Raw genomic sequence first — 100,767 nt, forward strand, 5'->3', positions numbered from 1 at the left:
AAAAAATAACCATCTTGGTTGCGTTGAATAAGTATATCAATATCTGCACTACCACTCCATTTTTGCGCCAAAAACTTAGCAACACCCGGTTTATCGCCTTCTAATTCAATTCTTAATGCCATGATATCCTCTATTTCATCACTATGATTGTATTAATATTATTTTATGGATATTTCATATATGTAAGGTAGTTTTAAAAACCACCTTATTGTTATTAATAATTATTAAATTGTTGTTATTAAATATATTCACAATAATACTATTATATTTGTGATTCCTTAAAACAAGTTAAAATTTCACCAAGACGAGAGTTTTGTTCTTGGCTTATTTCACGACCAGCATGATGACCAACATTTTCTTGAGCAAGCGTCGCAAAGGCAATAAACCAATCAAATATAGCAAATTGAGAATAATTTTTGGTCTTATCATCAAGTACTGGCAATGGATGTGATAATTGACTTGAAAATTGAGTCAATGGCGATGAAAATATCGGCTTACCTTGATTAACTCGGCTATCAGGAATATCGTTTGTTTGCCCAGGAATAAAACCAAGCCATGCAATAAAGTCAGCCAATAACATATTAATAGAGCTAATCTGCCGAGACTCAAGCTCATCACGCTTACTGCCTACATTTTCATTAGCTAAAACTTTTTCAGTTAAGCTAGTTTCAAGTTTCAAACGGTTAGCACCAGTAATCAACTCTTCAACAATAAAAGAGAGTGCTTTCTGATCAATACTGAAAAATTGTAGAATATGTTTATCTAATACAATATTTCTTAAATGTTCTAGCCATGCAGTAAACACATTTTTAGCAAATTTTGATTCGCTTGCGATATTAGCAACTACCTGAGGTTGTAAAGGCGAATTTACTTCCGGAAAAAGTTCAAAATCGGTATTTAAGCCAAAATCATTTGAAGAATTATCGATTACGTCATCACCGCTAGTATTGCTGATATCATTATCCATATGGCTAGAATGATACAAAGCTCGAATAGTTTGATCCGGCAATTCTAAAACTTTAAGTAATTCACCTAATAATAATGCTTTTCCTTGTAGTTCTTTTACAACATTATTAATTATCTGTTTTTTCTTACCTAATTCTTCATCGCTACCAGCTTGATACCAAGTATCAAAACGTATATTGATAATATAATCAATTTGTTCATTAAGTTGTTCAACAATCCGCTGTTGTTTAACTTCAGTAATGGCGACTTGTTCTAAATACTGGCTAATTCGACCAATGCCACCATCATTTAATTGTAACATCGCATCCCACGCTTGATCAGGAGCGTTGACATACTCTTGAATATCCGGATTTTCAACAAATGTATTTTTCAACATTAACATTTCTTGTTGATAATTATCATTGTAGGATAATTCAACGTTTGCTTTAGCATCGACATTTAAAAATGGCACGTCAAATCCTGGTTTACGTACCAAGAATACATTGTTAAATTTACCATCATTTGACCAATTGGATAGCCAATCATAACTACCAAAACGTTCTAAAATGGTCTGCTGTAATAAGCCACCTTTACCCCAAGTATTTCTTAAATTGTCTTGGGACAGTGACAATGATGCGCCAATACGCTTATCAAACATTGTTATAGCCCATAGCAATCCGGCTTTCTTTGTTGCTCTTTTCTCAGCTGTTTCGCCTTGGGTTTTATCAATCCATCTTTCTAATACTGGACCAACATCATTAACATCTGATTGTTTATCCGATGGAGTACAAACCACCAAAACATTCATCTCTTGGCTATCAGTGTATTTCTCAAAAAGATAAGCAACTTTACCACGTAATAAAAGTTGAGCGATAGGATTACCCTCTTTGACATCAGAAATAGAAATTAAATTTAATCGACCTCGATATCCTGGAAAATCAAGCAGATCGACATTCTCAAAAGTAGGTACACGAGTTTTATTCACTAATGGGAAGATTAATTCTGCTGTTAAAAAGGCTAATTGCGCTAATGATATTGAAGTTGGCACTCCATTAAATGGCGTAACGGTTACCGATGAATCATTTTCAGTATTTAACCTTTCAAGCATATCAACATTCATGATGCTATCAATCTGCGACTTGGTACCATCACCATTGTCCTTGACTAACACGTTAAGGGGCGCATAAACGGTATTTACATGATTTAAGCTTGATAAGGTTGTTGCCAATTGAATATAAATTGCCGTAAGTTCACTGATACCACCCCATAACACAGAAAATAAAGTACCACGGTCGGTAATTGAAAGATAAGGTAGCAATGACATGGCTTTTTCCCAATAACCACCTTTCAATCCTTCAAGTGAATTGCCAAAATTTTCAGATAAATAATCATACAAATCAACGATATCATCTTCAGTTATACCGCCGGTATAATCGACTTGCTTTTTACTTTCGATACGTTGAATAAGTTGATTTAGCTCAGAAAACTCAACTTTATTGATAACTTTTTGCTGATCAAAATCTTTAAAATAGGCGTTAATCAGGATTTTAACAATTTCTATTTCTTGAAATAGTTTTAGCTCTAGTGGATAGTTGGCAATACCACCTTTAGCAGTACGACTAAATCTAGTAACAAGACCAGTTGCCTCTTTACCCCCGCCGACAGGATTGACGTGATCAATAAAATCTAAGATTTCATTATCAACCACTGTTTCAAGTTTTCCATTTTCACCTGCAGCTAATGCTGAAATAAGGTAAGATTTACCTGCTTGTGACAAACCAAAAAAACCGACCGCAACTGACTTAGTCGACACATCACCTAAACGTTTAGCACTATTACGTAATCGGCGTAGATCAAGAATTAAATTATCAGCTTCATTATGCAAACGCTTTGATGAGTCTCGGGTTTGATTGACCCATTCAATTGCCTGTGCTGATGCTTGATAAATCTGCTCCCAAGATTTAGGAAGTTGTTCGTTTAAATTTTTCATCGTTTTATCATTCCACTATCAAGCCAATATTGTGTGCTAATTAAGCCAGAATTTACCATTGTATTCAGACTAAGCTTTATATCCTTGGTTTTACTGCAAGCACGTCCATCTGAAGCTTTAACATCTTTAATATAGAAATTCTCAACTGTTTTTTGTCGATTTTTTATTCCTAATGTTACTTCTAAAACAACCCCTTCAGCACTCAATCTTTTAGCTACATCACTATTTTCGATCGTTAAAATATAAATTGGTGAAGCAGGCCAACGGTCAATTTCTAACTGTTTAAAACCAAGTCTTGTCGTGCCTCGAATTTCAAAAGAGACTTCAGGAAAATCATAATCAGGATTATCTAAATCGATATCTTGATAATAGATATTTTCTTTTTTTATCATATTTAGATTATCTAATAGACCAATGTATTTAACTGTTGAGTACAACTCCATATTTGCTGATCTAAAATAAAAATTCGCTAATCTTAGATTTTTACTTAAGAAACATAACATAGCACCAACTGCAGCGGTTGTTTTAGGATCATCAATGCGCTCTTGTTTATGGAAAGGATACCAACCACCAGTATAATAACCATGTAGCGGCAAAACACGTCCTGCAGGGATAGATAAACGAGAACGGAAGTAACTTTGTACACCAGGTAAACGAGATGGTCGTCCGGTCAATAACAGCACATCACATTGGTAACAGCTAATAATTTCAGATAAAGCATCGAACGTTTTACAAATATTATAATAATCACCACGAATAAATAAGTGATGAATACGTTTAAGATTTATTTCAACATTTAAATCAAGAACGGAAAATTCAGGATTATTTAGAGTTCGGCGAACTGGTTCATTAATAAAATTCAGAACATTATCTGTCATCACATTATTTTGTAATAACTCACCAAAAGTCATATTATAAACATGTTTTTCAGCATGTAATGGTTCATAAAGCTCATAAAGTTTTAATACTTGTAATCCGACAGGTGTAAATAACTGTAAAGTTAATTGTTGTCGTAGTACTGCGTCTTGAATTGATACCTGTTGTGAACCAATAATTGTCGATAAAATCGGATTAGGATCAACAAGTCCAACCTGTTTTAATCCATTAGTTAATGAAGTCAAAACAGTATCTTGGATGATATCAAGCAAAATATCATCACCTGCAACTTTAAATCCATCACGAAAACGTTGAGTTGGAACAAGATAAGCATTACTACTATTAAGTTGTTTATTGGCACCATAATCAAGTTCGTAATCATTGATGACCAAATCTGTTGTTCCACCTCCAATATCAACAGTGGCAATTGTTAGTTTCTGTTTATTGGTTTTGTCTGGTCGTACCATTGAAGCAATAAATTCTTCTGAACGGCCATTATAATTGTTCTGCGTTTCGTTAAAGAGATAAACAACTTGTCCGCAGGTTGCTTCATCCCATTGAATATAAACTTCAGGAATATTTGGCCAGATACTTTTTAATTGTTCAGGATTACTAAAATCAATATTATCATCAGAATTATCCCAACCTAAGCTTTTCCAAACTAAGCCAATAGCTTGATAAACACAGCTTTTGAATATCGCTTGTTCTGGTTTAGGCATTGCCGGTGGAATGGTAAGAATAATAGAACGCAAATTACGTGGTGTTCTTGCGTGTTCAAGCTTATTACGCTGAGCGACACTATTGATTTGCATTAGAGCATGCATCAATACTTCACATAGCATAAATGTCATTAATGAACTACGTGAATATTTTGGGTGAAAAACGGGCATTTTTCGGTCAAACTCTTCCTCAATTTCATTACTGAGGATATGCAGAGCTTCACCATACTCGTTGATTAGACTAGAAAACGGCTCTGCGGTTGCAAATGGTTCATGATCACTTTTGACATAATGTGAATTAAAGCGCCAGCCTTGCTCATACTTTTCTTGATCCCATAAATAACGTTTCGGGCTTGAAAGTCCGGTTGCCCCTTCATTTCCTTCGCGGCGACTAGCTAGACGGCTCGCTTCTTTTCCGACCCGAACAATACTTGGCCAGCGGAATGTATCTCGTCTTCCACTTTGAAGCGAAAAATGTTCTTTACCAAAAAAAGTTTGTGCAAATTCTACTCGACTCTCAAATGGTTCATTATAAATATGTTCGGGCTGAGTTAAATCCCGAATTTCAAGCTCATAACGACGATTTAAACTATCTTTATCTTGAACGTGATCTTCAATTAATATGCCACAAGTTCTTGAATTACCAACATCTAAAATCATATCAACAGGAATTGATTTAATCACATCATCTCGATTATTTGAAACAATTTTAATTTTTGGTAACTGTAATGAATCAGCTAACAAATTGAGAATATTTAAATAATGTCCATAATAAGCTTTATTAGCTATTTCTAAATTAATATCATCTTTATGTACTTTTAAACGTTCAGCTTGAGGGGCTAATTCTTGAAATAAATCAATTAACCAACTGGTTATCCATTTTTGCTCTAAATACCATGAGACTTGATCTGAACGATGAGCTAAACTAAATACTGCTCCAGTTTTCACATCATTTTCCGTTGGTGCCAAATAAGCAACATCCTGCATATTGGTAAAAATTTTTGTATCAAAGGCAAAGGTAATACGATGAGTATTGCCATCTGGGTCTTCACCTTCTGGAATATTAACAATTCGCACTCGACTCCAGTTATGAGGTCCTTTATCAAAACGCTCTGGTGGAATAGATCTTAAAATTGGAATAGGCAACCAAATACCATCATATAGTTTTAAGGATTGCTCAACACTAATCTCTTGAGTAGGTGTGACAGCAAAAGAGAGATTATCTGGTGCAAAAAATTTACCATTATCGATATCTTCAATTAATCTAACTAACGCTCCACTTTCTGATGGATCAATAAAACAACCATTAACTTTACTGCGCCATTGATTATCTTTCCAATCTATTTTCAATGCAAAATCAAGAAATTGAATTCCACTATTCATGATCAGTGTAACTTCTTGACCATAGTTGCGTATTTCTGGAAGCATATACAATCCTATTGTTTTTTCATCGTAATTGGGAACGAAGTCCCGTTATCATAAATTCCCTGACAATCAGCTTGATTGTCTTTACCTGATTTACACTGAATTTTAGGTAATTGATATTTAGTATTATCACTGCAAATGGCTTCAGAATTGCCAGTAATATTTAAATTAGAATTCTGGATCCCAGTACCCACGTTACCAACACATTTAACACCATCACTGCGAGTAACCGTTACTTCACCATTGCCTTGATTAAAATTATAACTTAACTGCAATGGCTTACCTGTTGCTTTATCTTGAATACCAGCACCAACTGACCATTGACCATTTAAGAAATTCGTTGATCCCTGTTTTAACACGTCAGCAGGTAAGGCTAAATTATTTGCTTGGCTAGCATTTACATTAGGTTGATTACCTTGATCAGAATTACTATTCGTTACGTCAGATTTACTATCTAAATTAGGTGTTGGAGGTACTTGTCCATTTTGATTATCTTTTTTATCATCAGATGGATTTGTATTACTGCCTTTATCATCTTTATCAACCTGATTTCCCTGTTCACCTTGCTCTCCATTATTTCCTTTATCATCAGGTGAAGACGTAGGTTGTGGTTGATCTGTAACACCATCTGGATTTACATTATTAGCCATTCCTTGATCTGGTGCGGTAGCTGCCGAATTATCTACTACAGCTGGATCTGTAGCAATACCATTAACAGGTAGTGCGTTAGGATCTACTGCAACTTTTCCATTTGGTACTACGCCATTAACGATAGTAACAGGTTTATTATTAACCTCTTTGATTTCTGGCTCAGGCTCTTTTTTCTCTTGTTTGTCCTCTTTATCATTTACAACTGTTGGCTCAGGAATATCAACTTTACCATCTAATGATATTTTGGGATCGATAGATATACTTGGGTTCCAGCTACAACCTTTTAACCAAAAAATTGCTAATAATAGTAGTAATAACAAAGGTAATAATCCTAACAACCATATCCACCAGCGCTTCCACCAAGGTTTTTTAACAATAACAGGGGCTTGTACTGGAGCAGTGGCTGCAACCTTTGGAGCAGCTTTTCGAAATGCTTCTAAACAGTAGAAAGGTGAAGTTGCTTGTGGCGTCTGAGGGTTAACAAATCCCCAAAAAGTGATAACAGGTTTACCATTAACAATATAAACAAATTGATTGCTAGGGAAACGTATCGCCATCAAATTCGGTTCAAGACTATTTTCGTTTTGTTTTGGATCGTAAATCAATCGACTAAAAAGTAATTGATCGCCTTCTAGATTAGGATTACTAGCTAATTTTTGGCCTAACTCAATAACTTTACTTTCGAATTCTTTCAGTAAGCCTAATGCAGACTTTTGTTCATCTTCACTAGCTGAAGTCCACGGGATAATATCATATTGACCATCAGGTTGTTCTGAGTCGAAGGGAATGTACCAATCAACAATATTACCTTGATCATTACGTTGAGGTATCGCTAAACAATCAGAGTATTGGCGACCTAATTTAACTCGAAACATTTCACGAATTTGCGAAGCGACAAGATAAGCAGCTTTACCGTCATGTCCGAGCATTTTAAAATCTTTAATATCGCCACTGCGCAATAATGTATTTGCCATATATCCTGATATTCCTTTATTTTAATTATATTTTTTATAATTATTATTTGTATTAAATCAATTCTATCAAAAAAACTAGGTTATTGTCATTGTCAATCAAATAGATATAATATTTTTAGTTATTTTTAATAAGATAAAGATAACTTAATTAGCTATGTTTAATTAAATAACAAAACTCACCATCTGTCATTGATAAATTGAATAATCAATTTGGCAAATTATGCTTAAAAAACCCCTTTCCTCAACTTTTTTTGTAAAGTTGTTTAATAAATTCTTCATCAGTTAATACTCGCAAAGGCTGCATATCACTTTCTCCCTTGATGACTAAAGAGTGATCAGAGCGTAAACAAGCACCTCCATAATGGCCACCAACGGTAAATGTACAAATTTGTAAATAACGATCATCAACTTTAGGTAAACACCATAGCTCTTGATAAATGTTTTCTTGTTTAGCAAATCGGCCAACCGTTTTATCCAATATTTGCTCATGACAACCAACTAACTCTATATCGCTACCTCTACGCCCAGCAATCGGTTTAATTGCGTAACCTTTTTTAATTAAATTGTCATTGAGTTCAAATGAAGATTCAAGTAAATAGCGGTGGTTAGGAAATAATGACCATAGCACTGGCAAAATAGCTTTATTACTTGGAATCACCGTCCATAAAGGCTCAAAAACCGATACCTCAGGTCTAAGTAATACATCTATTAATCTAACCGAATTTTCCGGATGCCATGTTCTAATTGGTAACCCAGCCACTTGAGCTTCACTTTCTTGGCGAAGTTGTTCAAGTACAGTTTCCCATGCCCAAGTCTTCCATACACAGGTGACCTGGCGTTGCTCATCATCTACTAATCGTCCTCGTTTATCCCAACTGAGTCCCGATAGTCCGCGTAAAATTTTGCTTTCAAATCCGGCTTGAGTTAGTGCTTTTTGCATAAATAATGCATGATAGTTTTCTTCACTATCATTATCTTGCATGATATGTACAAACGCTTTTGCATCACTATGTTTCCAACAGTCGGCTAATGCATTAAGTAAACCCGCACTAGGATTAACACCAGCATTTAATTCGGCTTGTATTGCCCAACTTTGCAAAATTTGCCCTGCTTCGGTATGGCATGAGGCTGAATCAGCATTATATTCATAAACTTTAAAGCCCCTTTCATCCATACAAAAATCTAACCGTCCGGTGATCATCTGATAACGGCGTTGTTGCCATGATAATCTAAGCCGTGGCCAAAGAATTTCAGGAATATTGAAATTACACAATAAATTATCATTTTTTAAAACTTTATCGGTAGCATGCAAATACATCAAATGAAGTTCGTTTGTTGCACGAATAAGCTCCAGCTCAGCGCTTTCCGAAATAGAAAAATAATGATACTGATCATCATGGCTGATGGCGTGTCCAGTTGCTGACACATAGGCACTTTCTAATGTATCACTTTCGTTCAACCATTTCTTATCAAATTGACCATGATTTTCGATATGGACACTATGAATATCAAGTAAATGCTTAGCAACATTCGGTTGTGGTAAGCTATGAAGAGTATTCTCAGTTTGAATCATCCAGCCTAAAATTTTGGTATCATCGAAAGTATCGTGTAAATAGTAGCCATCATTGGATACCGTCATTTTTAATTCTCGAGTCCATTGTTGACCAATGGGGAGCCGAGTATGGACAACATTTTGTTCGGCAATTCTAATTTTATTATCAAAAACTTCAGTAATAATCGCTACATGGCCTGTCCTATCGAACATACCGCCATCATCCCATATTAACAATGCTCCCGCTTCTGGCATTTTTTTGCTACCATTAGCAAATGCTTGCAATGGTAAAATGGCTTCATTAATCACTTGACGAAGAAATCTTAATGAAAATATTTCATGTGCCATACCGACATCGGTAAAGACTATCCCATAATTTAGAAATAAAAATCTTCTAGCAAATTCGACACATTGCCACTTATAACCCATATACTCATGACCTGAATAACTTCGAAATGATGCATCATTAGGGTATTGTTCAGGATCCAATGTTTCATAATCAGAAGAGTAAATAGCAACACCACCCGGCGCATAGCCAAGTAATGTACCAAAAGGTTCTTTGTTAGCTGATTGGGATAACATGTTATTTTAGCCTTTTAAAATAATAGTAAGGTAGGTTTTACTAAGCTATGTTAGAATTTGACTATCATAGATCAAATTATAGGCTTTAAAAAGTAATGTTTATTATTCTGAACTTGAAGAATAATAAACTGACTATATATATGCAATATATTTAATAGCTATACTGATAAAACGAGAAAAAGACTATTATGCAACAAACAAAATTAAATGAATTATTAGATTTCCCTTGTTCTTTCACTTATAAAGTAATGGGTGAAGCAAAACCAGAATTAGTTGATAAAGTTGTATCCGTGATTCAACGTCATGCACCAGGGGATTATACGCCGTCGATCAAACCAAGTAGTAAAGGTAATTATCATTCAGTATCCATTACCATTAATGCAACCCATATTGATCAGGTAGAAAATCTATACAAAGAATTAGGTGAAATCGATATCGTAAGAATGGTTTTATAATCCTTTACTTTTTAGTAATTCTTTGCACAAAATAAGAGCCTTATAATTGAAAAATAGTTATAAATATGAGGCTCTAACATGAAACCAGAAACGATTGCTTTACACGCAGGCTATACCCCTGAACCAACAACCCATGCCGTCGCTGTTCCGATCTATCAAACCACATCTTATGCATTCGATGATACCCAACATGGCGCCGATTTATTTGATTTAAAAGTTGCTGGAAACATCTATACACGGATAACCAATCCAACTAATGCTGTACTTGAAGCGCGTATTGCCGCACTAGAAGGCGGTATAGGAGCATTAGCGGTAGCTTCTGGAATGGCAGCAATTACTTATGCTATACAAGCCATTACATTTGCTGGTGAAAATATTGTATCGGTTTCCAAACTCTATGGTGGCACCTATAACTTATTGGCTCATACCCTGCCTAATTTCGGTATCACAACAAAATTTGCACCACACAATGACTTAAATGCGATTGAAAAGCAAATTGATGACAAAACTAAAGCCATTTACTGTGAAAGTATCGGTAATCCAGCAGGTAATATTGTTGATTTATCAGTACTGGCTGATATTGCCCATCGCCATGGTATACCGCTAATTGTTGATAATACAGTTGCCAGCCCTGCGCTTTGCCGACCATTTGAATTTGGAGCTGATATAGTAGTACATTCATTAACTAAATATATTGGTGGGCATGGTAATAGCTTAGGCGGAATGATTGTTGACTCAGGTAAATTTCCTTGGAAAGATCATGCAGATAAGTATCCAATGCTCAATCAACCTGATCCTTCTTATCATGGTGTTTCATATACTGAAAGCTTTGGAGACGCAGCTTATATTGCTCGTTGCCGAGTAATACCACTGCGTAACATGGGAGCAGCTTTATCACCATTTAATACTTTTTTATTACTACAAGGTCTTGAAACACTCTCTTTACGCATTGAGCGACACTGCCAGAATACGATTAAAGTAGCCAATTATTTGGCTTCACATCCTCAAGTTGAATGGGTCAATTATGCAGGTCTGGCTAATCATCCTGAGCATCATTTAGCGGTAAAACAGATGGACAATGGTTTACCTGCTGGTATTTTATCCTTTGGTATCAAAGGAGGTAAACAAGCTGGAGCCAAATTTATCGATGCTTTAAAATTGATTATCCGTTTAGTTAATATCGGTGATACCCGTTCATTAGCTTGTCATCCGGCATCAACTACCCATCGACAACTTAATGATGAGGAATTGCAAAAGGCTGGAGTAAGTCAAGAAATGATACGCCTCTCAATTGGTATTGAACATATTGATGATATTATTGCTGATTTAGAACAAGCGCTTAAGTTAGCGAAATAATTGATTGGTTAAGATGAGGGATGAAAAAGTCTATCATCCCTCTTAAATAGCAATTAGCCTAAAATTTTAGTCAATTCATTGGTCACAGCTGAAACAGCTTGTGTCCCATCAATGCGGAAATATTGAGTTCGGCCTTCTTTGGCTTCATGTTGATAATATTTGACTAATGGTTTAGTCAAATCATGATATTCAACAAGACGTTTACGGACGATTTCTTCACTATCATCTTTACGAATAGTTAATGGTTCACCAGTTACATCATCAATATTTTCAACTTTTGGTGGATTATGACGAACATGGTATACACGTCCTGAGCTTGCATGAATACGACGACCACTCATACGATCAATAATCACTTCATCTGGTACATCAAACTCAAGTACATAATCAACATTGATACCCGCTTCTTTCATTGCATCTGCTTGTGGCACAGTACGAGGAAAACCATCTAATAAAAAGCCATTCTTACAATCGCTTTGCGCGATACGCTCTTTGACTAATGCGATAACTAACTCATCAGTGACAAGCTTACCATTATCCATTAGCTCTTTTGCTTGTAAACCTAATGGACTCGCTGCTTTTACTGCTGCACGCAACATATCGCCAGTTGAAATTTGCGGAATTCCGTATTGTTGCATAATAAATTGTGCTTGAGTTCCTTTTCCTGCTCCCGGTGCGCCTAATAAAATAATTCGCATAAAATAACCTCTTATGGCTTTAAATATAGATACAATTTTTTATTCTGGTAAATAATGAAATATCACTTTACTGCTGGAAATTAAGCCATCAGTGTGACAAATATAGTTAATAGCGCCACAGCCTTTAACCATTTGCACATTTTGTCGGCAAATTGGGCAAATATACTGTTCTTGATAATGCTGTTGGCAATGAGGACAATCATAATGTTGTGGCGAAACAATACTCATTCTATTATGACACTTAGGACAAATACCTTCTTGCCCACCATCGATTATTTTTGTTTCTGTCATAAGTTATTTACGACCTCGTACATGTTTCATTAAACGACGACGTTTACGTTGTTGCGAAGCAGTCAAACTATTTTTTCGACCTTCGAATGGATTAGCGCCTTCTTTGAATTGAATTCGTATTGGCGACCCCATAATTTTTAATGAACGTCTAAAGTAGTTCATTAAATAACGTTTATAAGAATCAGGTAAATCTTCAACTTGATTACCATGAATAACCACAATTGGAGGATTATAACCTCCTGCATGGGCATATTTTAATTTAACCCGACGTCCTCTGACCAATGGTGGTTGATGGTCATCTTGTGCCATTTGCATTATTTTAGTTAATAATGCGGTATTAACACGGCGTGTAGCGCAATCATATGCTTCTTGAATTGAATCAAATAGGTTTCCTACGCCACTACCATGAAGCGCAGAGATAAAGTGTAAACGAGCAAAATCGATAAAATCGAGTCGATCATCTAACGTAGTTTTCACTTGTTCTTTAATATCTTGTGATAATCCATCCCACTTATTAACAGCAATAACCAGTGAGCGCCCACTATTAATAATAAAACCAAGCAAAGACAAATCTTGATCAGAAATACCTTCTCGGGCATCAATAACCAAAATTACGACGTTAGCATCTTCTATTGCTTGTAACGTTTTAATAACCGAAAATTTCTCAACGGTTTCCGTTACCTTACCTCGCTTACGAACACCAGCTGTATCAATCATGATGTATTCACGATCATCTCGTGTCATTGGTATATAAATACTGTCACGAGTTGTACCTGGCATATCATAAACTACAACCCTTTCTTCACCTAAAATCCGATTGGTTAGTGTTGACTTACCAACATTTGGTCTACCAACAATAGCAACTTTTATTGGCTGATTAATCAGCGATTCTGCATCATCTGCGTCATCTTCAAAATCTTCATAAGATTCATCAAGCATCTCATTTTGAAGATCTGCTGTTGAAGTATCAATTTTGTCACTTTCAAAATGAAAAATAGGATCTAAAACTGTCTCGATTAGTACGTTGACACCACGACCATGACTCGCTGCAATCGGATGAATATCACCTAATCCTAAACTATAAAAGTCAGAAATTGCACTATCTGCATCAATACCATCAATTTTATTAGCAACTAAAAACGTTGCTTTTTGGCGAGATCGAAGATGTTTAGCAATTGCATGATCTGCAGGCATAGCACCGGCTCTCGCATCAACAAGAAAGAGCACAATATCCGCTTCTTCTATTGCTTGTAAGGATTGTTCCGCCATAAAGCTTTCAACCCCATCTTCAGTGCCATCAATACCACCAGTATCAATGACTATATATTCATGCCCTTTGATTTCAGCTCGGCCATACTTACGATCACGAGTTAATCCAGGAAAATCAGCCACTAAGGCGTCTCGAGTTCGAGTTAATCGATTAAATAGAGTCGATTTTCCTACATTCGGACGACCAACTAGTGCGACAACAGGTACCATATTTATTCTCTAATTACCTTAATTTTTTGCAAATGCGTAAATATCACCATTTTTAGCTTGGACAATAATTTTATTATCGACAACTAATGGTTTCGAAATCAATCCACTGCTACTTACTTGTGTTTTTGCAACTACCTCACCATTATCTTTATTTAACCAATAAAGATAACCCTCGAAATCACCAACCACAATGTAATTTTGATAAATAACCGGATCGGTTAATTGACGATGTAACAAACCTGTCTGAGTCCAATTCACTGCACCACCATTTTTAGTCACAGCTTGAACATTGTCATCTTGATCCACAATGAATAACTGCTGTGAATCAACCGCAAAGCTATGTGTAGATCCCATTTCTTTACGCCACACAATTTGACCATTACTTAAGTCAAGTGCAACAACATTACCATTATAGCCAATTGCATAAGCTAAATTACCTTCAATAACTGGGGTTGAATCAACATCATTCAATTTGTCAATTTCAGTCGATCCACTTGGTTGAGATATTCGTTGCTGCCAAATAAGTTGTCCATCATTAAGATAGTAAGCATTCACATGACCAGTATCATCGCCAAGTATAGCCGCACCATGAGCAATAGTTGGTGTAGAATTACCTCTCAATGAAAGTGTTGGCACTTCAAGCACTACATCCCATACATCTTCACCTGTGTTACGATTCAAAGCTTGTAAATTACCACTAGCGGTATGGATTATGACTTTATCATCAGAAGAAACTGGACGAGCAAGTACTTCACCATGTACCGATTTTTCCCAAACCACATTACCATCATTACGGTCTAATGCATAAACAACCGCACGTTCGCTACCGACATAAACATATCTATCATCAGCGCTTACACCGCCAGAAAATAACGCTGTTTTACTGCTAAATAATGTACTTTGTGATAAATTTTTGTCCCATATAGTATGGCCAGTTGATAAATCAATTGCTTTAACTTGCCCACTACGGCTAGCAGCATAAATAGCATTATCGTAATTAATCGGCCCCAATAATGAATAAACATTTGTATTGCCTGCTGTGCTATTTCGCCATATTTCTTGAATTGGAAATTGGTTATCCACTTTTGGTGAAGGTGAAATCTGGACAATTTCTTCTTCTCCACCAAACAATGAACACCCTGCAAGTGATAACATAAAAACACTCATAGACAGACATTTTGATAACTTCATTGTATAGATCCTTATATCAGGATAAATTAATCTTCATTTTCGTGAGCTGCATTTTTTTTGGCTTCAGCTTCTTGCTTAGCTTTTTCCTTGACGGCAGCTTCTTCTTGTTTAGCTTTTTCAGCTTGTTGTTTATCTTTAAGATATTGAGCTTGATTTAACTTCATTTTGATATTTTGCTCTAATGCTTGAGTCGGTGATGAACTTAATGCAACATTGTAAGCAGCCACTGCTTCATCATAATTATTCATTTTCACCGATATATCGCCACGAATATCATTAACTACTGGCGCCCAACTTTTTTCGGTTACTTTATTTAAAGTAGCCAAACTTTCTTGATAATGTTCAAGTTGATATTGTATTTTTGCAATACGAATATAACTTATTGATTTAATAACATCTGAATCAGTTTTACTTAACGTATCTGTAAGTAATTTTTCTGCTCCAGCATAATCTTTTAATTGTTCAACATAAAATTTTGCTGCTCTAAAATTAGCAAAAACACTATAAATAGTATTATTATCTTTAGCAAAAGAGACTAATTCATTAACTGAATCAGGATTGTTGTTATCTAATTTAGCAATTAATTGTTCATAACGATCTGAAGATTCTATCGCTTTTTCTAATTTGTAAGATTGCCAATAACGCCAGCCATAAAAAGCCAGTAATCCAATTACAATAACCGCAACAATAATTTTCCACTTTTTAGCAAGAAATTCTTTTATCTCTGAAAATTGTTCTTCGCCAGATAACTGATAACTCACGTTTTTCTCCTATTTCCTTTAATTTACAATATCGCCAAACAAGTTTGAACAATCTCTTTTTCTGCAACTTCAACTTGTTCGCCTGTTTGTAAATTTTTAATTGTAACTGATTGATTAATAATTTCGTTTTCACCAATAATTACAGCTATTTTAGCACCTAATTTGTCCGCTTTGGCAAATTGTTTTTTAAAATTACTACTACCATAATTAGTCACAATTCGCTTATCAGATAACCCATCACGGAGTACTTCTGCCATTTTTTGGGCTGCAGCTGTCGTTTTTTCATCACCCGAAGATATCATATAAATATCAATTGAACTATCTCGATTTAATGAAGGATTAACCGCCTGCACTAATAATACTAAACGTTCTACCCCCATAGCAAAACCAACGGCTGGTGTTGGTTGTCCACCAAGTTGGCTAACTAGACCGTCATAACGACCTCCGCCACAAACTGTACCTTGAGCGCCTAAACTACTTGTTACCCACTCAAAAACAGTACGGTTATAATAATCTAAACCACGCACCAATCTTTGGTTAATATTATATTTTATTCCTGCGCTATCTAATAATTGACACAAGCCATCAAAATGAAGTTTAGATTCTTTATCTAAATAATCAAATAATTTCGGTGCTTGATTAAGTAATTCTTGAATAACAGGATTTTTCGAATCTAACACCCGTAATGGGTTAGTATACATTCTACGTAAACAGTCTTCATCTAATTTATCTTTATGTTGCTCAAGAAAACTGACTAAAGCATTACGGTAATTTGCTCTTGCTTCAACTGAACCGATAGAATTAAGTTCAAGTGTCGTATGCTCTTCAATACCAAGTGCTTTCCAAAAACGTGCAGTTAATAAGATAAGCTCGGCATCAATATTAGGCCCTTCAAGGCCAAAAACTTCAACACCAAATTGATGAAATTGACGATAACGCCCTTTTTGCGGTTTTTCATAACGAAATGCCGGCCCTAAATACCATAGTCGTTGTTCTTGGTTGTAAAATAGACCGTGTTCAATACCTGCACGGACACAACCAGCTGTAATTTCAGGGCGAAGAGTAATACTTTCATCATTACGGTCATTAAAAGTATACATCTCTTTTTCAACAATATCGGTAACTTCACCAACTGCACGTTTAAATAGTGCAGTATCTTCAACGATTGGTGTTCTAATTTCATTATAACCATAACTATTTAGTACACCTTTAACAATTTTTTCAATTTGTTGCCATGTAGCACTATCATTAGGGAGTAAATCATTCATTCCCCGTATTGATTGGATTTTTTTCTCTGCCATTTGTTTATTCGCTATCTAATAAGGTTATAGTTCAGTTGTTGCAATTCTATTTTTTAAAATTGATGCCTTAGCACGAATTTTAGCTTCCAACTCATCTATCATTTGTTCATTATCAATACGCCCTATGCGCACACCATCTTCATAAAAACCGCTTTTGTTGTGACCACCAGCAACACCCATTGTAGAAGCTAAAGCCTCACCAGGTCCATTTACAACACAACCAATAATTGATACATCCATTGGTGTTATTATATCTTCTAATCGCTGTTCTAATGTATTAACGGTACTAATTACATCAAACTCTTGCCTTGAACAGGTTGGGCAAGCAATAAAATTAATACCTCTTGCTCGAATGCGTAACGATTTTAAAATATCAAATCCAACTTTAACTTCTTCCGTTGGATCAGCTGCTAGTGAAACTCTTAATGTATCACCAATCCCTTCCGATAATAATAAGCCAAGCCCAATCGCTGATTTTACCGCTCCACTACGCACTCCACCAGCTTCGGTTATACCTAAATGTAAAGGTTGCTTAATTTGTTTTGCTAATAATCGGTATGAATCAACCGCAGTAAAAACGTCTGACGCTTTTACACTTACCTTAAATTGGTCAAAACCTAGCCTATCAAGTATATCGACATGTCGCATAGCTGATTCGACTATAGCCTCTGGTGTCGGCTCGCCATATTTTTCTTGGATATCTTTTTCTAGCGAACCAGAGTTTACGCCGATTCGGATAGGAATATTTTTATCCTTGGCACAATCAACAACCGAGCGAATCCGTGATTCATTACCAATATTACCAGGATTAATCCGTAAACAATTCACTCCATATTCAGCAACCTTTAAAGCAATGCGATAATCAAAATGAATATCAGCAATAAGGGGGACTTTTGCTTGTTGCTTAATTATTTTAAACGCCTCAGCAGCATCCATAGTTGGAATAGAAACTCGGACAATATCAGCCCCTACACGCTCAAGGGCTTGAATTTGAGCTACTGTTTTTTCCACATCTGTTGTTCGAGTATTTGTCATCGATTGCACAGCAATCGGCGCACCACCACCGATTGGCACATTACCAACATAAATTCGGGTTGATTCTCGCCTAATAATTGGTGACTCTTGATGACTCATAAGATGCCTAATCATATTACAAAATAACTAGGACGCAATCTTAACAAGATTTAAGACAAATGTCTGTATGTGAATGAGAAAATTTGCTAACTGTTAACGCGATCTGAAGGCTGTGGAGAAATATAATGACTAACTTCAATAAAGTTACTTTTATTTTGAGAATTGACATAGTATAAGCCACCACCTAATGCACAAATTAAAGCAAACAAACCAAAAAAGAACGGTTTCTTACTACGATTTGTTTTACTATATATTGGTTTAGGTTTTTTAGTTTCTTTTACTAAATATTGTTCAGCTAAAATTTCGAGATAAGGTTGATATTCATCAGCTGATAAACCAACAATATTGGCATACGAACGAATATAACCTTTAACAAAAACAAAAGGGGCATGAAGTAGCTGATCATTTTCAATTTCAGAAATGACAGCTGTTCTAACATGAATTTGTTCAGCAATATCTTTTTGCGATAAACCCATATTACTTCTTAAATCGGAAAGAATCTTACCCAATGAAATATTTTCTTCCATACCCCCCCTCATTGTCTTACTATCCGCAATTTTTTGTTATTTTTACATATTTTCGCAATTAATCAATTTTTTTCGCATTAAACCACTGTTTAGGGGTTTCTATTTCATTTTGTGCGGCAACTAATTGCAATTCATATTCATTTTGTCTTAATGTTTCAAGCATAACCGCATAAACCGCCGATGTAGTATGCTCAAATGCTTCAACAATGGATTTACCAAGCATGATATTTGCTAAAAACAGCCCACTAGTCATATCACCAACACCAACTGGTTGTTTGACGCCAAAATCAACTAACGGGCGATCAATATGCCAAGCTTCATTTTCTGTTACTAACAACATTTCAAAACGATCTTGTTGATAGCCAGCTCGACTTAAATGTTTAACTAAAATGACTTTAGGCCCTTTTTCACAAATTGAACGGCATGCTGAGATTGCTTGATTGACATTATTAATCGGCTGTTTACCGTTAAGTTCTTCTAATTCTAAAATATTTGGTGCCATCATATCAGATATGGGCAAGGCTGTATTACATAAAAATTCTGCTACACCAGGAGCGACAAAGCATCCTTTTTCGGGATGCCCCATTACAGGATCACAAAGATAAATTGCTTCAGGATTCTCAGCTTTTACTTTTTTCACAATTTCAATAATTGCATTACCTTGTTCTGGTGACCCCATATAGCCACTTAATACGGCATTACATCGTTGTAATTCGCCAATAGCATTAATTCCATCAGCGATATCGGTTAAATGAGATGCTGGCATTACCGTTCCAGTCCATTGCCGATATTGGGTATGGTTTGAAAATTGTACCGTATTTAATGGCCAAACATTCACACCTAAACGACGCATTGGAAATACAGCAGCACTATTACCTGCATGACCAAATACAACATGAGACTGAATCGATAAAATATTTTTCATGAAATCATCTCCAAATAAGTAAGCAATAGTATTTTTTACCTCGACGCAGTAATGTGTAACGATTAAATAACTTATCACTATCAGAAAAACGATAATCTGTTGTTGAGTTACGTTCACCATTAACAGAAATAGCATTGGAATCAATCATTGTTCTTGCTTGCCCTCTTGATGGTGCAAACTCAGCATTAACAATAGCTTGTTGTAGATCTACATCACCTTCAATGCTGGCTGTAGGCATGCCATCTTGAGCTAATTGTTCAAAATCAGCTTCAGATAAATCAGTTAATTTACCAGAAAATAGACTTTCAGTAATACGTTTTGCAGCCGTTAGTCCTTCTTCACCATGAACTAATCGCGTCACCTGTTCGGCAAGGACATACTGAGCTCTCGGTGCAACGCCACTGTTTTTATCTTCTTCTTCCAAGGCATCAATGTCTTCCAATGACATGAAGGTAAAGAATTTAAGGAATCGATAAACATCAGCATCAGCAGTGTTAATCCAAAATTGATAAAATTTATATGGACTGGTTTTTTTCGGATCTAACCATACTGCACCACTTTCAGTTTTACCAAATTTAGTTCCATCAGATTTAGTAATTAATGGTACAGTTAAACCATATACTTGCTTCTGGTGTAAACGACGCGTTAAATCGATACCAGCAGTAATATTACCCCATTGATCAGAACCACCAATTTGTAATACAACATTATGAGCTTTATTAAGACTTGCAAAGTCATAAGACTGTAACAAACTATAAGAAAATTCAGTAAAAGATATACCTGATTCATCACGGTCAATACGTTGTTTAACGGATTCTTTGTTAATCATTGCATTAACAGAAAAATATTTTCCAATATCTCGTAAAAAAGATAAAACATTCATGCCACCAAACCAATCATAGTTGTTAGCAACAATAGCGGCGTTATCACCACATTCAAAATCTAAAAATGGCGATACTTGTTGTTTAATCTTTTCACTCCATTCAATTACCGTATCTTCAGTATTGAGTTTACGTTCAACAGCTTTAAAACTTGGATCGCCAATTAATCCTGTCGCACCTCCAACTAAAGCTATTGGTTTATGACCAGCCAATTGAAAACGTTTCAAACAAAGCAATGGAACTAAATGACCAAGATGCAAACTATCAGCGGTTGGATCAAAACCACAATATAGTGCAATAGGATTTTGCTCAATCAGTTCCATTAACGCTTTTTCATCAGTAAGTTGAGCAATCAGTCCACGCTCTTGCAGTTGTTTGATCACATTTTTTGTCATGATATTTTACCTATTAAATTTGTTACGTTTATATTCTACTTAATTAAATTCTATACTGTTTTATTGTGGTATTTTTTATACGCTTGTTTGAAATGGTCTTCAACTATTTCGTTCGGTTTTTTATCTAATAAGCTAAAAATAATGATTGCTATTGACGCAAATAAAAAGCCAGGAATTAGTGAATATAAATTAAGCCAATTAAAATTAATCCAAAGCAAGACGGTGATTGCACCAGTTATCATTCCTGCTAATGCACCATTGCGAGTCATTCGAGCCCAAAACACCGAGAATACAACAATCGGACCGAACGCAGCACCAAAACCAGCCCAAGCATGGCTAACTAAATCAAGCACACTGTTATTAGGATTGATCGCTAATAAAATAGCAATAACAGAAACTAATAGCACCATTACACGGCCAACCCAAACTAATTCTCGTTGCTTAGCCTTAGGTCGGATAAAAGCACGATAAAAATCTTCTGTTAATGCACTTGAACAAACCAATAATTGACAACTTAAGGTGCTCATTACTGCGGCTAGAATAGCCGCAAGCAAAATACCAGCAACCCATGGGTTAAATAGTAATTTAGATAATTCGATAAAAATACGTTCATGTTTCCCATTATCAATTAGATAAGCTAAGTTAGGATTATTGGCAAAGAAAGCAATACCAAAGAAACCAACTGTAATTGCGCCAGCTAAACATAAAATCATCCATGTCATACTAATTCGACGAGCATTTTTCATTACTTCATGAGAATCAGCAGCCATAAATCTAGCTAAAATATGTGGTTGACCAAAATAACCAAGTCCCCAACCTAATAATGAAATAATGGCAATCAAATCCATATGAGCAAAGATATTTGTATAATCAGGATTTAATGATTGAATGTTAGCCATTGCATCAGTGAAACCACCTGCATTAATCATTACCATAATTGGCGTTAAGATTAGAGCAAACATCATTAAACTAGCTTGAATTGTATCGGTCCAACTTACCGCTAAAAAACCACCAATAAAAGTATAAGCAATTGTCGCGCCAGCACCTGCTAGCATTGCCCAGCCATAACTAAGCCCAAATGTACTTTCAAATAATTTAGCGCCAGCAACTACACCTGAAGCACAATAAATGGTAAAAAAGATTAAAATTATTACAGCTGAAATAATTCTTAATAGCGAACTATTGTCATCAAATCGTCGAGCAAAATAGTCAGGTAAAGTTAATGAATTATGGTTTATCTCTGTGAATACTCTTAATCTACCGGCAATTAGCAACCAATTTAGATAAGCGCCAATTATTAATCCTATAGCAATCCAGCTTTGCGAGATACCAAATAAGAATACTGCACCCGGTAGTCCCATTAATAACCAACCACTCATATCTGAAGCACCAGCAGAAAGTGCAGTAACTACACTGCCTATGCGACGTCCACCTAATATATAATCACCAAAGTTTCGTGTTGCACGAAATGCAAAGAAACCAATCGCAATCATTCCTAATATGTAAACAGCAAAGGTGACAATCATTGGTAATGACATTTTTATAATAAACCTTGATCGATGAAATTAAAAATAGTTGGCTAGCTTATCATAAAAAGCCCCTGCTAAAAAGCAGGCGATTTTGCTATATCTATCTTAGCTATAAAAGCTAGTATTACAATTCAATCCATAAAATAAAAATATCTTCAATTTTTTAAATAGATACATTGTTAATAGTTTCAACCTATATAAAAACTCAATATATCCTAAGGTTAAATATCATATAATGTATATAATATTAATTAACTTTTTTTATTTATAAAATATTGTGAAACAATCAACTCGAATTGAAATTTTAGAAAGATTAAAAGAGCATATTAAAGATCCTACAACTGAATTGGTATATAAAACACCATTCGAGTTACTTATAGCTGTTGTACTATCCGCTCAAGCCACCGATGTTAGTGTGAATAAAGCAACTAAACCATTATTTGCTATCGCAAATACCGCAGAGCAAATTCTGGCACTAGGAGTCAATAAATTAAAAGACTATATTCGGACAATTGGTTTATATAATAGCAAAGCAGAAAATATTATTAAAACCTGTCAGATTCTCGTAGATAAATACCAAGGTGAAGTACCAGAAAATTTTGACTCATTAATTGCGCTACCTGGCGTAGGAAGAAAAACAGCTAACGTAGTTTTAAATACCGCATTTGGCTGGCCAACTATTGCTGTAGATACCCATATATTTAGAGTAAGTAATCGAACAGGATTTGCACCAGGCAAAACAGTTGAAGCTGTCGAAGAAAAACTACTTAAAGTGGTTCCAGATGATTATAAAATAAATTGTCATCATTGGTTAATATTACATGGTCGATATACCTGTATAGCTAGGAAGCCGCGCTGCGGATCTTGCGTTATTGAAGATTTGTGTGAATATAAAGAAAAAATTTATCCAGAGTAAAAAATCAATGCCAAATAAATTTAAATTAGAAGATGAAGATATCAACTTGTTTAAAAGTAGTATTGGAAATACCAAACAACTTAAACAAGATACCGTTATTCATAAACCAGTAAAACGATCCCAAAAGCTAATTGATAATCAAAAGCTTCAACATGAAAAAGTAAATAATGAATTTTATTTTTCCGATGATTACCAACCACTTCTACAAGAAGATCCTATTCGTTACATTCGTGAAAATGCGGATTGCAATGAGTTAAAAAAATTGCGACGAGGATTTTATTCACCCGAGTTTTTTTTAGACCTACATGGATTAACCCAGCAAGAAGCAAAAAAAGAAATTGCAGCACTTATTGCTGCTTGTTTACGTGAAAATGCTAATTGTGCTTGTATTATGTATGGTCATGGTAAAAACATATTAAAAAAACAAACTCCAATGTGGTTAGCCCAACACCCACATGTAATGTGTTTCCATCAAGCACCAAAGGAATTTGGCGGTAATGCTGCATTATTAGTTTTATTTGATATCAATAATCCATCTGTTAACCTAAGATAATTACTAATAAATATACACTAATAATAAAAAAGCCAGCTTAGTTTTACTAGGCTGGCAAACATTGGAAGCAATGTGAGCAATGTCATACTTTTTTAGAAGTCTTTCGACGCTCTAACAAAGCACAATTGAATGATAATCATTCTCATTATTAAAAGCAAGTTATTTTTTGACTATTTTCAAAAAAAAGACAAAATTTTGTCAATTTAACATGTGTTTTTATATTAAAATTTTGTTTTTATAAAAAATATAATTGAGAGGAGCAGGGTAATTTGCCCCTGCTTTTTGGAAAACTTAACTATAAACAAACCATTATAATTAACTTTTGGGAAATAGTTTTATTTTTGATAGATAAACTCAACACCCTCTTCATCACTCTCATCCCAATCATCAAAATCATCGTCGTCGTCATCAAATGCATCATCCATTGCTTGTTGATGATAATCATCCCACATAAATTCGACTTTTTCAGGCGATGTTTCCTCTTGTTCTGCCTCTCGAGGATGAGCCGTAATATAATCCATTAAATCCCAACATAATGCTTTTACGCCTTCGTGATTCACCGCTGAAATAAGATAATATTTCTCATCCCAATTTAAGGCTTTCGCAATTTCAGCTGCACGTTTTTCACTTTCATCAGGACCTAATACATCCATCTTATTAAAAACTAACCAACGCGGTTTATTTGCTAATTTATCACTATACTGATGCAATTCTTGAATAATAACTTTCGCATTTTCAATTGGATCAGAACCATCTATTGGCGCTATATCAATTAAATGCACTAATACGCGACAACGTTCAAGATGTTTTAGAAAGCGAATACCAAGCCCTGCACCATCAGATGCCCCTTCAATCAATCCAGGGATATCTGCAACAACAAAACTTTGTTCATTATCCATTCGCACAACACCCAAGCTAGGTACTAATGTTGTAAATGGATAATCAGCGACTTTAGGTTTAGCAGCTGAAACACTGCGAATAAATGTTGATTTACCAGCATTAGGTAAACCCAACATACCCACATCAGCTAGCAATAATAATTCCAATAACACATCGCGTTTTTCACCAGGCGTACCATCGGTTTTTTGTCGTGGAGCACGATTCACTGATGATTTAAAACGGGCATTACCAAGTCCATGAAAACCACCTTTAGCAACCAGAACTTTTTGTTGATGATGTGTTAAATCACCAATAATTTCACCAGTATATTTATCAGTTATACGAGTTCCTACTGGCACTTTAACGGTAATATCTTTACCTCGTTTCCCCGTACAATCAGAACCTTGTCCATTTTGACCACGTTCTGCTCGGTAGTTTTTTTCAAATTGAAAATCAACCAATGTATTTAAGTTTTCATCAGCAATAAAAAATACATCACCACCGTCTCCACCATCGCCACCATCAGGGCCACCTTTAGGTATATATTTTTCTCGGCGGAAACCAACACAACCATTTCCGCCATCTCCGGCTTCGACACGAATTGAAGCTTCATCTACAAATTTCATTATTTGTCCTCTTTCTTTCGGTTAATTAGCCAGCCCTTTCGTGGTTGCCACAAGTAGTGTCCAACCGTTGCAAACATTGCACCAGCGACCACTGATACTGCGCCAATATAACCTAAAATATTTAAATATTGCATTGCAAACTTTTCTGGCCATAGTAAAGCAAATAAATCTGAAAAAATCAGTGCAAAAAGTGGTGTTAATGTGGTTATTGCACTTACTTGTGCCGCTTGCCAACGTTCCATTGCCATAACCAAAGCACCATAAGCAATAATAGTATTAAGTCCGCAAAAAATAATGGCAAACAGTTGGCTAAAATCAGCACTGGCTATTTTCGTTGGTGATGCTAAAGGCCATAAAAAAATACTACAAATAAGATAAATCAACCAAAGTAGCTGTTCTGCTCGTAATTTTTTTAATAATACTTTTTGCGCTAACGCATAACATGCCCATGAGATTGAAGCCAGCAAAGCCAGCCAAACACCTATGCCATATGAAGACATATTAGCAAAAAGATCGGCTAGATTTTCATTAAAAAACAATCCTAATCCAATTAATAATATGGTAATACCAATAATTTGCGTTGGTCTTAATCTTTCTTTGAAAATAATTGCACTAGAAATCATAAATATTATAATTCCGGTTTGTCCAACAACTTGAGCAGTAGTTGCAGATAAATACTGAACAGCTGTAGCAAAAAGTGCAAAATTACCGAGTAAACCAAACCCAGCAATCATCAATAAGATAAAACGGCGACGTTTTTTGAACATAGCTAAATTAGGAAACTGTTTTTTATAAGCCAGCCATAGTGTAATACCGATAGCTGAGATACTTAATCGTGACCAAGCTAATGTTAATGGATCAATAACAACTAATGCATATTTCATAGCAATTGGCACTAGTCCCCACATAACGGCTGTTAACATGGCTAATGCAAAACCTAATTTAACATTTTGCTGTTTTATCATAATGAATTATATAAATTTTCAAGAAATGAAAAAAGCCCCACAATGACTGTGAGGCTTCTATAACTTATTAAACCGCTGGTTTATTAGCTGTTAGCAACTACACTAACATAACGGCGGTTTTTAGGTCCTTTAACTTCGAACTTAACTTGTCCATCAACTAAAGCAAATAGGGTATGATCACGACCACAACCTACGTTAGTACCTGGGTGGAATTGAGTTCCACGTTGACGAACTAAAATGTTACCCGCAAGAACTTCTTGAGAACCATAACGTTTAACACCTAAACGTTTACTCTGGGAATCACGACCATTACGTGATGAACCACCAGCCTTCTTATGTGCCATTGTTCGATACTCCTATTAAGCGATTGCAGTGATCTTCACATCAGTGAACCACTGACGGTGACCTTGTTGTTTACGATAGTGTTTACGACGACGGAATTTAACAATTTTCACTTTCTCGCCACGACCGTGCTCAACAATTTCTGCTTTAATTGTTGCACCTTCAACAAACGGAGCACCAACTTTGATGTCTTCACCATTTGCTACCATTAAAACTTTATCGAAAACAACTTCTGAACCTGTTTCGACTTCAATTTTTTCCAAGCGAACGACTTGTCCTTCGCTAACTCGGTGTTGTTTACCACCACTTTGGAAAACTGCGTACATACTTAACTCCGCAATAAAAAGCAGACGATTCCTGATTAAAAATATATGTCTGCATTGATTAATCTTATAGGGCGTGAATTTTACGCAAAATTTATGCTTGTTGCAAGCGCTGTTTAATAAAAGATCGCAAAAAGTCACAAAAAAGATCTTAGACCAGCTATTTTCACGCTACAATATAGTTAAATTATTATTTATTTGCATAATATTTAACGCAAAAATATTGAGTACCTATATGCTAAAAAGAAAATTTCGCTACAGTGCTTCTATTATTAATCGTTTAACACTTTTAATGCTCTTTTTAGGCGCTATGGCATTATTGGCGCTATTTTTGTCAATACAAGTCGCTAATGATACTAAAGGTAGCGCTTATATGATTAATCAATTAGGGTTAATCAGAATGAAGAGCTATCAACTTTTAGCAATGACACCTATAGAAAAAAAGGATATTTATCGACTTAACATTTTTAATGATATCCCATCATCACAACAATTAAAATTATTTGAACGTTATCAGTTAATTGATGATTTTAATCAATTACAGTCGCAGTGGTTCAAGCATATTGTTCCGAAACTTCAACAAGCAAACAATATAAATGAGATAAAAAATGAAATTGATAATTTTGTTGCTCATACCGATAAACTGGTTCATCAAATTGATCAAAAGACAGAAAATCAAATCCATTATCTTTCACAATTACAACTCGTTTTTATCATTCTAATTGCACTATTTCTTCTGGCACAAATTTACTATTTACGTCGTTATCTTCTTGCGCCATGGCGTAAATTAATTCATATGGCAGAATCGATTTCGCAACAGAATTTTAGTCAACGCTTTAATAGTAAAACAACCAAAAGTGAGTTTGATTTACTGGGGCAAGCCTTTGATAAAATGGCGGAACAAATTGAACAACAGTATCTATTGTTAGAAGAGCGCGTCACAGAAAAAACAGCTGAATTACAACAAATCAATAAAATTGTGTCATTTCAATATCAAGCCATCAAGCAACTTCATACCTCAGACCCCTTATGTGAGCGTTTTTTAATTATACTTCGTGGACTAGAAGAATTAGTACCATTAACACAGTTTCAAATCCGATTTTATGAATCAGATAACATAGAACATTTTCAACAATTCAGCTATGACAACCAACAAAAACTCCCTTATTGCCAAAATTCAGAATGTAATGCTTGTCTTATTCCATCAAAATCTTATCAAGAAAATGGTTTTCAGCGCTATTGGTATCTGCAAGAAAAAGGAGAAAAATTTGGCATTTTATTTGCAATACAGCCATCAAAAGTACAACTAGGAACAGAACAAGAAAATTTAATTACTGCTTTAGTTGAACAAATGACTACAGCACTAATGCTTGATAGGCAAATAGAACAACAAAAACAATATCTATTAATGAAAGAACGTTCAGCAATGGCTAGGGAACTACATGACTCGATAGCGCAATCACTTTCTTGTTTAAAAATACATCTTAGTTGCTTACAGATGCAATCGGATTTAACTTCCCAAACCAGTATCGATTTGCTGACGACTATGCGTAAAGAGGTTAATATAACCTACTCTCAATTAAGAGAGTTAATTACCTCGTTTCGCTTACGTCTTAACCAAACCGGTTTTTATGCCAGTTTCATGGAGTTAATTGATGAGTTTAATCAAAAATTGAAATTTACAATTCAGATTGAATATCAATTACCTCTCAATATCATCAATAGCAAATATGCCTTTCATTTACTGCAATGTGTCCGGGAATCTTTAAATAATATCTATAAACACGCCAATGCCACCCAAGTCAAAATAAGCTTAACGATTGATGAGAATCAAATTATTACCGTTAGCATAAAAGATAATGGTATTGGTTTACAAAATAATACACATCAAGATAATCACTATGGTTTAATTATTATGCGTGATAGAGTTGGCGTATTAAACGGCAATCTAATCATTAATAGTAAGCCTAATATGGGAACAGAAATTGTGGTAACATTTAAAGCAACAAACACAATTCCTTGCAAGATGATAAAAGAGTAACCAATGGATCAAGTTAAAAGTTCAATATTACTTATTGATGATCATCCCATGTTAAGAAATGGGGTAAAGCAACTTATTAACACCATCAATAATTTTGAAATTATCGGTGAAACTGGTTCAGGGATAGAAGGAGTTAAGCTGGCTGAAACACTTGATCCTGATATTATTTTGTTAGATATCAATATGAATGATGTCAGTGGACTAGAAATTCTACGCTATTTACGCGAGAAAAACATTTCAAGCAGAATCATTATGTTTACTGTCTCAGACGCAAAAGAAGATATTATTACCTCGCTCAAAACTGGTGCTGATGGTTATTTGTTAAAAGATATGGAACCGGAAGATTTTCTTAAAGCCTTAAAGGATATTTCGGAAGGGAAAGTCATTATGGATGAAGCTATTTCACATATCATTCTTAATTATATGCGTGATGATAAAAACCAGACAACCAACCAATCCCATGATATCAATTTACTTACCCCAAGAGAACATGAAACATTTAACTTATTAGTGCAAGGATTATCGAATAAACTTATCGCAAAAGAGTTAGATATAGTTGAAAGTACAGTAAAAGTTCATATTAAAAGTATTTTTAAAAAACTCAACTTTAAGTCACGTATGGAAATGACTGTATGGTATTTGCAGAGTAAAGAATAACCTTGGCAATGTATTAATGCCGATTTATATCATATATCCGCTTACACTTTTAATTGGATAGAATATCTAATCCTAATCATTAAAAATTTTCTATAACAACCGTTTTCTTCTACTTGATTCAATTGAAAAACAATATTTATAATTAGTTCAATCAATTAAATTGATTTATTGAACAAAATTAGAAAACAAAAAATTAAAAAATAGGATGAAGTTTTAAATGTCTCTATTAGTCAATGCTTACTCTACACTCACAAATCCAACAGCAATTAATTTTAGTTGTAAAAAATTAAATCAACGTGGATTGAACTCACTCAATTTTACAGATCATCTTAATGGTTTTATTGGCTATGTTATGCAAGCAGGTGACGGTGAAATGAATTCCCGCCGTTATGAACTTTATCGACATATTCAAAAAACTAAACATCAGTTTACGTTTGAAATAGAAGAAAATCAATTTAATGAACTAGCGCATTGGGCTGAGCTGGCTAATGTTATTTTATTTATCCCCGATGGTACGATTCGCAATCCTAAGATGGATGTTTTACAAGATCCAGATGGAAAATTTGATATAAATGTTAAAATGCCTTATCCGTCAGAAGCATTACAACGCAAAGCAAAAACTGAGCAGTATTTAGCAACGTTAGGATTACATCCGCTTGTAAGCTTACCTCCTGTCGTTGCTGAATCTGAAGTAATACTTAGAACACCCGATGAAGTAAAAAAACGAGCCTTAGCCCTGATGTTAACAGGAATTCAAGCCGAAAGCTTTCGAGAAAATGCCCCATTAGATCCTGAGGAATTCAAAGCGCGTTGTCCGTTAGGGTTTGCTGCTTTATCAAATATTGAATATGATTTTATTCACGCACCTCAACCGCAAGAACAAGATGTTATGAATATGAGTTGGCGCTATGAAGCCTTATTACCACTACAATGGGCACTAAATTGGCAATCAAAATTACCTTTTGCGGATACTTTTTGTAATGTATCTTCATTAGTTGAAACTGGTTTAGAAAATAGTAATCCCGAACTATCTACTTTAACCTTAAGACCAACAAGTGAACTGCTAGATGCATTAGATTTAAATTACCGATTACATTGGCTAGCAAGAGATTGTCGGCTTAATAATAAAACACTACCTGTAGAAATAATGGAAGGCGTTATTCAAGAAAGACAACATGCTTTAAATTGGCTAACAAACTTTGAAAATGCCGATTGGGATGATGTCGATACGCCTTCTTAAATTTTGATAAAAAAAGCAAAGTCGATATTGTTATAAAACACTTTGTAACAATATTTTTTAGTCAAATTGTTTGGAAACAAAAGGCAAGAAAATAAAGAATATTATAAAATATCCTATCATTTCCTTGCCAATTTATACTAATTCTGTGAAAACCAGTTAAGTTTTTCTCGTAATGCCACCACCGGACCAACGATAATTAAACTAGGGCTACGAGCTTGTAAAGCTAGCTGACCAAGTTCGGATAATAAACCATTGATGACTTTTTGCTTAGTAGTGGTACCCTCTTCAACAATAGCAATAGGAGTCTGACCATCCATACCGTGTTTAATTAAATTCGTTTTAATATTTTCTGCTTGCGATAGCCCCATATAAAAAACCAAAGTCTGCTTTTCAGCCGCTAAACTTCGCCAATCAAGATGAGATCCATCTTTTAGATGACCAGTTATTAAACGTACACTATGTGCGTAATCACGATGAGTTAGAGGTATTCCACTATACGCCGAGCATCCAGAAGCCGCAGTAATGCCAGGTACTACCGAAAAAGGAATATTAGCATTGAATAATGTTTCAAGCTCTTCTCCTCCTCGACCAAAAATGAAAGGATCACCACCTTTAAGTCGTACCACTCGCAGACCCTTTTGTGCTTGTTCCAATAATATTTGATTAATTTGTTCTTGCGGAACACAATGAAAACCGGGGTGTTTACCAACAAAAATTCGTTGCGCGTCTCGTCGAGTTAAATTCATTATTTCTTTTGAGACTAATCTATCATAAACAATAATATCCGCTTGTTGAATTTGCTGGAGACCTTTTAAAGTTAACAATCCTGGATCACCAGGACCGGCACCTACTAAGACCACTTCGCCACGACAATCCAACGAATCATCAAATAATTCATTAGTTAATGTATCGACATTTTCTGAATCATTATTCGCTATTGCTTGCGCTAATCTATCATGAGAAAACAATTTCTCCCAAAATCGTCGACGTTCAGTCATACTTCGGTAAGTCGCTTTTACTTTATTGCGTAAATAACCGGCATATATGGCTAATTTACCAATATGTTGTGGCAATATTGCTTCAAATTTTTCACGTAACAAGCGAGCTAATACAGGAGCATGCCCTTCTGAAGAGATGGCGACCATAATAGGGGAACGATCAATAATTGAAGGCATAATAAAACTTGCATCTTTGGGAGAGTCGACCACATTACAAAAGATACGACGGTTTTCTGCGGCGCTACTAACTTGTTGATTGGTTTTTTGACAGTTAGTTGCAGCAATAACTAACCATTTATTATCTAGCAGTTGCTCGTTAAACTCACTTTTTATTAAAACTAACTGCTTTTGTTGCTGCCAACAGATAAATTGTGGGTTAAATTCAAGTGCATTGACAGTTAATTTTGCACCAGCTTCAAGTAATAATCGAGCTTTACGCTCAGCTATTTCGCCACCACCAACTAATAAACAATCACGATTTTCTAATTTGCAAAATAAAGGTAAATAATCCATACAATTTCAAAACAACCATTAATATATTTTTGATTTAAGAGCAATTTACTGATTGCTAATTACCATACCAATCAGTAAATTGAACAATAAAAACTTCTGTTATTTATAATTAAGGTCGCTCTGATTTAGGTGTTGAAAACCAATATCCTAACCCCATAAATAGTGCGCCGGATACTAAATTTCCTAATGAAACCCATAACAAATTATGACCAATGCCGGCTAATGTGTAAGAATCAGAATGATTACCAAACCAAGAAAGTGAAAATAACGTCATATTGGCAACACTATGTTCATAACCACAAGCAATAAAGGCTAATAAACACCACCATATTGCAATAAATTTTGCTGACCCCTCTACTCGGTTTGCCATCCAAATAGCTAAGCAAACTAACCAGTTACATAAAATTCCCCGAAAGAACAATGCTGTTGCTGGCGCAGATGTTTTTGCCAATGCAGCGGTATGCACAAGCGAAGTATCTGTTGCCAATAATGGACTTGCAGCCCAATAAAACAAAGCGGCCACAAAAATTGATCCAAGCAAATTGCCTAACCATGTTTGTGGCAATACACACCACATTTGACAATGAGTAATTTTTTTAGCCTGCACGCCAAAAGTTAAAAACATGGTATGGCCAGTAAATAATTCTGAGCCGGCAATTACCACTAAAGTTAATGCTATACCAAAGGTTGCCCCCATAACTAAAGGCCTAACGGATGGATCAAGCAAATTACCTAGTGTGAAAATTAATATAATTCCTAAACCAACGTAAGCACCTGCCATAGCAGAACTTAACCAAAATCCAATTGGATTGGTTTTAGCTAGTCGAACGATCCGCGCAGCATTAGCTGCACATTTGTTAATTGTTTCTGTATACATTTTGTATTCCTAATGCGATTAATTAATTAGATTTTATTTGCACAAATTCATCATTATCTACTTTGACTTCATAATGAGTAACAGAATAATCTTCATTTTCAAGGCAATAACCATCCTTTAAACGAAAACGCTGTTTTTTAAGAGGACTTGCGACCCATAGCTCATTTTCATGTTCAGCAATAATGCCACGAGAAAGGACGCTGGCATTCGCAAAAGGGTCAATATTACTAATCGCATAAAGCTCATTAGTATTGTAGGGACGAAAAACTGCAACATGTTCTTTGCCGACTAGAGCACATATTCCTGTTTCAGGTAAAATATCTTGTAATTTACAAATAGTAATCCATTGGCTCATGATCTATTCTCCTAACATAGTTTGACGTTCTTCAAGAGTTGCTGGGCGATGTTGATCGCGTTCAGGCACAAATTGAACATTATCATCACGCTTAGAACTATTAACAAAATGGGCAAAACGGATTTGTGCTGCTGGGTTATCCACTGTTTCTTTCCATTCGCAGACTACTAATTGTCGAACTCGATCCATCTCTTTTTCTAGTTCGGCATTAATACCTAACTTGTCATCAATAATCACACTACGTAAATAATCGATTCCTCCTTCAAGATTCTCAAACCAAACGGAAGTTCGTTGTAATTTATCAGCTGTGCGAATATAGAACATGATAAAACGATCCAAATAACGTATAAGCGTCTCTTTATCTAAATCCGCAGCAAGTAAATCAGCATGACGAGGCTTCATACCTCCATTACCACAAACATATAGATTCCAACCTTTTTCAGTAGCAATAACACCAATATCTTTACCTTGCGCCTCCGCACACTCCCGAGTACAACCTGAAACACCAAGTTTAAATTTATGAGGTGCTCTAATACCTTTATAACGATTTTCTAATTCAACGCCAAAACCGACACTATCGCCAACACCAAAACGACACCAAGTACTACCCACACATGTTTTAGCCATACGTAACGCCTTCGCATAGGCATGACCACTTTCAAAACCAGCGGCTATGAGCTCTTTCCAGATAGCTGGAAGATCGTCTTTTTGTGCACCGAATAAACCAATTCGCTGAGATCCGGTGATTTTCGAATACAGATTATATTTCCTTGCAATCTGGCCTATCGCAATTAAGCCTTCTGGTGTAATTTCACCACCAGCACTACGTGGGATAATGGAATAAGTACCATTTTTTTGGATGTTACCTAAAAAAATGTCATTACTATCCTGCAAAGGGACAAGATCTGGTTTAAGAATATAATTATTCCAACATGATGCTAATATTGACCCTATTGCTGGTTTACAGACTTCACAACCATAACCAGTACCATGTTTTGTAATCACTTCACTGAAAGAAGTTAATCCTTCAACTCGAATAAGATGGAAAAGCTCTTGACGAGAATATTTAAAATGTTCACAAAGGGCATGACTGACTTCAATACCTTGCTTAGCTAATTCTAAATTAAGGATTTGTGTTACTAATGGAATACAGCCACCACAGCCAGTACCTGCTTTCGTTTCGGCTTTAATTGCTGCCACCGTATGACAACCAGCATGAATAGCTTGCACAATTTTTGCTTTTGTTACATCAAAACAGGAACATATTTGTGCATTATCCGGCAAAGCATCAGCGCCTAATACAGGTTTAGCTCCGGCATGAGAAGGTAAAATTAAGCTATCAGGATGCTCTGGCAGATCCATATTATTAAGCATTAATTGTAATAAATTACTATAGTCTGCTGTATCACCAACTAATACAGCACCAAGCAATTTGCGATTATCATTTGAAACCACTAATTTTTTATAAACTGGGATATTTTCGTCTAAGTAAACATAACTCCGACAACCGAGCGTCTTAGCTTTGGCATCACCAATACTACCGACATCAACTCCCATTAACTTGAGTTTAGCACTCATATCAGCGCCTTCAAATTTAGCATTTTCGCCGATTAAATGGGCTAACGCGACCTGCGCCATTTTGTATCCAGGGGCAACAAGACCATAAACTTTACCTTGCCAACAAGCACATTCCCCAATCGCATAAATATCGGGATCTGATGTTTGACAATAATCGTTAACAACAATCCCACCACGAGGGCCAATATCAAGCTCACATGCTTTAGCTAATTGATCGCTAGGTCGAATGCCTGTTGAAAAAACAATAAAATCAATTTTAAGTGATGAACCATCAGCAAATTGCATAATTTTACCTGATGGTGTATGAATAATTTCTTGGGTATTTTTACTGGTATGAACACCAACCCCCATCTCCTCAATTTTTCGACGTAACTGTTCCCCCCCCATAGAATCAAGTTGCTCTGCCATTAACACTGGCGCAAATTCAACGACATGAGTTTCAATGCCTAAATTCTTTAGCGCCCCGGCAGCTTCAAGGCCAAGCAAACCGCCACCCACTACTGCGCCAGTTTTACAATTGCTGGCACAATTACGAATAGCATCAAGATCCTCAATAGTACGATAAACAAAACAATTTGTACCATCAGCACCTTTAATTGGTGGTACCCATGGATAAGATCCCGTTGCAATAATCAATTTATCATAAGAGATTATTCGTCCTGTTTGTGAATGCACTTCTTTACGTTGTCGGTTGATTAATATAACCCGCTCATTAAGTAGAATATTTATATCATTTTCTTGATATAAACCCTCTCTAACTAAAGATAATGCTTCTGCGGTATGTCCTGAAAAATAGGATGAAAGATGAACACGATCGTAAGCAACTCTAGGTTCTTGGCAAAAAATAGTGATGTTGAACTTATCAGCCTGCATTTTATCAATAATTTCTTCAACAAAACGATGGCCAACCATCCCATTGCCAATAATAACGAGATTGGTTTTACTCATAAAAAGCTCCAAATTTATTTTTAATTCAATTATTTAATTTTTATCTAATTGATATTTTAAGGAACTTTAAACAGAATATAATTATCCTCAAGGATTACCTCTTTAGTAGTAGATAAAATAATAATTTTGAAAACAATGAGTTATCATTTTTCACGATTTAAGTATCAAGTAACATTAGAATATTATTATGATAAACATCACAAATTACGAATAAAAAAAGATTGCCAATTAGGGTTAAATAAGTATAATTAGCCGACTAAATAAATTAGGTAATGACAATTGAATTACAATTCAAGAATACTTCCTTCTCGCGAGACTTTAGCAAAAGCACAAAGATTTAATGATGAAATTATTGAGGTTTCAGGCGTTGATCTTGTCTTAAGTTTAATCACTACCGCCGATTTAATTCGATCAAATATTTATGCACAACTAGCCAAAGATTATGATGTATCTGAAGGAAAATTTGCCTTGCTAATGTCATTGTATAGTGAAGGAGAAACTTGCGCTAGCGAGTTAGCATTAAGAGTTGGCGTAACACCAGCAACCGTTTCGGTAATGGTGAAACGAATGTTAGCAGCACGCGATCCTTTAATATCAATGACCAAAAGTGGAGAAGATGGCCGTTCTCGACTAATCACCCTTACTGCAACTGGGGTAAATCTTATCCAAAAAGCATTACCTAATCACTTGAAATCGATTCGTGCTTTTGCTCAAGTCTTAAATCCACAAGAGCAGGAATCTTTAATTGCAATGTTACGCAAATTATTGCGTAAATAATTGCCAATAATTATTCATAATCATGATATTTTAACAATATACTTAGCTGACTAAATAAATGAAAAATAAATTAAACTTAGATTTACCCAAAAACATTAAAATTCCTGCTATATTTTTATTGCTACTTCTATTTGGATCTACATTAATTTGTCTTGGTTCAAGAAATGATGCAGTAACTGTTGCTAAAAGTATCAAATCAGGGGTATTAACCGCTGATGAAATCAATGTTGCCTTTCAAAATGTAGGTGGAAAAGTGATTAAACGATTTGTCCAAGAATCACAATTCGTTAAAAAAGGCGACCCATTAATGCAACTTGAAGATATTGATACCAAGCTATCAGTTGATCGCTTGCAAGCACTAGTTGATAGTCAAACTGCTGCTGTTAATCAAGAACAAGCAGCAATCGAAATCACTGAAAATGAAATCAATCTTAATGAGTTATCAACATGGCGAAAAATTGAGGAAGTTAAAGCTAATCTTGAAGCGGCAAAGTCTGCTCGTGATCTAGCTAATACTGAGTTTCAACGCCATACTCAATTAAGAAAAACGGGCGGTACTTCTCAATCACAACTTGACGCTGCACGAAATGTCTACATTAGTACAAAAATGCAAGTGGTACAGATTGAAAGCCAATTATCAACCTTAATGATTGGAGCAACTCAAGACCAAATTAACCAGTTTGAACAAACTAGAAATGCTACGGGTATGACATTACAATCGATCACTATTGATCGACAAAAACTACAAAATCGTCAAAATCAGCTTGCTCAGATTAAAGCGCAATTAGCACAAGCTCAAGCTGATTTAAAACAATTACAAGTCAATTACGATCGACTAACATTAGTTGCGCCAGAAGATGGCAAAGTACTAAAGCTGATGTTTGAAGATGGTGAGATGGCACCTGCTGGAGCACCTGCTGTATTATTAGAAACTGATCGCAAATATGTCGATATCTATGTTAATGAAAAAATGGTCAATGATTATCAACCAGGCACAAAGGTGAAGGCGAATGTTATCGCATTAGATAAAACCGTAAAAGGCACCGTTCGATTTGCAACTGCTGCGCCATCATTTGCTGACTTACGCATGACGCGAGAACGTGGACAGGCCGATTTAACATCTTACCAAGTCAGAATTTATATGGAATCTATTCCACAACTATTAACCGGTATGACAATTGAGGTTGATCAATGATGCGACAAAACATCATTAAATCTATGCTTGAAGAGCTTGACGCTATGTTGTCAGGCCACTTCATTCCTTATTATAAAGTGTGCCTAGGTTTAGCAGCCATCGTATCACTTATTTTTTCAATTGTTCTGAGTCATGGTTCAGTTTTTGAAGGAAAAATTGCCGTTATAGATCTTGATGGTTCTAATTATTCAACTGAATTAATCAGTAAGGTAAATACATCACCATTTATTGAAATAACAGAAGTGATTCGATCGCCAGTTAATCCAATTACCTTGGTTTCACATGATCGTAATTTAGGCGTGTTATATATCCCTAAAGGGCTAGAAAAATCATTAAAGAAAGGGGACCGTACGGTTAAATTAGGTTATTTTGCTGATGACTCAAATGATGCCCAAAATGCTAAAGTAATGCAAAGCCTTAATGAAATTATCCCTGAATCAGGTGCAGAATTAAGTGTTGGTAAAGTCGCAGCATTAGGACTAGGTCGAGAAGCAACAGAAGCGACCTTATCACCAATGCAATTAAAAACGAGAACCATGTTTAATCCGGCTAGTTCATCAACAATATCCACTATTATCTATTTTGTTTACTTCTTTTCATCATTAACTTATGGATTAACCTCATTAATGATTATTGGTCGATTAAAAACCATGGGGATGTGGAATACAGTAATTGAACGTGGTTTTTTACCATTATTAGCCCGAACAGTGCCTTATGCCCTATTCTATACCACTGCTTTAACCTTGATTACGGCAATATTGGTAATATTCGGTCAACTACGTTTTGATGGTAACTATTTTACTTTCGTACCAAGCATTTTTATGACTGGTTTAGCTTTTGGTTGGTTAGGTTTACTACTATCTTGGAAAACTAACCATCCCGGCGAAGGAGCAAGTAAAATGATTTTCCTTGTTCCTCCCGGCTTTATTATGGGCGGTTCAACCATGGCAGTAGGCATTATGCCTATATGGGCCTTTTATGTTAGTCATGCCTTTCCATTAGTTTGGTTATTTCGCTTCTTCCGTGACATAGGTATACGCGGACGTTCATTTGTCGATATGTTATCAACATATGGTATCTTCATTATCTATTTAACCGTTATTGCTTTTGCCGTGATGATGTTTGTTAAGCGCAGTAAAAATAGCCAACCAGAATGAAAAAATAACCACAATTAAGTTATTGAAACACCAATCGGTGTTTCAATATCTATATCAACCTCTATATTCTCTTAGTTATAATTTTCGATTAACAATCTTATAAGCAATGAAATTTACAAATTTGTGACATAGATCACTCTAAACAATGAAAGCGGATATTTTTTTATTGTTTAGCTGTCTTTCTTTTATATGATTTCTCTTTTAAGTTAAAAATTTGAAAAATAACATTAATATTCTTTTTACTGCTTATCTTTCACATTGAAAGCTTTCGTTTTATTTTAAATGGAAATAATATTTCAATTTTTCCTTACCTAACCAATTTTGTGACCTATCTATCATTTTTCGATCCCTTATCTATGTTTAAATTTAATAAAGAAACGAAAGTCAAATGAGTGGTAGAAAATGAATAAAGAAATAATCAATACTTTACAACGTAGAGAAAAAATTATTCATTTACTTGATACAGAGAATACCGTATCAGTTAACAAATTAAGTAAATTATTTAAAGTATCAAGCGTTACCATCCGAAACGATTTAAGACACCTTGAAGAAAAAGGTTGTATATTGCGCTGTTATGGTGGAGCAATGTTAAATAAATCCTTTGCTTTAGATAAACCATTATTAGACAAAAGCCGTATCAATTCGAACATTAAAAATAAAATTGCTCAGCAAGCAGCTGAAATGGTTAATGATGGAGACCGAATCATTCTCGATTCAGGATCGACAACAGCAGCTATGGTTCCCTATTTACGTAACAAAAAAAACTTAATTGTTTTTACTAATGCAGTAAATATTGCCTATGAATTATCAAATAATAATGACATAGAAGTAATTATTGCTGGAGGGAACATCAGAAAAAAAGCTTACTCTATTTCCGGCCCTACAGTAGAACAACAATTAAGAATGTACCATTTTGACAAGCTTTTTTTAGGTGTTGATGGTTTTGATCTAAATGCTGGCATTACTACACCAAATTTCGGTGAAGCTAATGTCAACAAGGTAATGTGTCAAGTTTCAGAGCAAATTATCGCAATGACTGACTCAACAAAGTTCGGTCGTAAAAGTTTCTGTACGATTGAAAAAATTAATCTAATTAACACTATCATTACTGACACAAAAATTCCACAGGATTATCTAGAACAATTACATCAACTAGGAATAAATGTAGTCATTGTAGATTATTAAACTTTATAAATTTATTGGAATGATTAAAAAGGATATAGATTATGCAAAAATATTTGAATTATTCGTTAGATTGGTTAGAACAACACGGCGCTCAACATACTGCGAAAGAGATTTGTCAGCAACCACAAATTTGGCGAAATTTATTACAAATCATTTCACAACAGCAAAGTCAATTACAATCATTTTTACAACCTTTACTTTCCGATCCAAACTTAGAAATAATATTGACAGGTGCTGGCTCGTCCGCTTTTGGCGGTGTAGCTCTGGCACCATGGCTAAGAGAACAGACTCATCGTAACGTTCACGCTTATGCGACAACAGAGATTGTCACTAATCCTCAGCAATATTTATCACCAAATAAAAAAACGTTAATTGTCTCATTTGCGCGATCAGGAAATAGTCCAGAAAGTGTTGCTGCAGTCAAATTAGCAGATCAAATAGTTTCTGACTGTTATCATCTATTTTTAACCTGTAACCCAACCTGCGCATTAACAGAGTATGCGGCAAAAGAAAACGATTCTAAGCGTATTTTTCATCTAGTCATGCCTGAAGGAACTCATGACTTAAGCTTTGCAATGACGTCAAGTATAAGTAGTATGATGCTTGCCACCCTTCTACTACTAGACAAGCTTGATCTTGAAAAAGCACACAATGCTGTAATGGAAATTGCTAGTATTTGTGAAGACAAACTATCAAGCTGGCAATCAATAACTAAACAATTAGCTAGTAAAGAACATGATCGCGTTATCTATGTTGGTAGTAGCTGCTTCACAGGTATTGCACAAGAATCTGCATTAAAAATTTTAGAACTAACCGCCGGTAAAGTAGCAACCCGCTTTGATTCAATATTAGGGCTACGTCATGGCCCAAAATTTATGGTTGATACAAAAAGTTTAGTTGTCTGTTTTTTCTCAAGCGAACCATATGTTCACCAATACGATATTGACCTATTTAATGAACTTGTTCATGACAAAATTGCTGCCGACGTCATAGCTCTGACAAGTCAAGAGAGTACTAATCAACAGATATTATCGGTAGATTGCAAACTCCCTGATTGTTGGTTGATATTTCCTTATCTAGTTTTCGCACAAATGTTAGCGTTTGAAAAATCACTTTATCTTGGATTGACTCCAGATAACCCTTGTCCAACAGGAGAAGTAAATCGAGTAGTAAAAGGCGTTAATATTTATCCATTTAATAAAAACTAATTACCTGAATCTGTTAAACAAATAAACAAAAGGACTTAATAGCAATGAGCACACCTAATATTCTTATGACACGTATAGACAATCGTTTAGTTCATGGTCAAGTTGGCGTAACTTGGGTTAATGCACTTGGTGCGAATCTATTATTAGTCGCCAATGACAGTGCTTCGCAAGATCCAGTCCAACAAAATCTAATGGACATGGTTATTGCTGAAGGCATTCAAACTCGTTATTTTACCTTACAAAAAACTATCGACATTATTGGCAAAGCCGCTGAAAGACAAAAGATTTTTATTGTCTGTAAAACACCACAAGATGTATTAACCCTCGTTAAAGGTGGCGTACCAATCAAATTTGTCAATGTTGGTAATATGCATTTTTCCGAAGGTAAAAAACAAATTCATAAAACAGTTTCTGTCGATGAATCAGATATCGCAGCATTTAAAGAACTTGAACAATTAGGTGTAACTTGCGAAATCCGCCGAGTACCTGATGAAGCTGGCGAAAAAATTGCGGATTTAATCAATCTATCTTAACTTGAGGGAGCATACTATGTTAATGGATGCATTATTAATTGGACTTCTAGCTGGTATAGCTGGCGTAGATTTATTTGATGGCCTGACTCATTTACACAGACCTATCGTAATAGGGCCGTTAGTTGGATTAATTTTAGGCGATGTTACAACCGGTTTATATGTTGGAGGATCATTAGAACTGGTATGGATGGGAATGGTACCGCTAGCAGGAGCACAACCACCTAATGTGGTTATTGGTGGTGTGATTGGTACCAGTTTTGCAATCTTAACTCATGCAGATCCTAAAGTTGCAATAGGTATTGCCGTACCATTTGCTATTGCAGTACAAGGATGTATCACTATTTTATTCACCATATACTCACCAATGATGCATAAATGTGATCGCTTCGTTGATCAACTCAATTTTAAAGGAATTGAATGGGTAAACTATCTTGGCATGATTATTCTTTTTTGTTTCTATTTTATTGTTGCTTTCTTACCTATCTACTTTGGTGCTGACGCAGCAACAGCACTAGTTAAAAAATCACCACAATGGTTGCTTGATGGACTTAGTGTTGCTGGTGGTATGATGCCGGCCATCGGTTTTGCAATGTTAATGAAAATTATGATGAAGAAAACCTATATTGCTTATTTCATTTTAGGTTTTCTTGGTGTGACTTTCCTTAATTTACCAATTTTAGCGATTGCATTAGGCGCTCTAGCTATAGCAATGATTGATTTCTTTAATTATGGCCGTGAAAACAACGATAGTAACAAGCCAGTAAGCTCAGATTCAATGGAGGTGGAAGATGGAATTTAATAACGATCACGATAAAAAAATGGCCGAGAAAGAAGCAAAACGTATGGAACAAGCATTAGCGACAAGTAAAGCCACAGCCGATACTTTTTATGATCAAAGCCAAGATGTAACACTAACCAAAGGTGATATTAACCGAATGGCGTTTCGTTCCCTTGCTTTACAAGCGTCATTCAACTATGAACGTATGCAAGCTGGAGGTTGGCTTTATACTATCTTGCCAGCATTACGTAAAATACATAAAAACCAAGATGACCTTAAAAATTCGATGCATATGCATATGGAATTTATTAATGTCCATCCTTTTGATGCCACTTTCCTTTCAGGATTAGTTCTTGCCATGGAAAAAGGCAAAGAAAATATTTCAACTATACGCGCGGTGAAAGTCGCTTTAATGGGACCTTTAGGTGGAATAGGAGACGCATTATTTTGGTTAACTTTACTGCCAATATGCGCTGGAATTGGTGCATCATTAGCCTTAGAAGGTAGTTTTTTTGGGCCAATAATTTTCCTACTAATGTTTAATATTGTACATTTTGGCTTACGTTTTGGTTTAGCTCATTATGGCTATCATGCTGGTACCAGTGCTTTACCTTTATTAAAAACGCATACTAAACGTATCTCACATGCTGCATCTATAATCGGTATGACAGTAATAGGAGCATTAGTTGCCTCATATGTACATTTATCTACGCCATTAGAAATAAATGCAGGACAGGCTCATGTTGCGCTACAAGCTGATGTATTAGATAAATTGATGCCAAATATATTACCACTTGGCTTTACCTTAATTGTTTATAGTTTGATGAAACGTAATTTCTCACCAGTAAAACTAATTGGTTTAACGGTTATTATTGGTGTTGTAGGTAAATTAGTCGGATTTTTATAGAGGGAATTATGTTAGGAATAATATTAACCGGCCACGGTAGCTTTGCTACCGGGCTTTACGAAGCCGCCACACAAATTATTGGTAAACAACCACAATTTACGGCTATAAATTTTCCTGATGGTATGAGTAGCGAACAATTAGAGGAACAATTGCACCAAGCATTTCAGGAAACTAATTGTGGTGACGGCGTTTTATTTTTAACTGATATTGTCGGTGGTTCACCATTTCGATTAGCGGCGGTCCTAAGTTATCAACACAAAAATATTGAAGTAATTAGCGGTGTTAATATGCCACTGTTACTTGAAATTTTGTTACTACGTGAAAATTTAGATATCACAACCATTCGTCAAGAAACTATTGAAAATGGTAGACAAACAATAACTAGCTTATGGCATGAACATCAAAAACAATCAACTATTGATAAGGAATGTTCTGATGGAATTTAAACAAATTTGCGCTCAAAAGGTTTTAACACCTGTTGGTTGGATTGATAATGCAATTATCAGTATTAATAATGGAAAAATTATTGATATTCAGCCTAATGATAAGCCTTGTACGAACCAAATAAAACTGTTACCAGCGCTCATAGATACCCATATTCATGGTGTCATGGGCGCTGACACTATGGATGCTACTCATGAATCATTAAATACCATAAGCTGTTTTTTAGCAAAACACGGAGTGGGTGCTTTTTTAGCAACAACAGTAACTGAAAGTTATGAAAAGATTGAAGCAGCATTAATACAAGTCAAAAACAGTATAAAAAAAGGCGTTTCAGGCGCAACAATATTAGGTTCGTATTTAGAAGGACCTTTTTTTAGTGATATACATAAGGGCGCTCATCCTGAAGAGTTTCTATGCGCACCGGATCGAGCAATAATTGAAAAATGGTTATCATTGGCTGAAGGGACATTAAAATGCATTGCTCTAGCACCAGAATACCCAAATGCCCTCGCTATTATCAAATGGCTAAATGAACAAAATATCCGTGTTATGTTAGGTCATACTAATGCCGACTATCAAACAACTAAAGATGCAATATTAGCTGGTGCCAGCGGCGTGGTACATTGCTATAACGGTATGTCCGGATTACATCATAGACAACCAGGAGTTGTTGGTGCAGCATTAAGTATCGATAACTGTCAAACCGAAATTATTGCCGATGGACATCATGTTCATCCAGCTGCGATTAACATCGCCCATAAATGTTGTGGAAAAAATCTGTTACTAATTACTGATGCGATGCAAGCAACGGGAATGCCAAATGGCGATTATTATCTAGGTAAATTACAAGTACATATGCAAGATGGTGTTGTTCGGACTAACAATGGTGGTTTAGCTGGTAGCACATTGACCCTTGAGAATGCGGTAACTAATTTTGCTGATTATACTAATATGCCTTTCGAACAAGCTTGGTTGCATGGTAGTTATTATCCAGCTAAAGCATTAGGAATTGACGATATTTTAGGTAGTATTGCACCGAACAAATTAGCCAATTTAGTATTATTAAATGATGATAATCAAATTGTTGCAACCATTATAAACGGTAATGTTGTTTATCAAACATCAGCTGATCTTAGCAATATTTTGATTTAAAAATCTATACACTTTTTTAACAAAATTAAGAGGTATAAAGGTTAATCGTGTAGACGTTTATATGTCTATTAAATCTATTTTCTTTCCTCTTATTATATTAGGATCGATAAGTAATATAGAGTAAAAATATACTATTTAATTGAAGTAATTATTGGTGTTTACCTCCTACTTATCACAAGCAATATCATGGTGATCTTATCTCCTCGAACGTTACTTAAGAGGTTATTTATGCGAAAATTAAAATTAATATTAGGCCTATCTTTTGCTTTATCTTTCTCAACACAAGCATTAGAAACAATAGATAATTATACATTAGAACAAGTGGTGGTTTTCAGCCGTCATGGATTGCGAGCTCCATTAGCTAGCCCAAATAGTACTTTAGGTAAAGTAACTCCTAATCAATGGCCACAATGGGATACACCTGCTAGTTATTTAACTACCCGAGGTGGAGTATTAGAAAGTTATTTTGGACATTATTTTAGTGAATGGTTAGTTGATAATAAATTATTAAGCGAAAATACATGTCCAACAGAAAAAGAAGTATATATTTATACTAATAGCTTACAACGAACTATCGCAACTGGTCAGTACTTTGCGGTTGGCGCTTTTCCTGGTTGCATTGTTCCAATTGTTCATAAAGAAAAATTAGGGACTATGGATCCTACATTCTTTCCTGTAATTAAAGATGATAGCCCAACATTTAAAGAGTCTGCCATTGCATCAATCAATCAAATTGCTGATGCAAATGGTATTGAAGGATTAAATAAAAAATTGGATAACGCCTATAATGACATGTCCAAAATAATCAATTATGCAAATTCGGCAAATTGTCTAAATGATAAACAATGTGATTTTACTGCGTTACCAACCAAACTCATTATTGAAAAAGGCAAAGAACCCGGTATAACAGGCCCGCTTCGTACTGGAACATCAATTGCGGATGCCTTTATATTACAATATTACGAAGGGGCACCATTAACAGATATAGCCTGGGGTAAAATAAAGAATAACGAGCAGTTTGAGAAATTAGTCGCTATCAAAGAAAATTATAATACCGTATTATTTGGTTCGCCTGTTGTAGCCAAACAAATCGCAGCCAATTTAGTTAATTATATCAATCAAACATTTTCAGAAAAAAACAACAAAAGCAAATTTACGTTTTTAGTCGGCCATGACTCAAATGTTGCATCACTATTTTCCGCCATAAAAATTAAGTCGTATACACTGGCAAATCAATTTGAAACTACGCCAATTGGTGGAAAAGTTGTATTTCAAAAATGGCGCGATAACAAGACTGGTGAAGAATTAATGAAAATTGAATATTTTTATCAGTCAACCGATCAAATTCGTAATTTGACCCAATTAAATAGGAAAACTCCTCCACAAAAAATTGTATTAGAAATGGAAAATTGTCCAATTAATAAAGATGGTTTTTGTTCATTTTCTGCATTTAAACAAATCATGAATGATGTTACTAAATAATGCTTGATATATTGATTGTATGCTTAGGTTTTTGGGCATACAATCAAAAAGTTATTATTTAATCGTTATATTAGTAATTTATACTTAAATCATGACTTATCAAAGTCGACACACTATCTAAAAAGTTACCACAACTTTAATAACTAATTTAATCAATATAGATGTAACATTTTGATTATAAAAATTATTTTCAAATCGTTAACTAGCAACTAGTTTCATATCTACAAGCCCCAGTACATTCACTTTAACTTGGTTGCCAAAAATGGCTATAAATAATAGCGAAAACAACAAAACAAAGAAAAATAGCTACATGAATATTTTTTGATCGCAAATAAAAATATGATCTAGGTCACAAAAGAAACTTTTTTATATTGCAATAAAAGATTATAGTGACAAAATGTTACCCGTAACAGAATGGTTTAGAGAATCAGCTAATGACCGAAAAAAAGAAAAATATTTTCATTTTTATGGGAGTATCTGGGAGTGGTAAATCAGTTGTTGCTAAACAAATTGCCGATAACCTAAATGCGGCTTTTTTAGATGGCGACTTTCTACATCCCAAAGCCAATATATTAAAAATGCGTAGTGGTATTCCGCTAAATGATGAAGATAGGCTGCCGTGGCTAAATCTAATTAGTAACGCCGCATTTGCGATGAGTAACGTCAATGATGTTTCGATCATAATTTGTTCCGCATTAAAACAACAATATCGAGATATTATTCGTGGCGAAAATGAAAATATTCACTTTATTTACCTAAAAGGAAGTTTTGCGGTTATTGAACAGCGTCTAGCTGAACGTAAAGGACATTACCAAAAATCTGGCATGTTACAGTCACAATTTGACACCTTAGAAGAACCTACTGCCGATGAAAAAGATGTCTATGCCATCAATATTGAACAATCGCTAATTGATGTTATTAATGAAACTACGCAGGTTATTAATTCAATATGTAATTGTGAATAAATTTATAATAATAAAAAATAAAAAGATCGGAGAGGTTAATGTGAATTCCACTATTTTAGCTGTAACGCAGCGAATTATTAATCGTTCTAAAGCATCACGTGAGGCTTATTTACAAAAAATAGAACACGCTATGTTAAAAAAAGTCACTCGTGCAAGTTTACCTTGTAGCAACTTAGCACATGGCTTTGCTGCTTGTTGTTTAGATGATAAAAATGATCTTAAAAATATACTAAAAAGTAATATCGGCATTATCAGTTCTTATAATGACATGTTATCTGCACATAAACCTTATGAATATTACCCCGAACAAATTCGCAAAGTATTACATGAAATAGGTGCTGTTGGTCAAATGGCCGGTGGCGTACCCGCCATGTGTGATGGAGTAACACAAGGTGAACCAGGGATGGAAATTTCCCTTATGAGCCGAGATGTCATTGCAATGTCAGTTGCTGTTGGCTTGTCGCATAATATGTTTGATGGTGCTCTTTATCTTGGTGTTTGCGATAAAATTTTACCAGGGTTATTTATTGGCGCTCTATCTTTTGGGCATTTACCGGCTATCTTTGTCCCTTCAGGACCAATGCCTTCAGGCCTATCGAATAAAGAAAAAGTCCGTATTCGCCAACTTTATTCAGAAGGAAAAGCATCACGTGAAGATCTATTAGAATCTGAATCTGCATCATACCATTCTAGCGGAACCTGTACTTTCTATGGTACCGCGAATAGTAACCAAATGGTCATTGAATTAATGGGTTTACATTTACCTGGCGCAGCCTTTGTACATCCAGAAACAGCATTACGTTACGAATTAACAAATGCAGCAGCAAAACAGATTACGCGCTTAACAAACCAATCAGGTAATTATATGCCTGTCGGTAAAATGGTTGATGAAAAAGTCATTGTTAATGGCTTAGTTGCTCTATTAGCAACAGGTGGGTCAACCAACCTAACCATGCATATTGTTGCTATGGCTAAAGCTGCTGGTATTATTATTAATTGGGATGATATTTCTGATTTATCAACTGTTGTACCGCTACTTAGTCGAATATACCCAAATGGACCAGCTGATATCAATTATTTCCAAGCGGCTGGTGGAACGTCATTACTAGTAAGAGAATTATTAGCTGGAGGCTTATTACATGAAGATGTTGAAACAGTTGTGGGGCGTGGATTAAGCCGTTATACCAAAGAACCAATTTTAGAAAATGGCAAACTCATCTTCCGTGAAGGCCCAACCAAATCTTTAGATGAAAATGTGATTGCTTCAATTAAAAAACCTTTCAATTCCCATGGTGGACTAAAGGTCATGTCGGGCAATTTAGGTCGAGCCATAATGAAAACGTCTGCTGTTACTGCTGAGCATCAAATTATTGAAGCACCTGCAGTAGTTTTTAACAGTCAATATGATTTAGATGCAGAGTATAAAGCTGGCAATCTCAATAAAGATTGTGTTGTAGTTGTACGTTATCAAGGTCCAAAAGCAATCGGTATGCCTGAACTGCATAAATTAATAACACCATTGGGTGTGTTACAAGATCGCGGTTATAAAGTTGCCTTATTAACTGATGGCCGCTTATCTGGCGCCTCAGGTAAAGTACCAGCGGCAATTCATGTCACCCCTGAAGCTTATGCTGGAGGATTATTGAGCAAAGTACAACAAGGTGACATGATTCGAGTCAACGGTCAAACTGGCGAAATCACATTATTGGTCGACGAAGCTGAACTAGCAATGCGACAAGCAGAACCAATCGATCTAACTGATTCACATCAAGGTTTTGGTCGAGAACTTTATTCGGTTATTAGAGAGAATCTTACTTCAGCGGAAGAAGGCGCCGTTAGCTTTTAATTCAACTTATCTGCCGCTATATGCGGCAGATATCGTTAAAGTTAGGCTAAAAAACCCCTTTCCTCAAAATTTTTTTAGATAATACTTAATTGTTAACTTAATGATTTATTTTTTAACAAAATTATCAATTAACAAATTAACCACATCTTTCATTTTGCCATGTAATGATGCTTTTACACTATAAAGCGCCATTCCCATCACTTGTGAACTATGTATTTCTGGCGGCATGACTAATTCATACTCACTAGTTTTAACATCTAATAAAGCTGGACCAGGATGAGCTAAGAATGATTGTACAGCCACTTCTAGCAAATCGGAATTATCAACTCTAATTGAATACAAACCCATTGCATTGGCAACTTTTGCAAAGTCAGGATTTTTTAAATCTGTATAGTGATCGACAAGCCCTTCCGATTTTTGCTCTAATTCAACAAAATTAAGTGAACTATTATTTAGAACGATAACTTTGATGGGTAGATCCTCCTGAATTGTGGTCAATAAATCACCTAACAGCATACTAATACCTCCATCCCCTGATAAGGTAATAACTTGACGATGAGGAAAGGCCTTTTGCACACCCAATGCTTGTGGCATCGCATTGGCCATAGTGCCGTGTTTTAGACTAATAACGGTACGTCTTTTACCATTGGTTGAAAAATGGCGACATGCCCAAACCATTGCCGAACCAACATCAGCACACAGTACTGCATCATCATTAGCATACTTATCAATCAATTCGGTTAAATATTGCGGGTGAATGACGGTTTTTGATGGTATCGCTTTTTTATTTAATTTATCGATTGCTTTAGTGTGTAATTCACGACATTTATCTAAAAATGTCGTATCTGTTTTGTCATCAACTAGTGGTAATAAGGCCGCTAAAGTTGGTTTGCTTGCCCCGACTACACCAACCTCTACACTATGACGGTGGCCAAGATGAGTAGCATCGATATCGACCTGAATAATTATTGCATTATCTGGATAAAACTGAGACCATGCAAAATCAACACCCAACATTAAAAGCACATCACACTCTTTAATAGCCGTGGTACCTGATTCCATACCAAACATCCCCGTCATACCAACATTATAAGGGTTATCATATTCAACAAAATCTTTAGCTCTTGATGTATGGACTATCGGTGATTTTAATTTATTGGCTAGAGCAACTAACTCATCATGAGCATCTGACACTCCATGCCCAGCAAAAATTGTCACTCTACTATTTTTATTTAAAATTTCAGAAATTTTAGCCAATTCATCATCAGATGGACGAATTATTGGTTTGGGATGATAGATTTTATGTCCACTGTTATCCTCAACTTTGGTTAAACTAATATTGTAAGGAATAACTAAAACAGCAACCCCACGCTGATTAATCGCAGCTTGAACCGCAGCAGTTGTAATTCGTCTTGCTTGGGTTGGGTCAGTAATTTGCTGACAAAAAACAGAACAGTTTTTATAAACAGCCTCAAAGTCAACTTCTTGCGGAAAGTCCGTTCCCTGTTGAGAAGTAACCAACTGACTAGCCAATAAAATAAGCGGTACTTTATTTCGTTGTGCTTCATAAATACCATTAATAAAATGTAAACTTCCCGGTCCACAAGAACCAGCACATGCAGTTATTTGATCGGTCAAATAGGCTTCAGCGCCAGCAGCAAAAGCACCAACTTCTTCATGACGAACATGTACCCACTCAATATCATCACTTTTTTTAATAGCTGAAGTAATCTGATTTAACGTATCGCCAACAATACCATAACAATGTTTCACACCGGCTTGAGCTAAAACATCAACAATAATCTGTGCAACTGATTTTTTTGATGACATATGGTCTCCTCAACATGGTTTAGATTTAAACAATTCAAGTTGACTAACTTACACCTAGTTTTATGAATACGGATAGTCGAAAAATAAAACAGCAGAAAATGTCAAAAATGTCATAATGGTAAAGGATTGCCGCAATAATCTTTATTTGAAGATATTCCCTATTACAATGAATCAAGGTATTATGTCGAAAATCTACTCAATACTATAGAGCTACTTTTTGTGGAACATTTGTCATCTGGACATAGTTTTGTATCATCAATGTCGGCTTTTTTGCCTAATTATATAATCGAATATTATCCTCTTATTACTGTTTGTTTGTTACTTTTTATTGCTATTTTACTGTTTTCATTCAGTAAATTAAGAATGGATATTATTGCACTTCTCATTATAACTGCAATCACCGTTACCGGTGTCTTAACACCTGCTGAAGCACTTTCAGGATTTAGCGATCCAAACATTATTTTAATCGCATTACTATTTGTTATTGGAGAAAGCTTAGTAAGAACCGGTATCTCTTACAAAATGAGTGAATACATATTAAAAGCCGCCGGTCAAAATGATATACGTATTATAACATTTATTATGTTAGGTGTAGCATTATTAGGATCGGTGATGAGCTCAACAGGCGTGGTGGCGATATTTATTCCTGTAGCGATTAGCATTGCCAATCATACCGGTATACATGTTAAAAAATTAATGATGCCGCTATGTATTGCTGCGCTAATTAGTGGCATGATGACCCTTGTTGCTACCGCACCAAACCTAGTAGTGAATAGTGAACTGAGTCGAGCAACTTTAACTGAATTTGGTTTCTTTTCTATTACGCCAATAGGTATAGGGGTATTAATTGTCGGTGTTATTTATTGTGTACTAACTCGCAATTGGTTACTGACAGCCGACCAAATCACACCAACCAATAGTCAACCACAAAGACGCAAAATTACCGACCTAATTAGAGATTATAGATTAATTGGTCGAGCGCATCGAGCACAAATTCTTGCTGGATCTCCTTTTGTTGGTCGAACTATTGACGGTTTACATTTACGTAGTGAGCACGGGGTAAATGTTATTGGTATTGAGCGTTGGCGAAAGTTTCAAAAAGTCCTCATTCCGGTTAACGGATCCACCGAATTTAGAGAAAACGATATTCTTTTGTTGGATATGTCCCATTCCGAAGCTGATTATCGTACATTTTTAACGACCAATAATCTTGAACCGAAAATTCTACGTGGTGAATATTTTTCTGAACAAGTAAAAGAAGTTGGTATGGCCGAGGTAGCATTACTACCAGAATCATCATTATGTGGTAAAACGCTTAATGAGATAGATTTTAGAAGTAAATATTTTTTAACCGTGATTGGTATTTGGCGAAATCATGCTCCTGTTGAGACAAATAACTTATTCCAAGAACGCTTAGAAATGAGTGATACGTTATTAGTTTGCGGTGATTGGGGTTCAATCCAAAAACTTCAAACTCGTACTAGTGATTTTGTAGTGTTAGATTATCCTTCAGATATTGATGATGTTGCCCCCGCTAGCTCGCAAGCTTATGTAGCACTATTTAATCTAGCCTTGATGATAATTTTAATGGTTACAGGAATTGTTCCAAATGTGGTTGCAGCACTTATTGCCTGCCTATTAATGGGAGCAACTCGTTGTATCGATATGGCTAATGCCTATAAGTCAATTCATTGGCCAACATTAATTCTTATTATTGGTATGATGCCTTTCGCAGTAGCTTTAAATAAAACGGGAGGAATTTCATTAATCTCGGAATGGCTTGAAATTCATTTACGATCGTTTGGTCCTTATATGGTGTTAACCTTTATCTTTTTATTGTGTTCCACAGTTGGACTATTTATTTCAAATACCGCAACAGCAATTTTGATTGCACCAATTGCAATTGATTTAGCTATAAAATTTGGCTATTCACCTTATCCATTTGCTATGACAGTGGCGATTGCAACATCGGCTTCATTTATTACACCTGTTTCATCACCAGTTAAAACAATGGTAGTGGCTCCAGGAGGATATAGCTTTAGTGATTTTGTTAAAATTGGCCTACCATTAACTTTTCTAGTGATGGCCGTTGATATAGCATTAGTGCCAATTTTCTTCCCATTCTAAGTAAAAAAATATTTATTAAACTATATTTTATGGTTACTATAAAGTGTCTGGATGACCAGCTAATTTAAGGAATAAGGTTTTAGAAAATGAGTAATGCTCAACAATTTTTAATGTTTATAGGTATAATGTCATGTATTATTTTAATTTTTTGCACATTTATTTATCTATTAATGAAATTATACATGTTCGTAGTAAAATCAACAATAAAGAATAGCAAGCTGACTGATGAAAGATTAACCAAAATGTACAATGATATGAAGGTTAGCAAGGATAATAAATCAAAAATTATTATCCTTGCAATTGTTACCGGCATATTTTTGGGTGGCGTTTTTGGTGGGATTTTTTATTATTTTTTATACAAAAAAATCTTCTCCAACACCTACGAACTTTACAAACAAGGCATGATTGAACGTAACTTACCGCTATAACTCAGTCAATACTTTTATACAACCCAAAAGTGATAGATATTAAAAACTCATTTTTGTGGTTGCAGATTCTTAATTTAATTTAAAGTATAATATCCATAATATTTTGATTATGGATATATTGCATATGCTACAAGCTACTAAACCCTTAAATATTATTTTTGCAGGCACACCTGATTTTGCTGCCAAACATTTGAAAGCTTTAATTGACTCAAACCATAATGTCATCGCCGTCTTCAGTCAACCAGATAGACCCGCAGGTCGAGGAAATAAGTTAACGGCAAGCCCTGTAAAACAATTAGCAATCGAAAACAATCTTCCCATTTATCAACCAACCACACTAAAAACCGTAGAAAATCAGCACGTCATTGCCAATCTTAATGCCGATATTATGATTGTGGTTGCTTATGGATTAATTTTACCTCAAGCAGTACTTGATATGCCAAAACTTGGATGTTTAAATGTCCATGGTTCTTTATTGCCTAAATGGCGAGGTGCAGCGCCAATTCAGCGTGCGTGTTGGGCTGGAGATAGTGAAACAGGTATCACCATTATGCAAATGGATGCCGGACTTGATACTGGTGATATGCTTTATAAGTTAGCATGCCCAATTGAACCGTCTGACACCAGTGCAACACTATATGAAAAGTTAGCTAAATTAGGGCCACAAGCATTACTTGAGACACTAACACTGATTAATCAAGGAAAAATTAAACCAGAAAAGCAACAACAATCACAAGCCACTTATGCAGAAAAATTATCTAAACAAGAGGCTAAATTAGATTGGAATTTATCAGCAATACAACTGGAACGATGTGTGCGAGCATTTAACCCTTGGCCAGTTAGTTACTTTGAAGTAAATGGTGAACCTATAAAAGTTTGGCAAGCTCAAGTTATGGCAACTCAACATAATCAACCCGTTGGCACCATTTTACAGGCGGATAAGAAAGGAATTTGTATTGCCACAAGTGATGGATCATTAAACATGACAATATTACAACCAGCAGGTAAAAAACCAATGTCCGCCCAAGACCTACTAAATTCTCGTAAATCTTGGTTTGAAGTAGGTAAAATACTAGGTAGTAATCAATAGTCAAAAACAAAATATTACAGGATAATATCCTGTAATATTATCGTTTTTTTGCTAGTAAAGTCGCAAAACGAAGCTTTATCCGGTTACCATTAATATCCGTCTTGTGCAATTCGCCAACATCTTCATTATATTTTAGAATATCCCAATCTTGATAATAATTACGTAATTCATTCTCTTTAAACGTAAATGAAAACCCGACTGAACAAGGAAAATCGTCTGTTGACATGGCACATACAATTAAATTATAACCGCCCGTTTTGGTTATAGTTTGCATATTATCAATAATATCAGGAATTCGATCTGGTTGTAGGAACATCATTACAACTGTTGAAATAATTAAATCGTAATTACCTTTAAGATTAGCTTGGTTTATATCATAAATAGATGCCTTGATATGAGATAGATCATCATTGGCAATAATTTGTTGTAAATTACTGATAGTCATCTCCGATTTGTCAACAGCATCAACATCAAAGCCAAGTAGCTGCAAAAAAAGTGAATTACGACCAGAACCACACCCTAAATCTAAAGCTTTTCCTGCTTGAATAATTTGACAAACATCTAACACATCAGAATGCGTTTTCGTCATTTGATATTTTTTCTGGGTATAATCTTCAGGTTGACAATAAAAAGACAGTTGACACTGTAGATCATCGGATACTTGCGCAATTCGATGCCATTGTTGAGGCAAAATAAATGGAGGTTGATGATCAATATCGAAAATATGTTGAGAGATAATATCTCCCTGTTCAGTTAACATATCAAAATTAACATAACCTTTAATAATGTTTAATTTTGCCCATGTACCTATTTGTGTATTATGCTTTTCGCGAAACAAAGTTGGTAAAGTATTAACATCCCAAATAGGCAACGTTTTATAACAAACTAAATTTTTCATCTCAATACCATTAATAAAAACACCAAATACTTGACTATTATAGTCAACTATTAACCAAAACAACAACTTTTTTAGCAATAAACTTAACAAGGATTCAGGAAAAATAAATTTATAGTAGCGAAGTTAACTATATCAACATATAATCATCAGCATTCTAGACTATATAGTAAAAATATTAGAGGAATAATTTATGGGATTTTTAACAGGTAAACGCATTCTGGTTACCGGCGTTGCAAGCAACCGTTCTATCGCTTATGGTATTGCAAAAGCAATGCATCGAGAAGGCGCAGAATTAGCCTTTACTTATCAAAGCGAGAAATTAAAAAGCCGTGTTGAAGAGTTTGCTGCTGATTTTAATTCTAATATCGTTTTACCTTGTGATGTTGCACATGATGACAGCATCACATCATTATTTACTGAGCTAGCAAAAACATGGGACAAATTTGATGGTTTTGTACATGCTATTGCGTTTGCGCCAGGAGATCAATTAGATGGTGATTATGTTAATGCGGTAACTCGAGAAGGTTTTGCTATTGCCCACGATATCAGCTCTTATAGCTTTGTAGCTATGGCTAAAGCTTGTCGTTCAATGCTTAATCCTGATTCAGCATTAGTTACTCTTTCTTATCTAGGTGCTGAACGTGCAATTCCTAACTATAATGTTATGGGCCTTGCCAAAGCATCTTTAGAAGCAAATGTACGTTATATGGCAAATGCAATGGGACCTGAAGGTATACGTGTAAATGCGATTTCAGCTGGTCCTATTCGTACTTTAGCTGCATCAGGTATTAAAGATTTTAAAAAGATGTTATCACATTGTGAATCAGTTACCCCTATTCGTCGTACAGTAACCATCGAAGATGTGGGTAATTCAGCAGCATTCTTATGTTCAAACCTATCTTCAGGTATTACCGGTGAAGTTATTCATGTAGATGGTGGGTTTAGTATCGCCGCTATGAATGAATTAGAACTTAAATAATATAACCTTAAATGTAAATAAGGTGCCAGAATGAATAACTGACACCTTATTTTTTTAATTTATCACCGTGATATTTTTTATCTTAACCTCTAGATAATCAAACTTTTGTATAGAGTAAATTGATATTGCTGTCTAATTCAAAACATAAAATTGTTACTAATCCATTTTATCTGTAAATTCTTGCTATATCAGCTCATCTAAATCAAAAACTAAACACCTTAATTTTAAAAATTATCTATCGCTTTTTAATAATTAATTGCAATGAAGATAACTTAATAATCATTAGGTCTATTTTATAGAATCTTAAAAATCTTAAAAATAACCATTGCCCAAATAGCATATGAACAAATTTTAAAATAGAATATAAATCGTGCGATAGAATCTAATGGTTAACTTAATAACATTATTTGTATCACATTGGTGTATCTTTATTTTGCGAGGTAACGACACAAATAAGCTGTTGGTTCTGATACCTGAACATCGAATTTGCTTTCTTTAGCAATATGAAAAACTTGGCCAGCTTCAAATATTTGCCAAACATTTGCCGTAGGCAATAACACTTTAAGTGAACCAGTTATGACAGTCATTTCCTCTGGATTATCAGTATTAAAAATATATTCACCTGGTAACATCACGCCAACAGAGACTTTACCGGTAGAACCATTTTCAAAGCCGATAGATTTCACTTTCCCTTCAAAATAATCATTAACTTTCAACATAAAATCCCCCTTTCCTCACTATGTTTAGTCATTAGCAATAATTTAATATTAGCTACAATAAAGTATTGTGTAAAATTCACACTATCAGCTTAATTGATTTCAACTAGCTATCCAACTATTATTTACCAATTAAAATAGGTCTCTTGAAACAAAAGCACTTCAAAAAATAAAACATTAGCAAAACTTGTTAAAATACGAAAAAATAGCATACAGATGGATTTTTTTCCGTTAAAATCTAACACTATTTGCTCAGTAACAGTTTGTTGGAGAAAACATGAAAATAGCAAAAAACACAGTGGTAAGTTTAGCATATCAAGTTCGTACTAAAGATGGTGTTTTAGTTGATGAAGCAACAACAGTTGCACCGCTCGAATATCTACATGGTGCAGGAAACTTATTACAAGATCTTGAAAATTCCTTAGAAGGCCATCAAGTTGGTGATAAATTTGACGTTGAACTAGTTAATCCTTATGGTGATTTCAATGATGCACTAGTACAAAATGTGCCACGAGACGTTTTTGTTGGTGTTGACGAACTTGAAGTCGGTATGCGTTTTTTTGCTGACACTGATCAAGGCTCTTTACCTGTTGAAATTACTGCAATTGATGGCGATAGTGTAACTATCGATGGAAATCATATGCTGGCAGGTCAAGATCTAAATTTCAATGTCGAAGTATTGGCAATTCGTGAAGCAACACCAGATGAAATATCGCATGGACATATTCATGGTGCACACGGTCACGACCACGGGCATGGTGGCTGCGGTTGTGGCGGACATGATCATGATGAAGATGAAGAAGAAAGCGGTTGTTGTGGCGGTGGTCACGGCGGATGTGGCTGTCATTAATTTTCGAATAAATAACCAGTTAAAAAGCGCTAACAAGCGCTTTTTTTATTTGCTGTAAAAATAATTTCATTACTGCGAGCTAGTTCACAACGTTATATATCTCTACTTATTATTTTTCACAAGATAGCTAATAATCGCATTTTGTGTGAATAACAAGAATCCAATTATGTCAGAAAAAAAAACCACCTTAATGCCTCGAGAAAAATTATTACTATTTGGTGTCGAAACACTATCTGATGCGGAATTACTCGCTCTTTTCTTACGCACAGGTATACGTAATTTACCTGTCCTAGATTTATCGCAAAAGTTATTAAATGAATTTGGCTCATTTTATCATTTAATAAATGCTAGCCACGACGAATTTTGTAAAAAGCAAGGTCTTGGAACAGCAAAATATACTCAGTTAAAAGCAGTTGTTGAACTTTCTAATCGTTATTTGAAAGTTAAAATAAGCCATGAAAATTACTTAACATCGCCAAGCTTGACCCATCATTACCTAGCTAGTCGCTTAATGGATAAAGATCGTGAAATTTTTATGGTGATATTTTTAGACAATCAGCATCATGTTATTACTTCTGAAGAGATGTTTGTTGGAACCTATAATTGTGTAGAGGTTCATCCAAGAGAAGTAGCTAGACGGGCATTACAACACAATGCAGCAGCATTAATTTTAGCTCATAATCATCCATCAGGATTGGCTGAACCAAGTCAAGCTGACCGGATATTAACAAAGAAAATTGAACAAGTTTGTGAATTAATAGATGTTCGCATTGTTGATCACCTTGTGATTGGTAAAGGAGAGTATGTTTCTTTTGCAGAACGAGGATGGATTTTATAATTACTTTTACTTACAATATAAAATTACTAATCCAATTAATGAATAAACTATGAACCAACAACTGGAATTATTAGAAACTAAAGTCGCATTCCAAGAAATGACCATTGAAGAACTCAATCAAATGGTTGTTACTCTTCAAGCAGATATCAGCAAACTTAAAGAACAATTAATGTTATTGTCACAAAAGTTACAGGCTACACAAACCTCAAATATTGCTAATTTATCAGAAGAAACACCGCCTCCTCATTATTAACTACGAGTTTAATAATTCGAGGGACTCTAAAATCTACTTTTACCAATAAAATTATGCACTCGATAAAAAAGCAGAGAAATAAAAATCAAGAAGCAACCAATCCATTTTGCTCATGGCATAGGTTCCAAATAAACAATTACGTCATCCAAAGTTGTAAATACAGGCTCTAAAATCATAATTATTACTGCATTACTTACAGGGATATATTTCTGTCCAACTAATTGCAAAACAAATCGTAAAATTGTAGCAATAATAATATTAACGATAAGCCACATTAAAGTGATTAAACTGATGCTTGACGTGCCAGTACAAAGCATTTGTAGACAAATTAATGGCAAAATTGCTATTTTATGGACTAATTGACTATTAAAGACAAAAAATATTGCTTGAGCTAGTACAGAAATTAAGAACCAGAGTTGATTAACATTTAAATAACAACCATTTGATAAAGACAAAAAGGCAAGACCTACAATAGCAATCGATAATGAAAGCCAAAATATAGCTAATAGCCTTTCTCTAAAAAAGAACCAACTAACAATTGGTACCATTAATACTGATAAACTCATAATAAAAGAGCCTTCACTTAATTGCTCACCAATACTTATTGCTTATATCCATAAAATAACATTAGTTGTTTGCAAACAACCTATTATTATTGCTTTAGGTATATCTATCAGCTTGATTCGTTGTTAATTACTTAAACAGACTGCAAATAAAATAATAATGGAAGAAACAAATCCAACCAACTGCGGCCAAAATGGTAACTGGTATTAAAATCTATTCACCTTTTTATTTAATACCAATCACCTAGCTACTACTTTATTTAAAAATAATTTGTTAATATTAAAACTATAATTTAACTGAGCAAATACTAACAATAACTTATATTAAGTTTTAAAAATTCTATAAAAGAAGACTTATTTATCATAATTAAACAAAAATACTCAAATTAGTAATATCTAGATAATAAAAAACCGGCTATTTAGCCGGTTTTAATTTAAGCTTTAATTATTTATTCAGCTGCTGCTTCTGCTTCTACTGCAGGGCGATCAACTAATTCAATATAAGCCATTGGAGCATTATCTCCATCACGGAAACCACATTTTAAAATGCGAACATAACCACCTGGACGGGTAGCAAAACGTGGACCTAAATCTGAAAATAATTTTTTTACTGTATCTTTATCACGGATACGAGCGAAAGCCAGACGGCGATTAGCTACGCTATCGCTTTTAGCTAACGTAATTAACGGCTCAACGACACGACGCAACTCTTTTGCTTTAGGCAATGTTGTTTTGATAATTTCATGTTCAACTAATGAACTTGTCATATTACGAAACATCGCTTGACGATGGCTGCTATTTCGGTTCAGTTGACGACCACTTTTACGATGGCGCATAACTTTATCCTTCTTATATAAATTTTATCTTAGTCTTCAACAATACTTGCTGGTGGCCAATTCTCAAGACGCATGCCTAAAGATAAACCACGAGATGCGAGCACATCCTTAATTTCAGTAAGAGATTTTTTACCAAGATTAGGGGTTTTAAGTAACTCAACTTCGGTACGTTGCACTAAATCACCAATATAATGAACTGCTTCTGCTTTTAAGCAATTAGCAGACCGAACAGTTAATTCCAAGTCATCTACTGGACGTAAAAGAATTGGATCAAATTCCGGTTTATCTTCTTTGACTTCTGGTTGACGTACATCACGTAAATCAACAAAAGCTTCAAGTTGTTCAGCCAAAATAGTAGATGCACGACGAATAGATTCTTCTGGATCGATAGTACCATTAGTTTCCATATCGATAACAAGTTTATCTAAGTCGGTACGTTGTTCCACACGAGCAGCATCGACAGAATAGGCAATACGCTCAACTGGACTATAACATGCATCAACTAATAGACGACCGATAGGTCGCTCTTCATCTTCTGACTTAACTCGAGCAGAAGCAGGGACATAACCACGTCCTCGTTGTACACGAATACGCATACTAATTGAAGCATTGGCATCAGTAAGATGACAAATTACTAAATCAGGATTAACAATTTCAACATCACCATCATGAGTGATATCTGATGCAGTTACAGCACCAACGCCTGATTTATTTAAAGTCAGCATAACATCATCTTTGGTATGTACACGAACCGCTAATTTTTTCAAATTAAGCAGAATATCAAGCACATCTTCTTGAACGCCTTCTTTAGTACTATACTCATGCAGAACACCGTCAATTTCAACTTCGGTCACTGCATATCCCGGCATAGATGATAATAAAATGCGGCGTAGTGCATTACCTAAAGTATGTCCAAAACCACGCTCAAGTGGCTCTAAAGTCACTTTCGCATGAGTTGGGCTGTATTGAACAACGTCAACTAGGTGAGGTTTTAAAAACTCTGTTACAGAACCCTGCATTATGTCCTCTCTTAAGTGCTAAACTTTACTTAGAGTAAAGTTCGACGATCAAATGTTCGTTGATGTCAGCAGATAAATCTGAACGTTCTGGTAAGCGTTTGAACACACCTTCCATTTTGCTAGCATCAACTTCTAACCATGTTGGTTTTTCACGTTGTTCAGCTAACTCTAAAGCGGCTTTAATACGTGCTTGTTTTTTTGATTTTTCGCGAACACTGATAACATCTTCAGGTGAAACTTGATAAGATGCGATGTTCACAACGTGACCATTAACAAGAACAGCTTTATGACTAACTAATTGACGAGCTTCAGCGCGAGTTGCACCAAATCCCATACGATAAACAACGTTATCTAAGCGACGTTCTAAAAGAGCAAGTAGGTTTTCACCTGTATTACCTTTAATACGTGCTGCATTTTTGTAGTAATTACGGAATTGACGCTCTAAAATTCCATAAATACGTCTAACTTTTTGTTTTTCACGTAACTGAACACCATAATCTGATAAACGCGGTTTACGCGCACCATGTTGTCCAGGAGCTTGTTCTAACTTACATTTACTGTCAACCGCTCGGACGCCAGACTTAAGGAATAAATCTGTACCTTCACGACGACTTAATTTGAGCTTTGGTCCCAAATATCTTGCCATTTTTTTTCTCCAATAATCCTATAAACATTCAATGTTTAATAAAAAATTAAACACGACGTTTCTTTGGTGGACGACAACCGTTATGAGGAATCGGAGTAACATCAGTAATATTAGTGATGCGATAACCCGCTGCATTTAATGCACGAATTGTTGACTCACGACCAGGACCAGGTCCTTTAACCATAACTTCCAGATTCTTAATTCCGTAGTCTTTTACAGCTTCGGCACAACGTTCTGCTGCTACTTGAGCTGCAAAAGGTGTTGACTTACGAGAGCCGCGGAAACCAGAACCACCAGCGGTTGCCCAACCCAACGCATTACCTTGACGATCGGTAATTGTTACGATTGTATTGTTAAATGATGCATGAATATGAGCTATACCATCAGAAACTTGCTTTTTAACACGTTTACGTGTACGAACAGGTGTCTTTGCCATTTATTATCACCTCAATTATTTCTTGATTGGCTTACGCGGTCCCTTACGGGTACGAGCGTTAGTCTTAGTGCGTTGACCACGGACAGGAAGTCCACGACGATGACGCACACCACGATAACAACCAAGGTCTAATAAACGCTTGATACTCATAGTTACTTCACGACGTAAATCACCTTCAACAGTGAATTTAGCGACTTGTTCGCGTAACTGTTCAATCTGATCTTCAGATAGTTCTCTGATCTTAACATTTTCAGGAATACCCGCTTCAGCACAAATTGTCTTTGCACGAGTACTACCGATACCATAAATTGCTTGTAACGCAATCACAGTATGTTGTTGATCAGGAATGTTAATGCCTGCTATACGGGCCACTATGCACTCCTTTATTGTTAATGTTCAGCAGATCCACCATACTGAAAAGCCCGTTTTCAGGATACTCAAACGATGGATCTACAAAAAAATTTTTTAGGCTGGCTATTCTAGCCAGCTTTACTATACTTTGGCAAGTAAAATATGCAAAAGTTCAACTTTACAGTTAAATAATATTAACCTTGACGTTGTTTATGTTTACCTTCAATGCAAATAACACGAACGATGCCATTGCGTTTGATGATTTTACAATTTCTGCATAATTTCTTGACTGAAGCACGAACTTTCATTTTTTTCTCCGTAACTTCTGGCTAACTTATCGGCCGTAGCCTTTAAGATTCGCTTTCTTTAACACTGACTCATAACGATTTGGCATCATTAAAGTCTGTACTTGTGCCATAAAATCCATGATTACAACAACTACAATTAATAATGATGTTCCACCAAATTGAACTGGAACTTTCATTGCACTTGTCATAAACATTGGTACCAAACATACAAGAGTAATGTAAATAGCGCCAATTAGCGTTAAACGAGTCATTACTTTGTCAATATACTTCGATGTTTGTTCACCTGGACGGATACCTGGAATAAATGCACCAGATTTCTTTAACTGATCTGCTGTTTCTCTAGGATTGAAAACCAATGCTGTGTAGAAGAAACAGAAGAAAATAATCGCTGCTGCAAAAAAGATTATGTATAACGGTTGATCATGAGAAAAATATTGTCCAATAAGAACAAAGATATATCTCCATCCTTCACCATTTCCTTGGAACCAAGAAGCCATCATTGATGGTAACATAATAATTGTTGAAGCAAATATTGCAGGAATAACACCTGCCATATTAATCTTCAATGGTAAATGTGTACTTTGTGCGGCATACACACGACGGCCTTGCTGTCTTTGTGCATAATTAACAACGATACGTCGTTGACCACGTTCAACAAAAACAACAAAGTAAGTCACACCAACCACTAATGCTGCAACGACTAATAATAAAATCGGATGCAATGAACCAGAACGAGCTTGTTCAATTGTTTCATATATTGCATGAGGAAGACTTGCCACAATACCAGCAAAGATAATGATAGAAATACCATTACCTACACCGCGTTCCGTGATTTGCTCACCCAACCACATAAGAAACATAGTGCCAGTAACTAAGCTAATCGATGCAATAAAATAGAAAGAAAATCCTGGGTTAATCACAACATGACTGTAACCAGGAATATTCGGTAAACCAGTCGCAATACCAACCGCTTGTACAATCGCTAAAGCTAATGTGCCATAACGGGTGTACTGACTGATTTTTTTACGACCTGATTCACCTTCTTTCTTCAATTCTGCTAGTTTAGGGTTAATTGCCGTTAATAACTGCACAATAATAGATGAAGAAATATAAGGCATTATCCCTAAAGCAAAAATTGAAGCACGGCTTAAAGCACCACCAGAGAACATATTGAACATACCAACAATACCATTAGATGATGATTGTAGTAAGTCCGATAACGCTTTAGTATCAATACCAGGAACCGGAACGTAAGAACCAAGACGGAAAACAATAAGCGCTAAAAGCACAAATAATAAACGTCTTTTAAGCTCACCACTACCGCCTCGTGTGCTTTGAAAATCTAATCCTGGTTGCTTTGCCATCTTTCTAATTATTCCTCAATTTTTCCGCCAGCAGCTTCAATTGCAGCTTTAGCACCTTTAGTTACTCGAATACCACGAACTGTTACTGGTTTAGTCACTTCTCCAGATAACATAATTTTTGCATATTCGATTTGTGAATTAATCACATTAGCAACTTTCAAGCTATTTAGGTCAACAATATCACCTTCAACTTTCATTAAATCAGAAAGACGAACTTGTGCTGTTACCATAGCTTTACGTGAGGTAAAACCAAATTTTGGTAAACGACGATATAAAGGCATTTGACCGCCTTCGAAGCCACGACGAACGCCGCCACCTGAACGTGATTTTTGACCTTTAACACCACGAGTACCTGTTTTACCTAGTCCTGAACCGATTCCTCGGCCCACGCGCTTAGATGCATGCTTTGAACCTTCAGCAGGAGATAAAGTATTTAAACGCATTACTATTACTCCTCAACTTTAACCATGTAATAAACTTGGTTTACCATACCGCGGATTGCAGGTGTATCTTCACGTTCAACAGTATGACCAATACGACGTAATCCTAAACCAACTAACGTTGCTTTATGCTTCGGTAGACGGCCAATAGAACTACGAGTTTGTGTAATTTTAATTGTCTTTGCCATGGCTAATTACCCCAAAATTTCTTCGACGGTTTTACCACGCTTAGCAGCAACCATTTCTGGAGATTTCATATTTTCTAAGCCATCAATAGTCGCACGAACCACGTTAATTGGGTTAGTAGAACCATATGCTTTAGCTAGAACGTTACGAACACCAGCAACTTCTAATACAGCACGCATTGCACCACCGGCGATGATACCAGTACCTTCTGATGCTGGTTGCATGTAAACACGAGAACCTGTGTGAGCACCTTTAACTGGATGCTGTAAAGTATCGTTATTTAACGCAACGTTAATCATATTACGACGTGCTTTTTCCATTGCTTTTTGGATTGCTGCTGGCACTTCACGTGCTTTACCATATCCAAAACCAACGCGGCCATTACCGTCACCAACCACTGTTAGTGCAGAAAAACTAAAAATACGACCACCTTTTACGGTTTTAGAAACTCGGTTAACTGCGATTAGTTTTTCCTGCAGTTCACCAGCTTGTTTTTCGATGTTTGACATCTTTAACTCCTACCTTAGAACTGTAGGCCAGCTTCGCGAGCAGCATCTGCTAGCGCCTGAACTCGACCATGATATTGGAAACCTGAACGATCAAAAGAAACTTCTTTGATATCTTTCGCTAATGCGCGTTCTGCAATTGCTTTACCAACTGCTGCTGCTGCATCTTTGTTTCCAGTGTATTTTAAACTTTCACTGATAGCTTTTTCTAATGTTGAAGCCGCTGCCAGTACTTCTGATCCGTTTGGTGCGATAATCTGCGCATAAATATGACGCGGAGTACGGTGAACTACCAAGCGAGTTGCAAGTAGTTCTTGCATCTTACGACGCGCTTTAGTTGCACGACGGATACGAGCTGATTTCTTATCCATAGTGTTACCTTACTTTTTCTTAGCTTCTTTAGTACGCACAACTTCATCTGCGTAACGAACACCTTTACCTTTATAAGGTTCAGGACGACGATAAGCACGGATATCAGCAGCTACTTGTCCAATTAACTGTTTATCAGCACTTTTCAGAACGATTTCAGTTTGAGAAGGACATTCAGCTGTTACACCTGCAGGTAATTCATGATCAATTGGATGTGAATAACCAAGAGATAAACCAATTGTATTACCTTTAACTTGTGCACGATAACCGACACCAACTAGCTGAAGTTTTTTAGTAAAACCTTCAGTAACACCAATAACCATTGCATTAATCAATGCACGAGCAGTACCTGCTTGAGCCCAAGCGTCAGCAAAACCGTCACGAGGCGCAAATGTAATTTGGCCTTCTTCTTGATTAATAACAACAGCTTTATTTATTTCACGAGATAACTCGCCATTTTTACCTTTAATCGTAATTACCTGACCATTGAGTTTTACCTCTACGCCCGCAGGAACAACGACAGGTGCTTTTGCAACACGAGACATTTTTTTCTCCCTTACGCTACGTAGCAGATAATTTCACCACCAAGACCTGCTTGGCGTGCTGCACGATCAGTCATAACACCTTTAGAAGTAGAAACAACTGCAATACCTAATCCAGCCATTACTTTTGGTAATTCATCTTTACGTTTATAAATACGTAAACCTGGACGGCTAACACGTTTAATACTTTCTACTACAGCCTTACCTTGGAAATATTTTAAAGTGATTTCCAATTCTGGTTTAGTGTCACCAACTACTTTATAGTCCCCGATATAACCTTCTTCTTTTAGCACATTGGCAATTGCCACTTTTAGCTTAGAGGAAGGCATGGTGACTGCAACTTTATTCGCAGCTTGACCGTTACGAATGCGGGTCAACATATCTGCTATAGGATCTTGCATGCTCATCTATAACACTCCCCTGATTACCAACTTGCCTTTTTAAGACCAGGAATCTCACCACGCATGGCTGATTCACGAACCTTAATACGGCTTAAACCAAACTTACGAAGGACGCCATGAGGACGACCGGTTTGACGACAACGACGACGTTGACGTGATGGACTAGAATCACGAGGAAGCGTTTGCAATTTAAGCACTGCATTCCAACGATCTTCATCTGATGCATTAAGATCAGAGATAATCGCTTTTAATTCTTGACGCTTTGCAAAATATTTTTCTGCTAGCTTTACGCGTTTCTTATCGCGTTCAATCATTGATTGTTTAGCCATTATGCCCTACCTTACTTACGAAATGGGAAGTTAAAGGCAGATAATAAAGCTCGGCCTTCTTCATCAGATTGTGCAGTTGTTGTGATAGTGATATCTAAACCACGAACACGATCAACTTTATCATAATCGATTTCAGGGAAAACGATTTGTTCACGAACACCCATGCTATAGTTACCACGACCATCGAAAGATTTTGCGCTTAAACCACGAAAATCTCGAGTACGAGGAAGAGCAATATAAACTAGACGTTCAAAAAATTCCCACATACGTTCGCCACGTAAAGTGACTTTACAACCAATAGGATACCCTTGACGGATTTTAAAACCAGCAACTGATTTGCGTGCTTTAGTGACTAGTGGTTTTTGACCACTGATTGCTGCTAAATCTGCAACAGCATTATCTAATAATTTCTTATCAGTAATTGCTTCACCCACACCCATATTCAAGGTGATCTTTTCGATCCGAGGGACTTGCATGACAGATTTGTAGCCAAACTGTTCTTGCAGTTTATTTACTACCTGTGCTTTGTAGTAATCATGCAGTTTCGCCATCGTACACTCCAAATTACTTAATTGATTAATTTATTAGTAGACTTATAAAAACGGACTTTTTTACCGTCTTCAAAACGAAAGCCTACGCGATCTGCTTTGCCTGTATCAAGGTTAAAAATTGCAACGTTAGAAACGTTAATTGGCGCTTCTTTCTCAACAATTCCACCTTCTTGATTTAATGCAGGTACTGGTTTTTGGTGTTTTTTCACCAAATTGATACCTTCAACAATCACTTTACCAGTAGACAAAACACTTTTTACTTTACCGCGTTTACCTTTATCTTTACCGGCTAACACGATAACTTCATCTTCTCGACGGATTTTAGCTGCCATTACCCGCTCCTTACAGTACTTCTGGTGCTAATGAAATGATCTTCATAAACTTCTCAGAACGAAGTTCACGAGTGACCGGTCCAAAAATACGCGTACCAATCGGTTGCTCACTGTTATTATTTAAAATAACACAAGCATTGCGATCGAAACGAATGACAGATCCATCAGGACGACGAACACCTTTTCGAGTGCGCACCACCACAGCTTTAAGTACATCACCTTTTTTAACTTTACCACGTGGAATAGCTTCTTTAATGGTAACTTTGATGATATCACCTACCGCTGCATAACGACGATGCGATCCACCGAGAACCTTGATACACATTACGCTACGTGCGCCAGAGTTATCAGCAACATCGAGCCTAGTCTGTTCTTGGATCATTTTAATGCTCCGTATAAATTAATTATTGTCTAATCTACCTTCATCCACCTCAACTACCATGGATAAGAATAGACAACCAAAAACCCACTTACGTGAGGGCGCATAGTATAACACCACTCAAATGAAATGGATAGCATAAAATAAACGGCTGGTGAGCCGTTTATTATATTATGTACAGTTTTTAATCAAAAAGATTAGCTAACTGCTTTTTCAACGATTCGAACAAGAGTCCAAGATTTGGTTTTTGATAATGGACGACACTCTTTAATTTCTACAGTATCACCAATACCACACTCGTTGTTTTCATCATGTACATGCAATTTAGTCGTACGTTTAATGAACTTACCATATAACGGATGCTTCACTTTACGTTCAATAGCTACAGTAATAGATTTATCCATTTTGTCGCTAATAACACGACCTTGCTGAGTACGAATTTTTACTTCAGTAGTCATATTACGCACCCGCCTTCTCAGTTAATAACGTTTTAACTCGTGCAATATTACGACGCACTTGTTTTAACATATGAGTTTGTGTTAACTGACCTCCAGCTAATTGCATACGTAAGTTAAATTGCTCACGTAATAAATTAAGAAGTTCAGTATTTAACTCTTCAACGCTTTTTTCGCGTAGCTCTTTTGCTTTCATTTACATCACCGTCTTAATCACAAAGGTGGTTTTAATTGGCAGTTTTGCAGCTGCCAACGCAAATGCTTCACGAGCAACTTCTTCCGGTACACCGTCCATTTCATAAAGGACTTTACCTGGTTGAATCTGAGCAACCCAGTATTCAACGTTACCCTTACCTTTACCCATACGCACTTCAAGTGGTTTTTCAGTAATTGGTTTATCAGGGAAAACTCGAATCCAGATTTTACCTTGACGCTTAACTGCACGAGTCATTGCACGACGTGCTGCTTCGATCTGGCGCGCAGTCAAACGACCACGACCCACAGCCTTAAGACCGAATGTACCGAAACTTACATCAGTACTCACAGCAAGACCACGATTGCGGCCCTTGTGCACTTTACGGAATTTTGTACGCTTTGGTTGTAACATCAGCGACGCTCCTTATTGTTTTCGGCCTTTGCGCTGCTTTTTCGGTTGAGCAGCAGGTTGTTTTTCTGCTTGTTCAACGGCAGCCATACCACCAAGGATCTCACCTTTGAAGATCCACACTTTAACACCAATAATACCATAGGTTGTCAATGCTTCTGATAAACCATAGTCGATGTCCGCTCTTAATGTATGTAATGGTACGCGACCTTCACGGTACCACTCACTACGAGCAATTTCAGCGCCGCCCAAACGACCACTTACTTCAACTTTGATACCTTTAGCACCCGCCTTCATTGCATTTTGTACCGCACGTTTCATTGCACGACGGAACATAACACGGCGTTCTAACTGAGAGGTAATACTGTCAGCAACTAATTTAGCATCTAGTTCTGGTTTACGAACTTCAGCAATATTAATTTGTACTGCAACATCACGTTTCTCTTTTTTGTCTTTGTATTTATTGACAATAGAAGCTACGGCATTACGTAATTTTTCAACGTCCTCACCTTTTTTACCAATCACAATACCTGGACGAGCAGTGTGAATAGTAATGCGAACGTTAGTTTCTGCTGAACGATCGATAACAATTTTAGAGATTGATGCTTGTGCTAATTCTTTATTTAAGAATTCACGCACTCTAAAATCACTTTCTAAATTATCAGCGAATGTCTTTGTACCCGAATACCATGTAGATGTCCAAGGCTTGACGATGCCTAGTCGGATACCATTTGGATTTACTTTTTGACCCATTGCTATTCTCCAGCCTAGCGATCTGAGACGATCACGGTGATGTGACTCGTACGCTTCAAAATTCGATCTGCACGACCTTTCGCACGAGGCATAATACGCTTCATGGTTGGGCCTTCGTCTACGAAAATTTTCGCAACTTTCAGATCATCAATATCAGCACCATCGTTATGCTCTGCATTAGCAATAGCAGACTCTAATACTTTTTTAACAAGTACAGCCGCTTTTTTATTGGTGTACGTTAAAATATCAAGTGCCTGAGACACTTTTTTACCGCGAACAAGATCTGCAACTAAGCGAACTTTTTGTGCAGAAGAACGAGCGTGGCGGTACTTTGCAATTGTTTCCATCTCTTTCTCCTACTTATTTCTTCTTAGCTTTCTTATCCGCAGCGTGGCCGCGATAAGTACGAGTCGGCGCGAATTCACCCAATTTATGACCAACCATTTCGTCGGAAACATAAACTGGAACGTGCTGACGACCATTATGGACAGCGATGGTCAATCCGATCATGTTAGGAAAGATCGTTGAACGACGGGACCAAGTACGAATTGGTTTCTTGTCCCCGCTTTCCACCGCTTTCTCTACCTTCTTCAGCAAGTGTAGGTCAATAAAAGGACCCTTCTTGAGAGAACGTGGCATAGCTAATCCTCTATATTAATTATTTCTTATTGCGACGGCGAACAATATACTTATCAGTACGTTTGTTGCTGCGCGTTTTCAATCCTTTGGCTTTTTGACCCCATGGAGACACAGGATGTTTACCAAAGTTACGACCTTCACCACCACCATGTGGATGGTCTACCGGGTTCATTGCTGTACCACGAACAGTAGGACGAACACCACGCCAACGCGTTGCACCCGCTTTACCTAGTACGCGAAGCATATGTTCTGAGTTACCCACTTCACCAATAGTGGCACGGCAATCAGATAATACTTTACGCATTTCACCTGAACGTAGACGTAATGTTACATAAGCACCATCACGAGCAACGATTTGAACATAGCTACCAGCTGAGCGAGCAAGTTGTCCGCCTTTACCTGGTTTCATTTCAATATTATGCACGGTAGAACCTACTGGAATATTGCGCATTGGTAAACAGTTACCTGTTTTAATCGCTGCATCAACACCAGATTGGATCTGATCACCTGCTTTTAAGCCTTTAGGCGCTAAAATATAACGACGTTCACCGTCTTTATATAGAACCAATGCAATATTTGCACTACGGTTCGGATCATATTCCAAACGTTCAACAACTGCTGGAATACCATCTTTATTACGCTTAAAGTCGACAATACGATAATGTTGTTTATGACCACCACCGATATGACGGGTAGTGATACGACCATTATTATTGCGACCACCAGTTTTGCTTTTTGTATCAAGCAACGGTGCATAAGGCTTACCTTTATGCAACTCTGGGTTAACCACTTTAACAACGTGGCGACGACCCGGAGATGTAGGTTTACACTTAACAACTGCCATTGTTCTTACTCCTCCGAATTACTCAGCGACGCCAGCAAGGTCTAAATTTTGACCTTCTGCTAAAGTAACGTAAGCTTTTTTCCAGTCGCTACGGCGACCGATTTGTTGACCACGACGTTTTACTTTGCCTTTAACAACAAGAGTATTAACGTCATCTACTTTGACTTCAAATAGTTGTTCAACTGCGGCTTTAATCTCTCTCTTAGTAGCATCTTTAGCAACTTTCAATACTAATGTATTTGTTTTTTCCATTGAAATAGATGCTTTTTCAGAAACATGTGGTGCTCGCAGGACTTTAAGCAGACGCTCTTCACGAATCATGCTAACATCTCCTCTACTTGTTTAACGGCATCAACAGTGATAACCACTTTGTCAAATGCAATCAAACTAACTGGATCAATACCTGCCACATCACGCACATCAACTTTATATAAGTTACGTGCTGCTAAGAAAAGATTTTCATCAACTTCAGAGGTAATGATTAGAACATCTTTTAGGTTCATATCATTTAATTTCTGAGTTAATAATTTAGTCTTAGGTGCTTCAACAGTAAATGTTTCAACCACGATTAAACGTTCTTGACGCACTAATTCAGAGAAAATACTCTTTAATGCACCACGATACATTTTACGGTTAACTTTTTGGCTATGATCTTGTGGTTTTGCTGCAAATGTTACACCACCACTACGCCAGATTGGGCTCTTAATAGAACCTGAACGAGCACGACCTGTGCCTTTTTGACGCCATGGTTTTTTGCCTGAACCAGCGATTTCTGCACGAGTTTTTTGTGCGCGAGAGCCTTGACGAGCAGCAGATGCATAAGCAACAACTACTTGGTGAACTAACGCTTCATTAAACTCACGTCCGAAGGTAGTTTCGGAAACAGAAAGCGCTTGCGCGTCTTTTACTACTAATTCCATCTCTATCTCCTCGACGTTAAGCCTTGATTGCCGGTTTAACAATTACGTCACTATTGATCGCGCCTGGTACTGCTCCTTTAATTAATAAAAGGTTACGTTCAGCATCAACACGTACAATATCTAAGTTTTGAACAGTTACACGTTCATTACCTAAGTGACCTGCCATTTTACGACCTTTGAACACTTTACCTGGAGTTTGGTTTTGACCAATAGAGCCATGACCACGGTGTGCCAAAGAGTTACCATGAGTAGCATCTTGAGTGCGGAAATTCCAACGTTTAGTTACGCCAGCGAAACCTTTACCTTTAGATGTACCAGTAACATCAACTTTTTTAACGTCTGTAAAAATATCAACGTTAATGCTTTGACCTACAGTATATTCGCCTTCTTCAAAACGGAATTCCCATAGACCACGACCAGCTTCAACGCCAGCCTTAGCGAAATGACCTGCTTCAGGTTTGTTTACGCGGCTTGCTTTTTTGCTGCCAGTAGTAACCTGAATAGCTTGATAACCGTCATTTTCAAGTGTTTTAACTTGAGTAACGCGGTTGCTTTGAACTTCAACTACGGTGACAGGAATAGAAACACCCTCTTCGGTGAAGATTCGTGTCATTCCTACTTTACGACCGATTAAACCAATCATTGTTTCGACCTCTCAATCATTCAGCTTAGGATTAACCTAAACTGATCTGCACATCAACACCGGCAGCAAGATCTAGACGCATTAAAGCATCAACTGTTTTTTCAGTTGGCTCTACAATATCAACTAGACGTTTATGAGTGCGAATCTCATATTGATCACGCGCATCTTTATTAACGTGCGGAGAAATCAATACTGTGAAACGCTCTTTGCGTGTCGGTAATGGAATAGGACCACGAACTTGTGCGCCAGTGCGCTTCGCAGTTTCTACAATTTCAGCAGTTGATTGATCAATCAAACGATGATCAAACGCTTTTAACCGGATACGGATTCTTTGGTTCGACATGAGACCAGAGCTCCACTATTTAAAAGTTATAACAAAAGATTACTCCTCTTGCCCTGTTTCGATTGACAGGAGAGTGTAATCCGTTCTTTTCGTAATCTCCAAATCGGAGATATTGTTGATATAATTCGATATTTTGACATAAAGACTATATCTTTTTACGCATTTGTTTATTGAAAAATCAGCAAACAAAGTGCGACAATTATACGGGATTTATTTGCTAATGCAAGGAGTAATTATAAAAACTTGTGTATAATTATCTAATTGATTAGCTAATAATGAAACAGTAATCATAGTGATGCTGTTTCATTATTTAAAAGCAGTTTAGATTACAAAATACAATCTTTATTTGCATTAAATTTATTTGCTATTGCAATAATTCATCGCAATTTCAGAAGCTAATTTTGCATTATTAAAGACTAGGTTGATATTTGCTTCTAAACTATCACCACCAGTTAATTCCACCACTTTTGCCAATAAAAATGGGGTAGTTTCTTTACCTTTAATGCCTTGTTCAACTGATTCTTTTAATGCTTTTTCAATTGCTGTTGAAATTGACTCTTCATCCATTGCATATTCTGTTGGAATAGGATTAGCAACCACAACCCCACCATTTAAGCCTAAATCCCATTTTACCTTAATCATTTCAGCTATTTGTTTTGCACTATCTAGTTTGACACTAACATCAAATGGGCTGGTTCGACTAAAGAATGATGGTAGTTTATCAGTCTGATAGCCAACCACAGGAACACCAAATGTTTCTAGATATTCCATAGTTAAACCTAAGTCTAAAATTGATTTAGCTCCAGCACAAACAACTGCAACACTAGTATTCGCAAGTTCTTGAAGATCGGCTGAAATATCAAATGTATGTTCTGCCCCACGATGAACACCACCTAGACCACCAGTTGCAAACACACGAATACCGGCTAATTCAGCGATAATCATAGTTGCGGCAACGGTAGTTGCACCATTTTGTTTATTAGCTACAACTACTGGTAAATCTCGACGACTCACTTTAGTTACATTTAATCCTTCTTTACCAAGAATTGTTATCTCTTCTTTTGACAAACCAGCTTTTAAACGACCATTAATTACAGCAATAGTGGCAGGTATTGCGCCATTTTTTCTGACAATTTCTTCTACTTTTAATGCAGTTTCAACATTTTGTGGATATGGCATACCATGTGAAATAATGGTAGATTCTAATGCCACAACCGGTTGATTATTTTCAAGAGCTTGTTTAACTTCAGGCGAAATATCAAGATATTGATTATATTTAGACACATTGTTCATGAAAGGGACTCCAAAATATTTTGAACACAATTAATTGATAAATTAGGATTATTAGTAAATTCAGATGATAATGTTAATGCCGAACAAGCTTGACCAAATCGCACACTTTGATAAAAACTCAGTCCATTCAAGTAACCTTGAACAAGCCCTGCAAGCATGGCATCACCAGCACCAGTAACGCTGACAATATCAGTTGGAATGGATGCAGACCAACCACGATCACCATTGATTTCGCTATAATAAACACCATCAGCACCAGCACTAATTGCAATTCGTTGCACACCTTGCTGATGGAACCAGTCAACCACTTTAGGAATATCGTCATTGGTTTCGATTTTTATTCCACTTAAAATTTCAGCTTCTAATCGGTTAGGTTTTAAAGTATGAATATATGACAACCAAGCTTTAATCTTATGAGATTTAAATGCAGATACAGTATCAACAAAAATAGGCACTTCTCCTGCATTATTAAACAGCCATGTTAATGCTTCTTGTTGCAAATTACAGTCGATAACCAGTAATTTAGCATGCTGAATTAACTGCTTAGATTCATTTAATAAACTTGGTGTTAGCTTGTTAATAATATCCATATCATTAATAGCTATCACCATTTCTCCTGATTCATCAAGCAGAGAGAGGTAAGTTGAAGTACTGTCGCCTTTTATTACATGGCAATGCTCCATATTAACACCTGCTTTTCGGGTATGTTCAATAAGCTGGGCACCATAAAAATCATCACCAATCATTGAGATAAGATGGGTATCAAGTCCTAAAAGCGCCAAATTTTCAGCAATATTTCGCCCCACACCACCAGGAGTACAACGAATCTTACCTGGATTAGAATCTTGATAAACTAATTTTTCATCTGAATATCCAGTCACATCCATGTTACAAGAACCAACAACAACTACATGATTATGTTCAGACAAAAGATAACCTTTTCCTTTTATATAACCTTTTTGAGTCAAAGTCATAATGTAACCAGCGACACTAGAACGGGTAATGCCTAACATTTCAGCAATCGCTTGCTGTTGGATGAAGGGATCTTTGCGAATAATCGTGAGGATCTGCTTTTCTCTTTTATTCATAAACACCTGTTTATTTTTAAGCATATGTTTAGACTACGACTATATCAGAATCGTTATTAAGTTAAAAGCAGTTAAGTAAATTAGGTAATGAAAATGTGATAATTATCACAAGCAAAAAATTTGAGGAAAGCCGTTTTTACAGAATGATGTCGCCATGAAGGCGACTAATTAATGATCTTCTTTAGCATGATTTAGGCTATATCTTGGGATTTCCACTTCAAGATCTTCATTGGTCACCCTAGCTTGGCAACTTAAACGACTATGAGGCTCGACACCCCAAGCTTTATCTAGCATATCATCTTCTTGTTCATCACTTTCTTCAAGTGAGTCAAATCCTTTTCGAACAATACAATGACAAGTTGAACATGCACAAGACATTTCACAAGCATGCTCTATTTCGATATCATTGCGCAAAGCGACATCTAATATCGATTCGCCTTCTTCAGCCTCAACAGTTTTTCCTTCAGGACAAAGCTCAGCATTTGGTAAAAAGGTAATTTTTGGCATAATAATCTCATTGGTTAAATATCATCAACGCTATGCCCTGTTAAGGCATCACGTATTGATCTATTCATACGTTTAGCAGCAAAGGTTTGTGTTGTGTTATCAACAATCTTTATTTGCTGCTCAATCAAAGAACAATCGTCAGATTCCGTTGCTTGTTGCAATTGTTGTTTAGTATTCAAGATAAGATTAAGTTCTTCTTCATTTAATAAATCGGCATCTTTATCTAGAGCAGATTGTAATGTTTCAAGGACTCTGGCTGCCTCTACTTTCTGCTCGGCGAGCTTTCTTAGTTGTTTATCTTGATTTGCATAATTGATTGAATCTTGAATCATGCTAGCAATTTCATGTTCAGACAGTCCATAAGAAGGCTTAACTTGAATCGCCGCCTCAATCCCTGTCGATTTTTCCATTGCAGTGACACTCAATAAACCATCAGCATCGACTTGAAAGGTAACTCGAATATGCGCACCACCTGCAGGCATAGGAGGGATCCCTCGCAAAGTAAATTTTGCTAATGACCTGCAATCGGCAACACTTTCTCGTTCACCTTGCAAAACATGAATCATCATCGCCGTTTGACCATCTTTAAATGTGGTAAACTCTTGTGCACGGGCGCATGGAATTGTACTATTACGAGGAATAATTTTTTCAACTAATTCCCCCATAGTTTCAATCCCTAAAGATAAAGGAATAACATCCAGCAATAACATGTCTGAATCAGGTTTATTGCCAACCAATATATCAGCTTGAATTGCTGCGCCAATAGCAACAACTTTATCGGGATCAATCGACGTTAATGGTTCTATTTTGAAATAGTGACCAACTAATTGTCTTACTAATGGCACTCGAGTTGAACCACCGACCATCACAACTTCACTAACTTCATCAAAATCAATTTGCGCATCTTTCAACGCTCGGCGACAAACAGCCAATGTTCGTTTAACTAGAGGCTCAATTAAGTCTTCAAATTGTTTACGGGTTATTGAGAAAGACTGCCCTTGTATATTTACTAAAGCAGAATCTTGCTGACTTAGTAAAATTTTAATTTTAACAGCTTCATCGATAATTTTCTGGTTTATATATGGGTCAGAATTGTTATTTAAACCTAACTGCGTTTTTAAATAATCAGCAAGTAATCGGTCAAAATCATCACCACCAAGTGCTGAATCGCCGCCAGTTGCTAAAACTTCAAATACACCTTTATGTAGGCGTAAAATAGAGATATCAAATGTTCCACCACCTAAATCATAAACAGCAATAACACCTTCTTTACCTGAATCTAAGCCATACGCGATAGCAGCAGCTGTTGGTTCATTCAGTAATCTTAAAACATGTAATCCAGCTAATTTAGCCGCATCCTTAGTTGCTTGTCTTTGCGCATCATCAAAATAAGCTGGTACTGTTATTACTGCACCATCAATCTCACCATCTAAGCTTTGTTTTGCTCGATCAACCAAAGCAATCAAAATCTCAGCTGAAACTTGTACTGGATTCACTTGTTGATTAGGTAAATTTAATAAAGGAACACCATTATCAGTTTGTGAAAAAGTATAAGGAAAGCGCGAACTATCAATATCAGTTAAACTTCTTCCCATTAAGCGTTTTACGGAACTAACCGTATTAAATGGATCATTGGCTGCATTAGTTTTAGCATTTTTACCGACCGTAATAATAGTATTATCATCATAGTCTAGGCCATAATGCACAACCGATGGTAATAATGCATTACCGTCTAAATCAGGTAAAACGTCTTCTTGCCCACTACGAACTGTTGCCACTAAAGAATTAGTTGTACCTAGATCTATGCCAATAGCTAATCGACGTTGATGGGGTTCTGGTGTTTGTCCCGGTTCACTAATCTGTAATAATACCATTTGATCTATCTCTAATTGATGTGTTACTTAATCTTAAATTATAAAGCAAATTGCTTTTCTTGTAACTTTTCGATCTGTTCAATCAATCTAGTCAGATAACGGAGTTTATAGATTTGATTAACTGCGTTTTGCCAATCTTGTTGGGACATATGTTGCAATAGCTGATGATAGACTTGTTTTTTTCGTTGCGAAATTTCGGAATGAAAATCATCTAACAGATCAACATTATTCTGATTTTCAATATCGTCCAATTTTTCACGCAAACTAAATTGTTCCATTAAGAAATCGGCATCATGAATAATATTTTGCTCTGTTGCCACATCAAAACCTTGCAAAGACAAAAAATATTCAGCCGCTTTTATCGGATTTTTCAGGGTCTGATAACCATCATTGATCATCGCTGATTTCTGAATAATGGCCATTTTTTCATTATCATTTGCATTGGTAAAGTTATCGGGATGATATTGACGTTGCAATTGTTGATAGTTGGCCGTTAACTGACCACTATCAATAGGTAATTGGATTGGTAATTGAAATAATTCAAAGTAATTAATCACAATTCATGTCCCATTAAACATTAAAACTTTCGCCACAACCACATTCATTGCTAGCGTTAGGGTTATTGAATTTAAAGCCTTCATTTAGACCTTCTTTGACAAAATCAAGCTCTGTTCCATCAATATAAACTAAGCTCTTTTTGTCAACGATAACTTTGACATCTTTATCTTCAAAAACACTATCATCATCATTAATAATATCAGCAAATTCTAATACATAAGCCATTCCAGAACAGCCAGAAGTTTTAACGCCTAACCGAAGCCCAACACCTTTACCTCTGTTAGCTAAAAAGGCCTGAACTCGATTTGCTGCGCTATCAGTTAATGTAATTGCCATTAACGTTGTCCTTTTTTGGTTTTATAGTCATCAATTGCTGCTTTGATGGCGTCTTCAGCTAAAATTGAACAGTGAATTTTAACCGGAGGTAAAGCTAATTCTTTTGCTATATCAGTATTTTTTATTGCTTCAGCTTCATCTAATGATTTACCTTTAATCCATTCAGTCACTAATGAACTTGAGGCAATTGCACTACCGCAGCCATAAGTTTTAAATTTGGCATCTTCAATAATGCCATCATCATTAACTTTAATTTGTAATCGCATTACATCGCCACATGCTGGTGCACCAACCATACCACTTCCAACATTCGGATCATTTTGATCGAAAGAACCTACATTGCGAGGATTTTCATAATGATCGACGACTTTTTCACTGTATGCCATAATTTACTCCTAATTTTTAATGGGCTGACCATTTAATTTTTGTTAAATCAACACCATCTTTAAACATTTCCCAAAGCGGAGAAAGATCTCTTAATTTACCGATAGAATCTTTGATTAATTTGATTACATAATCTACTTCTTCTTCTGTACTAAATCGACCAAATGAAAATCTTATTGAGCTATGGGCCAGTTCATCATTAAGTCCCAGCGCCCGTAATACATAAGATGGCTCTAAACTTGCAGAAGTACATGCTGAACCAGATGATACAGCTAAATCTTTTAGCGCCATCATGAGAGATTCACCTTCAATATAAGCAAAACTAACATTTAAAATGTTAGCCACACCATGCTCTAATGAACCATTAAGATAGACTTCTTCAATATCTTTTAATCCATTCCATAAACGAGTTTTTAGTGCTAAAAGACGTGGCATTTCTGTTGCCATCTCTTCTTTTGCTATACGGTATGCTTCACCCATACCCACAATTTGGTGTACCGGTAAAGTACCAGAACGCATACCGCGTTCATGTCCACCACCATGCATTTGGGCTTCAATACGCACGCGAGGTTTACGTCTAACATAAAGTCCACCAATGCCTTTTGGTCCATAGATCTTATGTCCAGAAAACGACATAAGATCGACTTTTAATTTGGTTAAGTCTATCGGTAATTTACCAACACTCTGGGTTGCATCAACATGAAATACAATACCTCTTTCACGACACATTTCACCGATTTTTTCGATATCCTGAATAACACCAGTTTCATTATTAACGTGCATAATTGATACAACAGTTGTGTCATTACGCATCGCTGCAGCCAGTTTATCAAGATCAAGAATACCATTTGATTCTGGTGCTAAATAAGTCACTTCATAACCTTCTCGTTCTAATTGACGACAAGTATCAAGTACTGCTTTATGTTCAGTTTTACAGGTAATAATATGTTTACCTTTAGCATGATTAAAATGAGCCGCACCTTTAATGGCTAAGTTATCTGCTTCTGTCGCACCTGAAGTAAAAACAATTTCACGTGAATCGGCACCAATTAAGTCAGCAATTTGATTTCGTGCAATATCAACTGCTTCTTCTGCTTGCCAACCAAATTTATGTGAACGAGAAGCGGGATTACCAAAAACACCATCGGGTGTTAAATACTGCATCATTTTTTCAGCTACTCTTGGATCTACAGGCGTTGTTGCTGCATAATCCATATAAATAGGTAATTTCATTAATTACTCCCAATTACAAATTCTGTATTTTTAATTAATTCTGTTTTGATGAAGATGACTTTGTCGATTAGAGACGGCTTTCACTTCTTGATTATTAACCAATTCGCTCAAAGTGATGCTGGTCAAAAAATCATTGATTCGTTCACTTAAGTCATTCCATAAGCTATGGGTAAGGCATCTTACACCGTTTTGACATCCGGTATTACCGTGGCATTTAGTCGCATGAACAGTTTCATCAACAGCTTTTACAATTGAGCTAATCGCAATTTGCTCCATACTACGGCCAAGTACATAACCACCACCAGGACCTCTAACACTTGAAACTAAACCATTTTTACGCAATCGCGAAAACAGTTGTTCTAAATAAGATAGTGAGATTTCCTGACGTTCTGAAATATCAGCAAGTGAAACAGGGCCTGATTCTGAATGCAGTGCTACATCTAACATAGCTGTCACTGCATATCGCCCTTTTGATGTCAATTTCATTAATCATTCCCCTATATTTAACAGTAAATATTTTATATATCCTTTACTTTTAGTCAAGTATTTAGTTGACTATTTTAGTGGGAATTAAGTTAACAGTTCTTCATCGACGAAATATACGGGAATATGCTAATCTAATAAACTAATTTGATACAGGAGTTTAAGAATGAATTTAGTGATACGTTGGTGTTTGATATTAAGCATACTTTGGGCTAAAAGTGTGTTTGCAGAGCCTACTTTGAGTGATTTGCGACAAAATTATCAAAAGTGGCAAAATACTTATCAATCATTAACTTTTGATGAACAACAAACATTACTAAAACAGTTAAAAAACTATCCATTATACCCTTATGCTGCCGTGCAATTTTTTCAAAATAATATTAAAACAGTATCAACACAAGCAGTAAGTGATTTTGCAAAAAAATATCATGATTTCCCATTAACATCGTCATTAACTCAAGCTTATATAACTGAGCTAGCTAATCGTCAAGACTGGAATGCAATTATCACTTTTCCTATAGATAATTCTATTGCTTCTAATTGTCGATACCAGTATGCAAAATTACAGCAACATCAAGACAAATCAGTGTTAGATAATGTCGAATCGCTATGGTTAACAGGTAAAGAATTACCTTCAGCTTGTGATCCTTTATTAGATACATGGTCAAAAAGTGGTAAACGCACAGCAAATCTTATTTTGTTACGTATAGAACTTGCACTGGAAAACAACAATTTAAAATTAGCTCGCCATTTAACCAACTTACTAGATGATAACTATCAAACAACCAAAAATCATTTATTAGCTATTTTCGATAATCCACGAAAAATTGAAGCTTTTTCAAAAAATATTAAAACGAGCACCTTCACAAAAAAAATTGTCTTAGCATCTTACCCTCGGTTAGTTAAAGCTGACAAAAATGTGGCTGCAGCATTATTACCACAACTAATTGAAAAACAGAATTTCACTGATGATGAGCAAATTAGATTACAACAAAGCTTAGCCAATAGTTATTTTAGTGATTCAGCAACCCCAGAACAGATAAAATGGCGGGATAATTATATTAGCAAAAGTCATGACTCGACTTTAGTTGAAAAACGTATTCGCATGGCTATTGATGCTAATAATTACAAAGATATTGCACATTGGCTAAAACAACTAACTCCAGAAGATCAATTAAAAGAAGAGTGGCAATACTGGCACGCTCGAGTATTACTCAATAACAAAAAAACTAACGAAGCAAAACATATCTTAAAAAGTTTAACTAATAAACGTGGTTTTTACGGAATGGTAAGTGCACAAGCTCTTAATCAACCATATACTATCAATAATTTATCGAAAAAGATCCCGAGTACAGAAGTCAATGCACTAAAAGCCAAGTATGACCAGCAACCATATGTCATTAGAATCAAAGAATTAAGATTATTAGGTATGTTAACGGAGTCAAAACAAGAATGGCGATATGTACTTAAAAACCAAGCAGCAGAAAATGAATATTTAGATTTAGCTAAATACGCTTATCAGAAAGGTTGGGGAGAACTAAGTATACAAGCAACAATATCAGGTAAATTATGGGATAATTGGACTGAACGCCTACCTATCATGTATAAAAACTTATATAATGATGCCTTGAAAGATAAAGCGATTCCATTATCTTATGCTTTAGCAATAACTCGGCAAGAAAGTGCATTTGACACAATGATACAATCTCCAGTTGGAGCCAGTGGTTTAATGCAATTAATGCCAGCAACAGCTAAGGAAACAGCCAAAAAAATCAATAATATTACCTATTATTCACCAAGCCAACTGTTTGAACCGACAACGAATATACAGTTAGGTACTTATTTTTTAAATAGCGTTTATTTACAAAATGATAACAATCGTATTTTATCCTCGGCGGCCTATAATGCAGGTCCTGGCCGAGTAAAAAAATGGTTGAATAATAGTAATGGAAAACTTGATGCTATCGCATTTATTGAAAGTATTCCCTTTAATGAAACTCGAAATTATGTCAAAAGTGTATTAGTTTATGATTATATTTACCAATATATTTTAGGAAATCAACACCCTCATATACTGACAACAAACGAATTTAATAGACAATATTAATGGTGCATTACATGAAAACTAAAGAATGGAACCAAACGGTTGAAATATTACACCAAGCATTTAATAGCGGTTATTCATTAGATATATTGAAATTACTGATGACAGCTGATGAGCGGGATGCATTAATCACAAGAGTTAAAATTGTCCGTTCATTACTGGATGGCTCAATTAATCAACGCCAACTTAAAGAGCAATTGAAAATTGGCATTGCCACTGTGACCAGAGGCTCGAATAGTTTAAAAGAAGCAACTCCTGAATTTAAAGTGTGGTTGGAAAACATTCTATTGAAATCAGATAAATAAAATAATAGTCAATATTTATCAAAACTAGTTAAAGTAGACTATAACAAGTTTGACTGGATATTGACTTCATCATCTGCAACCACAGGAACACAATAATCGCATTCCATAGTATGAATATCTTCAAAACATTTAATCGTATCATCATGATGATTATGATGAATCTCAATTAAACAGCTTGAGGTGCGTAACCGAACTTTCAATGCAGGCATTGCAGCTAAATGGACTTGAGAAATAAAATCGCTGAAATTTTCTAGCAAACCGATATATTTAAAACAAAGATATAAACCACCTTCATTAACAATTGGTTCTATATGCTCAAGATTATTATTATGATCTAAGGCAATTGTATATAAAAGTTCTTGTTCATTAGCATTATCTTTACTTTTCAAGATACGGCTAAAAGCAAAAATCTTATCCGGTAAACTGTCGCTATTGTGAGCATAATGGGATAAATAATTTTGAAAAAACTGCGATCTTAATTTATTTTCTTCATCTAAAATTTGACTCAAATTACAATTATTTTTGTAAGAGATCCCCCAAAAAGTTTGTTTCGGCATATTCACAAATTTAGGTTCAGGTAAAGAAAGTCGATTTTTATTTAATTCAATAGCAGGAGTTAACCCGGTAGGATCCCAAAATTCACCACGACGATAACTTGCTGGTGTTTCATTAAATTGCTTTTTAAAAGAACGAGTAAAAGTTTGCTGCGAATCAAAACGATATTGCATAGCAATATCTAAAATAGGTTTACTTGTCATGCGCAAAGATAATGCCGCATAAGTTAATCTGCGGTGACGAATATAAGTACCAAGCACTTGACCAGTTACTTCTTTAAACATCCGTTGTAAATGCCACTTCGAATAACCTGATTTCTGGGCGACATTATCAATAGATAAGGGTTGCTCTAAATTTTTTTCAATCCAAACGATAAGATCTGAAATAATACTAACTTGATTCATATAACCCCATCATGATGTGAATTGGCAAACATTATGCGATTATGACTTAATCACAGCAATAAGCAAGATGTAAATCGAAAATTTTTTAACAATATGAATGGCTTCCAGCTTGATGTTCGGTAATATCTTTTACGCCAGCCAGTTCAGGGAATTCAGCAAGTAGCTGTTTTTCAATCCCCTCTTTTAAAGTGTAATCGACCATCGAACAACCATTACAACCACCGCCAAATTGTAATATCGCATAATTATCATCGGTTAATTCAACCAAACTCACATGACCACCATGACTAGCTAATTGTGGATTAACCTGTGCTTGAATAACATAATTGACGCGTTCAATTAACGGCGCATCATCGGCAACCTTTTTCATTTTTGAATTCGGCGCTTTCAAAGTTAATTGAGAACCTAATTCATCTGTTACATAATCAATCACCGTTTCCTCTAAAAAAGGAGCGCTAATTTCATCAATATAAATAGCAAAACCTGCTTGTTGTTGTTCTTCTATATCGCTATCTTCTATAGTATCTGCTGGGCAATATGAAACCCCACATTCTGCCGATGGTGTGCCAGGATTAATAACAAAAACCCGAATTTGTGTACCATCAGGCTGATTAGCAAGTAATTTTTTAAAATGTTGTTGCGCTGATTCAGAAATGGTAATAATAGACATAATCCCTCACTTTGACACGATTGACATTAATCATCACTAACATCATCGATAATAGTTGACTAACCTTGTTGGTCATTATAGGGGGTGTTTTAGATTTTACAAGATGGTGCGACATAAACAAACTACCTGAATATAGTTTGCCCCACAATGTTTTAACTGTTGGCTAATGGCATTTATGGTATTGCCGGTAGTAACAATATCATCAATAAGCATTATCGATTGATTGGTTAAATCATCGCGGCAACTAAATAAGGTTTCAACATTGGTCATTCGTTGTTTAAGCGATAGATACTTTTGATCGTGTGCCACTGACTTTCGTGATAACAGATAAGGTTGAAAATCACAATTGAGCCATCTAGCTATTGGTCTCGCTAATAATGCCGCTTGATTAAAGCCTCTAGACCAATAACGAAAATGGTGCAATGGAACACAAGTTACAATATCTGGTTTAACCAAACCACTACTCAACCGTCGTTGATACCACGCTAAAAACATTAATCTAGCCAGAACATTAGTTAATTCAGTTTTTCGATAAAATTTTAAATGTTGGATTAATCTTTTTAACGGTGCCATATATTCTGTTACCGCAATCATTTCATCCCAATAAGGCCGATTATCACGACATCGATAGCAGATTTTGGTTGATAATGAATGAGGAAGACTACATTGATAACAAATCTTATTAAATTTTGGTAAGTTTTTAACACATTGACTACAAATCCCATGAAGAGGCAACACTAAAGGCATGTTACATAAAATACATCGCATAATAATTCATCGCTTAGCAAAAAATTTTGAGGAACAGGGTTTTTTATCTACAAAATATGCTTAAAAATACAAAGAAAATAGAAAATAAACTCACTAATAAAATGAATTATAATAAATAAAAACTATTTTTTATTTATTAATCGCAATATTGGAATCTATCACCCAGAATTTTAGTTAATTAGTCATATTAATCATTTCAATTCATTTAATATTCGGTATAATTTGCCCACTATTTTGGAGTAAGGATTTGTTAAATGAAAAAAATCAAACTATTACTTATATCATTACTATTAAGCCTTTTTTCAACTGTTGCATTGGCTGATAGCAAAGTATTATTACAAACCAGTATGGGCGATATTGAAATTGAATTAGATAGTGAACATGCACCAATTACCACGAAAAATTTTCTTGATTATGTCAATAGCGGCTATTATGAAAATTTAACCTTCCATCGAGTCATTCCTGGATTTATGATTCAAGGCGGTGGCGCTGATGATCAATTAAAATTCAAAGAAACTCAACAACCAATTAAAAATGAAGCCAATAATGGCTTGAAAAACGATCGCGGAACTATCGCAATGGCAAGAACCAATGTTGTAGATAGTGCAACTAGCCAATTCTTTATTAATGTTGTCAATAATGATTTTCTTAATTACCAATCACCAGACCAATATGGTTATGCTGTTTTTGGTAAAGTCATTAAAGGAATGGATGTCGTTGATAAAATTGTTAATGTCGCTACAAAACGCATGGGACCACATCAAAATGTCCCTGTTGAACCAATCTATATTAAAAAAGCAACTGTGATTGAAGATAAACAATAAGTTGTTCTAAAATTAATCAACACTTCAAGTAAACCACCTTAATGATTTAAGGTGGTTTTTTTATTAAATAATAGGATTATTTTTTTAATTTATTACAAGCTCTTTCAAATCCCAGATCACAAGACTGTTTAAAATACTCATTAGCTAATGATTTGTCTTGCTTAATGCCATCACCCTTATCATATATAAGCGCTAAATTGTATTGAGCATCAGGCACGCCTTGTTGTGCCGATTTTGTAAACCAATATACAGCTTTTACTTTATCTTGTTCTACACCATCACCTTTATCATACATAAACGCTAAATTGTTTTGTGCGGAGGGATGTCCTTTCTCAGCAGCTTTTGTATACCAATATATCACTTTTTGTTTATCTTGTTCTATGCCATCACCTTCATCATACATAAGCGCTAAATTGAATTGAGCATTAGATTCACCTTTTTCAGCTGCCTTTGTATACCAATATGCTGCCTTCTGTTTATCTTGTTCTACACCATCACCTTTCTCATACATAATCGCTAAATTATATTGTGCGTTAGATTCACCTTTTTCAGCTGCCTTTGTATACCAATATAACGCCATTTGTTTATCTTGCTCTATGCCGTCTCCTTTATCATACATAAGCCCTAAATTATTTTGTGAATTAGAATTACCTTGCTCTGCTGCTTTTGTATACCAATATAACGCCTTTTGTTTATCTTGTTCTATGCCATCACCTTCATCATACATAACCGCTAAATTAAATTGTGCATCAGATTTACCTTTTGCTGCCGCTTTTTTGTACCAATATGCGGCCTTTTGTACATCTTGCTCTATACCATCACCTTCATCATACATAAGTCCTAAAATATATTGGGCTTCGGCATTACCTTGCTCCGCTTCTACTTTACATGGAGTGAAAGCCTCTTCATTACTCCCCATCAACCAATATATTTCGCATTGATTTGCATAACTTGAAAAAGAACACAGAATTAATAACCCAAAAGATACTAGTTTTTTCATTGTATTTCCTATACATGCTAAAATAGACACTACTATTTTTTATTTTATTCATTATATATAAATGTATGTATCAAAATAATCATTAGCATTAATTTTCTTAATTATCGCTCACAAATAATAAAGTTATTGTGTAATGAATAAACCTATAAAGAAGAAAGATTACTGATAAGATTATGACTGTCGAATTTAACATATAAGACCACGTCAAAATGCCCTTGTTGAACCAATCTATATAAAAAAAGCAACAGTGGTTGAAGATAAACAATAGGTTGTTCTAAAATTAATCAACACTTCAAGTAAACCACCTTAGTGATTTAAGGTGTTTTTTTATTAAATCTTAGGATTATTTTTCTAATTTATTACAAGCTTTTTCAAAACCCCGCTCACAGGACTGTTTAAAATACTTATTAGCTAATAATTTGTTTTGCTCAACCCCATCACCTTTATCATACATAATTCCTAACCTGTATTGTGCTTCAGGGACGACATTCCGCTCCGCTAATTTAGTATACCAAAATGCTGCTTTTTGTTTATTTTGTTCAACTCCATCACCTTCATCATACATAAGAGCTAAATTAAATTGTGAGTTGAAGTCACCTTGTTCTGCAGCTTTTTCATACCAAAATATCGCTTTTTGTTTATCTTGTTCTATTCCATCACCTTTATCATACATAAGTCCTAACGCGTATTGTGCATCCATATAACCTTGTTCAGCTGATTTTATATACAAAGTTAAAGCTTTTTGTATATTTGGTTCAACGCCATGACCATATTCATACATAATACCTAAATTATATTGTGATGGGGGGTCATTTTGTTCTACAGCTTTCTCATACCAAAATAACGCTTTTTGGGAATCTTGTGTTTCATCATCACTTTGATCATACAATATGCCTAGAGTATATTGTGCATCTACATAACCTTGTTCGGCTGATTTTGTAAACCAATAAATAGCCTTTTGATATAGTGAATCATCTTGCTCATCTCCTGTTATAGCCTGATAATATAAGTCACCTAAAAGATACTGCGCTTCTGAACTACCTTTTTCTGCTTCTTGTGTACATTCAATAAGTGCCTTTTCATAATTTTTATTTTCATATTCTGTTGTACAATCCCTCGCATAAGTAACAAAAGAAAATAAGAGGGGCATAACTAATAGTAACTTTTTTATATTCATGATATTCCTTATATATTTATAAACTTTTTTAAAATTCTATTTAATGCATCATAAAATCATTACTAATCATTTTAATATAGTTAACAAATTAGCCAACGTTCTTACCCCGATACCTGTTGCACCAGTTGCCCATAAAGCGGTTGCGCTTTTACGGAATGTAGCTGAACAGTCAATGTGTAGCCAATTTTGTTTATAATTTTTAATAAAATGAGATAAAAATGCCGCAGCAGTACTTGCACCAGCGGTATTTGGTGATCCAGAATTGGCCATATCAGCAAAAGATGATGGAAATTGACTACGATGAAAATCAGCTAATGGTAATCGCCAAAAAGCTTCATGTTCCACGAGGCTACTAGCTAATAACTGATTTGCAAAGAGATCATCAAACGAAAGTAATGATTGGTAATCGTTACCTACAGCAATTTTTGCTGCACCAGTAAGGGTTGCACAGTCAATAATATAATGAGGATTATCGTTGTCAGCACTAATTAATCCATCAGCTAAAACTAACCGTCCTTCCGCATCGGTATTATCAACTTCAACAGTTTTACCATTACGATATCGAATAATATCACCCAGTTTAAATGCCTTACCACTCACCAAATTATCAGCACAACACAGATAAAGTTTGATACGATGTTTAACACCTCGAGCAATAGCAAGTGCCAGAGCACCAGTTACTAATGCTGCGCCCCCCATATCCGATCGCATTGATTCCATAAAACTGCTTGGTTTTAAGCTATAACCACCAGAATCAAAAGTAATACCTTTACCGACTAAACAAGCAACAATTGGCGCTTTAGGATTTTTAGTCGGATTATAATCAAGCTCAAGCAACGCTGCCGGTCGTTCTGATCCTTTGCCAACCGTGTAAATACCTATATAATCCTGTTCTTTTAATGCTTCACCTGAAGTAATGTTATAGGTAATATCTGAGGAATAATTACTAATTAAGTTTGCACTTTGTGTTGCCAGTTCTAACGGGCTTAATGTTTCAGCTTGTTGATTAACAATATCTCGACACCAATCAATAATTGCGAGACGATATTTTAGTTCTTGCTTATCTTGACTATCAAGTTTGGCCCAACTTACTTTATTATTATTCTTAGCATTACGATAACCGAGCCAAAAATGCCAACAAGATTCTAAATCCCAATTATCACCACTAAGTTTAACTGACTTAATACCTTGATTATCTAGTTTTCGAGCAGCTCGCTGAATAGCACCATGTCGATGGTCAGGTTGATAATGAATGGTAATGGCATCATCAGAAAAACTAAGTAAAGCATCTTTACCCCATTTAGATGGAGCAGGTTTTTCCGATAATAAGATAGATAAAGTCGACATAATAGATTCCTCAAGCAATAATAATGCAAAAACGATGAATCAATTCTAATCAGAAACATGTTAATATAGCAAGCAAAGTTAAGCAGAAATAAGGACCAATAATGACATCAGTTGTACCAATCCAAAATGGAATTAATTTTCGAGACTTAGGTGGCATTAAAACCAGTGATGGTCGCCAAATTCGTTCAGGAATGTTGTATCGTTCGGGTGAATTCTCTCGCCTTAGTGATGAGGAAAAAAAGTTCTTATCTGATGAGCTTAATTTACATTATGTATTAGATTATCGTGATCAACTTGAAATCGATCGTAATCCTGATAATCTTTGGAACAATAGCCAATATTTTAATATCCCAGCAAATCCATTAAGTGATGAAATTACAGCAAGCTTAGTTAGTGATGATATATTCGTACTTAAAAAATATTCGCCGTTGGATTTTATGATTAAACTTTATCAGCTATTACCGTTTAATAATCCAGCTTATAAAAAATTAATATCAATATTACTCAATGCGAATGGCAAACCATTAGTACAGCACTGTGCAGTAGGTAAAGATAGAACTGGTGTCGGCGTCGCCTTAACCCTATTTGCATTAGGTGTCAGCGAAGACGTTGTTATGCAAGATTATTTGCTTACCGAACAATATTTAAATGATTATCGTCAAGCTGTACTTAGTCAAAATAAAAGTAAATTATCGGCTGAAGAATTTGAAAAACAGAAAATCATTTTTTCAGCTAAGCAAGAGTTCTTAACTGCAGCTATCGATGAAATAAAAAAACGCTATAACACAATAGATAATTGGTTACACCAAGAGTATCAATTAGATGATAACAACAGAAAGATCCTTCAAGATATTTATCTAGTTTAACTAATATAAGTGTATGAATAACTATCATACACTTATCAATAATCACTTTATCTCAATAAAAAGTGAAATACTAAAAAAGCAATGTGAGGAAAATGAAATGTTAACCAACCAAATGGTCAAAAAACTCAATGACCAATTAAATCTAGAATTCTATTCTTCTAACCTTTACCTACAAATGAGTGCATGGTGTGATGATCAAAATTTTCCTTCGTTTGGAAAATTTTTAAGAGATCATGCTAGCGAAGAACGCCAGCATATGGAACGCTTATTTGATTATGTGTTAGATTGCGGTGCATTAGCGCTTATTGGCAAAATTGAAGCACCAGAATCAGAATATAAATCACTGCTTGATGTGTTTAGAGCGGCATATCAACATGAACTTAAAATTACCAAAGAGATAAATGAGCTTGTTGACTATGCTTTAACCCAAAAAGATTTCTCAACATTTCACTTTTTACAATGGTACGTTGCTGAACAACATGAAGAAGAAAAACTTTTTAAAAGCATTGTTGATAAACTGGAATTAGTTGGTGAAAACAAACGAGATTTATTCTTTATGGATAAAGATTTTAATAAAACATTAAGTGAGTCTGGTTTACTTGCTTCCAGCGCAGAATAAATTAATAATATTAATCTGCTACGACCATCACGGTGTAGCAGATGATCATCCTATTAAGATTGCAAAATAAAATCTGTAATAGGTTTATTATGATTTACGGCAAGATGAACTGCTTCTACTTGCTGATATTGATAATAAAAATCCTGTCCAAATGGCGCACTAATCATCTGTTTTTCAACATCTATTTTGACCGATTTTATTTGCCAAACACCTTTCGCATATAATTTAAGTGCAGATTCTTTTAATGTCCAAAGTTGCCAAAATGCCGCTAAAGTATCCGATTGTTTTAATATCCATTGATATTCTTCATTAGCAAAATAATTTTTGGCGACATTCAGATAATTTTTACGCTGCCTAGCAACTTCAATATCAATCCCAACTCTACCATTTAAGGATATGGCAACTGCCACCCAATCTTTACTATGACTGATATTAAAATCAGGCAGGTTATGTTGTAAAAAGCAAGGACGGCTATTATCACCAATAATGATGGGTGGCAAACTATCAATATGACAATACTGTTTAAGTAAACTAGCTAAAATTGAACGACAGACTAAAAACTGTTTTTTTCGTGAACCACTTAATGACTCAGCATCATTAATGATTTGTGGTGATAATAATGAATAGTTCACTTCTGCCGTATCTAAATGAGCAAGTTGAGCAATTAACATTTTATGTAAGCCAATTTAAACAAAAATTATTTTTTACTATTTTAACAGCATGCTATGCTAACTGTTATCGAAATTTATCGGTTCACTAAGGATGCATCATGTCATTACAAACAAAATTAGTTCATGCTGGTCGAAAAAAACGTTATACCCAAGGTGCTGTTAACTCCGTTATTCAGAGAGCATCATCGCTTGTTTTTGATTCATTAAAAGCGAAAAAAGACGCGATGGAAAATCGAGCCAAAGGCGGATTATTTTACGGTCGACGCGGTACCTTAACCCATTTTGCCTTACAAGATGCCATGGTCGAAATTGAAGGTGGCGCAGGTTGCTATCTTTATCCTTGTGGTGCAGCAGCCATTGCAAATGCTATCTTAGCTTTTGTCAAATCAGGTGATCATATTTTGGTTTCAGAAGCCAGTTACGAGCCAACGCAAGAATTTTGCGAACATATATTAAAAGATTTTGGTGTGGAAACCGATTATTTTTCACCCTTGATTGGTCGCTATATTACTAATCATATTAAACCCAATACCAAAGTAGTATTTCTTGAATCACCAAGCTCAATCACTATGGAACTGCATGATGTGCCAGCGATAGTTAAAGCTATTCGCAGTGTTAATCCAGAAATTGTCATTATGATGGATAATACTTGGGCTGCAGGTGTTTTATTTAAAGCATTAGAGCATGATGTTGATATCTCTATTCAAGCCGGTACTAAATATTTAATTGGTCACTCTGATGCTATGTTAGGTACTGCGGTTGCTAATCAACGATGTTGGGATCAATTACGTGAACGCTCTTATTTAATGGGACAAATGTGTGATGCTGATACCGCTTATATGGCAGCACGAGGATTAAGAACCTTAGCGGTCAGGTTAAAACAACATCACGAAAGTGGACTAAAAGTGGCTAACTGGTTAGCAAATCACCCCAAAGTTGCCACGGTTAACCATCCTGCATTAGCAAGCTGTAAAGGGCATGAATTTTTTAAACGTGATTTTAGTGGCGCTAGTGGTCTATTTTCATTTGTACTTAAAGATCATTTGAGCGAAATGCAATTATCTGATTTTTTAGATAATATGACTCACTTCTCGATGGCGTATTCATGGGGTGGATTCGAATCATTGATTTTAGCCAATCAACCTGAAGATCTTGCGAAAATACGCCCAGTCTCAGGTGTGGATTTCACAGGTACATTAATTCGATTACATATTGGCCTTGAAGATCCCGATGATTTAATCGCCGATCTGGCTGCTGGCCTAGATCGAATCAATCTACACAAAAATAAGGTTAATGCGTTACAAAGCTTAGTATAAATGGATAGCAGATGAGCCATCAAAGCCAAACCCAAATAGACAATATTGTTGAGCAAACTATTTTACAACATCTAAACGGTCGGCAATCGTTATTGGTTGCCTTTAGTGGTGGTGTCGATTCAACCGTATTAATGCACACATTAGTCACCTTAAAGCAACGGCTACAAAATTTACAACTAAGAGCTATTTATATTCATCACGGTTTAAGTAAAAATGCCGATAATTGGGCTGAACATTGCCAGAGACAATGCCAAACGTGGCAAGTGCCATTGATTATTGAAAAAGTAAAACTTAATCGTAGTACTGGCAATATTGAGGAACAGGCCAGAGAAGCTCGTTATCAAGCCATTTATCAACATTTAAAAAGTGATGAGATGTTATGTACGGCACAACATCTTGACGATCAATGTGAAACTTTCTTCCTAGCCTTAAAACGTGGTAGTGGCCCAACAGGCTTATCCGCTATGCCTCTGGAAAATGGCCAACATCTTAGACCATTATTAACGATCTCTCGCCAAGAAATTGAACAATATGCCAATCAACATCTATTAAGTTGGATTGAAGATGAAAGTAATCAAGACGACCATTATGATCGTAATTTTTTACGCTTAAAGGTACTGCCAATACTTAATCAACGTTGGCCACATTTTTCACAAATGGTGGCTCGTAGTGCTGAATTATGTCAACAGCAAGAAGCTTTAATCCATGAGCTGTTATTGGCTGAATTTGAGCAAATTATTGGTAATGCTAAACAACTCAATATTCAACCTTTACGGGATTATTCTCAATACAAACGTAATGCAATATTGCGAATGTGGTTTAGAGAGCAACATATCGGCATGCCAAGTCAAAAGCAACTGTCGTTAATTTGGCAAACCGTTATTCAAGCGAAAGAAGATGCCAATCCGCAATTTATTTTGCATAATCGACAGATTCGCCGCTATCAAAACCAACTCTATTTATTACCTTTATATCAAGATATTGAAAAGCAAATCCTGCCGTGGGATTTAGCTACGTCATTCACTTTGCCTGATAATTTAGGCCATTTACAGCCTAATTATCAAACAGATTTAACCTGCCGTTTACCACAAAAAGATGAAACGGTTTCGGTGCGTTTTCATGCGCAAGGTCAATTTCAAATTGTACAGCGCCAAGGATCACGATCAATCAAAAAATTATGGCAAGAACACCATATTCCACCATGGATGCGCACTCGTATTCCATTAATTTACTATAATGAACAATTGATTACTGCCGTTGGGGTATTTGTTACTGAGCAAGGTAAAGGATCACAAGTTGGTTTCAAGTTAAGCGATACACTATAAATTAAAAAATAAGGAGAAAATACATCTCCTTATTTTAACTTTATAAAATATCATACTATTTTGGCTCAGAACGTGCTTGCCAACGTTTTAATAATAAAGCATTAGTTACCACACTTACACTGCTAAGTGCCATAGCCGCACCGGCTATCATTGGATTTAAGAAGCCGAAGGCCGCAAGTGGAATGCCAATTAAATTGTAGAAAAATGCCCAAAATAAATTTTGTTTAATTTTATTGTAGGTTCTTCGTGAGATATCAATGGCATCAGCAATTAAAAATAGATTGCCACGCATCAACGTTATACTTGCTGCATGCATCGCGACATCAGTCCCTGTTCCCATAGCAATACCAATATCAGCAGCTGCTAACGCAGGTGCATCATTAATACCATCACCCACCATTGCCACTTTATGATTGCTATTACTACTTTTAATATTTTGGTCTTCTTTTTGTAATTGATAAATATAATTGGCTTTATCTTGCGGTAAAACTTCAGCAATAACTTTATCTAAACTTAATTGTTGCCCTACATAATTAGCCGCTTGTTGATTATCACCAGTTAACATAACTGTATTTACGTTTAATTGATGTAATGCATTAATGGCATTTTTTGCTTCTGGTTTAATTACATCAGCAAAACCAAATAAAGCTAATATCACAACACCATTTTCTGATTGCTGTTTAGCTAAAAATGAGATTGTATAGCCTTTTTGGGTAAGTTCATTAATTTTATCCTGCATATCCACAAAATAAGCATTTAACGATTTCATCCAACGTAAACTGCCTAAATAAAACTGATGATTATCAATCGTTGCCATTACCCCTGAACCAGCAACCGAAGTAATATTCTGAGCATAGTTATACGATTTAGCCTTAGCTAAAATTGCTTTTGCTAATGGGTGTTCACTACCTGCTTGCATCGATGCAGCAAGTGAAACAATTTCATCGGCTGTTTCAGTGCCCATCACATCTAATTCAACTAACTCTGGTTTACCCACCGTTAATGTGCCTGTTTTATCAAACGCTACCGTATTAACATTATGTAAAGTTTCAAGTGCCTCAGCATCTTTAATTAAGATACCATGGCGAGCAGCAACACCCGTACCAACCATTATCGCCGTTGGTGTCGCCAGTCCCAATGCACATGGGCAAGCAATGACTAACACCGCGACGGCATGTAGCAAAGCTTGTTGCCAATCATGAGAAATAACGCCCCATGCAAGTAGAGTAATCAGAGCAATGATTAAAATTACAGGAACAAAAATAGCACTTATTCGATCGACAATACGTTGAATGGGCGCTTTTTTAGCTTGAGCAGATTCGACCATAGCAATAATCTTAGACAAAGTCGAATCAGCTTGTACCGCTGTTGTTTTTACTATCAATAATCCTTCACCATTAATAGTGCCACCGGTTACCACACTATTGGGGGCTTTATTGACTGGAAAACTTTCTCCCGTTAACATAGATTCATCACAACTTGATGCGCCTTCAATAACCACACCATCAACAGGAACTCGCTCACCTGGTTTAATCACAACGACATCATCAACCTTAACTTGACTTATCGGTAAACTCACTTCATGGTCGCCTTGTCGAACTAAGGCAACTTCAGGGCGAAGTGCAGAAAGTGCCTCAATCGCTTGAGTCGTTTGATGTTTGGCTCTTGACTCTAACCATTTACCAATTAAGATTAATGTAATAATAACAACCGACGACTCAAAATAAAGGTGATCATCATTACCGATGATAAGTTGATAAAGCGACAATCCATAAGCAGCACTGGTACCAATTGCCACTAACAGATCCATATTACCGGACAACGCCTTAGCAGCATTAAAACCACTACGATAAAATTTAGCGCCAAGACCAAATTGTACAATCGAAGCAATCACTAATTGCAACCAAGCGGGCATCATCCAATGAATAGCAAACGGTTCAAGTAACATCGGTAGCACAAAAGGAATCGCTAAGATAACAGAGATAATAATCGGCCAAATTGATGCTTGTTTACTCATCTCTTGAGCATGAATTTCTGATTCAGTAATCTTTACGGCGTGGTAACCGGCTTTATCGACTGCTGCCATTAAGGTTTCTAATTGCACATTACTATTAGCTTCAATTGTTGCCTTTTCGGTCGCAAGGTTAACACTAACATTAATCACGCCATCAATTTTTTTTAATGCTTTTTCAACACGACTAACGCATGATGCGCAACTCATCTCTTCCACAAAAAAATTATATTCGATGGTTTTCATTTGACGTTTCCCTTGATGTTTGATGTGGTTTATATAGCTATTGTAATATTAATTATCCTTTTCACAAGAATGCACTTTTTTGATATATACTACCTAAAAAGATACTATTGAGATAATAATGTGAAAAATAATCCGATTAATACCACTTGTTGTAGAAAAGAACATCAACCTATCACCAGTTGTCCAGTTGATGCCACAATCAATATGATTGGTGGTAAATATAAATCGCTCATTTTATGGAAACTAATGACCGAAACCACCTTAAGATTTTCGCAATTACAGAAAGAAATTCCAACCGCTACACCTAAAATGCTAACCCAACAGCTACGTGAACTTGAAGCAAATGGCCTAATTCATCGACACGTTTATCCTGTTGTACCACCTAAAGTAGAATATTCTTTAACCAACTTTGGCAAAAGTATCAGGCCTGTTCTCGAATCGATGTATGTCTGGGGTAGTGACTATTTAAACAATCAAGGCTTACAAGTTAATTGTTCCATGACAGCAATAACTGATCCACAATAACCAATAGCAAATTTATATTTTTAATAAACGATATAAAGACAAAATGCAGGGATAAGAAAGCCCTGCATTTAGATAAAGATAGTAAAATTAATTACGCAAATTTTCTGGCCAATCATTTTGAGTAGAAACAAGCAGATCTTTAACGATTCTTGGATTGCCTGCAACTATGTTACCAGAAACCATGTAATTATTACCGCCAGCAAAATCAGTAACCACGCCACCAGCTTCACGTAAAATCAGCTCACCAGCAGCAATATCCCATGGTTTTAAGCCGATTTCAAAAAAGCCATCTAAACGCCCTGATGCGACATAAGCTAAATCTAATGCTGCTGAACCTGTACGGCGAAAATCACCACATTTAGTGAATAATTTTTGCAATACTGCAAAATAACTATCGCTATGTTGTTTAGCTTTAAAAGGAAAAGCCATTGCCAAAACACTACCTTCTAAGTCTTTAGCATTACTTACACGGATACGGTAACCATTTAGTTGTGCGCCTTTACCTCGTGCAGCCGTAAAAAGTTCATTACTCATTGGATTATACACAACAGCAACTTCAGTTTTACCTTTAACTCGAGCGGCAATCGAAACAGCAAAATGAGGAATATTTTTAATAAAATTAGTAGTACCATCAATTGGGTCAATTATCCATTGCGTTTCAGCTTCATTACCTTTAGCTAATCCGCTTTCTTCAGCAATAATAGTATGATCAGGATACGCTTTCTTGATCGTTTCGATAATTAAGGCTTCAGCAGCACGATCAGCGTTAGTAGCAAAATCGTTGGCACCTTTAGTGTCAATTTCGATTGAACTTGGATTTTCATAAGCCTTAATGGCCACATTACCTGCTTTACGAGCAGCACGAATAGCAATATTCAGCATCGGATGCATAATTTTCTTCCAATTGATGATGTTAAAGAACGGATTGATTTAGCAACACAGCAAGTATTACTAAAAATTGCCGCATAGTATAAAGGTTTTATACTAACTTTGCCAGCCATTGTTAATAGAGGAAAACTTAAAATAAAAAAATTAGTCGAATCAGCAATATTTATACAAGTAAAAACATGACTAGCAATAATAATTAGCCATATTAATACTAGTCACAATATATTTTTGATAAATGTTATTTAATTCCAAAAAAGCAAAACAGATTATTTTAAATGATAAATATCCTAGCTTTATCATCAAGATATCTTCGTCATTTTACTGTTACTCATCTAACCACGCTGTACTAAATATAAACATAAAATCAGAGTAATTACTTGATTAATCCAATAAATACATTTAAAAGATTTAAGAAAAATCTCCAAAACATTTATTACTGGTGTTTATAAAAAAGAAGAGGTTAATCGAATAAGTAATTGAAATAAACAATACGAATGATATTGAATATATCATTAAAAGATATTATAAATTGATATATATCAGTT

General features: G+C 35.7%; 109 protein-coding genes (1 of these 109 cut by a window edge). 35 read left to right on the top strand and 74 right to left on the bottom strand.

Annotation, left to right across the window (positions count from 1 at the left end):
• The 5 genes from H3T80_RS10470 to gss form a co-directional block, all read right to left on the bottom strand.
• Window positions 1-122 carry the beginning of a hypothetical protein gene (locus tag H3T80_RS10470; protein WP_198201646.1) on the bottom strand. 931 nt of this gene lie to the left of the window's left edge, so 122 of the gene's 1,053 nt are visible here — the first part of the coding sequence; its start codon is at window positions 120-122; the stop codon falls past the left edge of the window.
• A gap of 140 nt (window positions 123-262) precedes the next feature.
• A complete protein-coding gene (locus H3T80_RS10475; RefSeq protein WP_198201647.1) occupies window positions 263-2,935 on the bottom strand; it encodes a putative virulence factor in 2,673 nt (890 codons plus the stop codon).
• Window positions 2,932-5,958: a virulence factor SrfB gene (locus tag H3T80_RS10480; protein ID WP_198201648.1), complete on the bottom strand. Its 3,027-nt coding sequence runs from the start codon at window positions 5,956-5,958 to the stop codon at window positions 2,932-2,934. Before H3T80_RS10480 ends, H3T80_RS10475 begins: the two co-directional genes overlap by 4 nt.
• 8 nt (window positions 5,959-5,966) lie before the next feature.
• Window positions 5,967-7,580 (bottom strand): SrfA family protein, encoded by a 1,614-nt coding sequence (locus H3T80_RS10485; protein ID WP_198201649.1) that lies wholly within the window; start codon window positions 7,578-7,580, stop codon window positions 5,967-5,969.
• A gap of 241 nt (window positions 7,581-7,821) precedes the next feature.
• The gene (gss, locus tag H3T80_RS10490; protein ID WP_198201650.1) at window positions 7,822-9,714 is read right to left on the bottom strand and encodes a bifunctional glutathionylspermidine amidase/synthase; all 1,893 of its coding nucleotides are present in this window, start codon (window positions 9,712-9,714) and stop codon (window positions 7,822-7,824) included.
• A 188-nt stretch (window positions 9,715-9,902) separates the two neighbouring features.
• Between gss and ybeD the strand changes: the two genes are divergently transcribed.
• Both ybeD and H3T80_RS10500 read left to right on the top strand, forming a co-directional pair.
• Window positions 9,903-10,169, top strand: coding sequence for a DUF493 family protein YbeD (ybeD, locus tag H3T80_RS10495; protein ID WP_065577848.1), 267 nt, complete (start codon window positions 9,903-9,905; stop codon window positions 10,167-10,169).
• Window positions 10,170-10,247: 78 nt separating this feature from the next.
• Entirely contained in the window at window positions 10,248-11,525 is a 1,278-nt protein-coding gene (locus H3T80_RS10500; RefSeq protein WP_198201651.1) for a bifunctional O-acetylhomoserine aminocarboxypropyltransferase/cysteine synthase, read from the top strand.
• A 53-nt stretch (window positions 11,526-11,578) separates the two neighbouring features.
• Here H3T80_RS10500 and adk read toward each other — a convergent pair whose 3' ends face one another.
• The 11 genes from adk to putP all read right to left on the bottom strand — a co-directional run bounded on the left by adk (window position 11,579) and on the right by putP (window position 22,652).
• The gene (adk, locus tag H3T80_RS10505) at window positions 11,579-12,223 is read right to left on the bottom strand and encodes an adenylate kinase (RefSeq protein ID WP_198201652.1); all 645 of its coding nucleotides are present in this window, start codon (window positions 12,221-12,223) and stop codon (window positions 11,579-11,581) included.
• 39 nt (window positions 12,224-12,262) lie between these two features.
• Window positions 12,263-12,514: a zinc-ribbon domain-containing protein gene (locus H3T80_RS10510; protein WP_198201653.1), complete on the bottom strand. Its 252-nt coding sequence runs from the start codon at window positions 12,512-12,514 to the stop codon at window positions 12,263-12,265.
• A gap of 3 nt (window positions 12,515-12,517) precedes the next feature.
• Window positions 12,518-13,993: a ribosome biogenesis GTPase Der gene (der, locus tag H3T80_RS10515; protein ID WP_198201654.1), complete on the bottom strand. Its 1,476-nt coding sequence runs from the start codon at window positions 13,991-13,993 to the stop codon at window positions 12,518-12,520.
• 18 nt (window positions 13,994-14,011) lie between these two features.
• Window positions 14,012-15,184 carry an outer membrane protein assembly factor BamB gene (bamB, locus tag H3T80_RS10520; RefSeq protein WP_198201655.1) on the bottom strand — a complete coding sequence of 391 codons (1,173 nt, stop codon included), beginning with the start codon at window positions 15,182-15,184 and terminating at the stop codon, window positions 14,012-14,014.
• Between the two features lie 26 nt (window positions 15,185-15,210).
• The gene (locus tag H3T80_RS10525; protein WP_198201656.1) at window positions 15,211-15,945 is read right to left on the bottom strand and encodes a tetratricopeptide repeat protein; all 735 of its coding nucleotides are present in this window, start codon (window positions 15,943-15,945) and stop codon (window positions 15,211-15,213) included.
• A 23-nt stretch (window positions 15,946-15,968) separates the two neighbouring features.
• Window positions 15,969-17,246 carry a histidine--tRNA ligase gene (gene hisS, locus H3T80_RS10530; protein WP_110446997.1) on the bottom strand — a complete coding sequence of 426 codons (1,278 nt, stop codon included), beginning with the start codon at window positions 17,244-17,246 and terminating at the stop codon, window positions 15,969-15,971.
• A 24-nt stretch (window positions 17,247-17,270) separates the two neighbouring features.
• The gene (ispG, locus tag H3T80_RS10535) at window positions 17,271-18,380 is read right to left on the bottom strand and encodes a flavodoxin-dependent (E)-4-hydroxy-3-methylbut-2-enyl-diphosphate synthase (RefSeq protein WP_198201657.1); all 1,110 of its coding nucleotides are present in this window, start codon (window positions 18,378-18,380) and stop codon (window positions 17,271-17,273) included.
• A gap of 86 nt (window positions 18,381-18,466) precedes the next feature.
• Window positions 18,467-18,907 carry a RodZ family helix-turn-helix domain-containing protein gene (locus H3T80_RS10540; RefSeq protein ID WP_181414609.1) on the bottom strand — a complete coding sequence of 147 codons (441 nt, stop codon included), beginning with the start codon at window positions 18,905-18,907 and terminating at the stop codon, window positions 18,467-18,469.
• A gap of 58 nt (window positions 18,908-18,965) precedes the next feature.
• Window positions 18,966-19,832 (bottom strand): pyridoxal kinase PdxY, encoded by an 867-nt coding sequence (gene pdxY, locus H3T80_RS10545; protein ID WP_198201658.1) that lies wholly within the window; start codon window positions 19,830-19,832, stop codon window positions 18,966-18,968.
• Window positions 19,833-19,836: 4 nt separating this feature from the next.
• Window positions 19,837-21,108, bottom strand: coding sequence for a tyrosine--tRNA ligase (gene tyrS / locus H3T80_RS10550; protein ID WP_232350179.1), 1,272 nt, complete (start codon window positions 21,106-21,108; stop codon window positions 19,837-19,839).
• A gap of 50 nt (window positions 21,109-21,158) precedes the next feature.
• Complete coding sequence (gene putP, locus H3T80_RS10555) at window positions 21,159-22,652, bottom strand: sodium/proline symporter PutP (RefSeq protein WP_086321202.1); 1,494 nt, start codon at window positions 22,650-22,652, stop codon at window positions 21,159-21,161.
• A 262-nt stretch (window positions 22,653-22,914) separates the two neighbouring features.
• On the opposite strand from putP, the gene nth reads away from it, so the two are divergent.
• Window positions 22,915-23,553: an endonuclease III gene (gene nth / locus H3T80_RS10560; protein WP_198201659.1), complete on the top strand. Its 639-nt coding sequence runs from the start codon at window positions 22,915-22,917 to the stop codon at window positions 23,551-23,553.
• A 7-nt stretch (window positions 23,554-23,560) separates the two neighbouring features.
• Window positions 23,561-24,106, top strand: a complete 546-nt coding sequence (smrB, locus tag H3T80_RS10565) for an endonuclease SmrB (RefSeq protein WP_198201660.1) — start codon at window positions 23,561-23,563, stop codon at window positions 24,104-24,106.
• 335 nt (window positions 24,107-24,441) lie between these two features.
• Here smrB and cgtA read toward each other — a convergent pair whose 3' ends face one another.
• From cgtA to rplU, 4 genes are all read right to left on the bottom strand, one after another.
• Window positions 24,442-25,611, bottom strand: coding sequence for an Obg family GTPase CgtA (cgtA, locus tag H3T80_RS10570; protein ID WP_086361434.1), 1,170 nt, complete (start codon window positions 25,609-25,611; stop codon window positions 24,442-24,444).
• On the bottom strand, window positions 25,611-26,576 hold the full coding sequence (locus tag H3T80_RS10575) for a DMT family transporter (RefSeq protein WP_110446991.1): 966 nt from the start codon (window positions 26,574-26,576) through the stop codon (window positions 25,611-25,613). Before H3T80_RS10575 ends, cgtA begins: the two co-directional genes overlap by 1 nt.
• A gap of 83 nt (window positions 26,577-26,659) precedes the next feature.
• Complete coding sequence (gene rpmA / locus H3T80_RS10580; protein WP_034883716.1) at window positions 26,660-26,920, bottom strand: 50S ribosomal protein L27; 261 nt, start codon at window positions 26,918-26,920, stop codon at window positions 26,660-26,662.
• Window positions 26,921-26,935: 15 nt separating this feature from the next.
• On the bottom strand, window positions 26,936-27,244 hold the full coding sequence (gene rplU / locus H3T80_RS10585) for a 50S ribosomal protein L21 (RefSeq protein WP_065577863.1): 309 nt from the start codon (window positions 27,242-27,244) through the stop codon (window positions 26,936-26,938).
• 232 nt (window positions 27,245-27,476) lie between these two features.
• Between rplU and narX the strand changes: the two genes are divergently transcribed.
• The 3 genes from narX (at window position 27,477) to H3T80_RS10600 (ending at window position 31,179) form a co-directional block, all read left to right on the top strand.
• Window positions 27,477-29,282: a nitrate/nitrite two-component system sensor histidine kinase NarX gene (gene narX, locus H3T80_RS10590; RefSeq protein WP_110446990.1), complete on the top strand. Its 1,806-nt coding sequence runs from the start codon at window positions 27,477-27,479 to the stop codon at window positions 29,280-29,282.
• A 3-nt stretch (window positions 29,283-29,285) separates the two neighbouring features.
• Window positions 29,286-29,939 (top strand): two-component system response regulator NarL, encoded by a 654-nt coding sequence (gene narL / locus H3T80_RS10595; protein ID WP_086359388.1) that lies wholly within the window; start codon window positions 29,286-29,288, stop codon window positions 29,937-29,939.
• A 217-nt stretch (window positions 29,940-30,156) separates the two neighbouring features.
• Window positions 30,157-31,179, top strand: a complete 1,023-nt coding sequence (locus tag H3T80_RS10600) for a DUF4272 domain-containing protein (protein ID WP_198201661.1) — start codon at window positions 30,157-30,159, stop codon at window positions 31,177-31,179.
• A gap of 137 nt (window positions 31,180-31,316) precedes the next feature.
• Here H3T80_RS10600 and cysG read toward each other — a convergent pair whose 3' ends face one another.
• The 4 genes from cysG to nirB form a co-directional block, all read right to left on the bottom strand.
• Window positions 31,317-32,690 carry a siroheme synthase CysG gene (cysG, locus tag H3T80_RS10605; protein WP_198201662.1) on the bottom strand — a complete coding sequence of 458 codons (1,374 nt, stop codon included), beginning with the start codon at window positions 32,688-32,690 and terminating at the stop codon, window positions 31,317-31,319.
• A 109-nt stretch (window positions 32,691-32,799) separates the two neighbouring features.
• A complete protein-coding gene (gene nirC, locus H3T80_RS10610; protein ID WP_086359391.1) occupies window positions 32,800-33,567 on the bottom strand; it encodes a nitrite transporter NirC in 768 nt (255 codons plus the stop codon).
• A gap of 22 nt (window positions 33,568-33,589) precedes the next feature.
• Window positions 33,590-33,922, bottom strand: a complete 333-nt coding sequence (gene nirD / locus H3T80_RS10615; RefSeq protein ID WP_086359392.1) for a nitrite reductase small subunit NirD — start codon at window positions 33,920-33,922, stop codon at window positions 33,590-33,592.
• A 3-nt stretch (window positions 33,923-33,925) separates the two neighbouring features.
• On the bottom strand, window positions 33,926-36,448 hold the full coding sequence (nirB, locus tag H3T80_RS10620; RefSeq protein ID WP_198201663.1) for a nitrite reductase large subunit NirB: 2,523 nt from the start codon (window positions 36,446-36,448) through the stop codon (window positions 33,926-33,928).
• Window positions 36,449-36,727: 279 nt separating this feature from the next.
• Here nirB and H3T80_RS10625 point away from each other — a divergent pair, with 279 nt between their 5' ends.
• From H3T80_RS10625 to edd, 13 genes are all read left to right on the top strand, one after another.
• Window positions 36,728-37,225, top strand: coding sequence for a MarR family winged helix-turn-helix transcriptional regulator (locus H3T80_RS10625; protein ID WP_198201664.1), 498 nt, complete (start codon window positions 36,728-36,730; stop codon window positions 37,223-37,225).
• 58 nt (window positions 37,226-37,283) lie between these two features.
• The gene (locus H3T80_RS10630) at window positions 37,284-38,420 is read left to right on the top strand and encodes an HlyD family secretion protein (RefSeq protein WP_086362643.1); all 1,137 of its coding nucleotides are present in this window, start codon (window positions 37,284-37,286) and stop codon (window positions 38,418-38,420) included.
• Entirely contained in the window at window positions 38,417-39,577 is a 1,161-nt protein-coding gene (locus H3T80_RS10635) for an ABC transporter permease (protein ID WP_198201665.1), read from the top strand. The genes H3T80_RS10630 and H3T80_RS10635 overlap by 4 nt, the downstream gene beginning before the upstream one ends.
• 402 nt (window positions 39,578-39,979) lie before the next feature.
• Complete coding sequence (agaR, locus tag H3T80_RS10640; RefSeq protein WP_198201666.1) at window positions 39,980-40,762, top strand: transcriptional repressor AgaR; 783 nt, start codon at window positions 39,980-39,982, stop codon at window positions 40,760-40,762.
• A gap of 41 nt (window positions 40,763-40,803) precedes the next feature.
• Complete coding sequence (locus H3T80_RS10645; protein WP_198201667.1) at window positions 40,804-41,970, top strand: SIS domain-containing protein; 1,167 nt, start codon at window positions 40,804-40,806, stop codon at window positions 41,968-41,970.
• A gap of 44 nt (window positions 41,971-42,014) precedes the next feature.
• A complete protein-coding gene (gene agaV / locus H3T80_RS10650) occupies window positions 42,015-42,503 on the top strand; it encodes a PTS N-acetylgalactosamine transporter subunit IIB (protein ID WP_086362646.1) in 489 nt (162 codons plus the stop codon).
• A gap of 16 nt (window positions 42,504-42,519) precedes the next feature.
• Entirely contained in the window at window positions 42,520-43,302 is a 783-nt protein-coding gene (gene agaW / locus H3T80_RS10655; RefSeq protein ID WP_086362647.1) for a PTS N-acetylgalactosamine transporter subunit IIC, read from the top strand.
• Complete coding sequence (locus H3T80_RS10660; protein ID WP_110446982.1) at window positions 43,292-44,188, top strand: PTS system mannose/fructose/sorbose family transporter subunit IID; 897 nt, start codon at window positions 43,292-43,294, stop codon at window positions 44,186-44,188. The genes agaW and H3T80_RS10660 overlap by 11 nt, the downstream gene beginning before the upstream one ends.
• Before the next feature lie 8 nt (window positions 44,189-44,196).
• Window positions 44,197-44,634 carry a PTS galactosamine/N-acetylgalactosamine transporter subunit IIA gene (gene agaF / locus H3T80_RS10665; RefSeq protein WP_198201668.1) on the top strand — a complete coding sequence of 146 codons (438 nt, stop codon included), beginning with the start codon at window positions 44,197-44,199 and terminating at the stop codon, window positions 44,632-44,634.
• The gene (gene nagA, locus H3T80_RS10670; RefSeq protein ID WP_198201669.1) at window positions 44,624-45,784 is read left to right on the top strand and encodes an N-acetylglucosamine-6-phosphate deacetylase; all 1,161 of its coding nucleotides are present in this window, start codon (window positions 44,624-44,626) and stop codon (window positions 45,782-45,784) included. Before agaF ends, nagA begins: the two co-directional genes overlap by 11 nt.
• 228 nt (window positions 45,785-46,012) lie before the next feature.
• Entirely contained in the window at window positions 46,013-47,266 is a 1,254-nt protein-coding gene (gene agp, locus H3T80_RS10675) for a bifunctional glucose-1-phosphatase/inositol phosphatase (protein ID WP_198201670.1), read from the top strand.
• Window positions 47,267-47,700: 434 nt separating this feature from the next.
• Window positions 47,701-48,231 (top strand): gluconokinase, GntK/IdnK-type, encoded by a 531-nt coding sequence (locus H3T80_RS10680; RefSeq protein ID WP_181414607.1) that lies wholly within the window; start codon window positions 47,701-47,703, stop codon window positions 48,229-48,231.
• A gap of 40 nt (window positions 48,232-48,271) precedes the next feature.
• The gene (edd, locus tag H3T80_RS10685) at window positions 48,272-50,077 is read left to right on the top strand and encodes a phosphogluconate dehydratase (protein WP_198201671.1); all 1,806 of its coding nucleotides are present in this window, start codon (window positions 48,272-48,274) and stop codon (window positions 50,075-50,077) included.
• A gap of 105 nt (window positions 50,078-50,182) precedes the next feature.
• Here the strand turns inward: edd and H3T80_RS10690 are convergent, their stop codons facing one another.
• Window positions 50,183-51,907 (bottom strand): thiamine pyrophosphate-dependent enzyme, encoded by a 1,725-nt coding sequence (locus H3T80_RS10690; RefSeq protein WP_198201672.1) that lies wholly within the window; start codon window positions 51,905-51,907, stop codon window positions 50,183-50,185.
• A gap of 258 nt (window positions 51,908-52,165) precedes the next feature.
• Here H3T80_RS10690 and H3T80_RS10695 point away from each other — a divergent pair, with 258 nt between their 5' ends.
• From H3T80_RS10695 to fmt, 3 genes are all read left to right on the top strand, one after another.
• Window positions 52,166-54,034 carry an SLC13 family permease gene (locus tag H3T80_RS10695; protein ID WP_110446978.1) on the top strand — a complete coding sequence of 623 codons (1,869 nt, stop codon included), beginning with the start codon at window positions 52,166-52,168 and terminating at the stop codon, window positions 54,032-54,034.
• A gap of 86 nt (window positions 54,035-54,120) precedes the next feature.
• Window positions 54,121-54,462 carry a hypothetical protein gene (locus tag H3T80_RS10700; RefSeq protein ID WP_198201673.1) on the top strand — a complete coding sequence of 114 codons (342 nt, stop codon included), beginning with the start codon at window positions 54,121-54,123 and terminating at the stop codon, window positions 54,460-54,462.
• A 124-nt stretch (window positions 54,463-54,586) separates the two neighbouring features.
• A complete protein-coding gene (gene fmt / locus H3T80_RS10705; RefSeq protein WP_198201674.1) occupies window positions 54,587-55,552 on the top strand; it encodes a methionyl-tRNA formyltransferase in 966 nt (321 codons plus the stop codon).
• 37 nt (window positions 55,553-55,589) lie between these two features.
• Here fmt and tehB read toward each other — a convergent pair whose 3' ends face one another.
• On the bottom strand, window positions 55,590-56,450 hold the full coding sequence (tehB, locus tag H3T80_RS10710; RefSeq protein ID WP_198201675.1) for an SAM-dependent methyltransferase TehB: 861 nt from the start codon (window positions 56,448-56,450) through the stop codon (window positions 55,590-55,592).
• A 190-nt stretch (window positions 56,451-56,640) separates the two neighbouring features.
• Between tehB and fabI the strand changes: the two genes are divergently transcribed.
• Window positions 56,641-57,429, top strand: coding sequence for an enoyl-ACP reductase FabI (gene fabI / locus H3T80_RS10715; protein ID WP_086362662.1), 789 nt, complete (start codon window positions 56,641-56,643; stop codon window positions 57,427-57,429).
• 428 nt (window positions 57,430-57,857) lie between these two features.
• On the opposite strand, the gene ppnP is transcribed toward fabI, so the two are convergent.
• Complete coding sequence (ppnP, locus tag H3T80_RS10720) at window positions 57,858-58,148, bottom strand: pyrimidine/purine nucleoside phosphorylase (RefSeq protein ID WP_198201676.1); 291 nt, start codon at window positions 58,146-58,148, stop codon at window positions 57,858-57,860.
• Window positions 58,149-58,422: 274 nt separating this feature from the next.
• Between ppnP and slyD the strand changes: the two genes are divergently transcribed.
• From slyD to H3T80_RS10735, 3 genes are all read left to right on the top strand, one after another.
• Window positions 58,423-58,995, top strand: coding sequence for a peptidylprolyl isomerase (gene slyD, locus H3T80_RS10725; RefSeq protein ID WP_034902343.1), 573 nt, complete (start codon window positions 58,423-58,425; stop codon window positions 58,993-58,995).
• A gap of 166 nt (window positions 58,996-59,161) precedes the next feature.
• On the top strand, window positions 59,162-59,833 hold the full coding sequence (gene radC, locus H3T80_RS10730; protein ID WP_034902346.1) for a DNA repair protein RadC: 672 nt from the start codon (window positions 59,162-59,164) through the stop codon (window positions 59,831-59,833).
• Between the two features lie 49 nt (window positions 59,834-59,882).
• On the top strand, window positions 59,883-60,086 hold the full coding sequence (locus tag H3T80_RS10735) for a SlyX family protein (protein WP_232350181.1): 204 nt from the start codon (window positions 59,883-59,885) through the stop codon (window positions 60,084-60,086).
• A gap of 110 nt (window positions 60,087-60,196) precedes the next feature.
• Here the strand turns inward: H3T80_RS10735 and H3T80_RS10740 are convergent, their stop codons facing one another.
• The 38 genes from H3T80_RS10740 to iscR form a co-directional block, all read right to left on the bottom strand.
• Window positions 60,197-60,652 carry an EamA family transporter gene (locus H3T80_RS10740; protein ID WP_198201677.1) on the bottom strand — a complete coding sequence of 152 codons (456 nt, stop codon included), beginning with the start codon at window positions 60,650-60,652 and terminating at the stop codon, window positions 60,197-60,199.
• A gap of 446 nt (window positions 60,653-61,098) precedes the next feature.
• On the bottom strand, window positions 61,099-61,485 hold the full coding sequence (gene rplQ, locus H3T80_RS10745) for a 50S ribosomal protein L17 (RefSeq protein WP_034884211.1): 387 nt from the start codon (window positions 61,483-61,485) through the stop codon (window positions 61,099-61,101).
• A gap of 29 nt (window positions 61,486-61,514) precedes the next feature.
• Window positions 61,515-62,504, bottom strand: a complete 990-nt coding sequence (gene rpoA / locus H3T80_RS10750) for a DNA-directed RNA polymerase subunit alpha (protein ID WP_034902352.1) — start codon at window positions 62,502-62,504, stop codon at window positions 61,515-61,517.
• A 25-nt stretch (window positions 62,505-62,529) separates the two neighbouring features.
• Window positions 62,530-63,150: a 30S ribosomal protein S4 gene (rpsD, locus tag H3T80_RS10755; RefSeq protein WP_065577881.1), complete on the bottom strand. Its 621-nt coding sequence runs from the start codon at window positions 63,148-63,150 to the stop codon at window positions 62,530-62,532.
• A gap of 46 nt (window positions 63,151-63,196) precedes the next feature.
• A complete protein-coding gene (rpsK, locus tag H3T80_RS10760; RefSeq protein WP_025314405.1) occupies window positions 63,197-63,586 on the bottom strand; it encodes a 30S ribosomal protein S11 in 390 nt (129 codons plus the stop codon).
• 15 nt (window positions 63,587-63,601) lie between these two features.
• Entirely contained in the window at window positions 63,602-63,958 is a 357-nt protein-coding gene (gene rpsM / locus H3T80_RS10765; protein WP_110446968.1) for a 30S ribosomal protein S13, read from the bottom strand.
• Between the two features lie 173 nt (window positions 63,959-64,131).
• Entirely contained in the window at window positions 64,132-64,245 is a 114-nt protein-coding gene (gene rpmJ / locus H3T80_RS10770; protein ID WP_034884218.1) for a 50S ribosomal protein L36, read from the bottom strand.
• Window positions 64,246-64,271: 26 nt separating this feature from the next.
• Window positions 64,272-65,609 (bottom strand): preprotein translocase subunit SecY, encoded by a 1,338-nt coding sequence (gene secY, locus H3T80_RS10775; protein WP_198201678.1) that lies wholly within the window; start codon window positions 65,607-65,609, stop codon window positions 64,272-64,274.
• An 8-nt stretch (window positions 65,610-65,617) separates the two neighbouring features.
• Entirely contained in the window at window positions 65,618-66,052 is a 435-nt protein-coding gene (gene rplO, locus H3T80_RS10780) for a 50S ribosomal protein L15 (protein ID WP_110446966.1), read from the bottom strand.
• A gap of 5 nt (window positions 66,053-66,057) precedes the next feature.
• Window positions 66,058-66,237 carry a 50S ribosomal protein L30 gene (gene rpmD, locus H3T80_RS10785; RefSeq protein WP_025314400.1) on the bottom strand — a complete coding sequence of 60 codons (180 nt, stop codon included), beginning with the start codon at window positions 66,235-66,237 and terminating at the stop codon, window positions 66,058-66,060.
• 6 nt (window positions 66,238-66,243) lie between these two features.
• Entirely contained in the window at window positions 66,244-66,744 is a 501-nt protein-coding gene (rpsE, locus tag H3T80_RS10790) for a 30S ribosomal protein S5 (protein WP_025314399.1), read from the bottom strand.
• A 14-nt stretch (window positions 66,745-66,758) separates the two neighbouring features.
• Window positions 66,759-67,112 carry a 50S ribosomal protein L18 gene (gene rplR, locus H3T80_RS10795; RefSeq protein ID WP_034902364.1) on the bottom strand — a complete coding sequence of 118 codons (354 nt, stop codon included), beginning with the start codon at window positions 67,110-67,112 and terminating at the stop codon, window positions 66,759-66,761.
• A 9-nt stretch (window positions 67,113-67,121) separates the two neighbouring features.
• Window positions 67,122-67,655, bottom strand: a complete 534-nt coding sequence (gene rplF, locus H3T80_RS10800; RefSeq protein WP_110446965.1) for a 50S ribosomal protein L6 — start codon at window positions 67,653-67,655, stop codon at window positions 67,122-67,124.
• 11 nt (window positions 67,656-67,666) lie between these two features.
• Window positions 67,667-68,059 (bottom strand): 30S ribosomal protein S8, encoded by a 393-nt coding sequence (gene rpsH / locus H3T80_RS10805; protein ID WP_034902370.1) that lies wholly within the window; start codon window positions 68,057-68,059, stop codon window positions 67,667-67,669.
• Window positions 68,060-68,076: 17 nt separating this feature from the next.
• Window positions 68,077-68,382, bottom strand: coding sequence for a 30S ribosomal protein S14 (gene rpsN / locus H3T80_RS10810; RefSeq protein WP_025314395.1), 306 nt, complete (start codon window positions 68,380-68,382; stop codon window positions 68,077-68,079).
• 11 nt (window positions 68,383-68,393) lie between these two features.
• Window positions 68,394-68,933 (bottom strand): 50S ribosomal protein L5, encoded by a 540-nt coding sequence (rplE, locus tag H3T80_RS10815; protein ID WP_025314394.1) that lies wholly within the window; start codon window positions 68,931-68,933, stop codon window positions 68,394-68,396.
• 17 nt (window positions 68,934-68,950) lie between these two features.
• Entirely contained in the window at window positions 68,951-69,265 is a 315-nt protein-coding gene (gene rplX / locus H3T80_RS10820; protein ID WP_065651344.1) for a 50S ribosomal protein L24, read from the bottom strand.
• A gap of 10 nt (window positions 69,266-69,275) precedes the next feature.
• A complete protein-coding gene (gene rplN / locus H3T80_RS10825; RefSeq protein ID WP_025314392.1) occupies window positions 69,276-69,647 on the bottom strand; it encodes a 50S ribosomal protein L14 in 372 nt (123 codons plus the stop codon).
• Window positions 69,648-69,841: 194 nt separating this feature from the next.
• Complete coding sequence (gene rpsQ, locus H3T80_RS10830) at window positions 69,842-70,102, bottom strand: 30S ribosomal protein S17 (RefSeq protein ID WP_025314391.1); 261 nt, start codon at window positions 70,100-70,102, stop codon at window positions 69,842-69,844.
• Between the two features lies 1 nt (window position 70,103).
• Window positions 70,104-70,295, bottom strand: a complete 192-nt coding sequence (rpmC, locus tag H3T80_RS10835; RefSeq protein ID WP_034902373.1) for a 50S ribosomal protein L29 — start codon at window positions 70,293-70,295, stop codon at window positions 70,104-70,106.
• Entirely contained in the window at window positions 70,296-70,706 is a 411-nt protein-coding gene (gene rplP, locus H3T80_RS10840; RefSeq protein WP_025314389.1) for a 50S ribosomal protein L16, read from the bottom strand.
• Between the two features lie 12 nt (window positions 70,707-70,718).
• Window positions 70,719-71,456 (bottom strand): 30S ribosomal protein S3, encoded by a 738-nt coding sequence (gene rpsC / locus H3T80_RS10845; RefSeq protein ID WP_034884234.1) that lies wholly within the window; start codon window positions 71,454-71,456, stop codon window positions 70,719-70,721.
• 14 nt (window positions 71,457-71,470) lie between these two features.
• On the bottom strand, window positions 71,471-71,803 hold the full coding sequence (gene rplV / locus H3T80_RS10850; RefSeq protein WP_034884235.1) for a 50S ribosomal protein L22: 333 nt from the start codon (window positions 71,801-71,803) through the stop codon (window positions 71,471-71,473).
• A gap of 13 nt (window positions 71,804-71,816) precedes the next feature.
• Window positions 71,817-72,095, bottom strand: coding sequence for a 30S ribosomal protein S19 (gene rpsS / locus H3T80_RS10855; RefSeq protein WP_024496505.1), 279 nt, complete (start codon window positions 72,093-72,095; stop codon window positions 71,817-71,819).
• A 19-nt stretch (window positions 72,096-72,114) separates the two neighbouring features.
• Window positions 72,115-72,939, bottom strand: a complete 825-nt coding sequence (rplB, locus tag H3T80_RS10860; protein WP_034902376.1) for a 50S ribosomal protein L2 — start codon at window positions 72,937-72,939, stop codon at window positions 72,115-72,117.
• Between the two features lie 18 nt (window positions 72,940-72,957).
• Complete coding sequence (gene rplW / locus H3T80_RS10865; RefSeq protein WP_034885052.1) at window positions 72,958-73,260, bottom strand: 50S ribosomal protein L23; 303 nt, start codon at window positions 73,258-73,260, stop codon at window positions 72,958-72,960.
• The gene (gene rplD / locus H3T80_RS10870) at window positions 73,257-73,859 is read right to left on the bottom strand and encodes a 50S ribosomal protein L4 (protein WP_034902381.1); all 603 of its coding nucleotides are present in this window, start codon (window positions 73,857-73,859) and stop codon (window positions 73,257-73,259) included. The genes rplW and rplD overlap by 4 nt, the downstream gene beginning before the upstream one ends.
• 16 nt (window positions 73,860-73,875) lie before the next feature.
• Window positions 73,876-74,502 (bottom strand): 50S ribosomal protein L3, encoded by a 627-nt coding sequence (gene rplC / locus H3T80_RS10875; RefSeq protein ID WP_034902384.1) that lies wholly within the window; start codon window positions 74,500-74,502, stop codon window positions 73,876-73,878.
• 31 nt (window positions 74,503-74,533) lie between these two features.
• A complete protein-coding gene (gene rpsJ, locus H3T80_RS10880) occupies window positions 74,534-74,845 on the bottom strand; it encodes a 30S ribosomal protein S10 (RefSeq protein ID WP_006120582.1) in 312 nt (103 codons plus the stop codon).
• A 357-nt stretch (window positions 74,846-75,202) separates the two neighbouring features.
• Window positions 75,203-76,138 carry a pseudouridine-5'-phosphate glycosidase gene (locus H3T80_RS10885; RefSeq protein ID WP_198201679.1) on the bottom strand — a complete coding sequence of 312 codons (936 nt, stop codon included), beginning with the start codon at window positions 76,136-76,138 and terminating at the stop codon, window positions 75,203-75,205.
• A complete protein-coding gene (locus tag H3T80_RS10890) occupies window positions 76,135-77,226 on the bottom strand; it encodes a PfkB family carbohydrate kinase (RefSeq protein ID WP_198201680.1) in 1,092 nt (363 codons plus the stop codon). Before H3T80_RS10890 ends, H3T80_RS10885 begins: the two co-directional genes overlap by 4 nt.
• Window positions 77,227-77,394: 168 nt before the next feature.
• Entirely contained in the window at window positions 77,395-77,733 is a 339-nt protein-coding gene (gene fdx / locus H3T80_RS10895) for an ISC system 2Fe-2S type ferredoxin (RefSeq protein ID WP_065577886.1), read from the bottom strand.
• Between the two features lie 14 nt (window positions 77,734-77,747).
• Window positions 77,748-79,607, bottom strand: coding sequence for a Fe-S protein assembly chaperone HscA (gene hscA, locus H3T80_RS10900; protein ID WP_198201682.1), 1,860 nt, complete (start codon window positions 79,605-79,607; stop codon window positions 77,748-77,750).
• Window positions 79,608-79,645: 38 nt separating this feature from the next.
• Window positions 79,646-80,164 carry a co-chaperone HscB gene (hscB, locus tag H3T80_RS10905; protein WP_198201684.1) on the bottom strand — a complete coding sequence of 173 codons (519 nt, stop codon included), beginning with the start codon at window positions 80,162-80,164 and terminating at the stop codon, window positions 79,646-79,648.
• 13 nt (window positions 80,165-80,177) lie between these two features.
• Window positions 80,178-80,501 carry an iron-sulfur cluster assembly protein IscA gene (gene iscA / locus H3T80_RS10910; RefSeq protein WP_065577888.1) on the bottom strand — a complete coding sequence of 108 codons (324 nt, stop codon included), beginning with the start codon at window positions 80,499-80,501 and terminating at the stop codon, window positions 80,178-80,180.
• Window positions 80,501-80,887 carry a Fe-S cluster assembly scaffold IscU gene (gene iscU / locus H3T80_RS10915; RefSeq protein WP_034884104.1) on the bottom strand — a complete coding sequence of 129 codons (387 nt, stop codon included), beginning with the start codon at window positions 80,885-80,887 and terminating at the stop codon, window positions 80,501-80,503. Before iscU ends, iscA begins: the two co-directional genes overlap by 1 nt.
• Window positions 80,888-80,903: 16 nt before the next feature.
• Window positions 80,904-82,118, bottom strand: a complete 1,215-nt coding sequence (locus H3T80_RS10920; RefSeq protein WP_065577889.1) for an IscS subfamily cysteine desulfurase — start codon at window positions 82,116-82,118, stop codon at window positions 80,904-80,906.
• A gap of 30 nt (window positions 82,119-82,148) precedes the next feature.
• Window positions 82,149-82,604, bottom strand: coding sequence for a Fe-S cluster assembly transcriptional regulator IscR (gene iscR, locus H3T80_RS10925; protein WP_065577890.1), 456 nt, complete (start codon window positions 82,602-82,604; stop codon window positions 82,149-82,151).
• Between the two features lie 163 nt (window positions 82,605-82,767).
• Between iscR and sltY the strand changes: the two genes are divergently transcribed.
• Together sltY and trpR are read left to right on the top strand one after the other, a co-directional pair.
• Window positions 82,768-84,708 (top strand): murein transglycosylase, encoded by a 1,941-nt coding sequence (sltY, locus tag H3T80_RS10930; protein WP_110446962.1) that lies wholly within the window; start codon window positions 82,768-82,770, stop codon window positions 84,706-84,708.
• An 11-nt stretch (window positions 84,709-84,719) separates the two neighbouring features.
• Window positions 84,720-85,010, top strand: coding sequence for a trp operon repressor (gene trpR, locus H3T80_RS10935; protein WP_207463508.1), 291 nt, complete (start codon window positions 84,720-84,722; stop codon window positions 85,008-85,010).
• 38 nt (window positions 85,011-85,048) lie between these two features.
• On the opposite strand, the gene robA is transcribed toward trpR, so the two are convergent.
• The 3 genes from robA to H3T80_RS10950 form a co-directional block, all read right to left on the bottom strand.
• Complete coding sequence (robA, locus tag H3T80_RS10940; protein ID WP_198201686.1) at window positions 85,049-85,969, bottom strand: MDR efflux pump AcrAB transcriptional activator RobA; 921 nt, start codon at window positions 85,967-85,969, stop codon at window positions 85,049-85,051.
• Between the two features lie 85 nt (window positions 85,970-86,054).
• Window positions 86,055-86,633: a Fe-S biogenesis protein NfuA gene (gene nfuA, locus H3T80_RS10945; protein WP_065577966.1), complete on the bottom strand. Its 579-nt coding sequence runs from the start codon at window positions 86,631-86,633 to the stop codon at window positions 86,055-86,057.
• 102 nt (window positions 86,634-86,735) lie between these two features.
• Window positions 86,736-87,407, bottom strand: coding sequence for a phosphoribosyltransferase family protein (locus H3T80_RS10950; RefSeq protein ID WP_198201689.1), 672 nt, complete (start codon window positions 87,405-87,407; stop codon window positions 86,736-86,738).
• A gap of 254 nt (window positions 87,408-87,661) precedes the next feature.
• Between H3T80_RS10950 and H3T80_RS10955 the strand changes: the two genes are divergently transcribed.
• A complete protein-coding gene (locus H3T80_RS10955; protein WP_198201691.1) occupies window positions 87,662-88,231 on the top strand; it encodes a peptidylprolyl isomerase in 570 nt (189 codons plus the stop codon).
• A gap of 76 nt (window positions 88,232-88,307) precedes the next feature.
• Here H3T80_RS10955 and H3T80_RS10960 read toward each other — a convergent pair whose 3' ends face one another.
• From H3T80_RS10960 to pepB, 3 genes are all read right to left on the bottom strand, one after another.
• Entirely contained in the window at window positions 88,308-89,231 is a 924-nt protein-coding gene (locus tag H3T80_RS10960) for an SEL1-like repeat protein (RefSeq protein ID WP_198201693.1), read from the bottom strand.
• 343 nt (window positions 89,232-89,574) lie between these two features.
• Window positions 89,575-90,408, bottom strand: coding sequence for a tetratricopeptide repeat protein (locus H3T80_RS10965; protein WP_198201695.1), 834 nt, complete (start codon window positions 90,406-90,408; stop codon window positions 89,575-89,577).
• 66 nt (window positions 90,409-90,474) lie between these two features.
• On the bottom strand, window positions 90,475-91,755 hold the full coding sequence (gene pepB, locus H3T80_RS10970; protein ID WP_232350183.1) for an aminopeptidase PepB: 1,281 nt from the start codon (window positions 91,753-91,755) through the stop codon (window positions 90,475-90,477).
• Between the two features lie 101 nt (window positions 91,756-91,856).
• On the opposite strand from pepB, the gene H3T80_RS10975 reads away from it, so the two are divergent.
• Both H3T80_RS10975 and ftnA read left to right on the top strand, forming a co-directional pair.
• Window positions 91,857-92,621 carry a tyrosine-protein phosphatase gene (locus H3T80_RS10975; protein ID WP_198201697.1) on the top strand — a complete coding sequence of 255 codons (765 nt, stop codon included), beginning with the start codon at window positions 91,857-91,859 and terminating at the stop codon, window positions 92,619-92,621.
• A 97-nt stretch (window positions 92,622-92,718) separates the two neighbouring features.
• Complete coding sequence (gene ftnA / locus H3T80_RS10980) at window positions 92,719-93,240, top strand: non-heme ferritin (RefSeq protein WP_198201698.1); 522 nt, start codon at window positions 92,719-92,721, stop codon at window positions 93,238-93,240.
• Window positions 93,241-93,293: 53 nt separating this feature from the next.
• Here ftnA and H3T80_RS10985 read toward each other — a convergent pair whose 3' ends face one another.
• Window positions 93,294-93,911, bottom strand: coding sequence for a 4'-phosphopantetheinyl transferase superfamily protein (locus tag H3T80_RS10985; RefSeq protein WP_198195933.1), 618 nt, complete (start codon window positions 93,909-93,911; stop codon window positions 93,294-93,296).
• Window positions 93,912-94,009: 98 nt separating this feature from the next.
• Between H3T80_RS10985 and metC the strand changes: the two genes are divergently transcribed.
• Both metC and tilS read left to right on the top strand, forming a co-directional pair.
• Window positions 94,010-95,227: a cystathionine beta-lyase gene (metC, locus tag H3T80_RS10990; protein WP_198201700.1), complete on the top strand. Its 1,218-nt coding sequence runs from the start codon at window positions 94,010-94,012 to the stop codon at window positions 95,225-95,227.
• 11 nt (window positions 95,228-95,238) lie between these two features.
• Window positions 95,239-96,552 carry a tRNA lysidine(34) synthetase TilS gene (gene tilS, locus H3T80_RS10995; RefSeq protein ID WP_198201709.1) on the top strand — a complete coding sequence of 438 codons (1,314 nt, stop codon included), beginning with the start codon at window positions 95,239-95,241 and terminating at the stop codon, window positions 96,550-96,552.
• Window positions 96,553-96,607: 55 nt separating this feature from the next.
• On the opposite strand, the gene H3T80_RS11000 is transcribed toward tilS, so the two are convergent.
• Entirely contained in the window at window positions 96,608-98,809 is a 2,202-nt protein-coding gene (locus H3T80_RS11000) for a cation-translocating P-type ATPase (RefSeq protein WP_198201710.1), read from the bottom strand.
• A gap of 204 nt (window positions 98,810-99,013) precedes the next feature.
• Here H3T80_RS11000 and H3T80_RS11005 point away from each other — a divergent pair, with 204 nt between their 5' ends.
• Window positions 99,014-99,334 carry a helix-turn-helix domain-containing protein gene (locus H3T80_RS11005; RefSeq protein WP_198201718.1) on the top strand — a complete coding sequence of 107 codons (321 nt, stop codon included), beginning with the start codon at window positions 99,014-99,016 and terminating at the stop codon, window positions 99,332-99,334.
• A gap of 87 nt (window positions 99,335-99,421) precedes the next feature.
• Here the strand turns inward: H3T80_RS11005 and suhB are convergent, their stop codons facing one another.
• On the bottom strand, window positions 99,422-100,225 hold the full coding sequence (gene suhB / locus H3T80_RS11010) for an inositol-1-monophosphatase (protein WP_198201712.1): 804 nt from the start codon (window positions 100,223-100,225) through the stop codon (window positions 99,422-99,424).
• Between the last annotated feature and the right edge of the window lie 542 nt (window positions 100,226-100,767).

This window comes from Gilliamella sp. W8145 (assembly GCF_016101145.1).
GTDB classification, from domain to species: domain Bacteria; phylum Pseudomonadota; class Gammaproteobacteria; order Enterobacterales; family Orbaceae; genus Gilliamella; species Gilliamella apis_A.

Coding starts and splice junctions, on each gene's coding strand:
- H3T80_RS10475 (WP_198201647.1), bottom strand. CDS start 2,935: ATGAAAAATTTAAACGAACAACTTCCTAAATCTTGGGAGCAGATTTAT.
- H3T80_RS10480 (WP_198201648.1), bottom strand. CDS start 5,958: ATGCTTCCAGAAATACGCAACTATGGTCAAGAAGTTACACTGATCATG.
- H3T80_RS10485 (WP_198201649.1), bottom strand. CDS start 7,580: ATGGCAAATACATTATTGCGCAGTGGCGATATTAAAGATTTTAAAATG.
- gss (WP_198201650.1), bottom strand. CDS start 9,714: ATGTTATCCCAATCAGCTAACAAAGAACCTTTTGGTACATTACTTGGC.
- ybeD (WP_065577848.1), top strand. CDS start 9,903: ATGCAACAAACAAAATTAAATGAATTATTAGATTTCCCTTGTTCTTTC.
- H3T80_RS10500 (WP_198201651.1), top strand. CDS start 10,248: ATGAAACCAGAAACGATTGCTTTACACGCAGGCTATACCCCTGAACCA.
- adk (WP_198201652.1), bottom strand. CDS start 12,223: ATGCGAATTATTTTATTAGGCGCACCGGGAGCAGGAAAAGGAACTCAA.
- H3T80_RS10510 (WP_198201653.1), bottom strand. CDS start 12,514: ATGACAGAAACAAAAATAATCGATGGTGGGCAAGAAGGTATTTGTCCT.
- der (WP_198201654.1), bottom strand. CDS start 13,993: ATGGTACCTGTTGTCGCACTAGTTGGTCGTCCGAATGTAGGAAAATCG.
- bamB (WP_198201655.1), bottom strand. CDS start 15,184: ATGAAGTTATCAAAATGTCTGTCTATGAGTGTTTTTATGTTATCACTT.
- hisS (WP_110446997.1), bottom strand. CDS start 17,246: ATGGCAGAGAAAAAAATCCAATCAATACGGGGAATGAATGATTTACTC.
- ispG (WP_198201657.1), bottom strand. CDS start 18,380: ATGAGTCATCAAGAGTCACCAATTATTAGGCGAGAATCAACCCGAATT.
- H3T80_RS10540 (WP_181414609.1), bottom strand. CDS start 18,907: ATGGAAGAAAATATTTCATTGGGTAAGATTCTTTCCGATTTAAGAAGT.
- pdxY (WP_198201658.1), bottom strand. CDS start 19,832: ATGAAAAATATTTTATCGATTCAGTCTCATGTTGTATTTGGTCATGCA.
- tyrS (WP_232350179.1), bottom strand. CDS start 21,108: ATGACAAAAAATGTGATCAAACAACTGCAAGAGCGTGGACTGATTGCT.
- smrB (WP_198201660.1), top strand. CDS start 23,561: ATGCCAAATAAATTTAAATTAGAAGATGAAGATATCAACTTGTTTAAA.
- cgtA (WP_086361434.1), bottom strand. CDS start 25,611: ATGAAATTTGTAGATGAAGCTTCAATTCGTGTCGAAGCCGGAGATGGC.
- H3T80_RS10575 (WP_110446991.1), bottom strand. CDS start 26,576: ATGATAAAACAGCAAAATGTTAAATTAGGTTTTGCATTAGCCATGTTA.
- rpmA (WP_034883716.1), bottom strand. CDS start 26,920: ATGGCACATAAGAAGGCTGGTGGTTCATCACGTAATGGTCGTGATTCC.
- rplU (WP_065577863.1), bottom strand. CDS start 27,244: ATGTACGCAGTTTTCCAAAGTGGTGGTAAACAACACCGAGTTAGCGAA.
- narX (WP_110446990.1), top strand. CDS start 27,477: ATGCTAAAAAGAAAATTTCGCTACAGTGCTTCTATTATTAATCGTTTA.
- narL (WP_086359388.1), top strand. CDS start 29,286: ATGGATCAAGTTAAAAGTTCAATATTACTTATTGATGATCATCCCATG.
- H3T80_RS10600 (WP_198201661.1), top strand. CDS start 30,157: ATGTCTCTATTAGTCAATGCTTACTCTACACTCACAAATCCAACAGCA.
- cysG (WP_198201662.1), bottom strand. CDS start 32,690: ATGGATTATTTACCTTTATTTTGCAAATTAGAAAATCGTGATTGTTTA.
- nirC (WP_086359391.1), bottom strand. CDS start 33,567: ATGTATACAGAAACAATTAACAAATGTGCAGCTAATGCTGCGCGGATC.
- nirD (WP_086359392.1), bottom strand. CDS start 33,922: ATGAGCCAATGGATTACTATTTGTAAATTACAAGATATTTTACCTGAA.
- nirB (WP_198201663.1), bottom strand. CDS start 36,448: ATGAGTAAAACCAATCTCGTTATTATTGGCAATGGGATGGTTGGCCAT.
- H3T80_RS10630 (WP_086362643.1), top strand. CDS start 37,284: ATGAAAAATAAATTAAACTTAGATTTACCCAAAAACATTAAAATTCCT.
- H3T80_RS10635 (WP_198201665.1), top strand. CDS start 38,417: ATGATGCGACAAAACATCATTAAATCTATGCTTGAAGAGCTTGACGCT.
- agaR (WP_198201666.1), top strand. CDS start 39,980: ATGAATAAAGAAATAATCAATACTTTACAACGTAGAGAAAAAATTATT.
- H3T80_RS10645 (WP_198201667.1), top strand. CDS start 40,804: ATGCAAAAATATTTGAATTATTCGTTAGATTGGTTAGAACAACACGGC.
- agaV (WP_086362646.1), top strand. CDS start 42,015: ATGAGCACACCTAATATTCTTATGACACGTATAGACAATCGTTTAGTT.
- agaW (WP_086362647.1), top strand. CDS start 42,520: ATGTTAATGGATGCATTATTAATTGGACTTCTAGCTGGTATAGCTGGC.
- H3T80_RS10660 (WP_110446982.1), top strand. CDS start 43,292: ATGGAATTTAATAACGATCACGATAAAAAAATGGCCGAGAAAGAAGCA.
- agaF (WP_198201668.1), top strand. CDS start 44,197: ATGTTAGGAATAATATTAACCGGCCACGGTAGCTTTGCTACCGGGCTT.
- nagA (WP_198201669.1), top strand. CDS start 44,624: ATGGAATTTAAACAAATTTGCGCTCAAAAGGTTTTAACACCTGTTGGT.
- agp (WP_198201670.1), top strand. CDS start 46,013: ATGCGAAAATTAAAATTAATATTAGGCCTATCTTTTGCTTTATCTTTC.
- H3T80_RS10680 (WP_181414607.1), top strand. CDS start 47,701: ATGACCGAAAAAAAGAAAAATATTTTCATTTTTATGGGAGTATCTGGG.
- H3T80_RS10690 (WP_198201672.1), bottom strand. CDS start 51,907: ATGTCATCAAAAAAATCAGTTGCACAGATTATTGTTGATGTTTTAGCT.
- H3T80_RS10695 (WP_110446978.1), top strand. CDS start 52,166: ATGTCGGCTTTTTTGCCTAATTATATAATCGAATATTATCCTCTTATT.
- H3T80_RS10700 (WP_198201673.1), top strand. CDS start 54,121: ATGAGTAATGCTCAACAATTTTTAATGTTTATAGGTATAATGTCATGT.
- fmt (WP_198201674.1), top strand. CDS start 54,587: ATGCTACAAGCTACTAAACCCTTAAATATTATTTTTGCAGGCACACCT.
- tehB (WP_198201675.1), bottom strand. CDS start 56,450: ATGAAAAATTTAGTTTGTTATAAAACGTTGCCTATTTGGGATGTTAAT.
- fabI (WP_086362662.1), top strand. CDS start 56,641: ATGGGATTTTTAACAGGTAAACGCATTCTGGTTACCGGCGTTGCAAGC.
- ppnP (WP_198201676.1), bottom strand. CDS start 58,148: ATGTTGAAAGTTAATGATTATTTTGAAGGGAAAGTGAAATCTATCGGC.
- slyD (WP_034902343.1), top strand. CDS start 58,423: ATGAAAATAGCAAAAAACACAGTGGTAAGTTTAGCATATCAAGTTCGT.
- radC (WP_034902346.1), top strand. CDS start 59,162: ATGTCAGAAAAAAAAACCACCTTAATGCCTCGAGAAAAATTATTACTA.
- H3T80_RS10735 (WP_232350181.1), top strand. CDS start 59,883: ATGAACCAACAACTGGAATTATTAGAAACTAAAGTCGCATTCCAAGAA.
- H3T80_RS10740 (WP_198201677.1), bottom strand. CDS start 60,652: ATGAGTTTATCAGTATTAATGGTACCAATTGTTAGTTGGTTCTTTTTT.
- rplQ (WP_034884211.1), bottom strand. CDS start 61,485: ATGCGCCATCGTAAAAGTGGTCGTCAACTGAACCGAAATAGCAGCCAT.
- rpoA (WP_034902352.1), bottom strand. CDS start 62,504: ATGCAGGGTTCTGTAACAGAGTTTTTAAAACCTCACCTAGTTGACGTT.
- rpsD (WP_065577881.1), bottom strand. CDS start 63,150: ATGGCAAGATATTTGGGACCAAAGCTCAAATTAAGTCGTCGTGAAGGT.
- rpsK (WP_025314405.1), bottom strand. CDS start 63,586: ATGGCAAAGACACCTGTTCGTACACGTAAACGTGTTAAAAAGCAAGTT.
- rpmJ (WP_034884218.1), bottom strand. CDS start 64,245: ATGAAAGTTCGTGCTTCAGTCAAGAAATTATGCAGAAATTGTAAAATC.
- secY (WP_198201678.1), bottom strand. CDS start 65,609: ATGGCAAAGCAACCAGGATTAGATTTTCAAAGCACACGAGGCGGTAGT.
- rplO (WP_110446966.1), bottom strand. CDS start 66,052: ATGCGTTTAAATACTTTATCTCCTGCTGAAGGTTCAAAGCATGCATCT.
- rpmD (WP_025314400.1), bottom strand. CDS start 66,237: ATGGCAAAGACAATTAAAATTACACAAACTCGTAGTTCTATTGGCCGT.
- rpsE (WP_025314399.1), bottom strand. CDS start 66,744: ATGTCAAACATCGAAAAACAAGCTGGTGAACTGCAGGAAAAACTAATC.
- rplR (WP_034902364.1), bottom strand. CDS start 67,112: ATGGATAAGAAATCAGCTCGTATCCGTCGTGCAACTAAAGCGCGTCGT.
- rplF (WP_110446965.1), bottom strand. CDS start 67,655: ATGTCTCGTGTTGCAAAAGCACCTGTCGTTGTTCCTGCGGGCGTAGAG.
- rpsH (WP_034902370.1), bottom strand. CDS start 68,059: ATGAGCATGCAAGATCCTATAGCAGATATGTTGACCCGCATTCGTAAC.
- rpsN (WP_025314395.1), bottom strand. CDS start 68,382: ATGGCTAAACAATCAATGATTGAACGCGATAAGAAACGCGTAAAGCTA.
- rplE (WP_025314394.1), bottom strand. CDS start 68,933: ATGGCGAAACTGCATGATTACTACAAAGCACAGGTAGTAAATAAACTG.
- rplX (WP_065651344.1), bottom strand. CDS start 69,265: ATGGCAGCTAAAATCCGTCGAGAAGATGAAGTTATCGTGTTAGCCGGT.
- rplN (WP_025314392.1), bottom strand. CDS start 69,647: ATGATCCAAGAACAGACTAGGCTCGATGTTGCTGATAACTCTGGCGCA.
- rpsQ (WP_025314391.1), bottom strand. CDS start 70,102: ATGACTACTGAAGTAAAAATTCGTACTCAGCAAGGTCGTGTTATTAGC.
- rpmC (WP_034902373.1), bottom strand. CDS start 70,295: ATGAAAGCAAAAGAGCTACGCGAAAAAAGCGTTGAAGAGTTAAATACT.
- rplP (WP_025314389.1), bottom strand. CDS start 70,706: ATGTTACAACCAAAGCGTACAAAATTCCGTAAAGTGCACAAGGGCCGC.
- rpsC (WP_034884234.1), bottom strand. CDS start 71,456: ATGGGTCAAAAAGTAAATCCAAATGGTATCCGACTAGGCATCGTCAAG.
- rplV (WP_034884235.1), bottom strand. CDS start 71,803: ATGGAAACAATTGCAAAGTACCGCCACGCTCGTTCTTCTGCACAAAAA.
- rpsS (WP_024496505.1), bottom strand. CDS start 72,095: ATGCCACGTTCTCTCAAGAAGGGTCCTTTTATTGACCTACACTTGCTG.
- rplB (WP_034902376.1), bottom strand. CDS start 72,939: ATGGCAGTTGTTAAGTGTAAACCTACATCTCCGGGTCGTCGCCACGTT.
- rplW (WP_034885052.1), bottom strand. CDS start 73,260: ATGATTCGTGAAGAGCGTCTGCTTAAAGTCCTGCGAGCACCACATGTT.
- rplD (WP_034902381.1), bottom strand. CDS start 73,859: ATGGAATTAGTAGTAAAAGACGCGCAAGCGCTTTCTGTTTCCGAAACT.
- rplC (WP_034902384.1), bottom strand. CDS start 74,502: ATGATTGGTTTAATCGGTCGTAAAGTAGGAATGACACGAATCTTCACC.
- rpsJ (WP_006120582.1), bottom strand. CDS start 74,845: ATGTCGAACCAAAGAATCCGTATCCGGTTAAAAGCGTTTGATCATCGT.
- H3T80_RS10885 (WP_198201679.1), bottom strand. CDS start 76,138: ATGAACAATGTGTCTAAATATAATCAATATCTTGATATTTCGCCTGAA.
- H3T80_RS10890 (WP_198201680.1), bottom strand. CDS start 77,226: ATGAATAAAAGAGAAAAGCAGATCCTCACGATTATTCGCAAAGATCCC.
- fdx (WP_065577886.1), bottom strand. CDS start 77,733: ATGCCAAAAATTACCTTTTTACCAAATGCTGAGCTTTGTCCTGAAGGA.
- hscA (WP_198201682.1), bottom strand. CDS start 79,607: ATGGTATTATTACAGATTAGTGAACCGGGACAAACACCAGAACCCCAT.
- iscA (WP_065577888.1), bottom strand. CDS start 80,501: ATGGCAATTACATTAACTGATAGCGCAGCAAATCGAGTTCAGGCCTTT.
- iscU (WP_034884104.1), bottom strand. CDS start 80,887: ATGGCATACAGTGAAAAAGTCGTCGATCATTATGAAAATCCTCGCAAT.
- H3T80_RS10920 (WP_065577889.1), bottom strand. CDS start 82,118: ATGAAATTACCTATTTATATGGATTATGCAGCAACAACGCCTGTAGAT.
- iscR (WP_065577890.1), bottom strand. CDS start 82,604: ATGAAATTGACATCAAAAGGGCGATATGCAGTGACAGCTATGTTAGAT.
- sltY (WP_110446962.1), top strand. CDS start 82,768: ATGAATTTAGTGATACGTTGGTGTTTGATATTAAGCATACTTTGGGCT.
- trpR (WP_207463508.1), top strand. CDS start 84,720: ATGAAAACTAAAGAATGGAACCAAACGGTTGAAATATTACACCAAGCA.
- robA (WP_198201686.1), bottom strand. CDS start 85,969: ATGAATCAAGTTAGTATTATTTCAGATCTTATCGTTTGGATTGAAAAA.
- H3T80_RS10950 (WP_198201689.1), bottom strand. CDS start 87,407: ATGCGATGTATTTTATGTAACATGCCTTTAGTGTTGCCTCTTCATGGG.
- H3T80_RS10955 (WP_198201691.1), top strand. CDS start 87,662: ATGAAAAAAATCAAACTATTACTTATATCATTACTATTAAGCCTTTTT.
- H3T80_RS10960 (WP_198201693.1), bottom strand. CDS start 89,231: ATGAAAAAACTAGTATCTTTTGGGTTATTAATTCTGTGTTCTTTTTCA.
- H3T80_RS10965 (WP_198201695.1), bottom strand. CDS start 90,408: ATGAATATAAAAAAGTTACTATTAGTTATGCCCCTCTTATTTTCTTTT.
- pepB (WP_232350183.1), bottom strand. CDS start 91,755: ATGTCGACTTTATCTATCTTATTATCGGAAAAACCTGCTCCATCTAAA.
- H3T80_RS10975 (WP_198201697.1), top strand. CDS start 91,857: ATGACATCAGTTGTACCAATCCAAAATGGAATTAATTTTCGAGACTTA.
- ftnA (WP_198201698.1), top strand. CDS start 92,719: ATGTTAACCAACCAAATGGTCAAAAAACTCAATGACCAATTAAATCTA.
- H3T80_RS10985 (WP_198195933.1), bottom strand. CDS start 93,911: ATGTTAATTGCTCAACTTGCTCATTTAGATACGGCAGAAGTGAACTAT.
- metC (WP_198201700.1), top strand. CDS start 94,010: ATGTCATTACAAACAAAATTAGTTCATGCTGGTCGAAAAAAACGTTAT.
- tilS (WP_198201709.1), top strand. CDS start 95,239: ATGAGCCATCAAAGCCAAACCCAAATAGACAATATTGTTGAGCAAACT.
- H3T80_RS11000 (WP_198201710.1), bottom strand. CDS start 98,809: ATGAAAACCATCGAATATAATTTTTTTGTGGAAGAGATGAGTTGCGCA.
- H3T80_RS11005 (WP_198201718.1), top strand. CDS start 99,014: ATGATTGGTGGTAAATATAAATCGCTCATTTTATGGAAACTAATGACC.
- suhB (WP_198201712.1), bottom strand. CDS start 100,225: ATGCATCCGATGCTGAATATTGCTATTCGTGCTGCTCGTAAAGCAGGT.